The organism is Bacillus sp. m3-13 (genome assembly GCF_000175075.1).
Classification (GTDB): Bacteria; Bacillota; Bacilli; order Bacillales; family Bacillaceae_I; genus Sutcliffiella_A; species Sutcliffiella_A horikoshii_C.
Genome location: NZ_ACPC01000049.1, coordinates 1 through 111,325, shown reverse-complemented (window position 1 = coordinate 111,325; position 111,325 = coordinate 1). Strand labels below are relative to the sequence as shown.

Below are 111,325 nucleotides of genomic sequence, written 5' to 3'. Positions count from 1 at the left end.
TAGGGGAAAAACTGAGAGTCATTACATTGGATCAGCGCGGTGTGCTTCGTTCCGATCCAATCAAGGAAGATACAGATTTTGGTTTGAATGATATTATTGCAGACTGCGAGGCTTTAAGAAAGCAGCTCGGCATTCAATCATGGACCGTCCTAGGCCATTCAATTGGCGGTTATATTGCACTAAAGTATGCACACGAACATCCGAATTCTGTAATAAAAGTAATCTATGAGGCGCCAACCTTTGATTTGAAATTATCTACTCTATCAATGATTAAACGAGCCCTCCTACTATTGGATCCTGAACACGAATATAACCGTTACATCCAACAGGATTCCTATACTACCAAGGAGCTCTGGCATGCGATAGGTAAGGTTTATCAGGAATTAGGAGAGAAGAAGGATTCTATCTATCTAAAATCATTCGAGCCCCATGAGTTAAACCGCATCTACGAAAACGCCCAACTTCCTCCTGAAAATTGGGGCCGCTCACAGAAATATACCCATATGCTCGAGGAAGAAGGCATGATATTTGAAAGCCTGCTTCCCATCATTCCATTGGTAAAACAGCCCTCCCTACTTTTACACGGAGAGTTTGATCCAGTCTTATGTGAGCACCAGAAAAAATATTTCATGGACAACGCCCCTTCAAGCAAAACAGTTGTATTTGAACACAGCGCTCACTTTCCCCGATTAGAGGAACCGCAAAAGTATCGAGACGAAGTGGTGAGTTTTGTATTAGAAGCCGTTCCAAGTCAGTAAATAACAGAACATTATAAAGGAGGAAAATCAATGAACCGCATAAATATCATCACACTTGGCACAAAGGACATCATAAAGGCACACCAGTTTTACAAAGACTTAGGTTTTGACACGTCCATTAGAGGATCAGAATCCGCTCCAGCCATTATCTTTTTCAAAAATGAAGGAACACGGATTGCGCTTTATCCGGTAGAAGAACTAGCGAAAGATGTGAATGAGCAGCAACCTCCTGAGATCCGAAGTGGTTTCCCTGGAATATCCCTGGCTTACAATACAAAATCCATAGATGAAGTGGATGAAGTCATGAAGAAAGCGGAGTTAGCGGGAGCAACCATCCAGAAAAAGCCGCAGAAAACGGACTGGGGCGGCTATAGTGGTTACTTTACCGATCTTGACGGATACTATTGGGAAGTTGCTTACGGAGAGTTTTGGGAGTTTGATGAATCGAATATGTTGGTGATTGAGGATGTGTGACTAGCTGAATAAAATTTGATTTTTGAAAATAAAATCACACAGTATATAACACGCAAAAAAGGCTCAGAGTTTATCGCTCTAAGCTTTTCTCTTTTTAGTGAATGTTTACTTCTTAATAAATAGTGCTTTTAAAATTGTTTTTGCCATTGACTCTGATTCTCTATGGATACTGACCCTATCTAAAAAAGGAAAATCATTTGGAGTAACTGATAACTTTGCAAGTGGTCTTATTCTTTCTTCACATACCCACTCATCTCTAATACCACCTTGTCTAAAATGGTGCTTTGGAAAGAAATAAATGGTACCGGCTGTCCAAGAATTTCCTACATCATCATTATTCACAGAAAAATAATAATAACGTTTAATTCCTTTGTTGGTAGGTACAGTTAAACAAAGGTTTCTTATAGAACCTAAATATCCTTTTCTATTTTTTACGGAAAAAAATAACGACCATACTCCGTCAGTTGAGGCAAAAACAGCTTTTATAGGTTTACCATTAAAGAGCGAACTATTTCTTGGTTCAAAATCATTTATTAAGGCATTATTAGAGCCGTGCACTAATACATTTTTATTCTCAATAACGTAGTTCAAAAATAAAAATAATGGGTATTTACTCTGAAAAGGAATATAACTGCCATCCCCTGCTTCTATGTATTTTTGAAACATTTCATCAAACTCATTAATCGCGTCCTCAGGCAATTTTAACTCTTCTATTTTTAAGAGTTGGGTTTTATCAAGTATGAACTTTTTTATAATGCTCAGCATTCATATATTCCCCCTCTTGCATACTTCAAAGGATTCCGTTTTCGTCCACATTATCTGAACTACTTACGTTATGACCTGTAGCTTTTTTAGTTTCTAAAAGTATAGAAGACCATTTAATAAAAGAAAAAGAAAGAAACAAAGCATCCCAGAAGTATAGAACATGATGCAAGGAAAAAAGGGTTTATGTAACTTATCTTTTCTTCATTAGAGGATGAAGCAAATCCCCCTAGATTCTGAACAGCTACAGTAGCTGCTCCAAATGTAGAAGCACCACCACTATACGTGATAAACGCAGCGACAATACTTGTAATGAAGGCGACATTACTAAATCGAAAGCCAAAAAAGTGGGAGATCATGAAGATAATACCGAGTAAGACAACTACGGTTAAGAAGAAATAGAGAAAGAGCTTTTTCATTTGTATGAACCCCTTTCTAAATGAAGTGATTTAGATAATATACGGTTTTGAAGTTGGAAAGTTCCATAAAAAAGACCATAGCTAATCAATTAATGAGCTATGGCAATTAATATAGTTCTCTTATCGCATTCAATTTTTACGTTCATCCAAACATCCCTTTAATTGATCTTATAACCTTTAAAGCTTCTTTGTTCTTTTTCTCCATCTTGGTTTCTCCTTTTAGCCTGGTTAGTTTCTTTGGATTCGCCTTCAGTACTTTAGGTTTCTCCATTCGCTATCCCTTCTTTCTTCTATTATTATACTGACTTAAGCTACAATCAAATTCGTTTTCATTTGTATTCTCGTAATGTTTTACAGCCATCTTGTAGTATTCCACAAGGTCTCTCGGACTGAATGTTATTTCATTACATTGCTTACATTCAAAAACAGGGAAATTATGGATAACCAACTCGATATCTTCGAATTCTTCTTCGATGGTGATTTTTGCAGGTAGAGCAAACTCACCGCACATGCACTCTCTACTTGTCACCGGTTTTGTATCCCGCATACTTGATCACCCTTTCAAAGTTAACTTTATACATATAAATATAGTTATTTATTCCCATGATGGACATCGACGACACTCTATATTCAAAGAATATTCAACCGATAATTAAACATCTTCACATTTTCACCCTGATAGGATAAATGCTCTGCTTGCCAGTACCGTTAGCACTTAAAGTAAGAAATTAATTATTTTGTATGATATTAACTACTAATTGATGGTTATGTTAAATATAGTAATAGATAACTTATTGAAACGATGTTAGAGTAACGCATTGTAAGATATTAAATTTACACAAGGAAGGAGTCACATGGATGGCTAATTTAGTAAAAAAATTGAATTATGACCGCCCATTTTGTGATCAATATCATGAAGTTGAGGTTTATAATGAAGAGTCCCAGTCAGTAATAGAAGGAAATATTGTTACACATGAAGAAACTTATTATTTCTGCCCTAACGAAAATGAAGAGTTTATCCCAGCAAAAGTTATGTACGAAAACTTGTTGTCAGCAAGAGAAGCATATAGAAAATTATAGAGAAAGCTAATTTACTTCAGCCTATTGAATTGTTACAAAATTAAGAGGGAGGAATTATACGCTTATTGAGCAATAATCCCTCGCCTCTTAACTCTTTATATCGACAGGATCATTAGTTGTTGAACTCTTATTTTACCCGTTGTTGCTTATGAAGAAATACATAAAATTTAATAGTACAATTATTAGAATTATTGCTACTATAATTTTCTTCATAAAAGTTCCTCCTCTTTATCTCTTATATGACCAATATCAATAGAAAAAAGAAGTTATTCCTGGCGGCTAATTAAAACTATTATTCTTTAACATAGACTCCAGTAAATCCAGTTCCCTAACAAGAGGCTCTTCATAACTTTCAACTAAGTCAGTCTCTAGATAAGCTCGCAAAGCCCCGTTTATATGGTGCTTAAATACTATCGTTTCTTCACCTGATTCCAGGCTGGATTTTAAAGCTTGCAATTTATGTAGTAAGGTATCCAGAAATGCATGCTCTCTTAAGTCACTTTTATGTATTACTAAATGAATAACCTTCTGAATCTGTAAGATAATCTGAGTTTGTTCCGTCATAAGTAACACCTCATCATAACATGGAACCTTTCCTTATTTCCTCGATTACCTCCACCATCCTCCCCCTAACCCGCTCCAACTCCCTAACATCCACTTCCCCCACAACTTCCTCCCTATAAAACTCTCCAAACCATTGCCCCTCATACCTCGGTACCACATGCATATGGTAATGAGTCAGATCATTAAACACTCCACCATTTTGGTTAATGGTAATGCCGTCTGGTTGGTAGAGGCGCTTCAAGGCTTTGGATATTAATATAGAAGCTTTCATAATTGCATTGGCCGTTTCGTCATCGAGTTCGTCGACATCTAGGTAATGTTGTTTGGGCAGGATTAAGGTATGACCCTCGTTAAACGGGTCGTGGTCTAGTAAGCATGTGACATAGTCATCTTCGTAGACCATATAGATGGTTTCGTTTTTGTTGGCTAATCGGCAGCCTAGGCAGTCTTCATGTGCCATCTTCCTCACCCCTTTACATTCAAAATAAACCCTTTATCCCCAAACCCCTTACTAAAATACTCCCCCTCCAAGATCCCATAAATCGCACAGTCCTTATACTGACCTTTGGAATTCCGAATCATATCTCGCACAATCCCCTCTTGCACCATCCCTGCCTTGCTCATGATGCGGCCGGACGCTGGGTTGTCGGTGTTGTGAGCAGCGGCAATCTTATGCAGATTCATGTGCCGAAAGCCAAATTCGATCACGGCGCGCAGCGCTTCTGTGCCATACCCCTGATTCCACCACCGGTAACCGAGGGAATAACTCACCTCGCAATTTCCGGTTGCCTCATCAAAGTCATACAAATCAATCTCGCCAATCAGCTCTCCACTATCCTTCAACTTCACTGCCCAATAACAAAAATCTTCCTTCTCATATTGCGAAACAATACCCGCCACTCTCTCAACCGTCTGCGAAACATCTGTATGCGCCGCACTCACTCGATTGTCCGACACCCGCTCATCTGAAATCCAGTGATCAAACACCTTCTGGGCATCGCTGAGCTCGAACTTTTCCAAGATTAGTCGTTCTGTTTCTAGTTTTGGTGTTCCTATGTATGTAATCACTTTGCACCTCTTTAGTGGGACGAAAATCACTAATCCCTTCTTTTTCTATATTTCATTTTTCGACACAACTTGAATAAATCCTGTTTTTTCCTTTTCAAAAAAGAGAGGAGCAGCCTAATAGACCACTCCTCTTGTTCCCACTACGTATTCAACACACAGATTCTATTTCAAGATCACAGTGGGGCATAAACTACACCTCAGGAAGCATCAGAGTAACTAAACATTTATCTAATCATAAAAATACTCAACTAAGTATGTATCTGCTTCATCACTTAACTCTTGTAAACTTTTAATATTCCTTTTTAAAATTCTATTTTTAAATGAAGGAACAGTATGAAAATAGTTCCACACATTATCTACTGGCGCTACATATATAGCTTTACGTGATTTATTCACTATATCTTCCTTGATGCAACCATCTACTTCTTTAAGAATTGCAAGTGCTTCATTCGCCTTTACCCTTCTTCCATAAAAAAATACCAAATATTTTTCCAATTCCTTAGAGGTCATGTTTTTCGCTGCATTTATTTTAGCTTTAGTCATAATTACCACCTTTTTTTCTCTAATTTTAGATATGAATGAAAAGATAAATTTAGATTAATAGTACGTGCAAGCAAATACCGTAATTTTACCTTAAGTTGCTAATCGCAATATTCAGATAACCCCAAAAATTTACAATTACAATCCAATCTTATTTAAATTATTGTATTATTGATTACATTTCAGGTTCAGTAGAGGCGCGGGTACTATACTGAAAATAATCTGTATTGCTACCATAAACTATATTTGACGGAAAATGTAGATAATAATTGAAAAACTCTAAATTTTGTATTATCATTGAAATAATTCAGTAATGAAGGCGCCTTGCAATTTTGGTGTGAGGGAGATAAGTTTCCGTTTGTCAAGCTGAATTATCTTCAGTACTTCGACAAATAACCAGACTACTTCTACGAGTGTAACCAACATTTCCACCTCTGGGAGGTCAACTAAACTTATCACAGTTATAATGTACTCCTTTATATTATAATTGAATTGTTTAATGAACCAGTGGTCAACGGGCCATTCAAATCTTTTTTGGATCCCAACAATGTATGCTAGGAGGTTTACTGTTATGAAACAGTGTAATAGGCCACGACAATTACATAACCTCCCTAGCTCTTCTGAGATTGACTGGTCGAAATATGAATCTACGAATTATCTACATTTTGACTCTCCTATTTACATTAATCACATAAAGAAAAACATAACAAATCCCGGATGGGTTAAATCACATTCCTTTTTACCCTCAATACATTTTAATATTACCTTCAATAAGTATGTAACAATTTCGAAAGATAAAGCCCTTCCTCCCAGCCAGAGAAAAGAGAAAAAGAAGAAAGTACGTGAAATCTTTTATGCTAGTCATCAAGACCGCTTTATTTATAAGTATTATGGAGACTTATTAAATCACGCTTATAACAAATACGTAGAAATAAACGAAATAGATGACGTGGCTTTAGCATACCGGAATAACAAACCAGGTAAAAACAATGTAGATTTTGCTTATGAAGTTTTTGACTTCCTTTTATCACAAAAGAAAGCAATAGTTATCTCATTAGACTTCACTAAGTTCTTTGATTATATAAACCATCTAGAACTAAAGAAAAATATCAAAAATGTACTTGAGGTTGATGAACTTCCAGAAGATTGGTATAAAATATACAAAAACCTTACTCAGTTTACTTATGTAAATAAAACTGACGTAGATAACTACCTAAAAGATCATTATGGTATTAAAAATCTTAATGAACTTTTAGAGAATAAGAAATTAACCAGAATTATGGATTCAACCGAGTTTCGACAATTTAAAAAGAAGCATTTATATAAAAATAAAAAGCCATTTGGAATTCCACAAGGTTCAGGTATGAGCGCCGTTTGTTCCAATGTTCATTTATTAAATTTTGATAAACATGTTAAACAATGGGCTAAGACTCATAATGCTCTTTATAGAAGGTACTGTGACGACATGATTTTAGTTATACCCACTGAAAGTATCTCCTCAAAAATTTTAGATGAACTAAAAAATGGAGTATTTGATCTAATCCAGCGCTATAAATCTAGTGGGTTAAACATTCAAGAAGAGAAGACTGAAATACGTATCTTTAAGGACGGGGGAATTTTTGATGAGAAAGGTACCAAAAGCTCTTTAGACTACTTAGGAATGGTTACAGATGGTCAGGTTGTTCGGATTAGAGAAAAAAGCCTATTTAAGTATTATTGTCGTGCTTATCGTAAAGCCTCATCCATGCGTCGCGTTGGTTTAGCAACAAAGCGAAAAAGTCCCCGAAAAGAATTATATAGAATATATACCCATTTAGGATTCAAGTATAAGGACAGAGGAAACTTCATTACCTATGCCTATAGAGCACATAAAATCATGTCAAAGCTACCAACAAAAAGCTTAATTCGTAATCAAGTAAAACGACATTGGATAAAAATTCATAATAAGCTCTTACAGTAATTAAGCCAGTGGTGTAAACTCCACTGGCTATACCTATTCAACAATGATTTTAATTTTAATATATACTCCTTCTATAGCTCTCCTATTCATGACTTAAAATATATTTCCTCTATATAAATTAATTTACAATATACCTCTCTGGCCCCTTAAAGACTTCCTTCACATGCCAGTAAATGAAGTCATCCTTTGGGTAGTAATTTGTCTCTATCGGTTTTAATATCTCATTTCCGTGGTATCTCATCAGCCATTCATCAAAGCCATTGGTGCCATGCGCATCCTGTGAAACAATCATTCTACAATCATTGTTAATGGTAAAAACGCCTCTATCAAAAAGCTTATGGTGCAGGGAGCATAGGGCAATACCGTTCTCCTCGACATCTGGGCCTCCAGCTTGGTGCCACTTGATGTGGGCAGCTTCTACTCCAACCAGCGTATGTGCCAGCCTGACATTAAACCCACAAACAGCGCAACTATACCCGTAAGCTCTAAGTATCTTATCTCTAAATTTCGAGTCTCGCTTTCTCTTTTTGGTATAGGTAAATGAGAAGTCCAGTCCAACCGCACTCAAAATATCATCATGTATGGAAGCAGGAAAATGTTGCTCAAGAATTATCTGAGCAAGCTCCGGAATAAGATTCATATTGTCTTTTAACGTCTTATATACATCAGGGATAAAACCACCTGCAACAGCTTCCTCAATCAACTTTCTATTATTTGGACTTGATAGGTTAACAGGCTTATCCAATTCCCAAATGCCATCTCTCGAAAGTCTTACAAACGGTTCTTCCGGATGATATGACTTCCTGATCGGTCCAAAATCCACTAACAACTGCTTAAGATCCTGTCCTGCTTGCTCATAAGGTAAAAATCTCGGATTGCCTTTCTGCAATTGTCCCAATGCATACAATAAGAGTAAAGGTTTATGTGGAGCCCTTTGATTCCCCTTTTTCCAAATGGCTAGGTTGCTAATTGAGTTTTTTATTTCATCAAGATTCATTCTGCTTACCATCCTCGACTTCTATTAAAAATACCTTCTCTTGGAATCCTCCACGCTTATCCGCTTTTTCTTTTCGAACTTCCTCTACTTCTTCCATAGAAAAACCATGATAGTTTGCTAGAGCATGGATAACTTCTAGGAGATCAGCTAGCTCCTCCACTGCTTCCTCGTTTGATTTGGCTGCGCAGTACTCGTCCAGTTCCTCATAGCTTTTTTGTTTAAGGCATTTTATGTAATCATCGTCATTTAATCTTTCTATTGTGTACTTTTTTCCTGTCGCTTCAATGATTTGTGGTATTTTGTCTCGGACTAGTTTGTTGTAGATGGGCATATTACATACCTCCGTTAAGAATTACTTTCTCAAAATGATTTCTTCGTTTACCATCCATAGAAGATACTCTATTTTTCTATTTCTTTCATTAGCATTCTTTAATAAGGGCATACTAGTTTTAAAGATTCCATGAATCAAAGTTGTTACTAACGCGAAACATATTACAATATAATATATTTGCAGATTAACAAAGGATTTATCAATCGCTGGTAGTAAGAGAGCTAAGGTTGTAATGAATATAGCCAACGTAGTAAAATTATTAGTAATATCTTCTTTCTGACATTGAAGTAGGATCTTCACTTTCTTTAAATCTCCAATTGAACTTATCTCTTTTAATAGGTTATATGCAACAACCTCATTTTCCACATCTAGTAATTCTTTGGTAGCTTTCTTTATGCTTTCTTGCATCACAAACTTTTCTAGCTTTAAACCTATATCTTTCCATTTCTCCTTTGTTGCTTTAATGTCTTACTTTCCCACTACCTCCAACAACCGCTCATGTATCCCCTGCCACTCTCCATTCAGATCCACCGTACAAACCCTAACATCAAACCCATGCATCCTGTATTTCAAGTCAACCTTCTTATGAACCTCTGGATACAACAACACACCACCCGCTTTTCTACCTGAGAAGTATTCTTCATTCTTTAAGTAAGCAAAAAGCTGATACAGGTGGGCACTTCTCACGGTCTCTTTTTCCCATTGTTCAGAGAAGATATCCTTATAAAACTTTGTATCTATGATAAATTTCTTGTTATCATATTCCAACGAAATATCTGTAGTCATTTTTGGTAGGAGTGTTGTCTCTTCTCCTTCTGCTGGCCAATACAATGATTCGCTCTTCGCTTTAGATCCTCGAATTTCTTTTCGATAAAAGTTCTTCACGAAATCCTCAAAAAGTTTGGCTAGCTTTCGGTGTTCTCGGGAATAGTCTTGGAATTGTTGTTCCGCTTGACCTTCATGGAGTAAGGAGTTTTCCCAGATAAACTGACTGATATCTAGCAAAAATTGATAATGTTGATTGTTACGGTGTAACTTAATCTCATTAAATAACCTACTAGAAACCTTAATCAATGAAACATCACTAAAATAAGGAAGGATTTTAGTGATTTCTTCTTTACATCCTCTCTCTAATTGATCCAATTTCGAAAGATGGTATAAGGTAGTCTTAATAATTTGGTTATGTAGGATGTCATGGGTCATTTCATCTTCGAGGATGTGCAGTTTACCTCTTCTGTAAGAGAAGGTTTCCATTGATTCCTTAAAGAGGATTTTTCCTCGGATAATACCGGACTCATCCGTGGTTTGGATATACTCCTTGTAAAAGCCCTTTTTAATAAGGGCTTTTACTTTAATCAGCAATACTTTACTTAGCAGATTTACTAGGTCATTCTCATCTTCTCCAAACACAGAAATAAAGTCCTTTTCTTGCGGGTGGTTCCAGGCATAGGCAAGCATGTAATAAATGTTTTTAATCGGTATACGGCTATGATTTTCGGATGAGATCATCGACCTTATCCTCCTGGTCAAACCAATATTCTGCAAGCAATGGTTTTATTTCCAACCGAACTACTCGTTCATACCAAGCTTGTTCATCTGTTATTTTCCCATCTGGAGAGAAATAGCTGTGGCCAATTTCAAACCCCTTACCTAAATTCACCACATCACCGGCTATTTCCTCATTCACTTCTTGCATAAAGGAAATGATTTTCTCAATGAACCCTTGACTGACACCTTTTGTCTTCAAAAATTCTGTAAACGCAGGTGTGGTAAAGCCAGGTACGATATCAATAAAAGCAAAACGTCTTCTAAGGGCATAATCAACAAGTGCTAACGAGCGGTCCGCTGTGTTCATTGTTGCTATCACGTAGACATTTTCAGGAATATAGAAGGTTTCTTCTCCCTTGCTGTATGCTAGCTTAATGGCATAGTTACTTCCGCGCTTATCTGCTTCAATAAGCATCATCACTTCCCCAAAGATTTTGGAGAGGTTTCCACGGTTAATTTCATCAATAATAAAATAGAAGTTCTCTTCCGGCTTCTCTTTTGCTTTTTTACAAAATGCATAAAACAATCCATCTTGCAGTTTGAAATGACCTTCTTCATTTGGCTTAAATCCTCTAATAAACTCTTCGTACGAGTAAGATTGATGAAACTGAACCATTTCAATGTTTTCTGGCTGCTTTTTCTGCATATGCAAATAAGCAAGTCGCTTTGCTACAAAGGTTTTCCCAACACCAGGCGGTCCTTGAAGAATGATGTTTTTCTTGTAGTCTAGCGACTCAATGGAATCTTCAATCTTTTCTAAATCCATAAAAACATCTTTGGAGATATCATCTACTGTGTATGGTTTTACTTCTGGTTCTTTCACCATAATATCTGGTTGCGGAGATACTCTATAGGGATCCTTTTCTTCAATCCGGTTTAAAATTGTCTCCACAAACTCTTCATAATCGGTGATATCCGTTAGTGTCTTCATATTAACCGGTAAGTCGGAGACATCCCATTCCCCTTGCTTTTTCCACTCCACCTCACGAACAGATTGTTGGTACCCATTCTCAGGATCATAGTGATAATCAGATGTAATTTCCCCCATCGCAATGATTTTACTAACGCCACGTTTTATGAGGACAATGTCTCCTTCCTTCATCTCGCGGACAAACTGTTCATTGGCAAGAGCATCATTTGTCGGCGTGTGCTCTGTGTTATAAAGCTCCCTTAGCTTTTCCGTAATTTCTCGTTTGTTTTTATACTTCCGCAAATCACCTAGCTTGTTCCAGCCAATTGAGATGTTGCCTTTACTAATGTAATTGTCCCAGAATTTATTGTTTTCACCAGCAGACATTAACCAATATCTTGGTGCAGCAAATTCTTCTTCATCTTCCACTTTCACTTTACTCTTTTCAAAAACAAAGCTTAGAAATTGGTCTACTTCATAGTTAACCGGCAAGTCAGTAAAGCGGCCTACTATCGTTTCGTACTTATTAGAAAGTTGGTTTGTCTTCAACACATTCTGGAATTTCATGAATTTTCGTGCAAAAGTATCTCCACGAATATACCCAGGATCAAGTCCTAATACATTCTCTACCGCTACTCTGTCTCTTTGGTTATAGAAGCAGTATTCTTCAGGAAAAATGTTTCCTATAATCTCACTAAGCGCGTTGACACTAATACCAAAAAGCTTATAATCCTCATGTTGCAAAAACTTATCCATTCTTGTTTCAAGAGGATCTTGCCCGTGAACGAGGTAATGGAAACTACTACGATATTTCTCAATAGGAGCATTCATAAAACCAAAAGCCCTGCTACGCGCAATAGCCATTCGGTAACTATTTACATGGGCACCGATCTTCTGAAAATCCTCCCACTCCATGTTCAAAATAAATTCTGGATCTTTATATTGTTGGAAGTAGTTATATGCCTTTGTTATGTACTCCACTTCCGTCAAAAAGTTATCTGCCTCTTGCTTATAGTATTGAAGGTAGCTTTCTAGTACATCCATCTTTGTCTTTTCTTCTAGCTTAATAGGATTGCTCCAAAACCGATCTATGTAACCAAACTCTTCATCAGTCAATTTATAATTCGTCATTTGCGGTGCACGAATAATTAATAGTTGGCTAGTCTCCGGGATTTCCTTCAACTTGTGACGCAACAACATTCCCTCTTCTTCTGATAGTCTACAATCAAGAACCATTAACTCAACAGAAGGGTAATTGTCCCCTACTACATTTGGTTCATTTACTACCTCTGTTAAAGCGATAATCCCCCCACTATTTTTCTCCTCACCATCAGATCGCCATATAAAAACCTTGTCACCAACCTTAATGTCATTACTAAAGTGTTTCTGCCTTATACTCCAATCAATCACATTTCCTTTTCTTACATAATCATTAATATCATGAAGGTGTGGGTACTTCTCATTATCTATCGTAAACCGCTGTGGGTTTCCTTGAAAAATCCAGAATGACATACTTGTTGCCTCCTTGTTTCTTCTTTATGTAATATATTTCGACAAAAAACCAGCATTTTCCTGCTTAAACAGGAAATTCGCTGGATAATTTATGCTTTTCCCCTTTACTTATCCCCTCCACTAAAATAAGCTAAAATTATATTAAGAAATGTAATAAAGGTGGTTCTATCATGAAAAAAACAGTACATGTAGTTGGCGCAGTAATTGAAAATGAGAAAGACGAATTCTTCTGCGCTTTAAGAAGTCCGGAAATGTCTTTACCTAACTATTGGGAATTTCCAGGTGGAAAGATTGAGGTTGGAGAATCTCCTGAACAAGCGTTAATTAGAGAATTTAATGAAGAGTTTGCTTGCAAAATTCACGTGGGATCAAAAGTAGAAGATACCACTTACGAATATGACAAAGTTATTGTCCGACTTGAAACGTATGAAGCAAAGCTTGTCGATGGAAAACCTACTGCACTTGAACATGCTGAGACAAAATGGGTACCAAGACAAGACCTTTTAAAGTTGGAGTTTGCTCCAGCGGATATTCCTGCAGTAGAGAAGCTTGTTAAAAAACAAAATTAAATGAAATGATGTGGGGTTTAGTGGAGCAATTACAACTAATTCAAAAGATTGAAAACTCCCTTTACAAGGGCTTTATCGATCAAAGCAGGCCAGTGTCTGCACAGTTTAAACCAAAGCTTTTAACAAACAAACATCATGAAAATGTACTATCTACATTACTCCAAGAACTGAAAACATGTAAAACCTTTACTTTTTCTGTTGCCTTTATTACAGAAGGTGGTTTAGCAACCTTAAAAACAATGCTCTATGACTTAAACCGAAAAGGAATAACAGGTCGTATATTAACTTCAACATTCCTAAACTTTAACCAGCCAAAAATGTTTAAGGAACTTCTCAAACTAGACAATGTTGAAGTTCGTCTAACAAGTGAAAAAGGCTTTCATTCGAAGGGCTACATCTTTGAGCATGATGACTATTACTCTTTAATTGTCGGAAGCTCCAATTTAACAGATAGTGCATTAAAGGCTAACTATGAATGGAATGTATTTCTAACTTCTTTAGAAAGTGGAGAAATCATTAACCATTTTAGAAATCAATTTGAGGATGCTTGGACAGCAGCAATGCCTTTAACAGATGAGTGGATAGCTAATTATAACCAACATTATGAACTGCAACCTTTTGTAAAAAATTCAAGTACCAATGCTTTGGAACTTAATGCTGCGTACCTAACTAATGCACTCTCTGATAGCCTATTAATTCAGCCAAATAAAATGCAAACTGCCGCATTAGAGCAACTAAAAGCTGTTAGGGCAAAAGGTGCGCAGAAAGGGCTAATCATTTCCGCCACGGGGACAGGTAAAACGTTTCTTTCTGCTTTTGATGTAAGGAACTTTTCACCTAGCAAAATGTTATTTATCGTACATCGTGAGCAAATTTTGAAGAAAGCCATGCAAGATTACCGTAAGATTCTCGGTGGGCTTGAAGATGAATTTGGAATTCTTTCTGGTAACACAAAAAATGTTGATGCTAAATACTTGTTTGCAACAGTCCAAACTATTTCTAAAGATAACTATCTTCAACAATTTGAGAAAGACCAATTCGATTATGTCTTAATAGATGAAGTACATAAAGCAGGAGCTCAATCTTATCTCAAAATAATCAATCACTTCACACCAAAATTCTTGCTTGGCATGACAGCAACGCCTGAACGAACTGATAACTTTAATATCTATGAGTTATTCGATTACAACATAGCATATGAAATCCGCCTTCAAGCAGCATTGGAAGAAGATATGCTTTGTCCCTTCCACTATTTTGGAGTATTAGATTATGAACAAAATGGGCAAATGATTGATGATGCAACTGAATTGCGAAAATTAGTTTCTACAGAGCGCGTAACTCATATTATTGAGAAAATAAAATACTATGGATTCTCAGGTGATCGTGTTCGCGGATTAATATTTTGCAGTTCAAAAGAAGAGGCTAGGACCATATCTGTAGCGTTGAATGAAGAAGGACTAAAAACACTTGCTCTAACAGGGGACAATTCACAGGAAGAGCGTGAAGAGGCAATTCAAAAACTAGACAGTGGTGAGCTGGAGTACATATTAACCGTTGATATTTTTAATGAAGGAATTGATATTCCTTTCCTAAACCAAATTGTGATGCTCCGCCAAACACAATCGAGCATTATATTTATCCAGCAGCTTGGACGTGGTTTGCGTAAACACGATTGTAAGGACTATGTAACGATCATCGATTTTATTGGAAACTATAAAAATAACTATCTAATTCCAATTGCTTTATCAGGTGATCAAACACTAAACAAAGACAACATCCGACGTAAAACAGTTAACACGGATTATATTCAGGGTGTATCTACCATAAATTTTGAGGAAATTGCTAAGAAGAAGATCTTTGATGCAATTAACAATACTAATTTATCCACTCTAAAGACTTTACGGGATACGTATACAGAAATGAAGAATCGCCTAGGTCAAATCCCTACTCTTTATGACTTTATAAAGCACAATTCCATCGACCCTGAAGTTATAATTGGATATTCAGGTAACCACTATCAATTCCTGTTGAAAATGAAAGAACCTGTTCCTTCTATTACAGATTATGAAGAAGCTGTCTTGAACATGATTTCGAAAGAGTTTATAAATGGGAAACGCCTCCATGAGATCCTCTTAATTGAAATGTTGCTGTCTGATGAATCTGTTTCGAAAGAAGCATTTATTGATAGGTTAAGAGATTTCGGTACCTATGTAGATGATGCGACCATCCGATCTGTTGAAAACATTTTTTCACTAAGCTTTCATGTACAAAACGATGTGAGGAAATATCATAACAGGCCAATTATCGGAATTAATGATGGAAGATATCAATTTAACCAACAGATACAGGATAGTTTACGTGATTTCAATTTCAGAAATTATATTGAGGATATTGTTAAGTGTGCTTATGTTAAAAATGAGAAGTACGACAAATCAAGGGCACTTACATTGTTTGAAAAATATTCACGTAGAGATGCCTGTAGGTTATTAAATTGGCCTAAAGATGCTTCCTCTACTATATATGGTTACCGCATAAAACATAACACTTGTCCGATTTTTGTTACGTACCATAAAAAAGATGAGGTAGAAACTAGCCAAGCCTATGGAGATGAATTCTTAGCTCCTGAATTATTTAGGTGGTTCACTCGTAACAGATTAACACTTGATTCACCAGAAGTTAAAAAAATCTTAACATATAAAGATACAGGTACGGCACTTCACCTGTTTTCTAAAAAGGATGATGGGGAAGGCACGGATTTTTATTATCTTGGTCAAGCAGATGTTGATCTCGAAAGTCCAAAAAATGAAACCATGCCTGACGGGAAAGGAAAATACCTGCCTGTAGTCACGATGAATTTAGTTTTAGAACAGCCTGTGCAGTATGATATATATCATTATTTGGTGGAAGAATAATAGAAATAAAATAATAAAACTCGAAGTTGGTATTTTCTCTTCGAGTTTTTCGTTGTTAATAATAAAGCACTCGTTCTATTATGGAGTCAGAATTTAGTTTTTCCCCTAATGTTTTTCATCTTGATGTTTCTTTAATATTTTGGCAGCTTTACTCTTCACTTTCTTGGAAGTGCTTGGATTTTGCAAGTCTTTTGCAGCTTTACTGAGTTTTCCCCCTTTATGTCTGACCATGTTAACTCCTCCCTTTCATGCTAGTTTACGAAGTGTGGCAAAGCTCTGAACAGTACACACAACCATTGATTTTTTTGTATGGATATCTACTTTTAGCTTCACTTACTGCACTACTACAGCTAAAATAGAATCCTAATCTCTCAATGTTTTGTGTAGGTTCAAATCCACAACCTTTTGCGTGAACTTCGTGATCACCATTTGATTGAGCATTTAAGTTCAATAAATATTCTTTCATAACAAGTCCCCTTTGTTTACCCCACGAAACAGAACGAGTGTTCTTAATTATTTTACACCTCTCTCCTAAATTTGTACATATTTAGGATATAACTATTTTTGCATTTAATATTTTAATTAAATACTAGGATTTTTTACCAAATTATTTTCTATTTTCAATAGCCCTTCTTTCTTCCATCCCTCAAAATAAGAAGTAAACTCCGACTCCCTGAATACGAAATACACAAATACTCCTTCGCCCTTGTCATCCCAATGTACATCAACGAAACTTCCCGCTCCTTATCCTTTTCAAGCGGGAATGGCATGGTATCCGCTTTCACAATAAACACTGCTTGGAAGTCTAGCCCTTTGCTACTGTCTATTGTACTAATTTTTACGGTTTCTTCTTCTCTATTGAAAGCTCTTTTGCTGGCTTCGTCTTCTGTTATCCATGTTGCGGGGATACCTTCTTTTTGGAGCGCTCTTTGGATGGTACCGATGCTGAATCTGTATTTCTCCATCTCCAAAATGAAAGTCAAATAGATTATCAGGCTCCAACGCCATCGCTCTTACTATTTGCGCGATATTTTGGGAGAGTGATATGTTATAGCACAAAATCAAGATTCTCCAATTAGGATTCTCCTTCGCAAGCATCTTTGCTCTACTCGCCAAAATGATGGTCTTCCCACTTCCTGCTACTCCACGAATAAGCCTGTTTTTATCTCCAATTTGTTTGGCCATATTCTCTTGGTGGAAATCCATTGTTTTGATATCCCTTAAAGATAGAAGCAGCTGATCTTGGTAAGGAACAGGCTCTTTGAATTCAGCCCCAATCCGGACCTCTGGAAACAGATAATATCTAATCGTATTAATTTCTTCATATGTAAGTGGCTCTCTCAATCTAAAAGGTACTTGGAACATATTAATTAATTTCTCAGCAAGCACTTCCTCCGAGAACTCTCCATAATCCGGGTCTATCTCTTCCCGGGTAAGCATGCTGTCTGGATCAACGATAGAATAGATCCCGTCCTCTAGAACTTGCTTTTGATTAAGCCGTGTAAAAACAACGCCATAGCCATATGGGAATTTTAATTTAAACTGATGCTTCCCTTCCGTTTGAATCAGATTCTTATCTTTCTTCAACACATCATTTATCTTAAACACGTAATCTCTTGCCTGCTTAAGTGGACTCTTAACACTATGAAGATTTCCACCAGTATCTCTGATCGTCCACTCATCCTTATTCAATTGATACAATGTATTCCTTGTATAATCCTTCACCTCGAGCACAATGAGTCCCAGATCAGGACCAATAATAACAAAGTCCGGCCTAGTCCCTGAATCTCCGGTTCAAAATATACTATATAATCATCTGGCAAATACTCCTTCAAAGTGCGGAACAAAATCCTCTCCCCTGAAGTAGCACTGCTCCTAATCGTTTCCGGAACCGTAACAGCCATCTTTTTCACCTACCGACAAAATATTACTTTTATTATAGCAAAAGAACTAGAGTTTTTACATAAAGTTACAGAAAATACAAAAAAGGTGCAGATTAATATACTGAGCACCTTTTTTAACCATATATTCCCTTAAAGTTCTTTCACAACTCAAAGTTAAGATTTTAATGTAGTTTAAGTTTTGATACAGTTCACTGTAGTTATTTATGAGGCAAAAAACAGACAGGATATATCTTTTCCTGTCTGTTTTAGTTTTTCAGAGAGGATTCTGAATAACACTAAGTGCATCTTATCAATTAATTTAGAAAAATGATAAAACCAATTATAAATTATGAACTGGAGTATTACCAATAATCGGGCGTTTATACTGCCATAGGTTAAATCATAATTCATGCCCAATCTTTGTTACTTATCATAAAAAAAATTGGATCAAGGGTAGTCATGAATTTTTAGCAACTGATCTTCTCAAGACTCTACTTCATTTAACGCTTGATTCACCAGAAATCTTAACCTATAAAAATACAGGCATAGAGCTTCACCTATTTAAAAAAAGGATGACGAGGAAGGTACAGGTTTTTACACCTCAGCAAATTAGACGTTGCTCTCGAAAGCGCAAAGAATGAAATATTGCCTGATTGAAAAGGAAAGTATCTACCTGTTGTGACCATGAATTCACTTTAGAACAGCCGGTTCAGTATGAAATCTATTATTATTTGGTAAAAGATTGATAATAATAGTTCTCACAACTGAGATAAATTAATTTCACCTGAGTTGCAAGCATTAATTTTAGTGGATTAGACTTACTATATTAGAGTGTTTAATATAACTCTTAATAACAGAGCAACCATTTTTCCACTGACCCCAAGCGTTTGTGAAAAGAGCAAAGGTTTAAAATCCTTAGATCTTTTTCAACATAATTATTTACCTAAAAGACTGATAAATTTACTCAATTCTTCTTTGGCTTCATCGTTTGTCCCGTTCAACTCATTCATTAGCTCAAATAAATTATCGTATGAATTCGCAATTTCCGCTTTAATTTCTACCAACTCTTGAGACACTTGTGAAAGTGGAATAATTCCTTCTTCTTCAAACGTTTCCACATACCGTGGAATGTTCAAATTGTAATCATTATCTTTGATTTCATCCAAAGATGCCACATGAGCATATTTCTCAACGTCTTTACGGTTACTGTAAGTTCCGATAATTTTGTTGATGTTCTCAGCAGTGAGTTTGTTTTGGCTCTTTCCTTTTTTAAACTCCTTTGAAGCATCGATAAACAAAATGTCTTTACTCTTACGAGCTTCACGACCTTTGAACACCAGCACACAGGTTGGGATGCTCGCGCCATAGAACAAGTTAGGTGGTAATCCAATAACAGTATCTAATAGATTATTGTCTATGATATTTTTGCGGATTTTACCTTCAGAGGCACCTCGGAAGAGTACCCCATGCGGCAACACGATAGCCATTGTTCCTGCTTTATCTAAATGATAAAGTCCATGAAGAACAAAAGCATAATCTGCCTTAGATGCAGGTGCTACACCAAAACCCTTGAAACGTGTATCTTTTTCTCGATCAACGTCCTTAGTATCCCAATTCTGAGAATATGGGGGGTTTGATACGACCGCGTCGAACTTCAAAGGAATTTGTGTGCCATCTTTTTCTGCAAATGGCCAGTCAGCATCAAGTGTGTCTGCGCGTTTCAACTCCATATTGCGGTAGTTAACACCATGCATCATCAAGTTCATGCGTGCCAAGTTATAAGTCGTAGTATTCAACTCTTGACCGTAAAACTCAACGCTCCCTTCTTTATCACCATTTGGCAATTCTTTTTGAACTGTCAAAAGAAGTGAACCTGATCCCATTGTAGGGTCATATACACGGAATTGATCGCCAGTACCATCTGCATCATTAGTGACAATTTTTGCTAGGATTTGACTAACTTCATGAGGTGTATAGAATTCCCCACCTTTTTTACCCGCATTGGCAGCAAATTGCCCAATCAAATATTCATAAACGTCACCCAAAATGTCACGGCCTGAGTCGTCTTTGAAAGTGAACTCGTTAATCATCAATACGATATCATTCAAAGCCTTTGCACGTTCATTTGTACTTGAACCAAGACGTGTGTCCCCAAGGTTAACATCTGAAAATACATTAGCAAAGTCCGCTTCTGCGACTGCGTTACGTTTAGCATTTGTATTGAATGAGTCAAACATGTCTTGGAAGTCACTAGCTTTGATTTTGTGATTTTCAATTTTTGATACGATTTTGTCCCAAGTGTAGGCTGGGTCAATCGCATATCCGATACCTTTACTGATTTCTTCAAGGTAATCTTCTTTTTCAGTGTCATCTGTCACTTCGTAGAACTCTTCCAGATCATTGACTTTTAAGTATTCCTCTTGATTTTCTGATAAATAGCGATAGAACATAAATGGTAAAATATAGTTCTTGTACTCACTTGCATCCATTGTCCCACGCAGCTTGTTAGCCATTTCCCATAGCTTTGATGTAATATCTCTTGCATTACTCATTTGTGTTATCTCCTTTTCTTAAACAAACATTTGTTGAAGCAATGATTTCTTCAAGTTTTTAAGCGAATGTAACTCACGCTGATGAAGGGTGATCATGTCGTCTAGTTGTTTGAAAAAATTACCGATTTTTATTTGTTCATCTTTAGAATTTGGCAATACAACATTTAAACATAAAAGATGTTCTGGTTTAACAGCTTGCCGTTTTGTAACAGTACCTTCTTCGTACTGTAAAGCTCGTTGTTTAAAGTTTTTGCTTTTAACTATTAATTCAATGAATGATGGGATTTCATCTGTTTCAAATGTAACATAAATGGGCGATATTACTCCTTGGCCATGTTTATTTCTATCGATTGCTCCATATTTTAAGTTTGAAGGATTATAGACAATATCATCATACTTTGTAAGTAAGTATGTTTTTTTAGTAGCATCTTTTGTCAAAAAATCTCTATTATTAGTTTTCCTTTCACTACGATCAATAACTCCTTGGCCAGATGCAAAGGCTAAGAGTGGAAATTCTTCAGTTATTTTCTGCTTCACTTTTCTTTCTTTTAAGATTTTATCCAACCTACGCTGTTCCCAAGCATCCGTAAATCCTTCAAAGCGAATTTCAGGAACATTGGCTCCATCTTTCGGAAACATTTTTTGAAGCAGACTCTTTTTCGTCTCATTCAGCAGTTTCAAATTACGCTGATGAAGGGTGATGAGGTTATCAAATTGTTTGAAATAGCCACCTATTTTGGCTTGCTCATCACTGCTTGGAACTGCAACATCAAACAAGGAGAATTTTGAAATCCAATGTCGCTCATGGCTTTGTGGCACATATTTGATGTTCTTCAAGGTGTTATAGATGAAATAAAAATCTTCATCACCTGATTTCAAACTAAGCAACTTCATCGCTGAACTCTTTACTTTGAAGGGAAAATCAACATAGTGCGAGCCAGTTGTGAAATCATCAAAAATGATAACTGGGTCTTCGTCACTTACTTCCTTGATGCCATTTTCTTCATTCGTATATCCCAAGATGAAGCTTTGACCCGCTGTCAAAACAGGTATTTCAAAGCTATCGTCATAGTAAGTTGATTTGACAATATACTTTGTTGGCTGCTCATATGCAAGCAAATCCCCCAACTTCCGCTGTTCCCAAGCATCCGTAAATCCTGCAAATCTGATTTGAGGTGATTTTGTTATTATATCGCTCATTTCTGATCTCCTTTTTGTAGTCTCAATAATTTTATCACTTGACTATTCTCCCTTCTTAATTTCGTCGGCCATTTTGTAAAATGCCTTACGGAATTCAATGCGATATCGTACCCAAGTTAATGCCGCAATCTTTTCAGCTGCAATTTCTTTATAATCAGCCCTTGCGTCATTCATGATTGCTGTTAAATCACCTTGTTTATCCATATCCTCTTGATCTAATCTGTGTTTCTTAATCAAGTTTTCAAGTTCCTTAGGATTTGTGCTGTTATCAAGTCCCCAAGTACGGATGAAGTTCGTTACAAGTTGGATATTAGTATCCTTTTGTGCTTTATCCATAGCTTGGTTCATTTTTTCAACACTTCGAGGTGCTGGATAATTATCAAATTCGAACTCCTTTGAAAAAATCTTAGATACAAAGTTACGCATCTTAGATTTTTCTTTTTCATTGTCAGACTTGGCAATTTCAAGATGGATTTCATCACGTGTGCTTTCCGCTTCCGACATATTGTTCGCGTGAACTTCATCAGCCATCCGGGCAATCAAATCAATCAAATAATCATAGTTAATGGTAACTTCGTGAATATGAACCATTGAGAGATTGACTTGCGAAATATCAATGTTTTCTTGCTTCGCACGCCGTTCTTTCAACTCACCGGCGATTACAGTTGTTAAAATGATTTCCTGCTCTTCAGTAATACCTAAACGTTCATAGAACTCTTCAGGATTATCATAGGCGGAAATAGGATTTTTGTCATCATCTTCTGTATATTGTTTCAACTGACTCAACAAGCGATTATACTCTTTTAGATTCTCAAAGACTTCATCCTGTGCTTTTTCACTAGGAGGTAATTGAACAAAATCGTCTGTGAGCATTGAAAGCTTCTTGATCACTTCTTGCATCTCAGCTTGAACCTTGCTAAATGGTTTGGAAGTGATACCCGACTCTTCGTTGCTTTTCTTCAATTCTTCAAGTGATAGCTGTTCGTCGGCAGATGCACGATTTGAATAGATAGCAAAAGCCTTATTCATTTCATATTCATTTTGCTCCGGCCAACGATAATTCACGACATTTCCCCAAGGCTTATCGACAAAATTATGCATTCTGTTTGTACGTGAGTACGCCTGAATTAAGTTCCCACCCTTAAGCGTTCGATCAATATAGAGCGTATTCATCTCAGGAGCATCAAAACCGGTCAAAAGTTGATCAACAACGATTACCAAATCTAAATAGTTACCATCATCTGCTGTCTTGTTAAGCCGCCGTGCTAAGTCTTCTGTGTAGGTTTTAACTGTCGTCATATCAAAAGCTGTACCAAACATTGCGTTATAGGCTTTGATGGCTCTATGCAAGTTTTCGTTCGTTTTGAGTTGATGAATACTATTGGAAGTATCTGCTGAAAAACTCACTGCAACTTTTAGTCGTATATCTGCTGGACGATTCGCATTCTCTTCCGCAAACTTATCGAAGTATTCCATCGCTCTTGGTGTACTTGCTTTATTACCACCAACGTGGACTGTAAACAAGGCATTATACTTACGATCATTTGAACGTTTCTTCCAGTTATCGAATATGTCCTTTACTACTAAGCTTACATGTTCTGGACTATAGTCATAAACACTACCACGAACATTATCATCGATATCATCTTCGGTAGGATTTTCCGGAGCCTCGATTGTTTCCTTGAATTCAACGTTAAACCCTAAAACGTTTTTATCTGCAATAGCTTCTTTAATGGTATATGCATGTAGTAGTTCACCAAAGATTTCTCGTGTTTCAGGGAATCTTGGTGTGCCGGTATAACCAACCCAAGCAGAATTAGGAATAGCTTTTCGAATTGTTTCGAGCATACCTTCATTTTCAGTACCGTCACCAGTTGAACGGTGGGCTTCATCAACGATAAAAAGAATATTTTCATTAAGTGGCTTGAAGCTGTCCCGTGCTACATAACGCGACATCTTTTGGATACTTGTCACAATTATATTCTTATCGCTTTTCTTCGTTAGTTTACGATGAAGGTCCGAGATATTGGCGGTGTCACCCACCACACCAGTTTTCCCTTCAAAACCAGCAACAGGATCATAAGCTTTATAGGCATCAGCTGTTTGGTTGGTAAGCGCGATTCGGTCAACCAAGAAGACAACTTTGTCTACATTCGATAGACGGCTGGCAAGCCACGCTGTCTTAAAACTTGTGATTGTTTTACCTGAGCCTGTCGTGTGCCAAATGTATCCCAATTTACCATCATCATATTTGAAGTCAAACTTTCTAACTTTATCAAGCACACGCTTTGTAGCATAGACTTGATAAGGACGCATGACTTTGATACTTTCTTTGTTTTTTGTACCATCTAGTACCATGTAGCGTGTTGCTAAATCATGAGCCATTGGTATGGACAACACTTTGTCCGCAAACGTCTTCCATGAACGAATAGGACGAGCATCATCTTCGTTTTGCCAATTAAAAGCAAAAGCGCGGTTAAAGTTTTTGAGTGGCGTATTTGCCATGTAACGAATATCAAACTGCGTCATCGCAATTAGAATCTGCAAGGTTGAAAAGATACCGCTGTATTGTTTTTCAGCAATGTACTGTTCCATCTGATTCAAGGATTCTGTTGTGTTGTGAAGTGCTTTCTTTAATTCAATTTGAATAATAGGTAAACCATTAATAAGCAACGTCACGTCAAATCGACGGTTAGGCTTACCATCAATAACCTTTGGCCGTTTAATTTGATTTACCACTTGATAAACAGTGTTGCCACCCCCAACTTGAGCTTGGTCAAATACTGTCAAAAATACATGCTTACCATTGTCAAGGTCAACTTCTATTTCAGAAACACCGTTAACACCGTATAAAAACTGTCCGGCATGATAAGGGGATTCGATACTAGTGATGATTTTCTTCACCTGGTTAAATTCTGTGGCAGACAACGGTTCGTCTAAACGAGCACTATTGTTTTGTTCTAGGATTAATTTAAAGTTATCCCAGAGTTGTTCAGTTGTTTTGATGTCTTTTTTGTACTCCCATTGTTTTACTCCACCGATTTTGGTCAGATAATTGATGACTTCATTTTCAAATGCTAATTCCGATTGACTTTTCATTTGATTATTTCCCCTTTAAGTTTTCTTCTATTATTGAGCTAGTAAACACCTCAATCAAGTCTGCGTATTTGTTTAATTTATTTTGTAGCTTCAGCGTTTCTACGTATATATCGCCTATTTTTTTCTGTTCCTCGATCGGAGCAACAGGGAAAATAATTTCCCCAAGTGCACGAAGCGGAATTCTTAGAACAGGGCCACTCCCCTGTAACTCCCTTTCTTTTTGTCGCTTCACATCTTTGTAAGCATTAAACAAGTAAAGGAAATACCTCTTATCAAGTTGTTCGCAATCAAACTCTATTTTTGTGAAGTTGAGGGACAACACTTTACCAACATTGTTTTTACCGACCATTGTTGCAAGCTGTAATGAGCTACTAATAACAACATCACCTTCATTTAATGACAGGTTATGTTGATATATAGAATTGGACTCACCTTCAACTTCTACGCCCTCATGGTTATAATCAGCTTCAAAAGACGGCTGGTCATAATAATTTATTACTTGAGTACCGAACTGTTTTTGCGCCCTTGTTGGATTTATTCCTGGAACGAATTTCACGAAGTCTTTTAATACTCTTTTCTCCAAATATATCTCCTCCAAAAAATAGATAGCATTTTTTGAAATATTTTTATATTACTTATTAAATCAAATCATTTTTGCTTTGTCAAACGATAAATTGAAATATTTTTATATTACAATTTATTGTTCAGATGACAAATAGTCTGCAGAATCTATTTGCAAGCCATGTTTCATTTCACTCTTCTACAAAAAGGGTCCTTTGTTCTAAACCAACTTAGTAAAACTCCACCACACTTTTCTGCGTAAAGACTCCCTGAGATATAAAAACCCCCGAACGAATAGTCCGAGTGAATATAAAACATACTTCAACATTCAACTTAAATAAGTTAAACCTATTAATACCAAGCTATTTAAACTCTATCAACGCAACTACCTAAACGTAAGTTGCATCTTTTGTTCAAAATAGTGGGAACAATTAGTACAGCTCGTTACCAAATAATTTATGTTTGTCCAAGATATCTTTATATGTACCAAAATCCTTCCATTCAATAAGGTTTTCACTATTCCTCACTTCCCCATAACAGTCTGCATGGTAAAGGGAGTTTACCTCATCAATTACTACATTATCATCCAATCTAAGTTCCCTTCTGCAACACATACAATTAATCTTCATTTTTTACTCCCCCTGCTATAATAATAATGATAATATTCCTAAAGCAAACTTCCATTTAACACTTTACAAGCAACCACTCTCTCAAAAAAATTTATAGTAGATTATAACCTATCCTTAACCTTATCAATCCCTAATAGACCAAGTTTCGGTCTACATTATTCTATTAGACATCCTCCACTCTCCCTCTCGATCAACTCAATCACAAACTCCTGCTTCCTCCCTTGATACATATGATGGTCTCCAGGAAACTGCTTTGCTAATTTCTGTTTTACTTCTCCATATGTTTTTGCATTTTATGGGTGTGCCATCAAATACATTTTGAAATCCAAATGTATTTGTTTATGTTCATTTCCGACCGGAAAGATATGTACATTTGTGTTCTATTTTGCTTGCCTTTTTGGAAATACCTTCTCCCCGCTATCCCGTTCTCGCCTTTTGGTTCATATCCCTTTTCGTCACGCTTCATTGTACCGATCAACTTTTTAGATATCTTTTAACACTATCAAAATATCAATGATGGGTTTGGCATAATCGATTGCCGGTACAGATGTACTTCAAATGTGATAGATCTCTACTAATTCTTCTATTAGGACCTCTTTTAATAGTTTCTATTCCTGGTCATATGCTCTTTTTCATTCTTTGGTCCATGGATGAATGATGGTTTTTCTCAAAGACGTTCCGTTATAATAACATTACATAATGTTACAATATTACCACAGATAAACAAATACTAATAGCTAGGTAATCCATGTCCTTTTTCAAAAATGTCATTGACGCTTTTAAAGATAATCGCGAAATAAAGCACCCATCTGCAGTGCTTTTTTATATAATAAAAACCCAGCCCGTAACGAACTGAGTTATACACCATACACCATTCTCAAAAATTTATATGTACTCCCATTCGCATCCTGCATAAAAGTATCCATATCCTTAAACCCTACTTGTCTGTATACTTTTATCGCTCTTTTATTAAAAGTTGCCACAGATAACGTAATTTTATCTACTGTAAATCTAGACTGGACAAAATCCATACCGGCATGTAGAAATTCCATCCCTCTGCCATTACCAGTTAGATCTGGTCTCATGCCTAACCCTATATCGTATACATTAGCAGCTGCTTGGCTCACATTGAAGAAACCGATCAACTCATCTTCTATCATTACCGCAAACATAGAGTTACCTCTTGCTTTACGATCCAGAAATTCCGCTAAGTCTTCTTCATCCGCTTCCATATCATAAAAAGAATACTCGCCATCGTAGTGCCAGTTATGTGCAATCTCTTCCGCTTGTTCCTGAGTCATTTTTTCAAACTTATAAGTCATAAATAGCCCCTCTATAAAACAATAATCTTACCAATCTTTCTCCACATGACCTTATTCAAATATAAAAATCAGCGATCCAACATATAGAAGAATCGCTGTCATAAGTTTTTACTATTAACTCTACTGTAATCTAATTATCTGATCATTAACAAAAGCCTTCAGAAAGAATTGCTCATTGGAATTAGGAGTTATATTATTCTCCCTCTCAAAACATTCAATGGCTCTATCTATGGAGGTTGAATCTGTGGCTTTGCTAGTAGAAATAAGTTCCTTCCAGTACAGATTCATTTCTTCTAGGTCACAGCGCGATTCATGTCCAAGTATGAAGGAAGTGGCATCGTACTTCTGAATCTCTTCGATCATAGGCAATAGGTGCGATTGTTTATAATGAAATAATGAATTTGTTGTTGTTCCGTATGCACTATCCCCTAAAAAAAGGACTTTATCATCCGGAACATAAACAATGGTTGAATCGTCACTGTGTGTCCCTGTTATTGTTTCAAGGACACAAATTTTGTTCCCTAGGTCAATCGCTAAGGATTTTTCAAAAATAATATCGGCACCGTTTAACTTAAAGGAGTCTCTTAAAGGTATTTCATTTTTTATAATTTCCACACATTTAAAAGACATCTTATTGGACTCGACATACTTTTGAAGGGAATCATCATCAAAAGAATAGTTTTGCCACTCTTCTAGTATTTGATTTGTCAGGCCGTTATCAATGATGGCAGCCCCAAATTCGTTCATCCCTAAGATATGGTCCCAATGTCCGTGGGTCACAACCAAATATTTTACTGGAGGCACATTTAAAGCCTCTATTTCCTTTAAAAGGTCTTGTGCATGCTGGACTGAATTTCCAGAGTCTATGACAAGACTGAATTTATCTCCACAAACCAACCCCAAAGTTGGTCTTTCTTTACTATCGTCATTTGATAAATAATAAACAGCCGGCGTAACTTTATTTAGCATGTTAGTTCTCCTCTTTCCTTTATTTTCATTAGTTAAGAGATGAGAAAATCTACACGCTCCGTTCACTCTAATAGGTTTTCTCGGATTATTCTTTCACCATTGGACTGCCTCCTATGTTTGAAAAATTCAGATAAATTATACTATGATATTTTAACATACTTTACCAATCTATTATAAGTAGCCATTATTCCTTAAACCTTGCCATTAATATGGTATTATAATATTTTCCGTCTGAAAGCAGTTTATCTTTTTTTAATACTCCTTCTTCTTGGAAACCATAGTTCTTATAGAGCATTATTGCTTTTTCATTAGTTTCAAGCACACTCAACGTCAATTTCCTCATGTCGTTCGTGTCAGCCCATGTTATTGTTTCTTTTAACAAATTGGTACCAATGCCATATCCCCAATAACCCTTTAAAACACCAACACCAAACTCAGCTTTATGAGCCATCCTTTTCAACTGATTGCCTTCACACCTAGAAAATCCAATAACGCTTCCGTTCATTTCGCAAACCAAGAAAAGATTATGCGATGTTTCATTATCCTTCTTAATCAATTGTTTGAATCCTAACTCATCTATGTATCCTTCGCCTTTTTCTCTATCCATATTTTCCGTTTCGCCATCTATTTGCACTCTTATTTCAGCTAAATCCTTTGCATCTTTCTCGTTAGCTTGTCTTATAATATAACGGAAATTACGAACATTAAATTCCTTCATCTAGTTAAGCTCCTTCTATTGAAAAAAACCTCTTAAGGTAGTGATGATTCCTATAGCATACATTATTCTGATAGGACTAGAGTGTCGCATCTAATTTCTGAATGACGGAATCAGAAATTACATACACATTCCCGTAAATGTCGATTCGATCTCCTTTTACACGAATTGCACAATCTTTGTTTGACGCATAAATGACCATTTCTTTGGACAACGGCGACAACTCGCTTAGTACCAGATCAGTGTTATTTTCTAAATCATAATGATTAAGGACGGAAAAACCATCGAGGCCTACTCCATTTAATAAAGAGCTTGTTTCCGCTTCAAACCCAAGTTCTTTCGAGCATAACCACTTGGCGGACATATTAATTGCACCAGCGCTAGCTCCCATCACAACTGCTTTGCTTTGTTTAATTGGCTCTGATAATTCATATTCCATCAGAAAATCATTTTGTTTTACCGGATTTCCGCCCAATAAAAAAATGACTGAAGCCTTCTCAAGTAATGTATGAGCATCAACCTTCTGGACCTGATAATTAATTTAATGATATTCATCAAATGTAATGCCCGCCACATCAAGCCACGAACGTTCAACAGCGCCAACTTCTTCGTACATATCTGGATTCGAACTAATCATGGCAATCGATTTCCTATCCGTAATATCCTCCTGCAGCACCCTCGTCAAATCCTCAGGAATGAAATTGATGAACCAACCTAAATAATAATGTGTTTTCATAAGTACCCCCGAAGTTGACTCATAGACTTTTTCTTTTCAACAAGGAGAGAACCGCTCCACCTAACATGAAGATTACCGTACCAACAATAAACTTCACATTTGATACACCTATTTCAAGAGTATCTTCCGTTCGCTGTTTTATCTCCTTAACTGTCCACCAGTCATGTATGGAAGATTCATATATTGCAAGGTATAGCCATATTAAATAACAAAAGAAAACCAATAGAAAAAGTCCGACTTTTCTATTCATAACATCTCCCTTTCACTGTCGGCATTTATGCAAAAAGCTAACTTTTCTTCACGCTTTTCTTAAAGACATGAATCTCTTCGTATTTATCATCAGCAACCGTTTCAATAAATGTCCATCCTCTTTTTCTATAATACTCAGATGTATCTTCCGTTCTTAAATAAAGTTCACTAAACCCTAATTCCTTAACTACTTCTAACGTTTTACTTTTTAATAGTTGTCCGACTCCCTTACCACGATACTCAGGTTTTGTATATAAAGACGCAAGCCAAGGTTTATACATACTTCTTATCTTCAAATCATTTTCTACGATCGATACAGTTCCTAGACATTCATCATTCTCTATAGCCACAAGTGTTATGGGAAAGATAGTTGTATGCGTATTTGAAAAGTGTTTAACAACATCTTCAAACTGCATAACACTATCTGTTTTTACTACAAACTCCTCATAAATCATCTCAGCAACTACTTTTGTCTTATCCGGATGGTTTGCTAAAAAATCAATTTTCATGTTAAACTCCCTTGCTATCTTTAATATGTATTATCTCTTAATCTTTTTGAAAATCATCCAACAGAAAAACAGGACAACAGAAACTATTAGTATAAAAGTTACCAATCCTTGTGATTAAATGATCCCACTATAATCACATCCTTATAATTCTTATTTTAATACTTCCCGATAATAATCCCTTAACTCTGCTGAATTATCTTTCCATTTAACCGGTTGTCCGTTGATTATCTGGTTAAGTACATCCAGACACCTATGCCATCCTGCCGCTGTATTAACTGCCCATGAAGCATCGTCAAAAGTATGTGTAAAGGTCATTCGGCAACCCTTACCCTCTTCCCGTAACGAAATGTTTATCAGATCATCAACTTCACGAAAACCGAAAGAATATGGTTTTTCCAACTCTGTAATGGTAGCCGTATATGTCGTTCCTTCCCCGTCATCAAAGGCAATCTCACCACCAAGTCTGAGGTCCATCTCCCCTGTTGCAAAAGGGTACCATTGGGAGAAGTGACTAGGATTTGTAATGACACGGAAAACTTCTTCTGGATTACGAGGGAAAAACCGTTCAAATTTTAAAGCAGAACGCCCGTTTAAAGCATGTAGTGTACCATAGCCATTCATCATTTTTTCCTCCTTAAAAGCCCTATTTAATTTAATAAAGAGTTTGATAATCGTTACTTTCTTAGAAGTCGTAACAGTTGCAGTCCATCAGACGGATGACCATGTAAAGACCCCATCCAACGAGGATAAGTCATAGGGATTATCGTAAAAAAAAACATGGAAAGATTTAAAAACGTTGCTCCTAAAAAAAATGAACGTAAATCTCCTTGAGGTACCAACAACGCTATCAATCCAAAGATAAATACAAGTAGCAACGACATGACCGGTCCACCTGCCAAAGCTGCAGTCCTCTGACGTTTGTTTAAATTTCCTTCCCAATAAGCGAAGCCTACATATGACCAAACTATATGAAAGTGAAGCCTTCCTATTCTGAAGTTTTCTTTATTTTCCTTAGTTCTTTTTCCAAGATAAATATGCACGTCAGATTTTGAAAGGGAAATAACTCCTAAACCATGACCTATTTCATGCAATAGGACACATATTGGGATAACCAAAATATAAAAAAGTATAAATAATAGCATTTTAATCTCCTTTACTTAAAATTGTTCTTACTTAACTATCCTGCCCAATTACTCCTTTTATGGATAGCGCCTTTTTCAGTAAAATGCTATGTTGTTATTGAATAACATGTACGCTTATTTACAGAGTCAAAATATCAAACGTCTTTGATAAATTCAGCAAAATAAAAAATGCCCATCTTCTTCACTTGATAAGTGTCTAAATAACCTTGGGTTGCTTTTTCCATAGGGGGCTCTGTAAATACATATCCCTTACTATCCTTATCATGAAGGTTACCATATTCATATTCTACAATTTCAGACGTAAAAGCAGCTTTCGGATACCCCATAAAAAATACTTTTGTCCGTAATGCAGTAGTTGGATTTGAGTGCAGCATTACAAAAAATATGACTACTGTTGCACCAGTTAAAACGATTAACTTCCCCTTTTTCATCTAATCACTCCTTACTCCACTCTATCCTTTATCTCTCTCAACAACTCAATTATTTCTTCATTATGTTTGTTGGCTCGCCTTAACTGCACTTCTATGGATAAAAGGGTAATGAGAACAATAATAATCACTATAATGATCAATACTTACACCTCAACCTCCCATTTCTATTTCCCCATTTTTCTATTAAACTTTTATTTTACAACCTGCTCCTCTTCCACCCCATTTATAGACTTTGCAATCCCCTCACATTTCTTTATAGCCCAAACGTAATGGTCAGAAGTATTTGCTGAAAAATAGCTGTATAGATTACTTGTTTTTGTCCATTTATAGTATTTCTTTGTCATGATTTCTTCATTGGTGTGTGATCTAATTAGGTCCATTACTCGCTCATGGCTTAACTTTAATTTCTTTATCGCTTGATTTAATGATACTTCTTGGTAGTTTTCCCATGTTCTCATATTGAGTAGCCCGATATTACGCCATTTATAACCGGGTGCCGGCATTAACGGGATATCCCCGTCCATTCCTTCCCTATACCATCTCTCCAGCATCGCATGCCATTCATACAGGTGCATGACAACATCACGGAAATTCTTATCTCTTTCTAGCGTTTCAATGGAAATGCCTCTTTTTCTACTGGGTACGGATTCAATAATTGCAAGTAATCTATTAAAATACTTGTCACTATTCATCAGTAGAATTTCTTTTTCACTTGTAGTCACCTTGGTAATCCCCCCCTCCTGGTATATTCCCTTTGTTCCGCTCAAAGCCTAAATACCGAGTCCCTTGAAAACTTAATACTCCAGTGTCATCTTCGGAAAGTAACCCATACTCCTTACCAGAAACGTGAAACTCCGAACGGTCACCGCTCTCGAACTCGAACGTCACAAAATATTTTGTATGTGTGCTGGAAGAATGGTGATGATGGGTGTCGTTGTGATGATGCATATTAGACCTTTTCGTAACATCTAACCGTTTTGAAGTAACAACTGCTGGCACACTTAGCTTTGGTGACTGCTCATTTTTCTGCCACTGACCAATCCCTTTGAATACTGAAATCAAGATACTACCGATAACAATCACAAAAATAATGCCAATAAAAATTGGTACAATCTGAAACATAGGGTCTCCACCAGTACTCATTTGATATGGATCTACCATGTAAACACTCCTCCTCTGGTTACATCTTTATCTTTGAGATATATACGCGTATGAATATGAAAAGTTTCATCATAGGTTTCTGCAATTTATAGAAGGAACAGGCACCGTGACCCATTTTTATCTGTGCATTATGCAGGTAGATTGATTGGTGAGACACCAGTATAAGAGCAATGGTCATATGAGATTGTAAACGTCTTAAACTAGGGAGCACATCGTAGCCTTTTGCTAGCAGTTTCTGGTAGGCGATGGATCAAAACTATGAAAGGTATTGTGGATGCGTATTACCAAACTAAATAACTAAAATAACCAATTAATACTTTCTTAACATAGCATGCGAAAATGGTTGAGGTTTGACGAAGGGAGATTAAAGCTTTTGTTATAATAGAGAAATTAAAATTAAATAAACGTTTGTTTGATTTTTGTTATTCCAAGAAATTATCTGGTAGACGCTTATTCAAATTCTTTATATTCTTCCCCACTCTCATTTACCACAGAAAATTCTCCCTTAATCTCATCTATACCTATTAGAATATAAGAATTTTTTTCTTCTGTTTTTCTACTTTCTTCCTCAACAGTTATGATCGTGCTGTTATTGGAGACATCTGCTTCTTTAAATTTTAGAGTCTGGTTACTTGTACCTGATGAAACGACCACCATTTTCTTACCTTCTGATATAGTAAAAACTTTGTATCCTCGAAAATCTGTGTTGTCATTTTGTAGTTGCTCTACATAGTTTTTTACACTTGCCACTTCATCTAATCTATCTTTCTCTAACACCCACGTATTACTGCCACAGGCACTAAGAAAAAACTGTCATTAAAACAAATATAATTAGGTATATTTTCTTCACATTCAATTCCCCCCTATTTATAGCTTACGCCTTACTTTCTGCCCTTTACATGGATAGAGTGTTGTTGCTTGTTCGCTTCCTTGTCACTATTTCTTAAAAAAACCTAACTAAAGTAGTGATAACCCCAATTGCAAAAATAAACTTGCACGACGTTTGAAACAGACTCTGTCTCGCCTGTAGGTATGTTCTGAATGAATATACTTATAATTAATATTGCGATGCCTAATAACATTATTCTGATAGGATCTTTCATATAACTCACCTCATAACCTTCGCATTTAATATTCTGTCCAACCGTTAATGGAATGCTGTTGATAAAAGTAGAGGGCAACCACTCCAAGAATAACCATAAGTCCTGTTCTAAAAATGATCTTATCTCTTTTCGTCGCACCTATTTTTTCATCAGCAAATTTAACATAGGACACTAAGAAAATGTATCCGAACGTAGTTAGCACGTACCCCAGTGTATCTTGAAAAAATAATAAATTTCTTAAGATGGCTACACCTAAGAACATGAGACCTCCATATCCTGCTAATAAGTATAAGTATTTTTTGTTTCTTTCTTCTTTCAAAAGACATCTCCCCATCTATTAAAAGCTTACATTTAACCGGATCAATATCTACTTCCTTTTTCTTATCAACAAGTAGAGAATCGCTCCACCAATAATGAAGATCACCGTACCAACAATAACCTTCACATTTGATACACTTATTCCAATAGTATCTTCCGTTCTCTCTTTTATCTCATTAACGGTCCACCAGTCATTTACAGAAGATTCATGTATTGCAAGATACAGCCATACTAAATAACAAAAGAAAACCAATATAAAAAGACCCACTTTTCTATTCATAACCTCTCCTTTCCACTACGTTGGAATCACTACAACTCTAATAATTTTCAATTGTTGTAACACCATACTCTGTAACTAAAATACGATGCGATAATTCTTCTAACAATGTTTTTTCATTAAGTCTAAATATCCCATACTCATTTTGATATGTACGGCTTCCAATATTGATTTTAATGTGCTTTGAGTTTTCTAAGACATTTCGAATGGATTCCTGATACCATTGTTGTACAGGGATTCTATATAATTCAAGAACATCTCCTACTTCCATATATTTATCAATATAAGTCCAGAAGTCTTTGTTGCCCAACCCCCTTGCTTCATATAAATATGGCAACGTTAAAATTTCTTGAACTATTTTTATCCAATATGGATCTAAATCATAGACAGAGAAACTCCATCCATTTTCAAAAAAAACGCCATTATTTTCTACCATTTCCTTTGGGATAATAAAGGGCTTTGTTGAGGCTAAAAACTGAATTTCCGACAAAGTACCACTTCCTTCTTAACAACAATAATTCCTCGTTATTCAGCGCGTCCTAGGCAATTAATTCTTAAGTAAGTAGCTAGCGTTTCATTGTGCTGCAAACGCTACTAGATAGTTGAATAAGATTCTAGAATGAAATGCTAATACTTACCGCTGTTATAAAAACTACTCCAGAAATTAAATAGATGTATCCGAAAGTCTTGTTTTTTAGTTTCAAATTGCTAAATCCAAATAGTAGCAATGCTGCACCAAAAATTAATAGTGCAATATTTAAATGGAGGAATGCTATTCCTATTGAAAAGATTGATAGAAAAAGTGCAATTATTTTCAAGTTAATATCTCCTTATGAAATATGACTTTTAACTTGTGAAGCTCATGATACTGCCACTAAAGTTTATAAATTTAAATCCAGTTTAGTTTTTTGTGATTACATTTTTCCCATTTATCAATTCAAGGATATAAAAGTTAATAAAGGTGAATACAGGAATGCAAAAAGCAAATACAAGAATACCTAAACTTGAAAAAGGTCCTTCTACTTGTTTAACATTGAATATTTTGAAAAAGACAAATGTAGCGATTGATAAAAGAAGCGTATTGATCAAAAGTGCTGCTAATACTCCTAACCGTTTATTGGCTTTTTGTGAGGATATCCAAATGGAAAATGAAGTTGATATGATCAATGAAAATATTAAAGTAAGATATACCGCAATATCCACAATAATCCCCCTTATTTATTCATTCTTCCACTAGCCTGCTCCTATACCAAAATAAGGAGCGACAAGCTATGCTGCAATCGCTCCCAGTTGGTTGAAGAGGGATATTGATAAATAAATCTTTTTTTACCGTCTATACTTTTAATAGTAAAATAACTTCACTTTCCTCTAACAACTCGCCTGTGTTTACGAATCCAAGTGACTCATAGAATCGAAGTGCCGTATAATTATCTGGCTCTGTTGAGAGGCCAATATAATGACAATCATCATTCTTTTTGAGCATTTCTACAACTTGTTGCATCGCCTCTTTCCCGTGTCCCCTACTTTGATAAGAGACATCAATCATAAACCTAGGAATCCAATACTTCCTCTCTTCAATCTCGTTTGGATCATATTCCGTCATCACAAAACCTATAACTTCCTCATCCAAATGTATTGCGTACGGTGTAAAATTGGGATTTACCTTAGACTCTGCTATTGAATATACATTAGGTGCAATTCGATTAACTTGATCCTCCGCTAACTTTAGTTTTAGGCATTTATACATGTTTTTCGTCGTTAATTCTTGAATTGATATTTGAGCCATAGTCATTCTCCTTTAGATAAGATTACTACTGTATTATCCAAATATATAAACCTGCTAGAATACATTAACGGGTTTATTTCTATACAGTAGCTGATGATGCTTTTGCCCGTTCTTTTTTAATAATACTTGCCCCATTAAAGCTCCTAGATAGTTGAATAGTCATTACTATCCTTCAAGGAGTTCCATATAATAAAGTTCTTCTCCTTGAAATTCAACAAGCAACAATCCAGAACCTTCTTCATCTATTGAATAAACTTTTGTTCCTTTTGGTAATTTGGTTGCACTAAGATCATTAAACAGCAAGCTACTGGTGGTCTGTTTTTGGATTTCACCAATATAGTTATCTTTAGAAAATGAAATATTCTCCGTATCATTTTCGAACCAATCCAAATTTGTCACATTGCTAAAAATTTTGCCGTCATACTCAATAATGTCCGCATCTTTGTTTTGTTTCAATACATCTCTGGCAGTCACTCTTCCCCCGTCAGCAACACCGCAACTAGTAAACATATAAATTATTAAAGTAGTTGCAAACAATACTGCAATTAACGATTTATTTATAATATTTCCTCCCATCTTCTAACGTATCTTCATTAAGTGAACCGCCCATAACTTGAACAAGGGGCGATTGCCATTCAGCAATCGCTCCTATATAATGGAAAATCTTCACTTTATTACTCTATCGATTGAACCATTGTGATCAATTTTTCTTTCGATATTACTTTGACTCCTTTATAATCAATCGCATATTCGACTCCATCTTTTCTCCAGCTAATCATATGAACGTTATCATCAGTAACATTGTAATATGCAGTTGTACCGTCATTAAGTGTTATTTGTTCATCCCAATTTGATACATTATTCCAGCCAATTTCACTTGTAGCCCACACTGTAATTGACTCTTCTTGATTTTCATATATAGTTTTCACTCTATTAAAACCACTAATTTTAGAATATTGTTTTTCTACATCTATCGGAACGTACGTTGCAGACTCAACCTTAAACGGAACTAACAAACCAGCAGCATTAACAGGTAATTTAATAAAAGGGGTGGTTATTCCTCCAATAATAAAAACCAGTATCAATAATGTGAAAGTTCGTCTTTTCTTATCAGTTTCTTTTAATTTCTCTTCAACTTTGTCCATTCATTCACCCTCATTCTATACTAAAATCTTGTTCTATAATCCTGCCCGATTGCTTAATACCAATTATTTCATAATCTAAAATCCCTATAATAAATTTCCTTCACTTAGACAAGTAAAATAGACGCTGATCCTTTATAGAGGGCCGTACCAACTTGTTGTTTATTTTAGATAAGTAATTGCTTCCATTCATTATATTTTTAAATCACCAATCCAATTTAAATACTTTCTGCGTTTTATTTGGCAGGTTTTATTTTTCATTAATTCGTCTGTAAGCCAAAATAGGAAGGCTGCTATTAGAGCATGAATGAATAAGAATACATCGAACAAATCAGTTGCCTCCGAGAACCATGAGTCTATTTTGTAGCCTGAAATTAACATTGGTATTGGTACGAACGTTGCTGCTAAGAAAAGGTGAATGAGCAAAGCGACGATTATTCGCTTTGTTCCTGTCAGGCTTTTAGTAGCGTACTCGGACAACATAGAAGATGGTATGCCATAAATAAAAATAATGGGCAGCAAATACATGCCAAAGAAAACCCCTATCCCTATTCCAACAAAAATGGAATACATCGCAATCATTAATAAACCAGAAATTAAAGCTGCTATGACTTTTCTTCCAATCATGCTGATCCCTTCTTTTACACTTATTTTTTTGCATCCAATAGATTTTTCCGATTACCAATAAATCTATAACATCCCCCACCCTATATGAAATGGCGAGCGACTTGGAGAGCGGTATATCTATCGGCCTTCGAATAATATGTAACACATCCATCATCTATTAGCCCTCCAACTTCTCGCCCTCTCTACCAATTCATTCACAAACTCCTGCTTACCCTCTTGATACATATGATGGTCTTCAGGAAACTGCCCTGCTAATTTAAGTTTCAACTCTCCATATGCTTTTGCGTCTTCAGGGTGTGCCATTAGATACATTTTGAAATCCAGGTGTGTTTGTATATGTTCATCTCCGACTTGAAAAATATGTACATGGTGTGTTCTGTGTTGCTTGCCTTTTGAGAAGTACCTTCTCCCTGCGATCCCGTTCTCGTCTTTCGGTTCATACCCCACTTTTCGTAATGCTTCATTGTACCGATCAACTTTTTCAATATTTTTTACCACTATCAACATATCAATGATGGGTTTGGCATAACTGATTGCCGGTACAGATGTACTTCCGATGTGAAAAATGTTTACTAATTCATCTTTTAGTATTTCTTTTAACAGCTTTTGTTCTCGGTCATATGCAATTTCCCATTCTTTGGTCCATGGTTGAATGTTGGTTTTTCTCAACGTTTCGTTCTCCTTAGTGGTCTATGGGAACAGGCACCGTGACCCGTTTTTTGTTGTCCATTACTCTGACCTTTTCTGTTTGGTTGGCTTGGTGAAACTATCCCACATCCAGTGAATAATGGTGACAATTATAGCTAAGATGAAAACATGGATACCTTTTGTGAATGTGTCTCCTACCCCCAAAACAACTAAAACTATGTAAGTTGCAGCGAAGAATGAAATAAAGAACAAACCGTATTTTTTCATAGACACCTCCATGGTCCATGGGGACAGGCACCGTGACCCGTTTTGCCGGTGCAACTCCCTCTATCCTTGGACTGTTCTTTCTTTCTCTTTCAAATAGTTTTCATAAGCTTCTTTGACCGGATCAGGTTTGGGCTCATCTTTGGTGATCCTTCTGTGGATGTCATTTAGGAGATACAAGCCTCTAAATAAGGTACCGGTGATTATTGCGAATGCCAGTAAACCTCCTGCCACTGGCCCCATCATGAGTAATACACCACCTAAAATAATGGTCAAAATAATGGATAGTAATAAGTACAATGTAACCCCCCCTTTTAATCTATTTATCTATATTTTTTACAAGCTTCTTTTTCGTTATCAATTTGTATAACTGCAAAAATATCACATAAAAAAAGGCTATATTGAAAAATGGCCCTAGACTGCTTGTACTCCACCCTCCATTTCCGTAATACACAAACATGTCAGCAGGAAATCCAAAATAGATAATCCCATCGGCGTCATGTCTGATGCCAATAACAGGAGTAAATGCAATACCGATCGCTACCACTAGACTCAGGATGAAAATTATTTTTTTGTGACTCATACCATTCTCCTTCCGTCCAATTAATACGATGCTATCTGATATAATCATATTACATAATGTTACAGCATTACCACTGTTAGTAAGAAATTTTGGAGGGATCCATTTGGCACATAAAAATAATACAGAATTTATGACCAATGAAGACATTTGGAATGCGATGATTTCTTTACTGAGCGAATACGAATTTCCTACGGACAATGAAACTGCTAATCAAGCTTTTATGGTCTACCATTACTACTCTGAGTTGGAAAGTGGAGGACATGAGGGCCTATTTAACTGGTGTTCTATGCATATAGAAGCGTTAGGGGTAGACCGTTATTTTGAAGAATTGGTGCGGGCTCTTAAGGAAATTAACGCAACTGAATATGCTTTAATAGAAGAAAAGTATGGCCTGCAGATGTGGAAGCTCTATCAAGCCTTAGAAAATGGCGAGATCCCTGAGGAAGAATTCTATACCATAATCGAGAAGGCCGACAGCGAATATTGGCAGCTTGACGGTAAATTAGGGGAAGTTTTAGAGGTTTATTTTGTGAAGGTGTATAAGGAATTGATTGAAGTGATGAATGAAGAAGGCTGAGGGAACCGGCACGCTACCGGTAATGATACATAGGCAAACATTTTGGGGGGAGTTTTTATTAGACATTTGTGGGTGCTAGTTTCGCTAATTCCTATGCCGTTTTTGTTTCATTACTATGAAATTTCGCAGTATCCTGAGAGTGCTGATTTCTTATTTATTGTCTCCTTGTTTTTTGCTGGATTGATAGGTTTTTTAACTTTAAAAGTTAAGATCCGCTATATTATTTTAGTAAATTTAATCACTATCTTTGTTTCCATTTGGTTAGGAGCTGCGTTTATCACTCCTCCAAATGGGTCTTGGTTTGCTCCTATTGGGATGAATTTCGCGATTGTATGGACGGGGGTTGTAACTTTAGTGGTGGAATTAATTCTTCGTTCTGTTTTTAAGGCGGTCCTATCGAGGAAGTAGAGGAGCCGGTCCATGGAGTTACACGTAGGCAGGGGCGGTGATAATTTCCTCCGCCCCTGTCTTTTAGTTGCTGTCTAATTGTCCAATATACTTTTCAACTAGTTTTTTCGCTTCTTCTATACCCTCTTCTGTTAGATATACGGATTTCGAACGGTTTCCCCCACGAAGTAAGTCCTGTTCGCTTAATTGGTTTAAGGCTTCGAAGTCATACCCTTTCCAACTTCGTCGCATTTCTCTTGGAATATTCTTTTCTTCCCATGATGTTAAGTACAATAATAAGAGTGTTAGCTCCTTGATTCTTTCTTCCATAACTATCATATCCTTTTATTTTTATATCTTCATTGTAACCCTTTTCGAATTGCTGATAAACTATCCTCCTTCACCTTATTGGCTAGTAGGTCACGCTACCTGTCCCCACAACTCTTCCACCATACACTTCATTTTGTAAAGTCCCCTTGACATATTATAAAATGTAAAGTACGCTTTACTTACAACCGATTGTAAAGCTAGCTTTACAAAAATAATCGGAGGGGTGGAAAATTTGAAAAATCGGATTAAAGATCTGCGCAAAGCTGCGAAGATGACGCAAGAGGACCTAGCCGTGCAGGTAGGCGTCTCAAGACAGTCCATCATTGCGATTGAATCGGGAAAGTACAATCCATCACTTGAACTAGCATATAACATTTCAAAGGTATTCGATTGCATCATTGAAGAGGTCTTTATTTTAGAAGAAGGGGGAGAAGAATAATGGAGGTACAAATTGGTGGGTTGGTAGGATTATATGGAGGAGCTGTGATAGGTATATTAGCTTGGTGGTTTGGACGCCGAATGGCCAAAAAGCAGCGTGGGTTGGATGAACTGCATGCTCATATTTGGCAAAAGGCACGAGCCATTTCTTGGTTCTTCACCCTTGCTACCATTTATTTATTATTTACGTTGATTATGTTCGGTATGGAGTTAAAGCCCGCCATCGTTCTTGCTGTCATTATGGTAGTACACATGGCGAGCTGGGGCTTTACAGGCATGATTTTGTCCATCAATATGAATATGTCAGAGCCGTTGAAGCCCTCTAAAGTCAAATTCGGTATTTTCATTGTGGCCTTGTCCGTTATTTGTTTTGCAATCCTATCTATAACTACCGGCAACTGGTGGTTCCTGCTTGCCAGCGTTCCACCAAATACCATTGGGATAATATTTGCATTTACACCGGAAAAAAGCAGTGAGGAATTTTGATGAAACAGGATTAGTAAATTGTAGAACATCTATAAAAATGACCATTAAAACCATTGTAGGTTCTAATGGTCATTTTATTATTTCTTATTCTAGCCTCAAGCTCTTCTCAGCCTAAAGTAATACATCCAAGTCTTCGTAATAAATGTACCAAATACTAGTATTAATAGGAAAAACATCACTGTATTTGTATTCATTAAGGTCCAGCCCCCCCCTTGTTGGAGCAAATAGCTTAAGTTCATGCTGGCAATAAAAATGTACATAAGTACGAGTGGCAGGAACAGCATGGTATAAGAAAAAGCTACTTTCTTCGCTTGCTTGAGCTTGTGAGTTTTATCGCTGTACAAGGCTGGTGGTGTCTCGCCCTCTTCATATTCCTTGCTCCAGATCGTCCATTTTTGGAGGGCACCCTTGGAACTGAATTCGTCCTTCCAGCCTGCTTGTCTATGAATCTCGAAATAGCTGTCGTTCGAGAGATTTTGGTAGTCGGCACTATATTTGATGTGTTGCGGTTCGCCTTTTCTAAAATAGAATGTGGTGCCAAGTTTGTTGACGCGGTGAAGACGGTTTCCTTCAGTAGCTTGTTGCTCTAGCCATTTTTCAAGTTTGTCCGGCGAGTACATCCAACCGAACTTGCGGCGTTTGATGATGATACCATCGCGCTTTAGTTGTTTTTCTTCTGCTTTGGTAAGTTTTTTCTTTTCTAGGGTGTGGTGTGGGGTATAGGTTGTTTGATTCTCTTGTGATAGTGCTTTGTTTGCCCTCTTTATTTTCCAGACGGAGTATATCATGAAAAAGTAGAAGGCGGTTGCTAAAGTTCCGACGATGTACGTGATGATCCAGAATGGGCTCTCTTCTACTTCCACGATGCCGTCGCTTGCGATATAGGCGGTGGTGAAGAGGGCCACGTTAACTAGTGTTGCAAAAGTCATGTAAAGAAGGATGGCCATGAATCCGTAAAAGATAAAGTTGTTTCGTTTGATGATGGCGTCGCGACTCGTGGAAGTGTTCACTTTTCCCTCTGGTCTCTCGTTTGCGATGACATACCACTTGCCGGTTTGGGTGACTTTTCCCCAGCCGTCGTTGCGCATGGTGTTGGACAGGGTTGCGGGTTTTATTTTGTCATAACCGATTCGGTAGGTAACGTCTTTGGGTAGGGACTTTTCGAATGTGAAGCGTCGTTTGGAGCGGTGCAGTTCTTTTAGGTGATAACCTTCCTTCGCTTGGTCGGTGAGCCATTGTTCTGTTTTTTGCACATCATAACTCCATAGTGGTTTGATGATTGATTTCATAGGAATTCCCCCTCGTACTTCAATGCGTTTCCGTGAAGCTCCTTTAGTCTCTCTATTTCTGCTGTGATCAGCTCTTTGCCGCTATCGGTGATTTCGTACACCGTCTTTCGCTCGGCATCTGCAAACACCGTAATAACCCCATCCTTTTGCATCTTCGTCAATGTTCCATAAATGGTCCCGGAACCCAGGCGGATTCTGCCATTTGAGATCTCTTCTACATGCTTGATAATGCCATAGCCATGTCGCGGCTCTGTCAATGACAACAAAATATAGAACGCCGTTTCTGTCATGGGTATGTACTTTTTTATAATCTTGGATAAATCCAATGTGGTCACCTCTGTTCTTCGAGTGTGTCGCGTTGTGACATATGTCGTAGTTTGACTATATCACGGTGTGACATAATTGTGCAAGGAGTTTTTGGGTTGAGGGGACAGGTACGGTGGCCCCGTTTTGGCGGGAAGTTGTTTGAAGTGATGGCCGGGTATTATTTTAGTATGGATTGCGAAAATGGTTGAGCTTTGACGAATGGATTTAAAGTCTATTATTACAAAGTTGATTTTTGGTTTAAACCAACGTTTGTTTAATTTTTGTTATTTCAAAATAACAGAGTGATAGATGAAATAAAGGTAATCTATGTGGTCACTTGCATGCCTTTTAGGTAAATGTCCGAAGTTTTTGGAAAGTTGACCAAAGATTTTCCGATTTTGACCGAAGTTTTTGGAAAGTTGACCGAAGTTTTCGCGAATTTGACCGAACCAAAAATTCAACCTGTGAAAAGTTGTCCAAACCCCTGTCTACTTTGACCGAACCTCTCGTGATTTCCATCATTTTTTGGCCGAATGAAAATAAAAGTTGTCCGAACCTAAAATTCCTCACCACAAATGGCTATTTTTTCGAAAAAAGTGCATTTTTCGATGATTCGTAAGAAGAACCTACCTATACTACCACACAGATAACAAAAAAATGGGTCAAGGAACCTGTCCCCTCAACCCACTTCACCTTTACCTGAAATAATCAAGGCTTCAAAATTACCTTAATACAGTCATCTTCTTTTTTGTTAAAAATGTCGTATCCATGTGCGGCTTCATCCAGCGACATTTTATGTGTAATGATCTTAGTCGGATCAATCTTCCCACTCTTAATCTGATCATATAGGTGAGGCATAAAGTGACGCGCCGGCGCCTGCCCCATTCTGATATTGATGTTCCGGCTGAAGAACGGTCCTAGTGGGAACATATTGTACAATCCACCATAAACACCTGTAATTTGTAACGTCCCTGCTTTTCGCACGGCTTTGGTGGCAATTTGAATCGGTCCAAGTGTCCCGCCTTGAAGTTTCATTTTTTGCTCGACCCATTCCAGCGGAGATTTTTTCCCGTCCATCCCGACACAGTCGATGACAACGTCTGCTCCGCCTTTGGTCAATTCCTTGAGGGTTTCGCCCATGTCGTCATATTTAGTGAAATCGAAGACTTCTGTTTGCATGTATTGCTTGGAATGCTGGAGCCTGTTGCCGATGTAATCGACGGCGATAACTCGCTTGGCACCTTGTTGCCAGGCGAATTGTTGGGCCATGAGACCAACTGGTCCGCAGCCTAAGACAATGACCGTGTCTCCCTCTTTCACACCGGCATTCACCACGCTCCAGTAGGCAGTTGGCAGAACGTCTGATAAGAGGAGGAGTGATTCATCTTCCAGCTCACAGTCCTCCGGGATCAGGAATGGGGTAAAGTTGCCAAACGGCACTCTCAGGTATTCTGCTTGTCCTCCTGGGTGATTTCCGAATTTCTCGGAATAGCCGAAATAGCCGCCAGAGTCATAGTGGGGGTTAGAGTTATCACATTGACTTTCCAGCTCGTGTTCACAGTAATGGCATCTCCCGCACGCAACGGTAAATGGGATGACAACGCGGTCGCCCTTTTTCACCTTTGTCACGTCCGGGCCCACTTCCTCTACGATTCCCATTGGTTCGTGCCCGATGATATAGCCTATTGGTAATGGGAAGTTTCCTTGATACAGGTGCAGGTCCGACCCACAGATAGCAGTGGACGTTATTCTAATAATGACGTCTTCACGATCTTGAATTTTCGGGGCTTCTACTGTTTTTACGACTACTGTATTTTTTCCTTGGTAAGTGACTGCTTTCATGATGTTCTCCTTTTGTTATACATATTTTCCATAGTCCGGGATGGCGACTGATTCAAAGTCTTGTACAAGTTTTGTGAGTCCATTGGCCAACTCTTCCCCTTCCATAGCAGGTCCATGACCAGTGACAGCAACTTGTGGATTTAATAATTCTAATTTTTTCACCGATTCCAATGCCGCGTGCCAATCCGTTGTAAAATAGCGGGGCGGCCCGCATACTTCCTGTTGCTGGACAAGCACTTTATAGAGTGAGTCCTGCCTTACCGTGACAAAGGCATCCCCGGCGATGAGGGTGCGGTCTGACTCACGAAACAGGGAGACATGCCCAGGCGAGTGACCTGGTGTGTGAACCCAGCGCCAGCCTTCCATACCCGGTACAGTCCCATCCTCAGGCAGTGTATGGATATGTCCGCTAAGATCCGTTGATTCGTTGGGAAAATAGGAGGACACTTTCGCAACGAGTCCACCTTCCACACTCGGATCCGGCTCAGGATAATCACTTTTGCCTGTTAAGTACGGAAGTTCCAGCTCATGCGCATATACCGGAACATCCCAATGCCGCACCAAATCCACCGAAGCCCCGACATGATCAAAATGACCGTGCGTCAAAATGATTGCTTTCGGGCGGGCACCTTTGCCTAAATGGTTCTCCACCACAGAAAGGATCTCTCTTGCGGACTTCGGCATTCCTGTATCAATCAACACCCAGTCCTCCGAGTTTCCGTAGATGCAAATATTCACCACTTGGTTCGTATAGTAATACAAATCCAAGGTGACATGTTTTCCACTATGTGCAGCGATGGAGGTCACTGGGATAAATTTATTGTCATGGCTGTAGTTCATATCTTGAGACATCTTTAACACTCCTATCCTTTATGTACGTGGATAGTATTTGTTAAAGGGATGAAGGGTAAACATTTTTTTAGTGGAAGTGGAGTCGAGCGGACAGGCACGGTGACCTATTTTTATTAGCAAGGGCTTAGTTTTACATAAAGATTTCATGGGATTTTATGTTAATATATTGGTGTATGGATTTTTGGGGACTGGGGGAATAACACGTTGAATAAACTACAACTTTTACTGTTTGGCACCTTGGTTTTGACTGGATGTAATAATAATTCTTCTTCTTTGACCTATTCAGAGTTAAGTGAAGAGGATTTAAGCGAGGAAACACAGTCATATTTTCAGAGTGTGAAAAAGGAAAACGGAGCTCATCTGTATTTTGATGAAGAGAATGACTCCATGGTAGTTTACCTAAATGGAGAAGCTGTAGTTCAAGGCGAGAAAGCCGAAACCTTTACTGGTTTTGACGTAGATAGCGAAGAGGACACTCTTAAGTTAATGTATACGAGTGCAGAAACAACTGATCTTTCAAATTCTTCATCAGATTATAGCCTTTTTTATAAAGTGAACCTTAACAATGAATATGATAAAGTTAAGCTTTTTCAAAATGGAGATGAGGCTTCATTTCGTTCGGTTTCAGGGGGCGAAAAGGACTGAAAAATGGGTCATGTTTCCTGTCCCCATGATTCAAGAAAGTTAGGTGATAATATGTATTGGAAATTAAGAATCCCTCTTCTCTTGTGTAGTTTTGGAATTATCTCTGGATTTGTTCAAATTTTCCATCACCTCTTTTTTGTTAATATTTCTTATCTCATTAATAGTGTTATTTTCATTGGCCTAATTGGACTCATCTTTACACTATTAGAGAAGACAAGAGTAAATGAAAAAAAGGTTCACTTTAGTTTGGGTGCTGCGATCATTCTATTTGGTATTTCCTTTGACTATTTGATGGTTTAGAGGTGCTAAGGGGACAGGCACGACGACCCACTTTTTCATTAATCTCGTGCCTATTACCCTTTAACTAAAGCATGATAAATAATGCCTTGACGAACCAAGAATGGGTCACGGTTCCTGTCCCTACAATTTCTCCACTAACTCAAAGTGCTCTACTACAATAACCGTATTATCATCTAATCCATTACCCTCTTGTCGTAACGCATCTTCCCAGCTAACGACGTGGTCTTTGCGAAACTCCTCTATTGAATTAGTGTTTTCTGCTTTCGCAATCTTCTCGTCCACATCTCCAAAACGTATCTCATAATTTTCGGTAATCAAGATGGTACACCTGTGTTTCCCCTGTTGATCATATACCGCTACGTAATCACCTACTTCTGTGGGTGGTTCTTCTGGGGAATCATAATACCAAACTTTTGGTGTACATGTTGCTGTTTTCTTTCCTCTAATGACTTCTAAAACCAATCTATCATCCTGTTCGTCTCTTCCCCATAACGTCATTTTTTTCATTTCTTCCACCCCTAATTTCTCATTCTAATGACATATTCACCGCTTCCAAAGCATGGATGTAAGCCGTGTCAAATAGAGGAACATCTGAATCCCCCGGTTTTACCAATAATCCAATTTCGGTACAGCCTAAGATAATCCCTTTGGCACCAGATTCGATTAGGCCATGGATAACTTTTTTATAGTAATCTCTTGATTTTTCTTGAATCTTACCCAAACATAACTCTTCATAAATGACTTTGTTTATAATCTCTCTTTCCTGTTCACTTGGTACAATAACTTTTATGCCGTTCATCTCCAAACGTGATTTATAAAAGTCTTGTTCCATTGTGTACCTTGTGCCTAGTAATCCAACCGAATTAATTCCTTTCTCTTTAATTTGTGCTGCGGTTGCATCTGCGATATGCAATAGGGGGATAGTTATTTTTGATTGGATCTCATTTACAACTTTGTGCATCGTATTGGTACAAATGACAATAAAGTCCGCTCCCCCCATTTCTAAAGAACGCGCAGCATCACCTAACACTTCCCCGGCCTTATCCCAGGCGCCTCCTGATTGGTACCGTTCTATTTCATCAAAATCGACACTGTATAATAGACATTTCGCTGAATGTAATCCCCCCAATCTTCTCTTAACCTCTTGATTGATTATCCGATAATACTCCACAGAAGATTCCCAACTCATTCCGCCAATAAGACCAATAACCTTCATTTTATCTCCTCCATTATCCTTGTTGTTCCTGTTCCTTATTAACTTCGCTAAATAAAAAAACCGGCAGGCGCCGGCTTTTTTGTTAATATCAGCTCTTTTGAGCATTCATTGCTTCCCATTCTTCTTTACTAGGACCATATACCCCAGGAACTTTCAAGTCTGCCTGTCTCATAAGGACCGTCAATTGACCGCGGTGATGTGCCTGATGTTGGATAAGCAGACGAAAAACAGCCTGAAGTGGCATGTCTCCACCAAATAAATTGACCATTTTATTCATCGTTTCATCTGTAATTTGTTCAGAAAATGCTTGTGTAAAGCGCTGACTTACTGTTTTGTAAGTCTCGCTGATTTCAGCAGCAGATTTTGGGGTCTCTTTTTGAAGATCAGGAACCTCAAATTTTATACCAACTTGGGCAGGAAAGTAGTAAGCGGATCCTGTAATATGCCAAGCAAGGCTTCCAACACTGTATAATCCTGGGGAAACTTCTTGATTCAACGATTCATCTGTCAGCACATCCAACACTTTTTGGGTAACAGCGGCTTCTTGTTTCCATTCATTTAAGAAATCATTAACTGACATAAACATTTCATCCCCTCCTAATAATTGGGCAAATCCTTCTAGTTTAATAAGCCCTTCACATAATTTTACCACATTCTGCTAACCATTAGCTCCTCTCAATGCTTACAATGCCACCGTGCCTGTCCCCTCAGACCTTTTACTCCATTCCGTCTACAATACTCTTCATCATCGCCTCATCCATTGGGCCAATGATTTTTTTTTGGATGATTCCGTCTTCATCGATGGCGTAGCTGGGTGGGGATGGTGAAGGCTTGGTATTGCATGCCGATGTCCCCGGCTTCATCAAGTGGGATAGCGAAGGTAAGTTCGTAATCTTTTACAAAGGTATTGATCGCTTCTTCCCCTTTGTCCATATTGGTGAGATTAACCGCGATGACCTCTACTTCTTCGGGGTTTTCTTCGTAGAAACTTTGCATATGTGGCATTTCCGCTTTACACGGTGGACACCAGGTCGCCCAGAAATTCAAGATGACCTTTTTTCCCCTGTAATCAGAGAGCTTCAATTCTTCCCCATCGAGTGTCGTCAACGTAAAATCCGGGGCTTGGTTCCCTTCTTGCACTTCCCCTAAATCTACTCCTGGGATGCTTTCATCTTTTGTGATATCCACACTATCCGAATCACTAATTCCCTCTGAAGCTGGTTTCTCCCATACGTTCACGAAAATGATGGCGACCGCTAACAAAATGATGGCAATAGATAAAAGGTTCTTATTCATGTTCCATACTCCTCCTTTGCTCCAATAGATTCCTACTCATTAGGATGTTTAAAAAAACAAAAATCAAACCCAATACTTTCCCCGTACCTCCACCATGAAAATAAACAATAGACAGGGGCATATCTAGGAATAACTTAGGATGAATCACTATGTAGCTAAGCTTCCAAATGACAAAATAGAGAAAGATATTGTCCCAAAAGAAAGAAGGAATCGTCCTTCCTGTTACAAGTTTATAAATAAGGGGCAGCAACATTAAAGCGATAACCATGACGGCTAAACTTGCAGAAATCGTCATGCTCCCGAAGGTAATGTAACTCACTCCTGCTCTCCATCGTCATGAATGATCGTTATCAAAACATCTACTTGGATTGCAGGCAAAACGGATTGGATCATTCCGCAGTTTTTTATCACCAAAGAGGAGATCTTTTCACGTTGGGCAAGTATCAGCTCATCCTTAGAAAAGATATTCGCTTTAATTGTGATCCTTTCGATGCGATTAGCCTGACTCGGATTTCGAATCGAATCTGCTTCCATTTCTAATTTTTCGTAATGAACTCTTTTCTTTTCCAAAATTGTTTTAAGCAAAGTCCCACCGCAGCCTATCAGGGATGATATAAATAATTCATAGGGTCTGACCCCAACACCTGGCGTGGGTGATATGACCATTTGACCCGAAGGCAATTCTGCGATTACCCGGTCCGATTCTATTAAAAATTTCATCTACTGATTCCCCCTTTTCCATCTAGTATGGAATCAGTTTGTTAAGAGTTGATTAAGAGAATCCCGCTAATTTATTGGCCGACAAATTTATAGCCCATTCCCCTCACCGTCTGAATATAATCTTTAGGCGTATACATCTTTATTTTCTCGCGCAAATGCTTGATATGGACATCAATGGTTCGATCAGACACCATTTTTTCATGATGCTCATAAATAGAGTTCAAGATTTGTTCCCTGGTCAGCACTTGGTCCGAATTTTGCATAAAAAAATGCAAAAGCTTAAATTCAAATTTGGTGAGATTCAGGGGACTGCCATTTATTAAAGCTTCCCCTTTAGCAGGTTTCAATGTAAAACCGGTAAAGCTGAGTTTCCCACAGCGAGCTGCCGTCCTTCTAAGGACTGCTTCAATTCGCACCATCAACTCTGCTGGGCGGAACGGCTTGACCACATAATCATCCGCACCAAGCTTGAAGCCTTTAATAATGTCACTTTCTTCGGTTTTCCCCGAGATGATAATAATGGGCATCAAGCTTTTCAAATCATTTCGGACCCACCTGCAAATTTCTTCCCCGCTAATTTTAGGAAGGGAAAGGTCCAATAGGAGGATACACGGGTCCAGTTGCGGAATCATTTTCTTCGCACGTTTTCCATCCGCAGCTTCGAGCACCTCATAACCTTCCTTTTCCAGATTGGTTCTGAGGAGGTTGCGTATCTCTTGATCACTCTCGACAATCAACACCGTTTTACCAATCAATTTCTCTTGTATCAACGTACTCACTCATTTCGTTATGTCATTGCGGAAATAGATTATAAATAGAAAGCCATGCACTTATTTTCTGCATTTGTCCTGTTAAAACAAGAAATCCAAGGGCAATCATGACCACTCCATTAATGAGGGACAGCTTGGATAGATACTTGTTGATCTTCCTGACTACCTTTAAAGAATAAACAAGAACAAGTGAAATCACCAGAAAAGGAATCGCCATTCCGATCGAGTAGAATCCTAATAACAGGATACCTTGGTTCAGAGTGTCGGTTGAACTTGCCAACAGTAAAATAGAGGATAGCGCGAGACTCACACACGGAGACCAACCACTCGCAAACGCCATCCCCAAGAGGACGGAGCCAAACATACTCTTTGATTTATTACTGTACTCAAACTTCTTTTCTTTCATAAGAAATTTAAATTTCAAGAATCCCGCCATCTGCAATCCAAAAATGATAATCAATAACCCTGCAACTTGCATCAACGCAATCCTATATTCCATTAACAACTTCCCTACAAAACTCGCAGAAGCACCTAAGGAAATAAAAATAATACTAAAACCGATAATAAAGCCAATCGAGCGCAACAGCACCTTTTTCCGGTCCACCATGATTTTATTATCCTCCATTTTACCACCTGTCAAATGCGTTATATACGCAGGCAACAACGGAAAAACACACGGCGAAAAAAAGGACAAAGTCCCCGCAAACAACGAAAAGATAACACCCACATCACTCATCCCACTCACTCCTTTACCCCCATTATGAAGTGCGAATATTAATGTTTTGTTAAGAAATGAGAGGAAAATGGGTTGAGGGGACAGGCACGGCGACCCATCTTTCCCACTATCCCTCCACAAGTGGGTCTCGGTGTCTTTAAATCAAAATTTTCTTGCACCACTACTATGTAATACTATATACTAGTAATAAGTAATACAGAATACCTGAATGGTGGGATAGATTTGGAAAATATTACGGAAATGCTGAAGGGAGTGCTGGAGGGTTGTGTGCTGGAGATTATCAGCCGCGGCGAAACGTACGGCTATGAGATCACTCAGCAGCTGCGGGCACTTGGCTTCACAGATGTGGTGGAAGGTACTGTGTATACGATTACGATGCGCCTCGAGAAAAACAACCTGGTGACCATCGAGAAAAAGCCATCTACCATGGGACCGCCGAGAAAATTTTACACACTTAACGAAGCCGGCCAAGAGCACCTTCAAACGTTTTGGAGAAAATGGGAGTTCGTTTCAAGTAAAATCAACGAACTCAAAACAAAAGACTTATCAAAAGGAGAGATACTATGAGCTTTTTAGAGAAAATCATTGGAAGTTTAAACGACAAACGGGAATGGAGAGAAATGGAGGCGCGCGCAAAGGCACTTCCTACTGAGTACCGCAACGCATACTATGCGATCCAAAAATATATGTGGACTGCTGGCGGGCCGACTGACTGGAGGGAATGCAGTCGTATTTTCGGGGGCATTCTAGAACTTTTCGAGCAAGGTGCAGCAGAAGGCAAAAAAGTAACAGATCTCACAGGAGAAGACGTCGCAGCTTTTTGCGATGAGCTTGTAAAAGACACCGAAACATATAAAGACAAATATCGGAAGAAGTTGAACGATTCAGTCAACCGGGGGTAATGGAAGGCTGAGGGGACAGGCACCGAGGCCCATTTTCTCATGGGTCACCGTGTCTATCCCAGCTTTTCTTCATTCTAAACCTCGGCTCCGCCAACCTCCTCACACCCCGCCAATGCTTGCTTCATGATAATCCAAGCACGCCGCTTACTTAATCCCCTTACCTCTGCCCATTATTGGTAATCTTTCGCATTTTCAAAACAATTAATTTGTAATATAGTAATTAAGTTATCGGGTAAATGTAAAGGAGCTTAGATCATGGATTTTTTAATCATTTTAAAGGCAGTCATTTTAGGAATTGTCGAGGGATTGACGGAGTTCGCACCAGTTTCATCCACAGGGCACATGATCATTGTGGACGATATGCTTCTTCAATCTGAGGAATTTCTGGGTAAATATGTAGCCAACACATTTAAAATCGTCATACAACTGGGCTCGATCCTGGCAGTAATCGTGATCTTCAAGGACCGTTTTATTGAATTGCTTGGGTTGAAAAAGCTACGTGGAGAATCTGTCTCACAAGGTTCGAAGCAACTTAAACTTTCCCACGTTATTGTCGGTCTTATTCCCGCTGGTGTCTTGGGAGTGTTATTTGAGGATTATATTGATGAACACTTATTTTCATTGGAGACTGTTTTGATCGGGCTGGTCATTGGGGCTGTTTTGATGATTATGGCAGACATATTCGGTCCAAAAGAACCGAAAATGCAGAGTGTTGATCAAATGACCTACAAGCAGGCCTTTTCCATCGGGTTGATTCAGTGCTTATCACTATGGCCAGGATTTTCTAGATCCGGTTCCACCATCTCAGGAGGAGTTCTGCTTGGAATGAGCCATCGTGCCGCCGCAGACTTCACATTTATTATGGCTGTGCCGATCATGGTTGGAGCAAGTGGATTATCCTTATTGAAAAATTGGCAGTATTTCTCTATCGAAGCTCTACCATTTTTCGCTGCCGGTTTTATCACATCCTTTATTTTCGCACTAATATCAATAAAATTCTTTTTACAATTAATCAATAAAATCAAGCTAATGCCATTTGCCATTTACCGCATTGTACTGGCATTGGTTATCTATCTCGTTTATTTTTGAGGCGAGGATGAGTCGAGGGGACAGGCACAGTGACCCATTTTCTCATAGGTCACCGCTCCTTTCCCTCCACCATACTCCACCTTAAAACTGAAACACCTGCCGCAATTCAATCTGCCCTTCCCCATATCCTTGCGGGTCCGGCATCCTCATCGCCCATTTTACGGCTTCTTCCTTCGACTCCACATCAATCAAAATGAAACCTGCAACCAGGTTGTTCGGTTCAGGGAAAGGCCCCTCCGTCACTACTGGCTCCCCACCTGGCTCTGGGAAAGAAATGCGCATTCCGTTTGAGCTTGGGTGTAGTCCTTTCGCCATCACTCGCACCCCCGCCTCTACTAATTCTTCATTGTATTTCGACATAGCTGCATTCAGCTCGGGATTCGGTCGGTTTCCACCTTCCGAATTTGTTGATGCTTTGACGATTAGCATGAATAACATGAAGAGTTCCTCCTTTTATTGTTCACCTGTTTTATGCCACTTAAATTCCTCGTGATGAAATACATTTGTTTCCCTTGGGTATCCATAGTAATATAACTCGTTTCCGTCTTCATCATAGGCAGTAGGATACAGAAATTCTATTTGCTCACTGAATGGAAAGAAGAAAGAAATCCGTTCCCCCTTCTTTATTTCTTTTCGCTCAATATTAGGCTCTACACCAGCCTCTATGTAGGCAACTTCCTCATCGTTCGATACAACGCTTATAAAACTACCAGCATCGTTTTCGTAGTTAAAGCTAGCCCCGCCAACTGTTTGAATTTCATCTGTACTATATGGAATGTACATAGATGCCCTACTGCTAAAAAACACCCCAGACTTTTGGGTCAAAACTGTTCGAAATTCCTGTTCCACTTCACTTTTAAACAAAAATACACCCGTAGATCCTATTTCGTACTGATCCATCAACTCCGCATCTTTCGTAAGAAATGCATGACTCTTAGCAGCACTTAATGCTGTAAATCTATATCCGCTAAGGATGGCCAGCAATAGGATTACGAGAAGTAAAGGTATAATAACTTTCAATATTTTCATCATTAAATCCTCCTTGTTGGTACAATTTTATGTAGGTATGATACTGTTGTTTGTTGGTCAGTCATTACAATGTCCGAAGTTTTCGCAAAGTTGACCGAAGATATTGCATTCTTGACCAAAGTTTCCGAGAAGTTGACCGAAGATTTCCTAATTTTGACCGAACCAAATTTTCAATTGACCGAACACCTGTTATAAGTTGTCCAAACCCATAAGTACTTTGACCGAACCTCTCGTTATTTCAACATATTTTGACCTAAGATATAAGTAAAGTGTCCGAACCTAAATTCCACCAACAAAAACAGTGGTTTTTTCATTAAAAACAAGGCATTTTCTCAACATTCATCAACAAGAAGGATCAACAAGGCGTGGGGACACGCACCCCGCCCCACTTTCAAAAGTAAAACACATAAAAACCACTCCTCTGACTTTGTATACGTCGTGAGGGAGTGGAATGTTTCATTCTAATAGATTAATAATATGGATACGGCGGATACGGGTAAGGCGGGTATGGATAGTACGGATACGGTCGCGGTGTTAATAGCGCTCCGGCTGCCAAACCTGTTACAAATGGAAGACCGAAACCAACACCACCGAAGCCAAAGCCAGGACGGCCGAAACCTAGACCCGGACGAACACCAAAGCCAGAACCGAATCCACCTAAACCAAAGCCCGGGCGGCCAATGATTCTTCGTTGATCATTATAATTAAAGTTCACTAGACTACACTCCCTCAAGTTATTCCATACATCCTATTCAAGGGACAGGAGTCTATAAACTTGTACCCAGAAAGATGTGCGAATGCCTAGCTAGCAGGGGTGGTGTAGGGAACAATCCCTAAGTACCATTATTTAAGGAGTATTTAAGGTTTAGTTAAGCTTCCATTAACGTTTCTTCTATACAATAAATGAGGTTCGGTAAAAATGGTGTATGGGGGCAGATGAGGGAAAAGCGATGAAATTAATTAAATTAGTATCAAGCCTTATGTGTGTGCTAATTATTTTTAGTCTGTATTTTATGTACGAAAAAAAATCAACGGAAGCGTTCTATCAGAAGAATTGGGGATATCAACTTCTACAAATTGAGACCCTCCATCATAAGTATGGCTTAACAGGAAAAAAAGTAAAAATTGCTTTAATAGATACCGGAGTATCCCCATCCTTACATATCAATGTTGTAAAAGGCATCAATGTCCTAGATGACTCCACTAACTTTCAAGATGATCATGGTCATGGTACACATTTAGCAGGTGTTTTAGGGTCCAAACAATTGGGAATTGCCCCTGATTCAGAGCTCTATATTGTAAAGGCTTTGGATAACAATCTTCAAGGGGATATCTCCAACATTGTCAAATCGATAGAATGGTCCATCTCGCAAAAGGTTGATATTATCCTGATGCCTTTTGGCACGTTTTATGATTCTGCCGATTTAAAGAAAGCAATTGATTTAGCTGTCTCCCATAAAATTATCGTTGTTTCATCGGTTGGCAATTATGGGTTGCAGGAGAATGCTGACATTACCTATCCTGCTAAGTACGACAATGTCATTGCGGTAGGTGCGCTGAATAATGAAGGGGACATTTGGAAGGGGACAACCATGGGGGAGGAATTGGATTTCTTACTACCAGGTCAACACATTAACAGCTACTCCTTGTCAGGCGATTTTCTCTTAAGTAGCGGGACCTCCATTTCCTCTGCCTATATGGCTGGAGTGCTCGCTCTCTACCTTGAAAGGAATAAAAAGGAAGAATTTGATTTTGATAGGTTATTAGAGGAACTAAAAAATCAAAGTCAACAAATGGAAGGGGTTCATATCGTTGATCCTGTTCAATTATTATATGAAGGAGACAAAAGAGAATGAAAAAAAGTATACTTTTATTATTATCGATTGTGCTGATCTTTTCTACGATTAGTCCATCTATTTCATCAGCCATCGAAAAAGAAGAAGGTGCAGTTTCTCAAAAAATACTTAAGGAAGTTAGTGCGACTACTGATGTTGATGTCTCTGATGTAAATTTACAAACCTTTGAAGAGGATTTTGATTTTTTATTACAGGATCCGGTTTTCCGTCAATTTGAAGAACATTTGTTATTGTCAGGGCAAGATATAGACAATTTAGAAACATCTGTCCAAGGACAATGGGTCCCAATTGCAGCAGCGGCCATTCGGTTATTAACCTCTAAAGTTGGCAGGGAAGGGATGACAAAGGGCTGGGCTTTAGCAAGGCCGTATGTGGATAAGGCTATCAAAGCTCCAAAAACCTACATCCTCGAAGGTGCTGGTGGAGGCGGAAGAATTATACAAGTCCGCTTAAGAAAAACTGGAGCCGTCGTTTTCAGATTAGACTATTTTCCTATCAAAACGGGCGGTCCGAATGTATTGCACTACCACATTCCACCTAACTTAAAGAATCATTATAAAGTATTCTAAATAAAGGAGTGAGGCAAACATGCTATTTGATAACAACTACCACTTGCATGCAGGCTACTACAAGGACGGCCACGATCTGGAAGCCATCCTTTTGAAAGTGAAAAACCAAAACGTTTGGTGCATGTTTTTTGAAAACGATTTTTACCAACTGAACCTCCCACGAGGTCCCTACCCAACCCTAGAAAACTTCGGCCTAATGGTAGGAATCTACTTCCTAAAAACAGAAGACCTAACCGAACAAAAGGCAGCCGAACTACTCGAAGAAATTTTAAAAGAACATAAATTGATTTAATAAGTGGCAAAAAGAAACCTTCCTTCTTTGAATTATTGATTTCTTGGTCGATTCATTTATTTCAAATATAGGAGGGTTCCATTTTTTTCTGTTAGATTTTCAATAACCTAGGAAAGGCACGCCGACCCATTTTATTTTACTAACCTTCTCGATCTCCAAACCGACGCACTAACCATCACCAAAGATATGACCATTAAAATTATTGATAAGACAAAATCATCGTCTACGAAATAATCAAATCCGTACCATTGCGGCAAGAGTAACATTGCAATAGGTATGGCCCAAGCAAAATCAACGGTAGTTTCCACCGAGTTAATGTAAGCCGTTAACGCAGAAATTGCTAAAGTTAGTGCCCAAAAAATAGCGTACAACTTTAGCATAGCCTTGCTTTCTGCTTTATAAGCGAATGTTAAAGAGAAGATCCAGACAGCTAAGTGAACAATAGTTACAAGTAAGTTTTCGAAAGTTGCCGGACTACCTTTAAAAGAATCGAGTAAGTTTAATTTTAGTCCAAAGGCTATATTAAGTATGGGCAGAAATAAACATGCAAGAATTTTGTAGTTCATTGATACCTCGCCGCCCTCGTTTTTCATAAAAGCATAGCTGGCAACTAAAATGAAAACACCAATACTTAGAACCGCAACCATTGTTAAAAATGTCATATATACCCCTCCTTTACCTTTTGTGTAATTTTACACTATTAATGTATAATTTACCATTTTTATTTTTTGAGATTAAAAGGGTTTACAACGTTATTTTATCCTGATATACCTTGCGAAAATGGTTGAAAAATCACGAACGCATTTTACCCCTTATACAACAATACAGAAATTCTCTTTGAACAAACGATTGTTTAAAAATTGTTATTTCAACATATTGTAAAAACCCAAAAAACACCCAGAGATTTAATCTCTGGGCAAGGACTATACTTTATATCAATGATCAGATACGTCGATGAATTCACTGGGTATCCGTCCACTTCTCCCCCTAAACCACAGACAACCCTTAAACTAAGTAACTCTATCAATAAGTAAACGATTAATTTATTTTATAAAAAAATTTAAAATTATCCGTATAATAATTATATATGGAAACGTCTTTATAGTGTAAGCACTTTAGGGGTGGGTTGAGGGGACTAGGCACGCCGACCCATTCCCCTCACATGATCCCCCCTATTTCTCCACAATCCTATAATCAATCCTCAAAAAAGGCACCCCAAAAATCTTCATTTTATGCTCAGCAGTGAGCACTCCTCTACTTTGCTCTCTAATAACAAAGTACTCCGATAGTGGTAGCTTAAAAGTAGTGCTACCCAACGCTAAATAAACCCCTGAATCCCTATCACCTTCACTGGAGAGGACCAACCTTCCGTCCACAGCATCAAGCTGTAAAATGCCAATCATACTAGAAAAAGGAAGAGGAAGCGCTATATTCATATAGGTTCTCCCTTCTATCTTGTGCTGTGAATAGATGGCCACAAATACCGTGTTGTTTTTCACTTTACGAATCCAGGCGCGGGGACTTTTCCTACCGTCAAGCATTGGATCTACCGCACGTATCGTATACGTCATTTCAGTAGGTTTTCTGGAGATTGGCAGGTTCAGTTGTTGCAACTTCGTGCTAATCCATTTGTAACACCAAGCGAAAGGTTTAAACCAAGTTGCCCATTTTACAGAAGCGACTAGTTGGTACCGTTCTGTTTGTTCATAAAATTGAACGATGGTTTCGGGAATAACTTTTACATCTACAAAATCACTAAGATTCTCTACTAATCCTGGTCGCGGCTCCCCTGTTCCTTTTAGCTTTCCTCGAATGTGGCTCACAGGAAAATTCCATACCACCTGGTTTGTTGGAGGCGGCGCCATCACCCAGCCAAGAACCCCTAACAACCCGAATACCACACAATTAAAAAAGCCGTGGAAAAGCAGCATAAAATCGATGCTAACAAACCAGCTTCCAAACGCGCTATTGGCCGCATATAACAAGGAAAAGATGATCGTGATGCCAAGCGCACTATAAGAGAGCCTTATTAATATCGCCTGCAGTTTGGATGCGAAACGGGTCCGAAAAGCCAAAAAGATCAAGCTGTAGATGGCAAAAATGTAAACCAGTACCGAAATGAACTCCAATAGCGGCCAAAACGTGATGCCAATGGCAACGAGCATTGGACCAGCTAAAACACTGCAGACAATGTATGGATACCACTTGGAATCCTGTAAACGCCCATAGAACCCTAACGAGACCGGGAATAAAAAGGCGGAGTAGTGAAAATGAATGGCTGTTAACCAAGTAATCAGCGGACTAAAACCTGTATCGATTCCCGCAATGTAAGCGAAGAACCAAAGTCCGCCAACAAATAAGTACATCAATCCAATATCAATCGAAATCTCCGCCCAATTGGTAAAGCCGCGCTTTAAGAAGCGTTTCACCCCATATAACGCCACAAAAAAAGTGAATACCAAATAGATAAAAGCTAATACAACTTGGCCTGCGCTCGACGTAACCACCTGCAACAAAAAGATAGAAAGCATAGCAATCCAAGTGATAACAATATGCTTCCTTTTAACTTCCACTAACAGCTGCAACATGAGAGGAACGAAAATCAACTGAGCCGCTGTCAACATTAAGAGGTAGGGGTCAGCTATGAACAGGCTGCTCGCCAGGAAAAAGAACATGCCTGCAAGGGAAATGGGGCTAAATAGACGCTGCTTTAAATTCGCCTTCATAAGCCATCACCCTCCCGACGATTCTATTTTGTATATCCACTTGAATCGTAAACACTTCCCGGGCATCATCAAAACCTTCCTCCACGGTTACCATTCCCTCCAACACCTTTAAAATGGGGACTTCCCGTTTACCTAATAGAAAGCGTTGAGATCCAGAGCTAATCTGCATGCGCCCTTCCGGTGTCACCTTCATGGATAAATCCGAATAGAATAAGCTTGGCTCCCCTAAGTAATCCTTCACCACTCTTCGCTTCGGGTCAATTGTCATGAATGCGTTGAAATTCCGGGTTACTTTTTTAAAATGAAAGGTACGTTCCCAATATATTTCTGTCTCACCAGAGGGCAGTGATCGACAGGTATTCTTGATTGCAAACGGCACATTGCTTCCGCTTTCCGGAAAAAGAAATTGCCAACGAGTGGACAGTGTTAGAAAGGGCTTAAGCCATAATGCGCCGCTTTCTATCTTTTTCATCGTACCGACCGCATAAAAGGGCTTGCCCATTGGAAGTGAATAACGCTCCTGGAGTTTTGGATGGAGTCGATGAAAATCCTCCCCCAATAATTCTTGATAGATTGTCATTTGGAATCGCCCTTTCTTGTGCGCTTGCAACTTGTTGCTGTTGGTACATCCTTTGCTAGTAAAAAGCCGATTATGGAAAGTACCCAGAGACTTGCATTAAACGTTACAGGATTAAATGGGTGCGTCGCAATCGAAGGACTAGCAACCAAGGCACTTGCCGTTAAGATAGGAAAAACGAATATTTGCAATGCGTGTAGATGTCTTTTTTTACGATACAGAAGCCAAAGTCCCCCAAATAAGATTTCGAGTAAGCCTATGATCCCCACAGCCTGTACTGCGGCAGCTCCTTCTATGGAACTTAAACTAGAAAACAAGGACACTTCCTCAGGATGTTTCGCAATCAACTTTGGAACTAACCCTTGATAAAACCAAACAAAGAAAAAGAGAACGGATATTAGCGCGGTACTAAAGAAACGCACATACTGTGTTCGCGGCGCTTCCCCCTTTTCTACCCAACGCTTCAACACATCAAAGCTAAGAGCGGTGGCCCATCCCATGACAGGTCGGAAAAATAAATCTAAAAACCGCCCAAATACTCCATAACGAACCTCATAGTCATATTGGGTTAAGAAAGTAATTCCGTTCTCCTTGGGTATGTATCGCCAATAACCTTTCCCTTCGCTAATAGGAGAAATCTTTTGATCCGTACCAAAATGAAGAGAAGAAGTTTTTGACCCATCCTTCTTATCATGGGTTCCAATACTTTTCCCCCACCCAGCAACCTTCAGTCCACCACCTATTTTCGTTTCATATAAAAAGGACTGCGGACTGTCCTCTGACTCCTTCGGTAAATAGGTAATAGAAGAAAAACGCAAATCCCACTGCTCATGAAGCTTAGGATCCTGCGTCTTCTCCCACACCTCATCTATACCTGCCTCAATCGGAATTTCTACATAAATCGGCTCTCTTTTCATTGATGTCACCTCTAGAAGTTAGTCGAGGGGACAGGCACGGCGACCCATTTTGCAATTACCGTCCTGTCGCCTTAAGCTCGACTTACTATATTTCTATATTTTATAAACCACTCAATAATCAAAAATATCGAAAGCAAAATAATAATCCCAACCAGATTAATTAAAGGCAACACTAAGTTCATAATTGGAAGAGAAGTAACTTGATTAACTATGAAACTGAAAACTACTATTCCTAACACGAAAACAACATTCACTAATAAAAACTTTTTAAATATGTTGCGCTCTGTTTTCCTCTTAAAAAAACAGTAAATCATCATTCCCACAAACAGCAGAACGAATATTACTTCAAGACTTTCCGACCATCTACCTAACTGTCCAATTATTGCACTATCCTCTGGAGATAAGATGCTCTTTGAGAGCCACACCTCAGACATACTCATTCTGTAAGTAAATAACCACACATACCCTCCGTAAGTTAAGCCCATTAGAGCAAGATAGACATAGACCATGGTTCACACTCCTTCTTTTGAGTCCAGCGTGAGTCGAGTGGACAGGCACTCCGACCCACTGTCATTCACTCTTCTTTCACTTCCACCTTTTTCGCATGACCTTGGGCGGGATAGGAGTGATCCAATCCACCGTCAATCCAGATTTTCACTTCATCTCCCGCTTTTACATCAGCCAATTTATCATAGCTCAAATAAATTATCGGAATTCTTTCTTCATCTAATTCTTTAATTGTTTTGTTACTAATCTCAGCATACTCACTACTAGTTACATCTTCTGCCACTAACATTCTTCCGTCTTTAACCTCCAGTATTACGGCTTCGATGATCAAGCTGGATTCCAATGCTTTTTCTTGTGTACAACCAAACATGAGTATAAAAAGACTAATGAATACAAACTGCGTGTGAAAGCCCCGAAAAAGCTTCATTGCAGATTCTCCCGATTTTCATAGATAAGAGCCCCGAGCATCCGTAATCGCTTATCTAATGCTGAAACAATAACCCCAATAAACAGAAAGATTATTCCACTGATAATAAAAGCATAGGTTCTGACAGTACGTTCTACGAAAATATAATCCATCCCGCCGGAATACTCTCCGCCATCTACCCAAGATTGCTTCCACCCATATATAAGGAAAACCAACCCCAACAGAATTGCACTAACCTTATACCATTTGAAATTGTCCATCTAACTTCGCCTCCAGTCGGGGCCAGAAGTGGTCTGAGGGGACAGGCCGCCGCCCCATCTTACTACCCCTCATACTTTCTCTCTCCTCAAAATATGCCCAACCACTATACACAACAGCATTAATCCAACAAATAAACCCGAATTACTACTTTCATCATTAAAGAACGTTGGCCCTACATAAAAATTCCAAATAAAAATGGATATTGCCATGTACAACAGTATTTTGTAAATCATTCATACACCTACTTATTAAGCATAATTATTTAATTTAGCTACTAAAATATTGAATACCTTGAAAAACAGCAAACAAAATCACACTTTGAACAAACGTTATGAAAATATCTTTTTTCCACGTATTATTTTGGGGATACCTGTTTGGAAACCGACTAAATGCAAGGAGTATCGCCCACCAAATAAAAAATCCCAAAATTAATGCACCGACGTTTTCATAGAACAAACTGACTCCCCCTCTTCCTATCTCTTTATCTATAATTTAACATATATTCAGACTTCTCCTTAGGTTTATGTTAAAATTATCCTAATTATTTTTAGGCTGAATGGACAGGCACGGCGGCCCACTTGTGGGTCACTGTGCCTGTTGTCCCTTTAGACCACCAAGGAGTGATTCTGATGAAATTTGTCCACATATTCGGCCCCCAAGCAGTTGGTAAGATGACGGTCGGACAAGAGTTAGCGAAAATAACAGATTTGAAACTTTTCCATAACCATATGACGATTGATTTAGTTGGTCATTTTTTTGATTACAGTACAAAAGAAGCCAAGCGGTTAGTGAACTTGTTTCGCCAGGAGATATTTGAAGAGGTTTCTAAAAGTGACCTATATGGCATGATGTTCACGTATGTGTGGATGTTTGATATGGAGTCAGACTGGGAGTATGTGAAGAACCTCACCAACCTTTTTGAATCTAGAGGGGCGACTGTTTACTATGTAGAATTAGAGGCAGATCTAAACGAACGACTGGAGCGGAACAAAACACCAAACCGCCTGGAACACAAGCCGAAAAAGCGCGATTTGGAATGGTCGGAAAATGACTTATTGCAGACACTAGGGAAACATCGATTGAATTCAATGGATGGGGAGATTACTTTCCCTAACTATATCAAGATTAATAATACGGACATGAGTGCAAAGGAAGTGGCTCAGGTCATCAAGGATCAGTTTGGTTTTTGAGGGGGGAGTGTAAAGAGCACTTTCCCCTCTTCTCCTCACACTTTTACCTTTTTCTTCATTTTTCAATCACCTTATTGAATAGAAGCAGAAAGTTCATTCACTTTATTTTCGCCACACCGAATGCAAAGTGGTCAAACAAAATGTTTTCAACAAGTTCTCCCTGCGCGTCTTCACAATCAACAATCATAATCAATTCCGAATGGACGCCTTTTAACAACCGTTGTTTCTTTTTTAAGATCTTTTCCGTAAAGAGACGTATGGCAAAACCTAAAACAAACCCGACAGAGGCACCTATTAATCCCCAATAGATTGGCCCCCATGCCAGTTTAAAGCCTATACTAGCACCAATAACTGCAAAAGCGGTTCCAAGTGCTGCTCCGATATCGATAAGAGAAGTTCCATCTGAATGATGAAGGGTATCGAATAATTTATGTTCCTCTTTTCTGTTATCAAGTGGAATGACAAATATATTTTCCCTTTCAATCCCCTTCTTCTCAAGGGTGGAAATAGCCAATTCTATATGGACGGAATGTTTAAATGTTGAAAATAATTGCATTGTCTAGTCCACCTTTTGTCCTTTTAGTACTCGAAAAGATGAAGATTGGTACTTATCCATAAAAAAGCCACGTTGTTCTTTATCATATAATTTATTATTTTCAACCGAGTTAATATAAGAATCAAAAATGGCAAAACCATAAAGAGATGGGAAGAACAAGAGCCACTCTGGATCAATGACCGACGTCGCCTTATCAATTTCCCCTAAAAACAATAAAGAGATTGCTTCCAGGCCGTGGGAGTAATAAAAAAAGACCACCAACCAAACGATAACGAAAAATGCTGTCACGATTCTATGTAGATAAAGCTGACCTAATCCTGGTATAAAAAGGGACCAAAGGACTGCCATGACAGGATTTCTTTTATCTAAATAATTTATTTCGAGTGAACCTATACTAAAGGAATTGAACCTATGCTCTTCCCGCTCTGCCAACACAAAGACTTTATTCATATCAACCGTTGTACGATAACTATCCCAGATTGCAAATATATAAACTGGAATATAAATTAATAACCATTGGGTATCTAGAATATCTTTCGCTTTATCGATGTCGCCTTGAAAAGAATAGATCATGGCTAAATTAACATGTGATTTAATATTGATTAAGACTTCCCAGATAAACAGCACAAATCCCCGAAGATATTTGGACAAAAGCAGATGTCCGAATCCAGGAAAAGCAGCACTCCACCAAGCCATGATGTTCTCCTTTAAGAAAAGCCTATTATCCGTATGTTCCCTCAATCTTTTTGTTTTATGTAGCACCGATAAAGAACCAACTTCTTGGAGAATGGTGGAGTTGAAGAGATTCATCTTGAGCATGTTAAATGAAGAGTAGAGAGGAATATTTACTATTCTTACGGTAAAAATATACAAAATCATATTTTGGAGGTTTCACGATGACTAGTGCAATAGAAGCCATAGCAGCCATCCTAAAAAATTTCACAGATGAAGAGCCTAAACTACCTTTACATGTTGGGGAAGTAATGGATCTTTGGACAGCTTTTACAGCGTTTAAGGAATCGCATACTCTTTATCAGGTTGCACTCAACAGCACCATTGATAGAGACTTGAAAGCCATGTTGGAGGATGCATTGGACGGCAGCCTGTCTGATACAAAACGGATAGAAGAATTCCTCGTTAAAGAAGGCGTCCCATTACCCCTTGTTAATCCCAATAAGCCTGTATCCGATCCAAGCGCTGTTCCCGAGGGGGTAAAATTGACCGAAGATGAGATTGCAAATCTTATTGCAGCTAAAGTCGCCACTTCCATTACCTTTTGTGCGCAAGCAATGGCGAAAACGGTTCGAACCGATGTTGGGCTTTTGTTCTTTTCCATACAGGTTCATTTAATGAAGTATGCCGCACCATTGAAGAATTTAATGAAGTCCAGGGGATGGTTAAGGGTTCCCCCTAAATATAGCCCTCCTGGTGCTCCCCATCCACCTAATTGACTCCTTATCATTCCCCTCCCTTACTTACGTTTAGGTTGGAAGAAAGAAGTAAATATACATAGTATATATACAATAAGGAGGGGTCTATTTGGAGAATAATCATTCCATGCCTAAGGAAGAGGGATTGGATCATAGCCTGAAGCTTTTAAGTGAAGGTTACCAGTTCATTATGAACCGCCGCCATATGTTCCACTCTAATATCTTTGAAACCACGCTTCTAGCAGAAAAAGCTATTTGCTTGACGGGTAAAGAAGCTGCAGAAATTTTCTATGATAATGAAAAGTTTAAACGAAAAGGTGCAGCTCCTAAACGTTTGCAAAAGACGCTCTTCGGTGAAGGTGGCGTACAGGCGATGGACGGTGAAGCGCACCACCACCGAAAAGCAATGTTTATGTCCCTTATGACGAAAGAGAGTTTAAAGGAGATTACCGTACTTACAAGAAAAGCATGGGAAAATGCCGCCCTAAAATGGGAGCGCGAGGACGAAATTGTTTTATACATAGAAGCAAAGAAAATTCTCACACAGGTTGCATGTGAGTGGACGGGCGTCCCGCTTCCAGAAGATAAAGTGGAGAAATTCTCCACTCAATTGGGAGACATGTATGAATCTGCAGCTGCAATCGGGTTAAAGCATTGGAAAGGACGCAGATCACGCTCCAGTGTAGAGAGCTGGTTAGAAGACCTAGTGGAAGAAGTACGGGAAGAGAAAATAGAGGTGCCAACAGACAAAGCCCTCTATCAATTCTCTATGCATCGCGACCTCAACGGCGAACTTCTTGATAAAGAGATTGTTGCAGTAGAACTATTGAATCTCTTGCGTCCAATTGTGGCTATTTCTGTTTATGTTTGCTTTTCCGCACTGGCTGTCCATCAGTATCCAGAGGAAGCTGCAAAATTGCGCGAAGGAGAAAGCGCAAGTCTCCAACGATTTGTGCAGGAAGTCCGTCGCTTCTATCCATTCTTCCCCTTTACCGCAGCAAGAGTGAAGCAAGACTTTGTTTGGAATGATTATAAGTTTGAAAAAGACACCCTTACCCTCTTAGACTTTTACGGAACAAACCATCATCCGGAAGATTGGGAGAACCCAGACCGCTTTGAACCCGACCGCTTTAAAACGTGGAACAAAAGCCCCTTTGATTTTATTCCACAAGGAGGCGGAGAATATGACATCGGTCACCGCTGTGCCGGAGAATGGCTGACCGTAGATATCATGAATGTAAGCCTCGACTTCCTAGTAAATGATTTAGAATATGACATACCAGAACAAGATTTGAGCTTCAGCATGTCCCAAATCCCAAGCTTGCCAGAGAGCAAAATGGTGATGTGGGTTAAGGGGACAGGCACGCCGACCCAGTAACAGAAATACAGAGGATTTTTCTTATAAAAAATGCCCAAAGACCATAATCTTTGGGCATTTTTATTTAGACATAGCTTTCAGTATGAGAAAATGAGGATTTGTCATGAGATAGTAGTAAGCTTCCTCCTTAACCTCCCTCATCTTCTCGTGAGGTTTAGGTTCTATCAGCTTTTCAAGCTCAAAAAATCGAGTAGTTTCATTGACGATATCTTCCATCGGCCTCCTGTAAAAACTGACTTCAATGGTGATATTCGGCTTTTGCCACGTTTCTGTTAGTAGTTGGGATTTAAAGTAATCTTCACACTGGAACCTCGTATAGTCCATGAATGGATGATGAACCGAAAATAAAAATGTTCCGCCTGGTTTTAACACGCGTTGGAATTCGCGGAAAGTTGAGGTCCAATCTTTTAGATAATGAAGCGTGAGCGAACTGACAATCACATCAAAGGAGTTGTTCCCAAAAGGCAGTGGCTCCTGGAGATTGTGGCAAAGAAACGTTGCATCATCCCCCACTCTCTCTTTTGCTGCTTTTATCATTTCTGGACTTATGTCGATTCCTGTTACCTCGGCACCGCGTTGAACCAATTGAGCAATGTACCAGCCAGCCGAACAACCGGCGTCCAACACTTTTTTACCTGTTAGGTTTTGCGGCAAAGCAGCCATCATTGCCGGGCGTTCGTAATAGGCGTTATAAGGACTTCCTTCATCCGTATCGTTTTGATAGGTTTGAGCTAGTTTGTTGTAGGTTTTTTTTGTGGGGTTGGTCATTTTTATTGCTCCTTTCATTTTAAACGTAATTAAAACAGTACAATGACATAGAGCATAATTACATCTTAATATTGAAACCAAATCTCTTAAAGCACGTATACCTATATAACGTAAAATCATGCAAGTAGGTTGAGAGAGGGGATACAAAAAATGAATGAACAAGCATGCTTAAAGTGTGGAGGCACAGAATTTGCCGAGGGAACAGATTATATGCCTATTAAAACAAGCAAACTCGCTCTGACGGGCTCCAACAAAATCTATACCTTTTGTCTAAGCTGTGGCGAAGTTGATTCCATCCGAATAGAGAATACTACAATCTTTAAGAAAGGGTGATGGGCTTCTGAAACCTATACTCCCTCAGAAGGAAGAAAATTTTTAGTTTAATCAACCTTGTGCTAGTTGAGAAGTATGGAATTAAAGGAGACAAAATGAACAACCTTCAGTTTACCTATCAATTCATAAATGAGCGTACCGCAATTTCAAATACACACTCTAGAGATGTTCCTACCATCCTTTCTATTGATGCAACACTCACTGTTAAAATTATAAATGAAGTTTATTTTAAGGCAGACATTGCTATTCTGGAATTCTATAAGGCTCTATTAAAATGGAAACAAGAAGTGACCACATCCCACATTCCAGCGTTCCATTACTATTCCATCGAGTACGACGATTACGAGGACGGTGCGATTCTTTCCATGCTGCCTTTTGCAGACAAGGCAAGGATTACAACCATTTGGGCAGAAGTTGATATTTATAATGTCGTTGATCAATCTTATGCCGTTTCAAAGCTTATGGAGTTAGAGGCTATACTTAAAAGCGATATCGAGAATTATTTCCAGATAGATTTGGATAAGTTTGTGCGACACATTCCTTATGTTAAGGATACTATTTTATAGAGGTGACACCATGCCGATAAAAGGACTTAATCATTTTTTATTTTCCGTTTCTGATTTAGAAGAATCTATTAAATTTTATAAAGATGTATTTGATGCTAATTTGTTGGTAAAAGGCAGAAACACTGCATACTTTGATTTAAATGGAATGTGGCTAGCTCTCAATGTAGAGGAAGATATACCTCGTAATGAAATACATCATTCCTATACGCACATTGCATTTTCCATTGAAGAAGAAGCGTTTGACGATATCTATGAGAAACTAAGGAAATTGAATGTGAATATTTTATCAGGTCGTCCAAGAGATGAACGCGATAAGAAGTCCATTTATTTTACAGACCCAGATGGTCATAAATTTGAGTTTCATACAGGTACACTACAGGATAGATTGGTTTACTACGCAAAAGAGAAAACACATATGGAGTTTTTTAATTAGAATTGTGGAGGAAAGCATATGGATTATAAGGCTATTAAAATCAGAAAAGCAACTCTATCAGACACAAAAGGGATAGCTAAAGTACACGTCGAAAGTTGGAAAACAACATATGCCAATATTGTTCCAGAAGAATACTTGAACAATTTAACTTATGAAAGTCGGGAACAAATATGGATTAACAGCATTCCTAATGGCGGTGTATATGTAGCTGAAAATAATGAAGGCGAAATAGTTGGTTTTTCTTCTGGTGGTAAAGAACGAAGTGGTAAATATGATGGCTATGATGGGGAATTATACGCCATCTATATTTTAAAGGATTATCAGGGGCAAGGTATTGGAAAAGCACTTGTTCAACCAATCATAGAAGAACTCATAGGAATGGGATTAAACTACATGCTTGTTCTTGTTTTGAAAGATAATGCTTCATGTTTATTTTACGAAGCACTAGGTGGCAAAAAGATAGATGAGCTTGAAGTGCAGATTGCGGGGAAGAAACTTACTGAAGTGGTATATGGTTGGGAAAATGTTAAGCACGTATCTTAGGATGGAGCCGAGGGGACAGGCACGCCGACCCATTTTAAATTGGGTCACGGTGCCTGTCCCTTCAATTCTTTTTTGTAACTTTTCTTCCCGCGGTCCGTTGTAATAGTAAAGAGAAAAGAAAGGGGTGGGGGTATGGATCATCTCGGTAGGAAGCAGCGGATTAATGAATGGTATGAGATTTATAGTAATGATGTGTTTAATTATGCTTTTTTTATGATTGGGGATCGGGAGCAGGCGTTGGATATTGTCCAGGATACGTTTGTTCGTGCTTATAATCATCTGGAAAGTTTCCAGGGGGGACGGGAGAAAAGCTGGTTGTTTCGGATTGCCCGCAATTTGACGATTGACTTTATACGAAAAAATAGAACAATAGCAAACTACTTGAGCTTTCTACCCTTTGGCATGCATGATGAAAAATCAGCCGAGGATATCGCAATTTTAAATGAGTCCGAAAAGCAGCTCTATCTAGCTATTAGTAAAATCAAACCTTCCTTTAGGGATGTCATTATTTTACGAAAAATTAAGGAGTTTTCGATTGGGGAGACTGCTGAAATTCTGGGGTGTTCGGAGGCAAAGGTCAAAGTGGATTTATTCAGAGCCCTGAAGGTCCTGCGAAAAGAATTGGAGAAGGAGGGATTCCGATATGAAGCAATCTAATGACTTCCAATCCTTAAATCAAAAAATTACGATGAGTGACAAGGAACAAGAAAGAGTTCAAGAGCATATGAATTTTAGAATGAATGCTTCGCCTGAGGTGAGAAAAACCTCCACACCTCGGAAGTACTATGTTGCATTAGCTTCTGCGGCGATGATATTTATGCTTATCTTGATACCGGCGATTATTAATAATCCGGAAAAATCCAGTGATAGTGTAGTGCCTGCAGATGAAATTCCCCCTGAAAGATTAGAGGAAATGCTCATTCCCTACAATAATTATGAAATAATTCATATAGAAGAAGTAGACTCAGGTGCGGTTGTTTTTTTTACTTACCATAATAGAAAAGAAAAAAACATTGAAATGGTAAGCGCCATGTTTATTAGTAAAACCAAGTACGGTTGGGAAGACCCTACAGAGGGTGGAGAACATGCGATAATTGATCAGACTGATATAAGTCATGAGTTTATATCTCCTATTAATGAAAATTCTCCGTTTCCACTAGTTTTCGGAAAAATCATTAGCTCAGAGATTTCAGAAGTGCTTTTGAGAAAGGTTGATACTAAACAAGATATTAAGACCGAGAAAATTGTTTCAAAGAGCGGAGAGAGATATTGGTTTACTTTCACAGATATAAAACCAGACGAAATGTTTGAAATACACGGATTAACGAGAGATGGTCAAATAATCTATTCTATCGATACGCTTTTTGCATTTGGAAACTCTCCTGTTTTAGAAGAAGTAAATCCCGAAGCAGCAAATTTTAAGTTAACTTCCGAAGAACTCGATGTTTATCAACAGTTGAAAACGGGCTTCAACCAGCAACTTCTATTGGACCTCTCCCCTATCAGCATTGCGAAGTTATTCGTGCAAGCTACAAACGACGAAGAATGGGAGTTACAATATGAGCTTTACACAGATCGCGAGGACGTAAGACGAATTGATAAAGAGGAATATTTTAGAGAAATGGTCTTCCCTGATAAGGATGTCCTCTTTGGTATACAAGATGGTACCTTTCATGACCAAGGAGATGGATATGGACATATAAGCTACACCAATATTTACGGTCAAGAATGGGGTTTTCAGATGGTGCAGGAAAAAGACGGTAGCTGGGCTGTCGCGTTTGTACCACTTCAGTGACTAGGAGGGGTGGGGAGATTCGTGGGGACAGGCACGGCGACTCACGACTAATAGCCAATCCACACGCAATATATCAGTATGCTTCACTATTCTTTAAGTGATATATTTTACCAAAAAAGTGAGGTGAAACTAGTGGATTTATTACTCTGGATAACGATCGGTTTTATCGTAATCGGATTTGTTGTTCTCGCTTCTTTGAAAAAAGGGATGGAAAGTAAGTTCGCTTTTATTAAAGCAAATGAGGAAAGCGAGGAAAGTCCAACAAAAGCAAAATCTATAATTTGGTGGATATATAGCGCCATAGCTTGGGGAATAGTTAGTATGGGTCTTATTGTTTGGAGTTTTCATAATTATTTTGGGTAACTGGTTGCTGGATGAGGACATCTCTCCTCCCGTTTCTTACGTTACTGATGTCTTCATCAGGGCGATGAGGACTTCTCTCCTCCCATTCCTACGTGACTGACGTCTTCATAAGGACAATGAAGACATCTCTTCTCTCTTTTCTAAGCAACTGATGTCTTCATAAAGGCGATGAAGACATCTTTTCTTCCATTCTGAACTAACTGAGGTCTTCATTCTAAATGAAGACCTCAAAACAGTATTCCTACAAATCAAACTTTCTCGCATTAACGCGAAGCCGGGTCAAGGAACCTGTCCTCACAACCCTTCCCTACACTACAAACCTCCAAATAATGCATCGCTCTCGTACATGCTGTATAGAACACCCTCCTCAAACTCTCGTCGCCATATACTTCATCTGATGCATTATAGATAATCACCGCATCAAACTCGATGCCCTTTGACAAGTAGGAAGGCACGACGACCACGCCTTGTTCGTACTCCATGGAATTCATTTTTAACAATTTTAGATTCTTAATCTCCGGAGACAATGCTTCAAAAGCACGACCACTCTCTTCACTCGATTTGCAGATGATGGCTATACTTTGATAGCCGCGACCTTTTAACTCCTCCACCCGGGCAGTAATCCCAGCATGCAAGCTATCAAAATCATCCACTTCTGTCTTCACCGGCTCCTCACCGTCCCGGTCAAACGGGATGATTTTATCTCCGTTTGGAACAAGTCTTCTTGTAAACTCTATAATTGGTCTTGTGGAACGGTAACTCCGCGTTATGTTGATAATTTCCGTCTTCTCCGCTCCATAAAGACCCTCCAACACGTCAAAGTTGACCGCTTCACTTGCATGGGCAAAGATCGCCTGGTTAAAGTCGCCCAGTACGGTCATTCTGGCAGCAGGGAAAAGCCGCTTCATGAACTCAAATTGAAACGGGGAATAATCTTGCGCTTCGTCCACGACAATGTGCTTGATCGAGCTGTTTATCTGAAAACCAAGAATCAATTCTTTTAAAAGTAAAAACGGTGTTGCGTCCTCATACATCAGTTTATCTTCCGCCAGGGCTTCGATTGTCCCTTGGCATATTGCCGGCCATTCTTCAGGCGGCTCCCCATCCAGCCACTGGCCAATACTCGCCGGTTCCGCAAAAATCTGCTCATACAACGCCTTAAAGTCTATAAATCGATAGCTACGGACTCGCTGTCGTAAAGGCTTCATTTTCTTGTGTACAATCAACTTCGCAAGTGCCCTTGGGTCGACTTCATAATCTGCGACCTCTTCCCTTTCAAAGCCTTTCTTTTTCGCCAAAAATACTCGAGCTTCATGGTATTCCTCGTTACTGAGAAGCTCCATTTCCTCCTGAACCCACGGCTTGTCAACTTCCGACTTCTGAATGGTCTTTAACTCTTTAATCAGCCAATCCTTCAACTTTTCCAAGCGATTAGACAGACGAAGGTCCGTTTCGTGTTGATAAAATCGGTCCGCAATTTGCTGTGCCGTTACAATCGTTTCCCCTCTAAAGGTGATATCTTTAAATGTCATTCCTGCCGAAGCCAGTGACTCTATATAAGCTTGGATTGCATCATAAAAACGAAGCGAAGCCTTAATTTTGATACCCGCAAGTCTAGCTTTATAACCAGCCGAACCACTCTCCGTCAACACGTACTCCAACTGTTCGTACGGATTTTCCACTTGAAATGCCTTAGAGAGACGGTGATCTAGATACTCTTGAAAGGTAACCTGCTGCATGCTTTCCTCACCAAGTTCAGGTAAGACGTTGGACACATAGCTTTTGAACATCGTGTTGGGTGAAAATAAAAGGATCTGGTCGGCATCGAGGTTATCTCTATATTTATATAGCAGATAAGCAATCCGTTGAAGGGCCGCGGACGTCTTTCCACTGCCTGCTGCACCGTGTACTATCAGAAGCCTTCCCCTGTCATGTCTTATAATCCGGTTCTGCTCCTGCTGGATGGTGGCGACGATATTATGCATATAGTTGTCTGCGGTCGCCCGGCCAAGCACCTTTTGCAGAATCTCATCCCCAATTGTGAGACTTGTATCAAACATGGATTCAAGCTCGCCATTTCGGATCAGGTACTGCCACTTCTTTTCCAAGGTTCCTTCAATTTCGCCTCCGGGAGTCATGTATTTCGCACGCCCAGGCTGGTAATCATAGTAGACGCTTGAAATCGGCGCCCGCCAATCATAAATTAGGAAGTCCTCCCCATCTCGTTCCATGAGGGCGGAGATTCCAATGTAGATCTGCTCCACTTCTGAAGTCCCATCTTCTTTAAAATCGATTCTGCCGAAGTAAGGAATCTCTTCCATTTTACGCAGAGTGATCAAACGCTTGGCGGTATGCCTATGAGAGCTCTGACTCACCGACAACGCTTGCGCCTCCTGCCTCAAGCCAATGATCGTCTCCAAGTAATCATCAAAAGAATCTGTACTGACCTTTACTTCTTCCCAAAAGTGTTTGCGAATATGAATGACTTCATCCTTACGCCTGGAAGTCTCCTTCTCTAACTTCGCGATCTCCTCTGTAATGCTTTCCATCACATTGTCCACACGCTTTTGCTCCAACTGAAATTCCGTACTCATGCAAACACTCCTTTTTTCGAAAATGAATAGTTAGGGGGTTGACTCGGGGGTGGAATGTATTGTATGATTATAATAGGGATAATTATATATTACATACGAATAACACAATACAGTCTAATTGACTTTACCATGGATTTGTGGTGAATTCAAGTGTTTTTGGGTCGTGGGACAGGTTCCTCGACCCTTTTTATGTTCCAATACACAGGAAAGGCTAAAATATCAGATGTCCTCATCCTATTCTTCTATTAGCTTGTATGGATGATCTTTTTCATAGTTAGTTTTTTTTTATTACTCTTTCCTTTAAATCCATCTCCTTTTAATAAGATATTAATTAGTTTATAATAATTAAAAAATATAAAGGATTTGGTATGAAGATGAGTACACTTCCAAAAATCGATATAGAAGGTCTTCAGTTTGAATGGGATGTAGAAAAAGGGAAATTTCTCTTTGAAGGGGAGGATGCTGTCCTATTTTGGATCTCCTCGGCGATGAAAACCTTCTTTGATACAATTGAAGAGGTTTCCGGCCAGGAAGCGACCTGCCTTGTAATGGAATCCACAGGCTATCGGCAAGGTGCGGTAGTTGGAAAATATTTTGAAAATATGACAGATATCAGTATTGAAAAAATAGCTGGCTTAATTACCAATACCTATGCATCTGCCGGATGGGGAAGAGCTTATGTTAAAAACCTGGATTTGGATAATTACACATTGACCGTCCAGCTCAAGGATGACTGGGAATATAAAATCAATCGGGCACAAGGAAAGAAATCCGGCGGCAATTTCCTTGCGGCGCATTATGCAGGGATTTTTACTGGCCTATTCAAAACAGCCATATGGTACAATATCCTGCATCATCAGATAGAGGGCCATGAATATACTACTATCGAATATTTCCCAAAAGAAGTGAATGTTGCCCAAAACATCCACCAGCTTGCCCGTCAAAAAGAGGCGGAGCAGATAGAAATGCTAGAAAAAGTAGTGGAAGAAAAAACAAAGGAACTAAAAGAGTTGATCAAGACGATATCTTCTCCCGTAATACCTGTACTAGAAGGAATTGTGGTGGTTTCCCTTCTAGGAAAATATGATGAGGAACGGGCAGACGAGCTGATTGTAAAAACCCTGTATAATCTTCCAAAGCACAAAGCAAGCTATCTGGTACTTGATTTAACTGGGATGGATGACAATCTGACACCATATACAGCAAGCATGATTGAAAAGCTGGGTTGTTCCGCAGAACTGCTGGGAATAAAGACCATTCTAGTTGGTATTTCCGCTCAGCTAAGCTTGGAAGTTACAAAAGCAGACATTGATCTGACTCATTTCGATTTCTTCCAGTCGCTGCAGCACGGCATTCATTTTGCCCTCGCTCAGAATGGAAGAAGAATAATCTGAAGAAACTCGTCAATCCTTCAGGGGTTGGCGTGTTTTTTTGAATATGAGAATATTTCTTAACAGCACGCATTATGTTATGATATTTAGGTTGTTTATCTACCACATAACACATTTCCATTCAGCTTAGAAAAGAGGTATTTATGCAATCTGATAAACTAACGAGGCAACATTGGTTGCTCATCTTAACACTATCTTTATTAACGTTTGTCCTTGGTACAAGCGAGTTTGTTATAGTTGGGATCTTGACGGAGATTTCTTCAAGCCTTGATATGTCTAATGCAAAAGCAGGCACGCTTGTTTCTGCGTTTGCCATTACGTTTGCCATCGCTACACCAATCGTGATGTCCGCAACAAGTCATTTTCCTAAGCGAAAATGGATGTTGGTGTTGATTGGAGCTTTCATTATTTTCAACGCGTTGTGCGCCATTTCAACGTCCTACACGATGCTGCTTTCTTTTCGGATTCTAACGGCAATTGTAACGGGTGTACTGATTTCACTCGCCATGATTGTAGCGAGTGAAACCATGCCGGCAGCAAAACGCGGACTTGCCATATCTTTTGTTTTCGGTGGCTTTACCCTAGCGAACGTGATTGGGGTACCGATTGGAACACTCGTAGCATCCTGGTTTGGATGGAATTCCACTTTTATGCTAACAACCATTCTTGGAGGAGTGGCTTTCCTTGCATCTTATTTCGTGCTGCCAAGCAAGCTGAGCCAAGTTCGAAGCTCGATTCGTGATCAGTTCTCACTCTTAACCAACCCGAGAATTCTGATTGCCTTTTTCATTCCAGCGCTTGGATTTGGGGCAACTTACGTGGTGTTTACTTACCTTGTCCCGATACTAAAAGGAATGGGAGCACCTAACTATTCCATTAGTTTGATTCTTTTCATATACGGATTCATCTCCATTTTCAGTAATATCTTAGCAGGTAAAATTGCTAGCCATAATCCGATTGGCCGCCTTCGATTTGTGTTTCTCGTGCAGGCGGTTGTATTGATCAGTTTATTTTGGACCATTGATCATTTTGGATTGGGACTTGTAAACATCGGATTGATGTCGTTGATGGCCATCCTATTAACTACATCCACCCAGCTTTACCTGATAGACCTAGCTAAAATTTATCAGCCTAGTGCAACAGGACTCGCTGCTTCCCTCATGCCGGTTGCAAGCAATGTCGGAATAGCAATGGGTTCTGCCCTCGGTGGACTCGTCTACCACCAAGTCGGTCTTATACATGTAACGTGGGTCGGCGGCATTGTGGCGGTTTGTGCTAGTCTGCTTACTTTCTTGAGTTATTATCTGGATCAGAAAGAGGCGTCGAAGGGACAGGCACGCTGACCCGTTTTCTATGTGAACACACGCAAAAACCCGAGAATAGCTTGTATTCTCGGGTTTACTTCGTTTTTATTCTTGGGACAGTGGGTCACTGTGCCTGTCCCTACAACCCATTTTCTTTCTCAAACTCATCCAGCAAAGCCCGCACTTCATCCGTTGTTTTCGTGTTCATGAGTTGGTTTCTTAGTTCACCAGCGCCACGGAATCCTTTGACATAGATTTTGAAAAAGCGGTGAAGCTTAGACATGTTGCGCGGTACTATCTCCGCATAATGATCTTGGAGGTCCAGCTGCAACCTTAAGAGATCTAGATACTCCTTGCTGGTGTGCTCTTTCGCTTCTTTTTCGAAAGCGAATGGATTTTTGAAAATACCTCGTCCAATCATCACGCCGTCAATGTCATATTTCTCGGCAAGCTCCTGCCCAACTTGACGGTTTGGAATGTCTCCATTAATGGTTATCAATGTTTCCGGCGCAATGCGGTCACGTAATTCCTTGATCTCCGGAATTAGCTCCCAATGCGCATCGACTTCGCTCATTTCTTTTCGCGTACGCAAGTGAATAGAAAGATTCGCAATATCCTGCTCAAGAATATGCTTTAACCACTCCTTCCACTCGTCTACTTCCGTAAAGCCGAGTCGTGTTTTCACGCTGACTGGCAGTCCACCCGCTTTTGCAGCTTGAATCAATTCCGCCGCAACATCTGGACGCTGGATAAGGCCGCTCCCTTTCCCTCGCGTCGCCACATTCGGCACAGGACAACCCATGTTAATGTCGATCCCTTTGAATCCCAGCTCCGCCATCCCGATACTCATCTGACGGAAGTACTCAGGATTGTCACCCCAAATATGCGCCACCATCGGTTGTTCCTCTTCTGTAAAAAGTAATCGCCCCCGCACGCTTTCTTTTCCCTCTGGATGACAATAGCTGTCAGAGTTTGTGAACTCAGTAAAAAACACATCCGGTCGCCCAGCTTTCCTTACCACCGTGCGGAAAACTACATCCGTCACATCTTCCATCGGCGCCAACACAAAAAACGGTTTCGGTAACTCACGCCAAAAATTATCTATCATATCAAGCTCAAATCCTCTCGTAATGTATACAACAACTAACCAATTCACGCTCAAAAATTTATACTTATAAGTTATATCATGCTTCCTAACTTATTATCAAACACATGTATCTTTGGACACATGTATAAATGTGAAAAGCTATTGTAAAACCAACAATGTTTATTTTAACGAAAATCTGTTCTCAATGGAATTAATTTAAATGAAATGCCAGAAGATACCTACTACTCTAGTAGATCGTTCTTTATAATTGTAGCGAATAAGTAAAACAGATGAGGGTAATTATTCTTGGAGATACTCAGTTATATAGAAACCCCAGTTGCATTTGATCTTCGTCCTGCATTTTGACGCTTTTCCTCCATAAAAATCACTCCAATTAAGCCAAATATTGAGAAGATGACTGGAGTGAGAAAACCGTAGTAGTACCCACCACTAATACTACCTGAAGCTGACTGAAAATAATCCAATAGGTATCCAAAAATACTAGGTAGCAATACTGCACTTAAAAATCCACCAGTATTCGCAAACCCAGTAACAATGCCTGTTTCTTTTATAGGAAAGGACTGACGAACGACTGCAAAAGTTAAAGAATTTGATCCAAACCCAAAGCCAATGGTAAAGAAGAGGATAATCAGTAAATACAATGGTGGATGCTCTTCAAACAAAAGAAAAATGGACCAACACAATAAAACCGTAATATGAAAAACAATATATGACCGTTTTATAGTTTTTAAACAACTTGCAATCCAACCAATTAGTGGTGCCCCAATGAGTGCCCCAATAAGACTAATCATAATAAGCTGACTTGCAACTATGCGTGTCATTCCATACACATCCATTACATACGGCACTGCCCACGAACCGATAAACCCTATATACCCTCCGACAATCCCAAAGTGACAAAAAAACAGGGCCCACGCCTGCCGATCCGAAAGTATTCTTCGCAGTATAACCGATGTTTTTTCACGTTGTATTTTGGGGGCTGCAATTAACGATTGCTGTGATTTTTTAACAAGCACAAAATAAAGGAAAACACTTAATAAGCATAAGAGTATCCCAGCTAAGAGGAATGCTCCCCTCCAACCAAGTAGGGCAATCAAAACAGAGAAAGGAACAGTTGCCAAAAGGAAACCTAGGCTTCCTGTCATTCCTGCAAACCCAATTAAACGAGTAAATTCTTTTTTATTAAACCATAGGCTTAAAATCAACACCATGTTTACCCATATGGTCGCATCCCCTATTCCCGTTAGGATTCTGGCAAAAAACAGGACCAATTCATGTGTGCCAAAACTATAAATGATGGTACCTACGCCGGTAAGAGTTGCCCCTAATATCAGAAGAAAATTAGGTCCATAACGATCAGCTAAAATGCCCATTGGAATTTGCAGACCGGTGTATACAAAAAACTGAATACTAGTCACTAATCCAACCGTTGCTGCTGTTACACTAAAATCCAACATTAATTGGTCTGTAATTAATCCTGGAGCCGTTCGTTGGCTCGACATTATCAAGTATGTAAACAATACAGAAGTAAATATAATCCATCTGAAATTACTATTCTGTTTGTCCATGTTATCCTACTCCTGTTAGCTTTTACCCTATATATATGGGTTTCCTGTAACAGTAGAAATAGTATTTAAAAAGAAAAGTATCCATTTTAACGAGAATGACCTCATTACAAAAAATTTACTATATTTCTCGTACGTAACTATCCTTTCTTTTCAACAAAGTTCGCAAGCCAAATGGTAGCAGCAAAAACAAACAAATAAGTGATAAAGGATAAATACAATTTCCAACCTGTATAGGTAAAAACATGAAACTTTACTGAAATCCATTCTAAAGAAATCGCTATCCCTGCCCAAAAAATTATATAAAATAGATACTTCAGGCCTTTGGGCTTGTTATATTGATAGAAGTTTACTACAAAGTAAGAAAGAGTAGGGTAAGTGACAAAGTGCAATAATACATCAAATAATTCATGCTTTTTATGATCAATCGTAAAGTATAATTCATATGGTTTTACACTAAGGGTAATATCAGCTAACACAGCAAGAAAAACATTGAATGTCCAAATAATAGTGATGGTAACAGCAGGCAAGCGTCTAGGTAATATAAACATGAGCGTCCAAGAAAGTACTGTGGAAAAAATAATAAATATTTCATTTAAATCAAATTTCTCAGGAAGAGGTAACATCATGACGCATTCACCTCTTTGCCTCTACAAATAAGTTTTTCAAAATAAAATGAGTAAATAGCCAATAATAAAATAATCAGAGTGTACCTTAAATATGAATAAAATACATTCCAATCCACCCACTTCAAATATCCAATATGAACAAAAAGCAGTTCAATTGAAATGAGTGCTGTTAAGAAGATGAGAAGATGAATAAATTTACTGAAAATAGTTCTATTTGAGAACAAAATATAAATAATCCATAAAAGTAGCGCTGGCTTAAGTGACAACTCAGGAATTTTTTGTGCCCAAAAAATTAACTGACCTGGCTCTTGTTTTGTAAGTTCTAAATTTAAATTAATGATTAGACCTGTTATTTGTAATAAGAATATTGGAGAAAAAATAAACAGCCCAAGATGTTAGTGACGTTCATTTTCTTCGTTAGTATGTATAGGGAAATAAAGGATAATATTGCTATAATCAGAAAAAACCATAATATATTCATATCAGCCACCATTTTTATTTTATCTACATTATTTTGTACATATAATGCCAAAAGAATACTGCATCTAAAGAAAACAAACAGTAGCCGGAAAGGCTGATATAATATTTGTTATTTGATGATATAAGTAAATAAATGAACATAGCAAAAAAACCTTTCCTGGATAAGATGGAAGGTTTTTTTCGTATTTTTCATGTTAGCATTCAAATGATCCTTCAACCCGAAGGAAGCGCTAGAACCGTCCCTTTGGTTTCCAACAGTAATATCTGGGACATTTTGCAAGACAACAAAAAGCACATTACAGCAGCTCTCATTTTTCTCAGAAAAGTGCTGTAATGTACAGTTAGTCCCACCTAATATTGTCTTATTACAAAACTTTGATAGACTTCTTCTAAATATAAGGCTCTATCGATTCCTACGGAGAGTTCCACTACCTTAGATAGAAGATTTTCCTCCATCATAGAGTGTATATACAAAAATCTCCTGGTACCTTCATTCGTTTCTTCGACTTCTTCATAAGAATTTAGTTTATAGAAGTTAATGGCTTCTCTTACTACATCTTTGATGCAGTCCATATTGTTCTTATCAAAGTGGTCTATCGCGTCTACTGTATTTTGTACAAAGTCATTTAAACTTGTGCTCATACACATGCTCCTTATGGAGAGATTGACAATTTATTTTAAAACTAAATGGCTGACACATTCGACGTGAACCGTATGAGGAAACATGTCCACTGGCTGCACCTCAACCGTCTTATATCCCCCATCCTCCAACACTCTTAGATCTCGCGCAAGTGTCGCCGGGTTACAGGATACATAGACAACTTTCTTTGGTTTCATTTCAAGAATCGTTTTCAGTAGCGATTCATCACAGCCTTTACGAGGCGGGTCGACCACTAACACGTCGGCAGTGTTTCCTTCCTTGTACCACTTTGGAATCACTACTTCCGCTTCGCCCACTGCAAACTCCGCATTGGTAATTTCGTTGAGTTCTGCGTTGCGTTTGGCATCTTCAATCGCTTCAGGCACAATTTCTACGCCGAACACTTTTTTCGCCTTTTGAGCTAAAAACAAGGAGATCGTCCCAATACCGCAGTATGCATCAATAACACTCTCTTCGCCTGTCAGTTCCGCATACTCTAGCGCTTTATCATACAGGACCTTCGTTTGCTCCGGGTTGACTTGGTAGAAGGATCTTGCGGAAATCGCAAACTTGATGTCGCCAATGAAGTCATAAATGTACTCATTGCCCCAAAGCACACGCGTTTCGTCTCCGAAAATCACATTCGTTTTCTTGGTGTTCACGTTCTGCACAACGGATTTCACTTCAGGTAAAGCTTCGGTTATTTCGTCGACAATCGCTCTGCGGTTCGGAATGTCTGGCGTGCGGGTGATGAGGACAATCATCACTTCACCAGTAACTAGACCATAGCGGGCCATCACATGACGGAGCACACCTTTATGTGTTTTTTCGTTATAAGCACGAACGTCATGTTTGTCGCAGATTTCGCGGACCGTTTGAACCACACGGTCGTTAATTTCCTGCTGTATGAGGCATTCCTTCATGTCGATGATTTCGTGGCTGCGCTGTTGATAGAAGCCTGCAATCAGGCCGCCTTCGCGCTCCCCGATTGGAACCTGGGCTTTATTACGGTAGCGCCACGGATTGTGGTCCATGCCGAGAACCGGATGAACAGGCACGTCTTTTAGGTGTCCAATGCGTTCAAGAACATCCTTGACCTGCTTTTGCTTCGCCACAAGCTGACCTTCATAGCTCAAATGCTGAAGTTGGCAACCTCCGCATTGCTTATATATCGGGCAAGGTGCATCAACACGATAAGGGCTTGTCTTATGGATCTCCTCTAGCCGGCCGAATGCGTAGCCTTTTTTTACTTTTATAATTTTGACTTTGATTTCCTCATCAGGCAGGGCGTTTTGTACGAAAATCGGAAAGCCATCTATTTTTGCTACGCCGGCGCCGTCATGGGTCAAGTCCTCGACGGTGACATCGTAGTATTCATTTTTTTGAACAGGTACTGTCATGTATTTTCTCTTCCTTCACGTTTAAAATCGCTGTTCCGATTGTACCACATGGAGGTTGGGGTTGCCAGTTGGGGTGGGGGGGTAGTTGTTGGTTGAATATGTTAATATTAGAGTAGTTTAATGGAGGAGAAGTTGCCAAATGACCATTGTTGCTTTTTTGATTATAGCATGGGTACTAAGCTGGTTCGGTTTTAATCGCATGTTTGTGCAAGCATTCAAGGAGCTTTTTTAATAAAGAGGTTTCCAACGCAAGCTATTACTTTATATTCTTTTGCATCGGTGTTGTTGGGGATTTGATTTTGTTTTTTAGAGGACAATATCCGTTTGATATGTAGTATGGCGGGTTAGGAAGGTGGCGGTTTCTAAGGTTTATACCATTCAGCGGCTACCTTGTACATCTTTGCGGTAACCTTCTACATTTCCCAAGTTTACTTCTACATTTCCCAGACGATGTTCTACCTTTTCATCCAAACCTTCTACAACTTCGGCACAAAAGAGGTTTCTACCGCTTCGCTCAAGCGATAGAAACCTCCCTTAATGAATTACATTTCGATACTAAGGCATCGAACTAGTAATAAACTCAATCATCAATGCAAAAACTCCCAATAATATCGTCATAAAAGTTGTCGCAGTGACTATCCCTTTCCTGAAGAGCCTCTGATCAGAGGTAGTTGATTTTCGATCAATCACAAAAACAACAAGCCCTAATATAATCGACCCTATCCAGCTGATCAGACCTACACCTGTAGTTAACTTCTCCCAGTCGAAAATCCAAAAGTATGCTATTAAAAGGTGTACAACAATCAACGGCATCGCAATAACTCTCACCATACGTTCCAAACTACTCCTCATCCGGCCTATACTCCAAGATATCTCCCGGTTGGCAGTCAAGAGCCTTGCAGACTGCCTCGAGCGTGGAGAAACGGATGGCTTTGGCCTTGCCATTTTTGAGAATGGAAAGGTTTGCCATGGTTATTCCTACTCTTTCGGAGAGTTCGGTGACGCTCATTTTTCTTTTTGCCAACATGACATCAATATTTATGATTATGGCCACTGTTTTCACCTCACACTGTTAAGTCGTTTTCCGATTTTATGTCAATGGCTACTTGTAATAGCCTTTGAAGTACCGCAGCGAATACGGCAATTACAATAGAGGCAAAGATCGGAACCGCGCCCATGATAATTGCCCCTGGCGCATCATCTTTATCTGCTAACAGAAAAATAAATGGCATCAGAACAACATACACACCACTGATCGTAATCGCACACAACTTGATTTTTTTCAACGCGTCCACCGAAAATTGCGAGAAGGCCTCATTTTTATCAATATACCCCAAAAGTTTCAGCGCCTGATACAAGGCAAAATAAAACGGAATGGTAGTCAAAAACATCCCCGTTACAATGGGATAGAGGATATACGCGTATTCTGGATTTGCCGGGTTTTTCACCAACGAAACCAAACCAATTATACTTAAAATAAAAACCGGCGTCCCAATTAGAAAAACCGCTATTTTCAAAAAAAGTGTAGAACCATGCTTCATCAAAAGCACCTCGCTTCATCGTAATAATAGTAATTTACCATTTTATTTATTGTTTTACAATAAAAATATATTGAATTAAACTGTGATTCATGTTCGCACAAAAAAGACAAGCAACTCACTCGCTTGTCCCCTAAATTTGTATCTAATCATTTCACTTTCGCAAAAACACACGTATCCCGCAATTCTCCAGCTACATCACGCTCACTGTGTTTAAGAATACCCTCTAACGTGTATCCCGCTCTCTCTGCAACTGCACGGCTCTTCACATTCTTAGAATCACAGCGGATCTCAACACGATTAGCCCCCAGCTGCTCAAATGCAAACCGACTAATCCCTTCCACCGCTTCAGTTATGTAGCCCTTGCCACTGTGCCTAGAATCAATCCAATAGCCAATTTCAAACTTCGGGATGGACCAATCAACTCTATGTAAGCCGGAAGAAGCCACGAATTCACCGGTTTCCTTTAAGAAAACTAAGAGCCTCAAGTCTTTTCGCTGCAGAAATTCTGCATGACTCTCCCTAATATTCGCTTCCACATCTTCCACTGACTGGTCGTGTTGCGCGAAGATCATCCACGGCTTGAGCTCAGGTAGAGAATGAACGATTGCGTCATGAACGGCTGGACCGTCTCCCGGTAGCGGCATTCTGATTAAGAGTCTATCTGTGGTAAATTCTGATGGGAATTCTTTCAAGATTGGTTTTTTGTTGGTCATATTTAATCTCCTCCTACTGTTTATGCAAATTGTCTTTTATAGAAGGATTCACTCTTGCCATCCCTCAGGCACCTGCACAATCACATATTCCCCTGTCCACATTTGGGTGGTAACAATCAGCTTCTCGTCCCCTTTTTCAAAAAAGTAACCACTACCATCTTGCGTCTTATAGTTCCAACCATGGTCACCTATCATTGCTTTAAGGGTTTTCCTGTATTCTCCTTGATCTGTTCGTGTAATAAACCAATCATACCCATCTTCGTTTGCAATTTTTTCGATCGGTTCTGGGGATTCATTGATAGACTGCAATACTTCCTTTTTATTTACGGACTCTATTGGTAGTGTCGCATAGTAAAATCTAGTATTGTAGGCGACTATTACTAGAATGACTGCAATAATGCTGATAATGGTGAGGCGTTTTATCATAGGTATCCTCCTAAGGGCATGTTCAAGTACAAATAAAATATGGGCCACATTCTCTTTCGTGCGTCATCATAAATGTCCATTTCTTCTCCCAGTCCATCACATATATATCGCCATAGAGGATATGAGAAGGATTATAAAGAAGATCCAGGACATTCAAACTTTTCGCATTTTCCACCTTATAGACCGTATCCATATGTTGGTAAAAAATTAAACATTTATCCTTTTCCTGTGCATGAAAAAACCTAACAGCTTCCTCTTTAGTAGAGTATTTTACCGCTGCCCAACTACATAAGTGCCATAAAAAACTGTCTAGGTGAATAGCATTCTTCTCTTCTTTAGACAAATGACCCGCAAAGCTATTTTCCCAAGATTTCCGAAAATACCCTCCCCAATTTAGTATCTCTAACACTTTTAATTCTTTCCTAAATTCATTCTTAACTTTCATACTTATAATAATCCTGCGAATGGTAACTTCTAAATCCACAAGATTCATAGAGTCTTAACGCGTGAGCATTCCTCGCTTCCACTTCCAAAAAGACCGGCAGCCCTTTTTCCGTCTCCATTTTCACAACTTTTGATAGAGCCCTCCGTCCTATCCCTTTGCCTTGCAACTCTGGAGCAACCGCAAATCCGTATATCCACGCTTCCCCGTTTGTTTCCGAGACACGAATTTTCCCGGCAGTTCGGCCTTCTGCTTCGATAATGAACATGTCCTCGCTGTTGAGTTCCTTCATTCGCTCGTTAAAGCTGCGCGCTTCTTGTTCTGTAAAGCCAAAGCATGCCACTTCGAGTTGTATTTCTGAGTCAAAATCTTCTTGAGACGTGGATGGTCTAATGATTACAGCCCGATCATCATGCAACTCGCCTGCTTCCCATTTCATCTGGTACTCTGCTACCTCAAATGTACACGGAATCCTCTTTAGAAACTCCTTCGCGCTTTGAGACGGGCTAGGCGCATTTAACAAAATGGTCGAAATCTCTCGCTTTTTCACCTCAGCCATCGCTTCCGCAAATAATTTTGTGAAAATCGCTTTTCTACGATAGTCCGGGTGAACCATTCCAGTCACTTCAATTTTATTGCCAAACCCGTAACAACCAAGGAATCCTACAAGCCGTCCCTCTTCGTAATGGAAAAAGTCCTCTTTAGTTCTACCATCCCTCGTTTCGAGCATATCTTCATTGAGCTTCAGCTCGTAGCCGCCTTCTTTTTCGCAAACAGATTTGAGTTCTTTGATTTGTTGTAGTTGTTCTTTTGTTAGCATGGTTACACCTCTTTAGTTTGTATTAGATAAAAATCCCTTCCAAAAATTCTCATCGACCATAAAGAAACCCTCATGTGAGCATACAGCGAGCAGACATTTCTCCTTTTGGTAAAACATTAAATCCTCCGGGAGACGACCCGTCCAACCGAAAAGCGAGTCACTCTGGTCTCTTAAAAATAATTTTGTTGCGCTATTCATTTGAAAATAGTAAACATAGGCCGTTGCACCACGAAGTTTGGTCGTTTCCCATTCCCGTTGAATTTTTCTTTCTAGTAGATGCTCCTTCATGTCGGAAATCAGCTCATCTACGTATGCAAGGCGTTCTTCTTCCATCTCCATCAACTGCCGATTCTCCACAAATGCAAATCGGTCACAATGCTTTGTCAGTAAATTTATTAGTTGATTATAACGCTTGCCTTTAACATCCTCCGTTATCATTTCCATTATCATCACCCACATCCTTCACTAACAATTCTAAATGGGCTTTTGCCTGCTCCATCAACCCAAAATCATTTTTTTCAATCTGTTGATTAATTTTATGTGCAACTTTCCAAGCTAATTGATATTGGACTTTACTAATCGTCCCACTAGTTAGTGCCTCCTCCAATTCATCCGCATCTTTCTGAATGATTTCCCCTGTAGGAAGCACGATGATGTCTAAGAATAGATCATCCATGTAAGGTAAGTTGTTCTCTACTCCGTTTTCATTTGTTATGTCAATATACCATTGGACAACCTCGCCATTAGCATCAAACATGGTCGTTAAAGAGTAGTGTTCATTACTTGGAAAATGTTGAAGCCACATATACGCATCGTCCACAATGCACACTCTCTTCTCTTTATAGTTTACGATTAATGGCTCCGTTACTTTATGTATGTGAAGCAAGGATACGTATCCTTTGAAGGCATCTGTGTCTAAAAACTTATGTGTGTACTGACGTTCTAAGACCCGTTTCCATTCAGAGCGGTCTCCGTGTCTCCGTTTTAGCATTTGCATCCTCCTTGTGGGTAGTAGGGACAGGCACGCCGACCCATCCACAACCATTTATAGGTGAATTTAGCCGCCTCCACTTACAATATATGGATTGTAGTCAATTAAAACTGATTTATTAAATACTTTTAGTGATTTATCGTATAATTCTTGCTGTTTATTGAATAAATAGATGCTTGGGTAGCCGCCCTTCTAAACATCTGGGTCAACGGACCTGTCCCCCCGACTCACCTTCCCAATAAGTCCTTCACACTAATAACAAGTTTTAATAGGTGGTCTTCCCTTACCTCATAAAATCGGTTTGAATTATATTCACTAATGTAACCTTTTCCATTCTGACTGAACCAAACTTTCAATTTCAATGGTGCATTTTTTTCCGATTCTACAACTAAATCTATATCTGGGGTACTTGTTGGCCCTTCTGATACTAGCTTTGTGTTTGCTAGTATTGAAGATACATCTCTGTGCCATTGTTCATCTGCTTGAAAAAGTTTCGTACCAATGTATGGGACTCCGTTATACATTTTAGCTTGAAAGGTATTTAACTCATCCGATTTTGCTGCATAGACTATTGTGATTTTTTCAGGCTCGATATCTGCAATACTTTTCTCATCCAGTTCTACGGAAGAATTATTTGAATCCTGTTTAACCAAATCTGTTAAGGTGCTTAATGCAAAAAGAGTGATAACTAAAGCAGCCGCTACAGGTACAATGAATTTATTTATATAGGCCATTAACCCACCCGATTTTTTATTTCTATTAATTATCTCCCTGTACGTATTCTGTTTTATTGCTTCGTCCCGAGGAATAGAATTCAGCTTCTGAAACTGGTTTTGAAATTCATTTTTATCCAGATGATTCATCAGAAAAATACTCCTTTCTACTATGTATTTTTTCTTTGAGAGCTGCTAATGCACGACTGGTGGTCAACTTCACTTTTGTTTCCTCCCACCCAAGCACATAAGCAGTTTCCTTAATAGAAAGTTCTTTTATTTTCCTAAGAATCAGTACTTCTTTATAATCCAACTTTAATTGGTTGATGACCTTATAAAGTTCTACAACTGCTTCCCCTTTTTCTAGGATTTCAAGAGGTGTATCCGAATGATCAACAAGCGATTTTTTATGCAAAGAAAAAAAGGAGAGCCTTTTTTTCCGCCGAATGTAATCAATCGTTTTGTTGCGTGCAATGGCAATTACCCAAGTAGAGATAGAAGATTGCCCTCTATAAGAGCTCAAATTGTTATAAATTTTAAGGAATGTTTCTTGCGTCAAATCTTCCGCCGTCTCCGCTTCCCCGATCATCAAATATATGTAGCCGTAAACCTTATCACTTAGCTTCTGATAAACATCTTCAAAGTTCATTTCATTTTTTATCACAAAGCCCCCCCTTTCTACCTTTCAATCATTTTGACGATTTAGGTTTGAAAAGGTATCACTTTTAAGAAAATATTTGCATCCATGTCACATTATCCTTTCAGCTGTCACTGCACCTATCTCCCTATCTTTTTTCAAAAGAAACAAATCCGGATTACTAAGGTTCTTCCAGTCCTTAAATCCAAAGCTAGTTTGGTAATTTTTAATCAGCAGCGACATGATATTTCCGTGTGTCACAATAATGATGTTTTCCGCGTCAGATTCAAACGCTTCTTCTACCACGCTGACAATCCGGTCCATCGCCTCTCTACTTGATTCGCCACCTTCGTATTTCAACTCCAAGTCATCATAGGTTGCTTTCAACTTTTCCAGCCAATCCGGTAGGTCTTCCGTGCTGAGCGTGCGTTCGACTAAGCGCTCATCAACTTCAATGCTAATATTAGTTTCCTTGCTTAATGGTTCAATAGATTGGATGGCGCGCAAAAAGGAGCTTGAAATGATGCGTTCAATGGGTGTGTTGGAGAAGAATTTTGCTAACTCCCCAGCCTGCTTGAATCCCTTTCCTGTAAGCTGGGATTCTGGTGGTTGTCCCTCGGCTTCGCAATGCCTTACTATGTATATATTTTTTTGCATATGTTGGACTTCCTCCTCTTCTTTCAATGAATTTTTTGCAACTTAATTAATTCGATAATCTTCTCTTCTTGACCTGGATCCACGTACAAAAGCTCTGTATTTTCAATCATACTCTCTGTGAGTTTAAGCATATAATTTTCATCGAGGTCTTTCGGTACATTCTTTTCAAAACGCAAAGGCACATTGTAAACGTTTATGGTGCCGTCTCCATTGCCGCTATAGGTTACGGAGCCATCTACCAGACGGGAACCTGCTAATTGAATGACCTCTTCTGGATATGTCGCACTTGTTTCATCAAGAGAATTTACGGGCTCACCTGCTGGAATAATTCGAACATTTAACTCATCAATTTCTTGATTTGGACCAAGGAGAAGCCAAACGCGAGCGTATTCGATTTGTTGATTGGAATAATGAGATAATGTTTCGCTTTCCTTCTCCTTATCTACTTTTAAGCTCCTATTCTCAAAATCTTGCAATAACATAACGGAGAATTCACCATCATGTGAGATCCAATTAACGGTATCAATACGAAACTTAGAATTAATTTTAGGTAATTCACCCATCATTTGTTTAGCTGTTTCTGTCATCGTTTCTATTTCCTCATAGATTTTCATATGAGCATTCTGAAACTTTTCTTTCATTTCCTTACTATGTTCTTGCAAATCGGGAACGATATTAACGGTGTAATCTGTTGTTCCTGTGTCCTCGTTTTTCCAGCTAACGACTTCAAAATGTGAGTCATCCAACGAATAATGCTCATTCAAGTAGTTCTCTACGTCAAATTCTGTCAGGTTTTTTGAGTCTTCCTTATCTTTATCTGATTCAACATCTGACTCCGGCGCTTCTTCTTTAGCAGTACCTGATGTTTCATCAGCATTATTATTCACATTCTCCTGAATATCCCCCATCACCAACTCTTCATTTGGCTCAACGGACTTAGCACAACCAACAAACACTAACAACGAGCTCACCAACAAAACAACAACATAAACTATCTTCAACTATGTCACATCTCCTTCCTAATATGCCAATTATTTCAAAAATAAACTCCCATTTCAAGGGGATATCTTTGGTTCAGATACAGTTCGCTAACTTATTTCCATGACACCTACTTTCCGCACGACCATAAATATGGAATTAAATTAAAATCTATACTACAATGTAATTGAGAATGATAATCACATACAATAACATCTTCAGTAATAAAAAAGGGGACGATTTAATGGAATCTAACATATCAACCTTAGCTCAAATCATACGTGAGCGACGTTCTATAAAAGCTGGTTATTCCAACAAAGAAGTGACACAAGAAACCGTGCTAGAACTCCTGGATGATGCAGTCTGGGCACCGAATCACGGACTTAGGGAGCCTTGGCGGTTTATCTTTGTTTCTTCAAGTGAGAAAAACGGCTTTGTCGAAAAACTGGTCAAAACCTTTCCACCAGAGATGCAGGAAAATAGAAGGAATTATTTCAGTCAACCGGCAGCCTTCTTGATCGTAGTGATGGAAGAAGATCCGAGGCAAAAGCAATGGGAGGAGAACTTCGGAGCTGTGAGCTGCCTTATACAGAACTTCCAGTTGCTAGCTTGGGAGAAAAAGCTTGGTGTTGTCTGGAAAACCAATCCGCATATATACGACCCTAAGGTTCATAAGATATTAGGCGTACAGCCTGGTGAAAAAATTGCCGGTTTCTTGCATATGGGATACTTTGAACAGGTGCCGCCAAAACGTGAACGAAAGTCCGCGGAGAGCAAACTTACCGTGTTCAAAGATATTTAGTGCACGCGAAAAGACGCTTCCCTTCATAGTAAGGAGCGTCTTTTCACATTGGTATAGTATTTTTCCTGAGGTGTTCAAGGTGGAAGTAAACACTTAGAGGTTTTTTAGAGGGTTATGCAGGGGCCACCTTAACTGTTACTTTTACTTTTCATGATGAAAATCTCTTTTTCGAGTCTATTTACTTTATTGTCAGGAAGTCGACCTCATTTATCCTGGGCTCGTTCGTTAATTCAAATTGATTTCCCATTCCGTCAAGCTTTGCGTCGACCGCATCAAAGCGCTCGTCAACACTATTAAAACGCTCATCCATTTTGGACTTCATACCTACCATTTCTGACTTCAAACTACCAATTTCCGACTTTATTCCGCTGATTTCCGACTTTATACTACCGATTTCCGACTTTATTCCGCTGATTTCCGACTTTATTCCGCCGGTTTCCGACTTTATACCCCCGATTTCCGACTTCAAGCCTTTAACTTCCGAATCCAATCCAATCAGCAGTTCCAGAATTTTCTTTTCCATGTTATCACCTCCTCATCTCATTATAAATGTTAAGAGGAAAAGAATCACTGTTTATACGAAAGATTCGTTTTCCATTTTTGGATGCTGGTGTCACAGAGACCCACTGTTAAAAGTGGGCGTGGTGCCTGTCTCTGCAACACCGTGGGCCACGGTGCCTGTCTCCTCTACCCACGAAGTATAGGCAACGTACAACAGCGAAAAGATCCCCCGGATTTAATGATTTCAATGATGTCTACTTCGATTACTTCAAAGCCTCTTTTAGTCAGTTCTGCGTTCACTTTTGGGTTAACTGGTAGGCTGAAGATTTTTTTGTTGCCGATGTTGAGTACGTTTGTGCCAAGGGTGAACTGTTCGTCTTCTGTTACTGCGATTAGCTCAAACCGCGAGGAGATGATGTCTAGTTCTTTTTGTGTGAATGCTTCTGGATAGTAAAGCGCTTCTGTCGGTGAAATGATATTGAACACGCAATCCAGATGTAAGTATTTTTCTTTGAATGGTACTTTGACGACTTCATAATGTGGAAGGATACTTTGCAGATGTTCAATGGCGACCTCGTTTGTCCGGTTACTCAGGCCGACATATACTGTTTCTCCATTGATGATGACGTCTCCGCCTTCAATCATGTCACCTTTTAAATTAAGATAGGAGATTTCCTGTTGCTCCAACATACTTTTTAGAACCTCTTCTTCTCCCTGCCTTATTTTATTGGCCATTTCCGCTACAAATAGAATGTTCCCAAGGGTGAAGCCGATATCACGAGTGAAAACTTGCTCTGGGAACATTTTGATGGCAGGTAGAAGAATGACCTCCACCCCATGGTCCTCTAATGTTTCCACGAATTTTTTATGTTGTGCCATCGCAATTTCAATATGAATGCCCTCATTCTTAAACTTTTTCTGCGTTTCATTGATGACTTCACGGATGGTCATGTACTCCGGTTTACAGAGAATAACCTTTTGCAACACATCATATTCACTACTTGCATGCGGCCTCATCGGGCTCTTTGAAAATAAAGACATAAAAAATACCCCCATCACAAAATAATGTTTTTATTGTTACCTAGTAGAAGGAATTTTAATAGGACTGGGGAACGTTTTTAATTTCCGTTTGGATTGCATAGAATAACTTCACATTATTTTTCAAAGGAGAATCAACATGGACAAACATCAAAACGAAACATTAAAACAAGCGCTAGAAAATGCAGATAAGGCTGTTTATGCTTCACAACTGGAAAGCAACTCAGATAACATCGGATATTCTCATCAGGCGATTGAACGCGTGGAACAAGCGCTAAAAGGTGCACCGAAAAACTCCTCGCCCACGTCTGATGAACAGCATGCAAAAGATATGTTACGACGCTTGAAAGAGACACAAGCCGCCGTGAATGCCTTACGGAACGATTAGTCATCGGGCTCCTACTTCGGGGCTCTTTTCTTATGAAAAAATGTGGTACAACCCTTCCTTCTTGAATAGAAATGTAAGGAGATGATGGGGAGGGCTAAAAAATGAATTCTATTTTCACTTACATATTCTTAGGAGTTTCACTGGCAGCACCGATTGGACCGGTTAATGCTGCGCAGTTGGATAAAGGATTGCGACTTGGTTTTGGACATGCTTGGATATTTGGGGTCGGAGCACTTGTCGCTGATATATATTATATGCTACTTGTTTATATGGGGATGATTCATTTCATTGAGCAACCGATGATGAAAGCATTTCTCTGGCTTTTTGGCTTTTTCGTGCTTACTTATACAGGGATTGAAAGTTTGGTGAAGAGCGGAAAATCAAGCTTTGTGGATGGGCCAAAAGGGAAAACGACACTGATTCGATCCTGGACTTCTGGTTTCCTTCTTTCTATATCTAACCCGCTTACCATTCTTTTTTGGCTTGGGATTTATGGATCTGTTTTAGCAAAAACAGCTTCTTCTTTTTCCAGTAACCAGTTAGCTATTTATAGTGCAGCCATCATCTGTGGGATTCTACTTTGGGATTTGTTTATGGCTACGATCTCGAGTATCGCGAGAAACCTTTTGCATACTAATTTTCTTGTGGTGATTTCGATTATTTCTTCCTTGTCGATGATTGGGTTCGGCATTTACTTTGGTGTGGAGGCATTTAGGTTGTTGTTTTTGTGAAAATTAATAATACGACATGAGATTAGATGGTTTCTATGTGATCTTTTTGTTGTTTTATTATGAGCATCGGGTGTATAGAAGCCTTCTATTTGACCTTTTTCACGTTTGAGCGGTATCTTCGGGCGTATAGAGCCCTTCTATTTGATCTTTTTCACGTTTCGCAAGTGCCTTCGGGCATATAGAGCCCATCTATTTGGTTTGAGCGATGTCTTAGGGCGTATAGAAACCTTATATTGGAAATCCCTCAATTATCCCCCACTCCTCTCCTTCCTTAAACCTACTTGCACAAAACTTCCAGAATAACCTCACTCCCTTTACCTATACTAACTATGTGCGTCACAAAATGAATCTGGAAACAAAAGTGAGGGGTTAACTTGGCGAAAAAAGAGGAAAACGTATCCACAGATGATGCGGTAATGCAAATGTTGCTCGATTTAACGGACAAAGACGGAGTGGAAATAGGAATCACGTTAAATATTAGTGGGACAGTAGTAGCGGGTACGCTTGTAGGACCGCATACTTATTATGAAGGAATCATCGCCTCTGCAGATGAGGTAGAAAATAGCACCCTCAAGCACGTTCTACATAAAAAATTCACGGACCTTAAAGAGGCCTATATCAGTGAACGGCAAGAGGAAGAGGAAAAGAAAAAGCAGGATATGATTGCTACTTTTATTCATTTAAAAGATGCTGCGTATATCTCTGCGAACACGCAAACTCCTATCAAAAGTCATGCATGGTGGCGTGGAAGAATTGATTCCATTGATGGGTTTTCATTTAAGCTTTAAGCATTTGAACTTATTAATCGTAGACAAAACGATGGAGGGGTAGAGGTGACAAACAAGAAAATCGGACAAGTCAGTGCTTGGTGCATAATAAGCATGGCTTCCATCCCTCTTATTATGACGCTGGGCAATTCTATGCTTATTCCTGTTTTGCCAATGCTCGAAAAAGAATTGGACATCTCCTCCTTCCAATCCAGTATGATCATCACTTCTTACTCTGTTGCTTCTATTTTCTTAATCCCTATTGCGGGGTATTTGTCAGACCGATTTGGCAGGAAAATGATAATTTTGCCAAGTCTATTGCTGGCTCTAATAGGTGGATTGATTTCCGGATTTGCTTCTTGGAAAATAGAAGATCCTTACACATGGATTATCATCGGACGAATCATTCAAGGAGTTGGGGCAGCAGGTGCGACACCAATCATTTTGCCGCTTGTTGGGGACCTGTATCAGGATGACGATGAGAAAACCAGTTCTTGTCTTGGGATTATTGAAACGTCCAATACATTCGGGAAAGTTCTTAGTCCCATTTTAGGATCGATATTGGCTGCTGTTCTTTGGTATTTACCATTCTTTTCTATTTCAATTTTCAGCTTAATTTCCATCATAATGGTCCTTGTTTTCATCAAAGTACCTAAGAAAAAAGACAAACCTCTCGCACTAAATATTTTTATACAAAACACCAAAAAGATCTTTCAAAAAGAAGGAAAATGGCTTTATACCACCTTCGTTATCGGGATATACGCCATGCTGATCCTTTTTGGCTTATTATTTTATCTATCAGACATTCTTGAAAAAACGCATGACCTGCATGGTGTGAAAAAAGGTCTATATTTAGCGGTCCCTTTGTTTACCCTCTGTGTCTCTTCCTATATCACAGGAAAAGTGATCAAAGGAAATATCGAATTGATGAGAAAAATTCTTATGGTATCCCTTGGGGTCATCGCATTAACCATTGTTTTTGTTGAATATCAAAACGAAAAGATTTTTTTATTGCTCACCATCTCGAGTTTTATCGGTATTAGCATTGGTGCGATGCTTCCCACGCTTGATGCTTTGATAACCGAAAATGTAGAAAAGGAAGAGAAAGGGACAATTTCTTCCCTTTATAGCTCTTCTCGTTTTATCGGAGTCGCTGCGGGTCCACCAATCATGTCAGTCGTAATGAAAAACCATCTACTAATAAGTCTATATCTGTCTGGTGCTATGGCAATCATTATTGGAATTCTTGTTTTTATTTTCGTCCAAAATGTAAAGCCAAAGAAAAGCACACTTTGGTAGCTGGTTAGAAGGAGAATCACATGTCAAAAGCCTCTTGCAGTTCCAAACAAACAACAGGTGATCTAGCCTGGTGGCAACTGTCACTAATAGGAATCGGATGCACCATTGGCATCGGCTTTTTCCTTGGGTCTTCCCTTGGAATTAAACTTGCTGGTGCTTCCATCATCTTTTCCTTTTTAGTTGGTGCCGCCGGAACCTATATCGTATACAGCAGATTAGCCAAAATGACCATCCAAGACCCACAGGAAGGTTCGTTTTGCTATTACGCTGGGAAAGCATTTGGTAAATGGGCTGGATTCAGTTGTGGCTGGAATTACTGGTGCTCCAACATCCTAATCATGGGTAGTCAGCTGACTGCCCTAGGCTTGTTATCTCAATTTTGGTTTCCAGACGTGCCGCTTTGGATCTTCTCAGCAGGCTACGCCGTTTTGTCGTTTTTCGTCGTGATGCTTGGGACCAAAGGCTTTGATAAAATGGAAGACCTTTTCGCTATCATTAAGGTCGCAGCCATTGTGATGTTTATCGCTATTGCGTTGGGGATTTATTTTGGCTGGATTAAGGGAGATGGCGGTAGCGGGGGCAATATGCCGAACACTATCAAAGAATGGATGCCTCTAGGTTTGAAAGGGGTTTGGTCTTCGCTCATTTATGCCTTCTACGCATACGGCGGTATTGAAGTCATCGGCTTGATGGCCATGCAGCTGAAAAAGAAAGAAGATACATTAAAAGCCGGAACCATTATGATGTTCTTTTTAATGATTCTCTATGTAGGATCCCTTGGCCTTGCCGTTAGCCTGGCTGCCTTTGAAAAATTCAACGAAAAGGAAAGCCCGTTTGTGACAGCCTTAACCAATTACGACCTGAGTTTCTTCCCCCATGTATTCAACGGGGCCATCATTATCGCAGGTTTCTCCACCATGACCGCAGCACTGTTCGGGGTAACCACCCTTTTAGTTACACTGGCTAAAGATGGAGACGCACCAAAACTATTTCAGAAAAAATTACAGTTTAGGGAGCTACCTCTTCCGTCTCTGTTGCTTGGAGTGGTCGGGTTGGCCGCATCGGTGGTATGCGCATTTGCGCTTCCAGGGAAGGTGTTCGAATACATCACCACCGCGGCAGGATTATTATTGCTGTATAACTGGATCTTCATCTTGCTGTCTTCATTTAAGCTGGAGAAGAAAGGAAAGGTGTTGTCCGTGCTGGGACTGCTGCTGCTACTTTTAGCAATAAGCGGAACCGTCGTGGAAAAGACCGTTCGAAACGGCTTCTTCATCAGTATTTTGTTTGTTGCGTTGATTGGGGTTGTTACTTTGATCATGCAAAGGAAATGGAAAAAGGGCGGCGGGAAAAAGTTGAAGTATAGTTGATGGGGTGGGTTGCGGGGACAGGCACCGTGACCCGTTTTTTGGTGTGAGGTGGCGTGGAGGATGAGTTTGGGGCGATGAAGACCTCCCTTCCACCCTTTCCGATCCAAACAGGTCTTCATACAGCCTATGAAGACATCTCTTCCAACTTTTCCGCCCTGGGCAGGTCTTCATCCACCTTATGAAGACATCCCTTCCAACTTTTCCGCCATGGACAGGTCTTCATCCACCTTATGAAGACATCCCTTCCAACTTTTCCGCCCCGAACAGGTCTTCATCCACCTTATGAAGACATCTCTTCCAACTTTTCCACCATGGACAGGTCTTCATCCACCTTATGAAGACATCTCTTCCAACTTTTCCGCCATGGACAGGTCTTCATCAGAGAAATGAAACTTCCTAAAAAGGCCTAAATGTCTAACCCACCTAAACCATACCATTCCCTCTGATAATTCAGTTGCAGGCGGTCCCCAAAAACAAAGGCAAACTCAATAAAAGCAGATCCTTTATATCAGCTAAAAACCCCAACAAGTACAGTAAAACCATAGACCCAAAAGCTATTGAAAGTGGTACCCAAAATGACTTTCTCATTTTCACTCTCCTACTATTATTGCTTTTCTTCATCCATCAAACCTTTCCGCCTTCTCCCCAGCATAATCACTCAATTTCACTAATCCCACTGCAACAGCTGAAAGCACACCATTAAACAAAGCGGTCAACCATAAAAGCTCTGAAAAGCCAATCGTACTCGCATACATGACACCTAAGAGCATACAACCCAAGATCGTAACTAAAAAAGGGAATCTTCTTCGCCACAGAACTAACAACTAAACTTAACAACATTGATGCCGAACCCATGATAAAAAAATGAACGCCGAAGATAAGCAAAAACTCCATTTAAGTTTTCCTCCAATCAGATATCAGTGGCTATATACATTTTATTCACCTCTTAATTTATATCCAATATATGCCCCAATTAGGTTCCCAATTAATATAGAGACGCCAAGCCCAAAACTTACTTCTCCGCTAAAGGATAGCTTATATCCTAATAGCCCCAATAACGTACCCGCAATCGAGAACACTAAAAACTTGCTTATTCTTTTAATTATCCTCCACTCCCGTCAAACAAGTTCACATACTTTATAAAATTATCTACCTACTAACTTTTTCTATTTTTGTTGGGGTAATCCCTTTTAATCCCGCTAAATAAATTGGATTATTGTGGTAATATTAATGTTAATAGGGGGAGATTGCATTAAAAAAGGTAACAAAATTCCGCTACCTTTGGTTTGTTACTCTAGCTTTTTAATCGCTGCTTAAACATAAATAAAGGGAGTTGATTCAATGTACGGGGAAAATCTTCCTACATGGATACTGTTAATCTACTATTTGCTCTTCTTAACAACCTTTGTTATAGCAACTACCTGCATCATCAGGATGAGAATAGTAATTGCATCCGTATTCACCATTGTACTTTTATTCTCGGTTCCAGTAGTTTCGATATTGTATGGCATTGATAGAGCTTCTGATCATAATGAACTAGAACATTTACTTTTCAGTATTGGTCAAGGAGAGACATGGGCTATTTTCGTTGCTGCTGGACACTTATATATTGTGGTATGGTGGATTATTTATTTAAGAAAAATACAGGAGAACCGCTCTCCTGCTCAAGTTAGCAACCATTCTTAGAGTGAAGTAAAGGCAGGGGGGCTTCCTTTAGCTTTAATCGGTCGATATTCACAAGTAATTAGGAGAACTACAAATTCAGCCTATTCTCAAATTGAAAAAACTTCCCTCTCTATCTATATAGAAAAGGAAGTTTTTCTTTGTATTAGATTCTATTTTACACGTAGTTCTTCCCTTAGTGCTTCCGCTTGAAACAATGCAACCTTATCCGCATGGATGTCCCCAGGCTGGTTTCCTTTCCCAATCACGTACCCCTTAAATTCCAATCCCATGAACTCAAAAATGTATTTGAACTGCTCTATCATTGGCAATCCTTTGATAGAGGGATTATCTCCTCCAACTGCAATGACGTACGCTTTTTTGTTTGACATGTCGGCTTTGAAATCCGGAAAGTTATTGTCACGCATCGAATGGGACCAGCGATCAATGAAATTCTTCATAGTGCCTGACATACTGTACCAATAGATAGGCGTGGCAAAAATTAACGTATCATGCTGCAGTACACGTTCTATAATGGCGTTATAATCATCATTTCTATTTTGAAACCCCTCGACATCGTGGCGCATATCGATGATTGGAAGGATGTTGCGGTTGTTCAGGTATATTTCTTCCACCTCAACGCCTTGGGTAGCATGTTTGGTAAGGGTTTCTGTATTTCCATATGGACGGGTTCCCCCGTATATTACAGCTATGGACATAATTAATTTCTTCCTTTCACTTCTGGATGAGTACATTTTATACTGAAGATGGGGACGAGGCATAGGAAAGAGCAATATTTTGTGTAATTTAAATGCGGCCAATCTGCTTAAATTTCTGGTAATCTACACACTTCCCATCCTCCGCGCAATATATATCAGTAAAGTTTTCATTTTATCCGCCGAGTTTCCGTTTTATCCGCCAAGTTTCCGTTTTATCCGCGACTTTGGCCAATATATCCTTCATTCGACACAGAACGACAAACGCCGAGAAGGTCCACACCTACCCCGGCGTTCCACATTAAAGCTTCTCCCAAACCGCGTTCGTATACGCAACATTCAACCCTGCTCGCTGCATGTTCTTCTGGCTTACACTTCCAAAAGCAGCTTGGCCAACCAAATATCGGCACCCTTCATCCGCCGCTTGTTGCATCCGCTTTTGTATCAACGCCGTTTGAACACCTTTGTTTCTGAATTCAGGCACAGTAGCCGAAGCTGCCAATGTTGCGACATCATTTTTAACATGCAGAACACCTATTCCCGCTGGCTCCCCGCCTACACGCGCCAAATAAAATGTCCAGTTATCGCTCTCTGCAAGTACCTTGTTATTGGCGGTCACGTAGTCTTTAAATGCTGTGGGCATCCCGAAACCTCTCGTATATAACTCACCAAAAACATCAAAATTCTCAAGGCTGATCTCTTCCATCTGGACAGCGTTATCTGCGCGACTAAGCGAAGGATCTCCCGTAGACAATGGGCGGTAAAGTGCCGTGTGAAAGCCACTTTGAAAATAGCCTAGTGAACTAAGCTTCCGGAAAAGGTCGGTTGAGGCATTGCCTGGTGTCACTTCAAACTGAGCTGGAATACCTCTGCTAGCATAAAATTCTACTATTTCATCCAAATGATCCATATCCTCTCCATTGACACCTTTAACTGTATTGAACGATGGCCCAGGGATATTTTTTACAGAAAATGCAACGGCGTATCCAAAGCGTTTCAACTCGACTCCCATGGCATTATCATTTATGCTTTTAACTCGAATCAATCTGTCTTCGAGCGCATCAATCTCTGACTGTTCCACGATTTTTATAAGGTCTTTTGTTAAGAGTGACATGTGTTTACCTCCGGCGCAATCAAGTCTGTATCCGGTGGGGTATAACCTAACTGGCGGCCAATTTTTACGATCTGTCCTTTGTGGTGGAATTCATGGGTGGTGGTGTGTGTGAAAAGCCAAAGGGTACTGAAGTCAGAGGTTTCACCGCTTTTGAAGGTATATGGAATGGTATGATCCCAGTTTCCTTGAAAACTTACTAAAAACTCCTCGACAAGCTCGTCCGTTTTTCGGAAAAGTTCTCTCATATCTTCGACGTTTTTTATCGCGTTTGAATCTGTTTTTTCGATTGATTTTCCAAGACCATGCGTCCCCAGCCAAAAGTGATAGCAAGTCGCAATATGTACGTGCAGATTTCGGATAGAGTCCCCGCCGAAACTCTCCATTTCTTTGACATAGTCAGCGTGTGCCATGCCCTCACAATACTGAAATAGCGTCTCCCTTGTACGTCTGATCCAATCATACTGACTTTGAAATAACTCCATTTTCCCATCTCCCTGCTCTTTAATGAAGGAATATTCCGTCTTTAATTAATAGTATCATATGGGTGGAGAGATGGTAATAATTTCTACCATTTAATGAATGATGGTATTTAGGGCTATCACATGTAGTACAATATCAAAATAAAAAGACAAATATAGAGAATGACTCTACATTTGCCCTGATTCTACGACGCCGCACCTATAACTTTGAATTGACTCATCAGTATCCCATAAATACATTCTTATTAATAGCACGCTTAGAAATGTGCTTGCTTTTCAAGTGTTCTGTTAACATGTGGACCTCTGCCTTCGCTCCTGCAATAAAGTATTGACCAGTATCTTTGTGTTTCTCAGTGTATTCATCTATTTCCTGCAATAATTGTTCATTTGTGGTGATATAGTCTACATCAAAATTCTTGAAATCTTCTTTATATATGTGCTCATTTTGACTAGCAAAATAAAGAAGTTTGAATTGATTTGAAGTAGTTTGTTTTTCCTCTATTTGCTTGATTAGTGCTCGAAATGGTGTAATGCCGATACCTGTCGCGATGAAAAGTGTAGGGCTTTCATCTTTTAGATAAAAGGAGCCCACAGGACCGCTCATGCTAACTTTCATCCCCGCTTCTAATTCAAGTAGCGCACTCTTGAAGTCACTTGGTGTATCGCCAATCTTAGTCGTAATTTTAACCACGTTTTCACTTGAGATGGAAGCGACCGTCATTGGTTTAGTGTTGTTTTTAATTTTCTTATGGGTGATGGTAAATAGCCCGTGCTGGCCTGGCTTCCAGGTTAAGTCGTCATCCTTTTTAAAAAGAAAGGAATAGACGTCTTCTGATTCTTTTATTTTTTCAATAAAAACGAGCTCACTTTTCTTAAAAATAGATAGAGCATCTTTCAAAAAACTCATGCTAGTCCCTCCTTATGCATCTCTTAGGATCTCAGTCAATCCATCTATCATCATCGTCCAGCCATACTTCGCTCCAAAGTATGCTTGGTTCTCTTCTTCAAATCCTTTGTGTTCCAAGTGTAGATGAGTTGTATCCCCTTCTTCCTTCAAGGTCCAGGTTACGATCGTGTCAATGGGTCCTCCAACCCATGTGTAAGACAATTTATGGGGCTTGTCTACAACTAACACCTCACTATTTACAACCAATCCAATTTCTTCATTTTGAAACTGGCATTTGGATCCTACGATGGGTCTGAAGTTGTTTTCCATCACCCATAGTGCGAGTGTTTCTGAATGGGTTAACGCGTTCCACACCTTGTCGATGGGACTTTTAATTTGATAATCTAATGATAAGTAGGCCATAATTTATTCCTCCAATAACTTCTTTAGTTTCATCGCACTTTCATTCCAGAATTGCTCATAAAACGCCAGCCAATCTTGAACTTCTTTTAAAGGCGCTGGGTTAAGCCTGTACCTTGTTTCTCTCCCTATTTTACGATTTGTCACTAAGTCTGCTGCTTTCAGGACTGATAAATGTTTGGATACGGCAGTACGTCCCATGTCAAAATGTGGGGTGAGTTCGTAGAGTGGTAGCTCCTCTGACTCAGCTAACAATCGAATAATCTTTCGTCTTGTTGGATCTGCAATAGCCACATAGACATCTCTTTCTTGAAGGGCTAGATTCAATATTCTTCCTCCTTTCAACAAATAGGACACCGATTAGTGTCTTGATTATATGACACTAATAAGTGTCCAGTCAACTGGATATTTTGTGTAGGAGAACAAGGCCGGATCCTTAAACAAATAAGCGATAAGACAAATACCCAATTCCACCTATCAAAAATAATAGGATGACAGCAGAACCGGTTACCATTCTTGTTTTATCCAAAATGCCATCTTCATTGAAGAAAAAACCCTTAATATTGCGAAATAAATCTATAAATAACGTTGCTATGTCCACCTGAAATCTCCTCCTCATTAAAAATAATGTAAATATTAACAGAAGTAATAAACTATTATGCTTTTTCTTTGTACATTTTATTTTGCATGACCTAAAGTTCGTGCCAAAACAGGGTGAGTTGATCCCAAAACGCATCGAGTTCGTGCGGAATACTGCGGAGTTCGTGCCAAAATGCCCTAAGTTGATGCCTTTGAGACAGGAACGGAGACCCATTGTTTAAAACTCACTATTTAGGGGAAATTAAAAGCACTTTGAACTATTACATATTTAGGAGGTACTGCCTTTGAAGAAGATATTCGGTGTTTTACAGAAAGTCGGAAAGGCGTTAATGCTTCCGGTGGCGCTCCTACCGGCGGCTGGTATTTTGCTTGCGCTTGGGGCTGCATTGAAAGAGGAAAATTTGCTGGAGTTGATGCCGTTCCTTGGCGCGGATTGGATCCAGTTAGTGGCGAGCGTCATGGATGCTGCCGGAGGAATTGTATTTAGTAACCTCCCTGTGCTCTTTGCTGTTGGGGTTGCAGTTGGACTTGCTGGTGGTGAGGGGGTTGCCGCACTTGCCGCGATCATTGGTTACCTCATCATGAATGCGACCATGGGTGTAGTGCTTGGCGTGGATGACGGGATGATGGACGACCCTGCATACGCGAATGTGCTCGGGATCAACACGCTTCAGAGTGGGGTGTTCGGCGGGGTCATCGTCGGGATACTCGCGGCTTTCATGTACAATAAGTACTTCAATATCGAGCTACCATCTTACCTTGGTTTCTTTGCCGGTAAACGATTTGTTCCGATTGTAACAGCTGCTTCTGCAGTTTTGCTTGGAATAGTGATGTCTTTTGTGTGGCCACCCATTCAAGGTGGATTGAACACCCTTTCCGAAAGTATGATTAATACGAACTTAACGTTATCTGCCTTTATTTTCGGTGTGATTGAACGTGCTTTAATTCCATTCGGACTACACCATATTTTCTACTCACCTTTCTGGTTTGAGTTCGGCTCCTATACGAACGAAGCCGGAAACATTGTCCGTGGGGACCAAGCTATGTTCTTTGCGCAGCTTCGTGATGGGGTCGAACCTACTGCCGGTACATTCATGACAGGTAAATTCCCGTTTATGATGTTTGGACTTCCTGCTGCGGCGCTCGCGATCTACCACACGGCGCGTCCTGAAAAGAAAAAAGTGGTTGGCGGAATCATGGCGTCTGCTGCCCTTACCTCATTTTTAACAGGTATAACGGAACCAATTGAGTTCTCGTTCCTGTTTGTCGCACCAGTGTTATTTGCGATTCACACTGTGTTTGCTGGACTTTCGTTCATGGTGATGCATATTTTAGATGTGAAAATAGGGATGACCTTCTCCGGTGGGGTCATCGACTACCTGCTGTTCGGGGTTGTGCCAAACCGAACCGCTTGGTGGCTGGTGATACCGGTTGGGCTTGTGTTCTCGGTGATTTACTATTTCGGTTTCCGTTTTGCTATCACAAAATTCAACCTTGCAACACCAGGTCGTGAGGATGTGGACGAGGATGAAGACGGAGCCTCTCCAACAACAGCAGGCGACCTCCCACATGATGTATTGGAGGCCATGGGTGGCAAACAGAACATCTCCCATTTAGATGCTTGTATCACAAGGCTGCGGGTGTCGGTGAATGAGATTTCTATGGTGGATAAAGCACGTTTGAAAAAACTTGGTGCCTCTGGCGTTTTAGAAGTCGGCAACAATATTCAGGCTATTTTCGGACCAAAATCAGATACCTTAAAATCACAAATTAAAGACATTATGGATGGAAAAACGCCACGTCCTGCTAAAACGGACACGAACAAAGAAGTCGAGCAGCAAATTGAAGAGATCAATCCGGATGCGATGCAGACCAAATCAACTGAAAGCGGGTTTATCGCTCCTATCAAAGGAGAAATCAAACCGCTAGACGATGTGCCAGATCAAGTTTTCTCCGGAAAAATGATGGGTGACGGCTTTGCAATCGAGCCTTCTGAAGGACTAGTTGTCTCTCCTGTTGACGGAAAAATTGTTAACCTGTTCCCAACCAAGCATGCGATTGGGATTGAATCAAACGAAGGACACGAAATTTTAATCCACGTCGGAATTGACACGGTAAATCTGAAGGGTGAAGGATTTGAAGCACTCGTTGCCCAAGGAGATACAGTCACGAAGGGTCAAGAGCTCCTAAAATTTGATATGGATTTCATTGGGAAGAATGCTCCGTCATTGATGACACCGATTGTATTCACTAACTTGAAAGATGATGAAAAAGTGAAGTTGAACAAACAAGGTGAAGTGACTTTAAAAGAAGAAGGAATTGTGGAAATTTCTAAAGGTTAAATAGAAAGGAATGCTCGGATTGCAACCATCGCAACCGAGCATTCCTTTTTTATTTTACCGATGGCGGTGTATTATGCAACGCTGGAGGAGCAGGATTCAGGATTGGTTTTCCTCCCCACGCACCTGGCATACTTAAGTATTGGAAATTTGCTAAACCGTCTGGCGCAGGGCCACTTGCCCAGTTTCCTTTGCTGCTCTCTTCCCCTTCCGATAAAGCAATGAACGTATGGGAGACTTCCGACTTTTCCTTTGTCGTCGGAAAGGTACTTGGAACGATTACTCCTTCTTGTGCTTCTAGCTCTTGAATCGCGGCCAACCACTGATTCTGGTGCATTCTATCTCTCGCAATGAGGAACGACAACATATCTCTTACTCCCCTATCCGTCGTCTGTTCATATAATCTGACCGCCTGCAGACGCCCTTGTGTTTCGGCATTTAGGTTTGCCCTGAAGTCGGCAAGCAGATTCCCACTTGCGATAACATAGCCCCCGTTCCACGGTACTCCAACACTATTGACAGGCAACGCTCCGAGACCGGATACAATAGCGTATTGCGGGTTCATCCCACCCATAATGGCTGCCATTACAGGATTTTGCGCTGCTTCCTCTTGAGCTTTTACTGGTGCATTATCCAGCAATCTTGCAATCATTGTAGCAAGCATCTCAATATGCGCAAGCTCCTCTGTCCCAGTATCCATCAATAAATCTCGGTACTTATCATGCCTCCTTGCTCCCCAGCCTTGAAACAGATATTGAACTGCAACCGAAATTTCCCCAAACTGTCCTCCCAATATTTCCTGCAGCCTTGTAGCGAATATGGGATCAGGCTTATCCGGTTTTGCCTCATACTGTAATTCCTTCATATGAAAAAACAAAACATCTCCACCCTTCTATAATCTTTACATGTTATATATACTGACAATGGTTTGTACATCATTCTAAACTTTCCATGATACAATAAAATAAAGAATCTATAAGGGAGGATAAATGATGGAAAAGCACAAAATCTATACGATGAGTTTTGCAAGTGTGTACCCACACTACGTTACAAAGGCAGAGAAAAAAGGCAGAACAAAAGAAGAAGTCGATGAAATCATCCGTTGGTTAACAGGCTATAGCCAGGAACAGTTAGAAATGGTGCTAGAAAAGAAAACAGACTTCGAAACCTTCTTTGAGGAAGCGCCCCAAATGAACCCATCCCGGAACCTGGTTAAAGGGGTCGTTTGCGGAGTACGAGTTGAAAACATCGAAGAACCCATCATGCGAGAAATCCGTTACCTCGATAAACTCATTGATGAACTAGCAAAGGGAAAAAAGATGGAGAAAATTTTGCGGGCATAGTGGGTTTTGGGGACAGGCACCCTACCCCACCATTTTCTGTAAACTATTTGTAGCAATTTTCGGTTTTCAAGCACCTTAGATTTCGACAAATTAACATGATATTTCTCAATTGAGATAAAGGAGAATTTCCCACAATACCTTTTTCAAAAGTTAATTTCAAATTTCACGCTGAACTCCTTGCCTCTCAAGGAGTTATTTTTTTCTTTAACAAACGTTTGTTTAAAAAGATCTATTCTAAAATAAAGGTTTCCCGGGAAATTTGTCGTTTTAACTAGAAAAAAGGCAGGTTTGTGAATTATACCACTACACCTTTTTGAAAAGTTAATTCCGCAAAATTCATTTCCTCCCTACAGCCCCATACCTTTGATATTTTCTTAATCAAACGTTTGTTTAAAAATTACTATATTAGAATGAAGAAAAGGACAGCCACAAATGAATATGGGCCGTCCTTTTTATCTCAGATAACTTCCATAATAAAGTCTGTCGATTCGAATAATAATAAACTAATAAGGATAATGATGAGAGGAAGAATGATTCCGACCAAGCTACAAATCAATCCTGCCTTAGCATACCCTCGACCCGATTGATCCGTTTTGTGAATCTCATTTAGACCAATCACTGCAAGGACAAACCCTGGAACTGCAAAAAGCATGCTTAAAAAACTAATAACACAACATACTATCGATATGATACCAAGTACTAAAGAAAGAATAGCATTACTATTAAGCTTTCCCGTCTCAGAATGTGGAACAGATTCATTCATTTTTTGCACCTACCATTCTAATCCAATGAATGTTAGAAGATAAATTATTTAGACTCTTACTGCATTATAGCTCTCCTCAGCTACAACACGCCACTACTTTTCTAGTATCCTTTTCCCTAATCCAAATCTCTCCATGCCTAATTTCATAATTTATTTTCACTTGATCTAATTGTTGAATCTGGTTGTCTGTTTTTTCTGTCCAATATATATAAGTATCCTTTGAAGTACAGGCAGATAAGATCATAACTACTATCAAGAGTTTAACTGGCACCTTGACCCACATTATCCTATTCCCAACTCTGTGATTGCTATAAATATAAATAAAATCCCTAGTAAGTAATCGATTATATATACCTTCTTTTCCTCTCGGTGATAGTGCGATTCTACACCGTTCATAATATTCAAGAGTCCAACTACAAGAAAGCCATATCCTAGATAGGTGCTATTAAAATCCTCCCTAAATCCTTGGATCAATAAAGCAATCAACGCTACAGTTAAAATAATTCTAATTACTACTACCGGCTTTGAACTTTTCGTCCGTTTTACCTTTTCAAAAAACAATCCCACTTTAAGACACTCCTAGTACTTTCAACTCTTATGATTTTTCTCTCTAGTAGTTATACGAAATTGATTAGGAAAAAGTTCCAAGCTTGTCCTTTAATGGAGGTGTTCGATGCTGTAAGGATTATGGAGGCGGTTCTCTGTTACCGTTTCTCTTCTTACAAGCTGGTTTCGGGCGTTGAAAACCCATCTCTGTTACCGTTTTCCTTCTCACGTGCTCGATTCAAGCTTTGAGAGGCGCTCTCTATTACCGTTTTGCTATTCTCAAACTCGATTCGGGCTTTGAGAAGCCCTCTCTGTTACCGTTTTGCTATTCTCAAACTCGATTCGGGCTTTGAGAAGCCCCCTCTGTTACCGTTTTGCTATTCTCAAACTCGATTCGGGCTTTGAGAAGCCCTCTCTGTTACCGTTTTGCTATTCTCAAACTCGATTCGGGCTTTGAGAGGCGCTCTCTGTTACCGTTTTGCTATTCTCAAACTCGATTCGGGCTTTGAGAAGCCCTCTCTGTTACCGTTTTGCTATTCTCAAACTCGATTCGGGGTTTGAGAGGCGCTCTCTGTTACCAAATTCCAATTCAACATCGAAGTTTGGTAACAGAGGTACGCTTTTTTATAATGATCTCTGATTTGCATGAGATTTAAAATCTAATGTCTTTACTAGATTAATTTCTTCTAATATTGCATCCTGGTCATCTGCCCTAAACACTACTTTATCTACCATTTTCTTCATCCCGTAGGACCCTCTCATCTCCACCGGCTCTTTCAAGACAATCTCAAAATGAGGAGAATCTAGTTTCAATAAAGAGTAGTACGTACTTTTAGGAATCTTCATCCCTAACTCAATTTCTTTTGCCCGGTTTAATTGCTCAATATTCTCTATATCTAATGAAATGCTACTTTGAAAACCTAATCTAATGATAATTTTTTCTCCCGATATCATATGCGGTAGATGCTTTGTTGAATTATAAAACCCTACCAAATATAGAATTCCGTACACATTGAGAATGGTAAAGACCCACGCAATAACTTCATTCCACTTTTGCAAAAGATAATGAAAAAGTACGCCTTCTCCAGTTATCAATATAGCAAAAACAATAATGAACGTTTTCATCTCTGAAGTTCGATGGTAAGTAAATGCTTTTCCATTATGGTCGACTGTTCTAGATTTCTCAATCCAAACTAGTAATGAATAATAAAAAACATTGAGTTCCGTAATAACAAACTCTACTAAAAATGATTTACCTAACTTCTGCTCCAAGACGATTCTAATATTATTGCTGAAATCTATCCCAGTCCTATTTTTTAAACTTGATAACGCCTTTTATCACACTAAAAATTATGTATCATTAAATCAATTAACTGGACCAGACTAAATGTCAATGGCATCAAAAGAATACAAAATGCGATTGTCCATAGTGGAAGCTGAATCCGTAAATCTTTATTCATTTTCCTCATCCTCTCCTTCTAACCAAAATAACTCATCCACTTTTACTTTCAAATGCTTGGCAAGC

The 111,325-nt window shown here is 39.2% G+C and carries 141 protein-coding genes and 2 pseudogenes (1 of these 143 cut by a window edge); 37 read left to right on the top strand and 106 right to left on the bottom strand.

From position 1 onward, the window contains the following. Both M313_RS0121155 and M313_RS0121150 read left to right on the top strand, forming a co-directional pair. Positions 1–758 carry the 3' portion of an alpha/beta fold hydrolase gene (locus M313_RS0121155; protein WP_010199954.1) on the top strand. The gene continues 139 nt to the left of window position 1, outside the view, so only the last 758 of its 897 coding nucleotides appear in the window; its start codon lies beyond the left edge, outside the window; the stop codon is at positions 756–758. Between the two features lie 30 nt (positions 759–788). After that, complete coding sequence (locus tag M313_RS0121150; RefSeq protein WP_010199953.1) at positions 789–1,232, top strand: VOC family protein; 444 nt, start codon at positions 789–791, stop codon at positions 1,230–1,232. Between the two features lie 105 nt (positions 1,233–1,337). Here M313_RS0121150 and M313_RS0121145 read toward each other — a convergent pair whose 3' ends face one another. The 4 genes from M313_RS0121145 to M313_RS0121130 all read right to left on the bottom strand — a co-directional run bounded on the left by M313_RS0121145 (position 1,338) and on the right by M313_RS0121130 (position 2,960). Then, positions 1,338–1,997, bottom strand: a complete 660-nt coding sequence (locus M313_RS0121145; RefSeq protein ID WP_010199951.1) for a hypothetical protein — start codon at positions 1,995–1,997, stop codon at positions 1,338–1,340. Positions 1,998–2,110: 113 nt separating this feature from the next. Then, positions 2,111–2,413, bottom strand: coding sequence for a hypothetical protein (locus tag M313_RS0121140; protein ID WP_010199950.1), 303 nt, complete (start codon positions 2,411–2,413; stop codon positions 2,111–2,113). A 142-nt stretch (positions 2,414–2,555) separates the two neighbouring features. Further along, positions 2,556–2,684: a hypothetical protein gene (locus M313_RS26705; RefSeq protein WP_010199949.1), complete on the bottom strand. Its 129-nt coding sequence runs from the start codon at positions 2,682–2,684 to the stop codon at positions 2,556–2,558. A gap of 3 nt (positions 2,685–2,687) precedes the next feature. After that, positions 2,688–2,960 carry a YgiT-type zinc finger protein gene (locus tag M313_RS0121130; RefSeq protein ID WP_010199948.1) on the bottom strand — a complete coding sequence of 91 codons (273 nt, stop codon included), beginning with the start codon at positions 2,958–2,960 and terminating at the stop codon, positions 2,688–2,690. Positions 2,961–3,271: 311 nt separating this feature from the next. Between M313_RS0121130 and M313_RS0121125 the strand changes: the two genes are divergently transcribed. After that, complete coding sequence (locus M313_RS0121125; protein WP_010199947.1) at positions 3,272–3,493, top strand: hypothetical protein; 222 nt, start codon at positions 3,272–3,274, stop codon at positions 3,491–3,493. Positions 3,494–3,772: 279 nt separating this feature from the next. Here the strand turns inward: M313_RS0121125 and M313_RS0121115 are convergent, their stop codons facing one another. The 5 genes from M313_RS0121115 to M313_RS26020 all read right to left on the bottom strand — a co-directional run bounded on the left by M313_RS0121115 (position 3,773) and on the right by M313_RS26020 (position 6,124). Then, entirely contained in the window at positions 3,773–4,057 is a 285-nt protein-coding gene (locus M313_RS0121115) for a hypothetical protein (protein ID WP_010199946.1), read from the bottom strand. A 13-nt stretch (positions 4,058–4,070) separates the two neighbouring features. Next, positions 4,071–4,517, bottom strand: a complete 447-nt coding sequence (locus M313_RS0121110; protein ID WP_010199945.1) for an HIT family protein — start codon at positions 4,515–4,517, stop codon at positions 4,071–4,073. A gap of 5 nt (positions 4,518–4,522) precedes the next feature. After that, positions 4,523–5,125 carry a GNAT family N-acetyltransferase gene (locus tag M313_RS0121105; RefSeq protein ID WP_010199942.1) on the bottom strand — a complete coding sequence of 201 codons (603 nt, stop codon included), beginning with the start codon at positions 5,123–5,125 and terminating at the stop codon, positions 4,523–4,525. 228 nt (positions 5,126–5,353) lie between these two features. Further along, on the bottom strand, positions 5,354–5,668 hold the full coding sequence (locus M313_RS0121100; RefSeq protein ID WP_010199940.1) for a hypothetical protein: 315 nt from the start codon (positions 5,666–5,668) through the stop codon (positions 5,354–5,356). A 291-nt stretch (positions 5,669–5,959) separates the two neighbouring features. Then, complete coding sequence (locus M313_RS26020) at positions 5,960–6,124, bottom strand: hypothetical protein (RefSeq protein WP_010199938.1); 165 nt, start codon at positions 6,122–6,124, stop codon at positions 5,960–5,962. A 112-nt stretch (positions 6,125–6,236) separates the two neighbouring features. On the opposite strand from M313_RS26020, the gene M313_RS0121090 reads away from it, so the two are divergent. Beyond that, entirely contained in the window at positions 6,237–7,625 is a 1,389-nt protein-coding gene (locus M313_RS0121090; protein ID WP_010199936.1) for a reverse transcriptase domain-containing protein, read from the top strand. A gap of 118 nt (positions 7,626–7,743) precedes the next feature. On the opposite strand, the gene M313_RS0121085 is transcribed toward M313_RS0121090, so the two are convergent. From M313_RS0121085 to M313_RS0121065, 5 genes are read right to left on the bottom strand one after another with little or no spacing between them, the layout of a single operon-like run. After that, positions 7,744–8,622: a phosphorothioated DNA-binding restriction endonuclease gene (locus M313_RS0121085; RefSeq protein ID WP_010199935.1), complete on the bottom strand. Its 879-nt coding sequence runs from the start codon at positions 8,620–8,622 to the stop codon at positions 7,744–7,746. Further along, positions 8,612–8,953: a nucleoside triphosphate pyrophosphohydrolase gene (locus M313_RS0121080; protein ID WP_010199933.1), complete on the bottom strand. Its 342-nt coding sequence runs from the start codon at positions 8,951–8,953 to the stop codon at positions 8,612–8,614. The genes M313_RS0121085 and M313_RS0121080 overlap by 11 nt, the downstream gene beginning before the upstream one ends. Positions 8,954–8,974: 21 nt before the next feature. Next, positions 8,975–9,361, bottom strand: coding sequence for a hypothetical protein (locus M313_RS0121075; protein WP_010199931.1), 387 nt, complete (start codon positions 9,359–9,361; stop codon positions 8,975–8,977). A 60-nt stretch (positions 9,362–9,421) separates the two neighbouring features. Then, the gene (locus M313_RS0121070; RefSeq protein ID WP_010199929.1) at positions 9,422–10,462 is read right to left on the bottom strand and encodes a 5-methylcytosine restriction system specificity protein McrC; all 1,041 of its coding nucleotides are present in this window, start codon (positions 10,460–10,462) and stop codon (positions 9,422–9,424) included. Beyond that, positions 10,440–12,923: a DUF8426 domain-containing protein gene (locus M313_RS0121065; protein WP_010199922.1), complete on the bottom strand. Its 2,484-nt coding sequence runs from the start codon at positions 12,921–12,923 to the stop codon at positions 10,440–10,442. The genes M313_RS0121070 and M313_RS0121065 overlap by 23 nt, the downstream gene beginning before the upstream one ends. Positions 12,924–13,093: 170 nt before the next feature. Here M313_RS0121065 and M313_RS0121060 point away from each other — a divergent pair, with 170 nt between their 5' ends. After that, positions 13,094–13,492 (top strand): (deoxy)nucleoside triphosphate pyrophosphohydrolase, encoded by a 399-nt coding sequence (locus tag M313_RS0121060; protein WP_010199921.1) that lies wholly within the window; start codon positions 13,094–13,096, stop codon positions 13,490–13,492. Between the two features lie 20 nt (positions 13,493–13,512). Beyond that, positions 13,513–16,404, top strand: a complete 2,892-nt coding sequence (locus M313_RS0121055) for a DEAD/DEAH box helicase (protein WP_010199920.1) — start codon at positions 13,513–13,515, stop codon at positions 16,402–16,404. Positions 16,405–16,509: 105 nt separating this feature from the next. Here the strand turns inward: M313_RS0121055 and M313_RS26700 are convergent, their stop codons facing one another. The 25 genes and pseudogenes from M313_RS26700 to M313_RS0120940 form a co-directional block, all read right to left on the bottom strand. Continuing rightward, entirely contained in the window at positions 16,510–16,635 is a 126-nt protein-coding gene (locus tag M313_RS26700) for a hypothetical protein (RefSeq protein WP_010199919.1), read from the bottom strand. Positions 16,636–16,660: 25 nt separating this feature from the next. Continuing rightward, a complete protein-coding gene (locus tag M313_RS25500; protein ID WP_083800993.1) occupies positions 16,661–16,870 on the bottom strand; it encodes a hypothetical protein in 210 nt (69 codons plus the stop codon). A gap of 154 nt (positions 16,871–17,024) precedes the next feature. Further along, entirely contained in the window at positions 17,025–17,369 is a 345-nt protein-coding gene (locus tag M313_RS26875; RefSeq protein ID WP_010199918.1) for a 3'-5' exonuclease, read from the bottom strand. 4 nt (positions 17,370–17,373) lie between these two features. Next, positions 17,374–18,308, bottom strand: a pseudogene (locus M313_RS25495) (nuclease-related domain-containing DEAD/DEAH box helicase); the annotation flags it as partial. Between the two features lie 914 nt (positions 18,309–19,222). Further along, positions 19,223–20,839 carry a type I restriction-modification system subunit M gene (locus tag M313_RS0121040; RefSeq protein WP_010199915.1) on the bottom strand — a complete coding sequence of 539 codons (1,617 nt, stop codon included), beginning with the start codon at positions 20,837–20,839 and terminating at the stop codon, positions 19,223–19,225. A gap of 18 nt (positions 20,840–20,857) precedes the next feature. After that, positions 20,858–22,039: a restriction endonuclease subunit S gene (locus tag M313_RS25490; RefSeq protein WP_010199914.1), complete on the bottom strand. Its 1,182-nt coding sequence runs from the start codon at positions 22,037–22,039 to the stop codon at positions 20,858–20,860. A gap of 42 nt (positions 22,040–22,081) precedes the next feature. Beyond that, a complete protein-coding gene (locus M313_RS0121030) occupies positions 22,082–25,138 on the bottom strand; it encodes a type I restriction endonuclease subunit R (RefSeq protein ID WP_010199913.1) in 3,057 nt (1,018 codons plus the stop codon). 4 nt (positions 25,139–25,142) lie between these two features. Then, positions 25,143–25,721 carry a restriction endonuclease subunit S gene (locus tag M313_RS0121025; protein WP_010199912.1) on the bottom strand — a complete coding sequence of 193 codons (579 nt, stop codon included), beginning with the start codon at positions 25,719–25,721 and terminating at the stop codon, positions 25,143–25,145. A 409-nt stretch (positions 25,722–26,130) separates the two neighbouring features. Next, positions 26,131–26,328: a hypothetical protein gene (locus M313_RS0121020; protein ID WP_029326631.1), complete on the bottom strand. Its 198-nt coding sequence runs from the start codon at positions 26,326–26,328 to the stop codon at positions 26,131–26,133. Between the two features lie 857 nt (positions 26,329–27,185). Continuing rightward, positions 27,186–27,650 carry a GNAT family N-acetyltransferase gene (locus M313_RS0121015; protein ID WP_010199910.1) on the bottom strand — a complete coding sequence of 155 codons (465 nt, stop codon included), beginning with the start codon at positions 27,648–27,650 and terminating at the stop codon, positions 27,186–27,188. 120 nt (positions 27,651–27,770) lie between these two features. After that, positions 27,771–28,619: an MBL fold metallo-hydrolase gene (locus M313_RS0121010; RefSeq protein WP_010199909.1), complete on the bottom strand. Its 849-nt coding sequence runs from the start codon at positions 28,617–28,619 to the stop codon at positions 27,771–27,773. Positions 28,620–28,803: 184 nt separating this feature from the next. Continuing rightward, positions 28,804–29,337, bottom strand: coding sequence for a GNAT family N-acetyltransferase (locus tag M313_RS0121005; protein ID WP_010199908.1), 534 nt, complete (start codon positions 29,335–29,337; stop codon positions 28,804–28,806). 76 nt (positions 29,338–29,413) lie between these two features. Continuing rightward, positions 29,414–30,070, bottom strand: a pseudogene (locus M313_RS24280) (Type 1 glutamine amidotransferase-like domain-containing protein). 19 nt (positions 30,071–30,089) lie between these two features. Continuing rightward, on the bottom strand, positions 30,090–30,320 hold the full coding sequence (locus tag M313_RS0120995; RefSeq protein WP_010199904.1) for a hypothetical protein: 231 nt from the start codon (positions 30,318–30,320) through the stop codon (positions 30,090–30,092). Positions 30,321–30,357: 37 nt separating this feature from the next. Next, complete coding sequence (locus M313_RS0120990; RefSeq protein ID WP_010199901.1) at positions 30,358–30,828, bottom strand: GNAT family N-acetyltransferase; 471 nt, start codon at positions 30,826–30,828, stop codon at positions 30,358–30,360. 150 nt (positions 30,829–30,978) lie between these two features. Then, on the bottom strand, positions 30,979–31,452 hold the full coding sequence (locus M313_RS0120985; RefSeq protein WP_234946590.1) for an SRPBCC family protein: 474 nt from the start codon (positions 31,450–31,452) through the stop codon (positions 30,979–30,981). Positions 31,453–31,502: 50 nt separating this feature from the next. Continuing rightward, positions 31,503–31,970, bottom strand: a complete 468-nt coding sequence (locus M313_RS0120980) for a zinc metalloprotease (protein ID WP_010199896.1) — start codon at positions 31,968–31,970, stop codon at positions 31,503–31,505. Between the two features lie 134 nt (positions 31,971–32,104). Further along, on the bottom strand, positions 32,105–32,401 hold the full coding sequence (locus M313_RS24275; RefSeq protein WP_010199895.1) for a YjcN family protein: 297 nt from the start codon (positions 32,399–32,401) through the stop codon (positions 32,105–32,107). A 191-nt stretch (positions 32,402–32,592) separates the two neighbouring features. Further along, on the bottom strand, positions 32,593–33,123 hold the full coding sequence (locus M313_RS0120970) for a ClbS/DfsB family four-helix bundle protein (protein WP_010199890.1): 531 nt from the start codon (positions 33,121–33,123) through the stop codon (positions 32,593–32,595). After that, positions 33,110–33,562 (bottom strand): DUF2500 domain-containing protein, encoded by a 453-nt coding sequence (locus M313_RS0120965; protein ID WP_010199889.1) that lies wholly within the window; start codon positions 33,560–33,562, stop codon positions 33,110–33,112. The genes M313_RS0120970 and M313_RS0120965 overlap by 14 nt, the downstream gene beginning before the upstream one ends. Positions 33,563–34,012: 450 nt before the next feature. Further along, complete coding sequence (locus M313_RS25640) at positions 34,013–34,339, bottom strand: hypothetical protein (protein ID WP_010199887.1); 327 nt, start codon at positions 34,337–34,339, stop codon at positions 34,013–34,015. A gap of 351 nt (positions 34,340–34,690) precedes the next feature. Next, entirely contained in the window at positions 34,691–34,984 is a 294-nt protein-coding gene (locus M313_RS0120955) for a hypothetical protein (protein WP_010199885.1), read from the bottom strand. A gap of 48 nt (positions 34,985–35,032) precedes the next feature. Further along, positions 35,033–35,263 (bottom strand): hypothetical protein, encoded by a 231-nt coding sequence (locus tag M313_RS0120950; protein ID WP_010199883.1) that lies wholly within the window; start codon positions 35,261–35,263, stop codon positions 35,033–35,035. 37 nt (positions 35,264–35,300) lie between these two features. After that, positions 35,301–35,750, bottom strand: a complete 450-nt coding sequence (locus M313_RS0120945; RefSeq protein ID WP_010199880.1) for a hypothetical protein — start codon at positions 35,748–35,750, stop codon at positions 35,301–35,303. A gap of 124 nt (positions 35,751–35,874) precedes the next feature. Beyond that, a complete protein-coding gene (locus tag M313_RS0120940; RefSeq protein WP_010199879.1) occupies positions 35,875–36,078 on the bottom strand; it encodes a hypothetical protein in 204 nt (67 codons plus the stop codon). 155 nt (positions 36,079–36,233) lie between these two features. Between M313_RS0120940 and M313_RS26015 the strand changes: the two genes are divergently transcribed. Next, complete coding sequence (locus M313_RS26015) at positions 36,234–36,497, top strand: hypothetical protein (RefSeq protein ID WP_010199877.1); 264 nt, start codon at positions 36,234–36,236, stop codon at positions 36,495–36,497. A 96-nt stretch (positions 36,498–36,593) separates the two neighbouring features. On the opposite strand, the gene M313_RS0120930 is transcribed toward M313_RS26015, so the two are convergent. From M313_RS0120930 to M313_RS0120895, 8 genes are all read right to left on the bottom strand, one after another. Next, on the bottom strand, positions 36,594–37,046 hold the full coding sequence (locus M313_RS0120930; RefSeq protein WP_010199875.1) for a GNAT family N-acetyltransferase: 453 nt from the start codon (positions 37,044–37,046) through the stop codon (positions 36,594–36,596). Positions 37,047–37,211: 165 nt separating this feature from the next. Continuing rightward, the gene (locus M313_RS24260; RefSeq protein ID WP_010199873.1) at positions 37,212–37,622 is read right to left on the bottom strand and encodes a hypothetical protein; all 411 of its coding nucleotides are present in this window, start codon (positions 37,620–37,622) and stop codon (positions 37,212–37,214) included. Between the two features lie 98 nt (positions 37,623–37,720). Then, positions 37,721–38,191, bottom strand: coding sequence for a hypothetical protein (locus M313_RS0120920; RefSeq protein ID WP_010199872.1), 471 nt, complete (start codon positions 38,189–38,191; stop codon positions 37,721–37,723). Between the two features lie 189 nt (positions 38,192–38,380). Beyond that, a complete protein-coding gene (locus tag M313_RS0120915; protein ID WP_010199867.1) occupies positions 38,381–38,815 on the bottom strand; it encodes a hypothetical protein in 435 nt (144 codons plus the stop codon). A gap of 150 nt (positions 38,816–38,965) precedes the next feature. Then, complete coding sequence (locus M313_RS0120910; protein ID WP_010199866.1) at positions 38,966–39,484, bottom strand: GrpB family protein; 519 nt, start codon at positions 39,482–39,484, stop codon at positions 38,966–38,968. A gap of 60 nt (positions 39,485–39,544) precedes the next feature. Continuing rightward, on the bottom strand, positions 39,545–39,730 hold the full coding sequence (locus M313_RS0120905; protein ID WP_010199865.1) for a hypothetical protein: 186 nt from the start codon (positions 39,728–39,730) through the stop codon (positions 39,545–39,547). A 60-nt stretch (positions 39,731–39,790) separates the two neighbouring features. Further along, positions 39,791–40,027 carry a hypothetical protein gene (locus M313_RS0120900; RefSeq protein ID WP_010199863.1) on the bottom strand — a complete coding sequence of 79 codons (237 nt, stop codon included), beginning with the start codon at positions 40,025–40,027 and terminating at the stop codon, positions 39,791–39,793. A 19-nt stretch (positions 40,028–40,046) separates the two neighbouring features. Beyond that, complete coding sequence (locus tag M313_RS0120895) at positions 40,047–40,310, bottom strand: hypothetical protein (protein WP_010199862.1); 264 nt, start codon at positions 40,308–40,310, stop codon at positions 40,047–40,049. A 103-nt stretch (positions 40,311–40,413) separates the two neighbouring features. Here M313_RS0120895 and M313_RS0120890 point away from each other — a divergent pair, with 103 nt between their 5' ends. After that, positions 40,414–40,887: a DMP19 family protein gene (locus M313_RS0120890; protein ID WP_010199859.1), complete on the top strand. Its 474-nt coding sequence runs from the start codon at positions 40,414–40,416 to the stop codon at positions 40,885–40,887. Positions 40,888–41,358: 471 nt separating this feature from the next. On the opposite strand, the gene M313_RS0120880 is transcribed toward M313_RS0120890, so the two are convergent. Beyond that, positions 41,359–41,604, bottom strand: a complete 246-nt coding sequence (locus tag M313_RS0120880) for a DUF6429 family protein (RefSeq protein ID WP_010199852.1) — start codon at positions 41,602–41,604, stop codon at positions 41,359–41,361. A 232-nt stretch (positions 41,605–41,836) separates the two neighbouring features. On the opposite strand from M313_RS0120880, the gene M313_RS0120875 reads away from it, so the two are divergent. Together M313_RS0120875 and M313_RS0120870 are read left to right on the top strand one after the other, a co-directional pair. Then, entirely contained in the window at positions 41,837–42,043 is a 207-nt protein-coding gene (locus M313_RS0120875) for a helix-turn-helix transcriptional regulator (protein WP_010199850.1), read from the top strand. Continuing rightward, positions 42,043–42,528, top strand: a complete 486-nt coding sequence (locus tag M313_RS0120870; RefSeq protein ID WP_010199847.1) for a hypothetical protein — start codon at positions 42,043–42,045, stop codon at positions 42,526–42,528. Before M313_RS0120875 ends, M313_RS0120870 begins: the two co-directional genes overlap by 1 nt. A gap of 95 nt (positions 42,529–42,623) precedes the next feature. Here the strand turns inward: M313_RS0120870 and M313_RS0120865 are convergent, their stop codons facing one another. The 4 genes from M313_RS0120865 to M313_RS0120845 form a co-directional block, all read right to left on the bottom strand. Further along, positions 42,624–43,817 carry a DUF2812 domain-containing protein gene (locus M313_RS0120865; protein ID WP_010199845.1) on the bottom strand — a complete coding sequence of 398 codons (1,194 nt, stop codon included), beginning with the start codon at positions 43,815–43,817 and terminating at the stop codon, positions 42,624–42,626. Next, positions 43,814–44,107 (bottom strand): PadR family transcriptional regulator, encoded by a 294-nt coding sequence (locus tag M313_RS0120860; RefSeq protein WP_050780708.1) that lies wholly within the window; start codon positions 44,105–44,107, stop codon positions 43,814–43,816. Before M313_RS0120860 ends, M313_RS0120865 begins: the two co-directional genes overlap by 4 nt. 724 nt (positions 44,108–44,831) lie before the next feature. Further along, entirely contained in the window at positions 44,832–45,965 is a 1,134-nt protein-coding gene (locus tag M313_RS0120850) for a zinc-dependent alcohol dehydrogenase (protein ID WP_010199839.1), read from the bottom strand. Positions 45,966–45,980: 15 nt separating this feature from the next. Continuing rightward, the gene (locus M313_RS0120845; RefSeq protein ID WP_010199838.1) at positions 45,981–46,817 is read right to left on the bottom strand and encodes an MBL fold metallo-hydrolase; all 837 of its coding nucleotides are present in this window, start codon (positions 46,815–46,817) and stop codon (positions 45,981–45,983) included. Positions 46,818–47,021: 204 nt separating this feature from the next. Between M313_RS0120845 and M313_RS0120840 the strand changes: the two genes are divergently transcribed. Then, entirely contained in the window at positions 47,022–47,462 is a 441-nt protein-coding gene (locus M313_RS0120840; protein WP_010199836.1) for a hypothetical protein, read from the top strand. A gap of 420 nt (positions 47,463–47,882) precedes the next feature. Here M313_RS0120840 and M313_RS0120830 read toward each other — a convergent pair whose 3' ends face one another. The 7 genes from M313_RS0120830 to M313_RS0120795 all read right to left on the bottom strand — a co-directional run bounded on the left by M313_RS0120830 (position 47,883) and on the right by M313_RS0120795 (position 52,500). After that, positions 47,883–48,269, bottom strand: a complete 387-nt coding sequence (locus M313_RS0120830) for an ASCH domain-containing protein (RefSeq protein ID WP_010199833.1) — start codon at positions 48,267–48,269, stop codon at positions 47,883–47,885. Positions 48,270–48,288: 19 nt separating this feature from the next. Next, positions 48,289–48,978 (bottom strand): aspartate/glutamate racemase family protein, encoded by a 690-nt coding sequence (locus M313_RS0120825; protein ID WP_010199831.1) that lies wholly within the window; start codon positions 48,976–48,978, stop codon positions 48,289–48,291. A gap of 88 nt (positions 48,979–49,066) precedes the next feature. Continuing rightward, on the bottom strand, positions 49,067–49,564 hold the full coding sequence (locus M313_RS0120820; protein ID WP_010199829.1) for a DinB family protein: 498 nt from the start codon (positions 49,562–49,564) through the stop codon (positions 49,067–49,069). Positions 49,565–49,773: 209 nt separating this feature from the next. Further along, on the bottom strand, positions 49,774–50,274 hold the full coding sequence (locus tag M313_RS24255; protein ID WP_010199827.1) for a redoxin domain-containing protein: 501 nt from the start codon (positions 50,272–50,274) through the stop codon (positions 49,774–49,776). A 315-nt stretch (positions 50,275–50,589) separates the two neighbouring features. Continuing rightward, positions 50,590–50,994, bottom strand: a complete 405-nt coding sequence (locus tag M313_RS0120805; RefSeq protein ID WP_010199820.1) for an OsmC family protein — start codon at positions 50,992–50,994, stop codon at positions 50,590–50,592. Between the two features lie 71 nt (positions 50,995–51,065). Continuing rightward, positions 51,066–51,764 (bottom strand): response regulator transcription factor, encoded by a 699-nt coding sequence (locus M313_RS0120800; protein WP_010199818.1) that lies wholly within the window; start codon positions 51,762–51,764, stop codon positions 51,066–51,068. Between the two features lie 22 nt (positions 51,765–51,786). Further along, a complete protein-coding gene (locus tag M313_RS0120795; protein ID WP_010199815.1) occupies positions 51,787–52,500 on the bottom strand; it encodes a cytochrome c biogenesis CcdA family protein in 714 nt (237 codons plus the stop codon). 222 nt (positions 52,501–52,722) lie between these two features. On the opposite strand from M313_RS0120795, the gene M313_RS0120790 reads away from it, so the two are divergent. The 3 genes from M313_RS0120790 (at position 52,723) to M313_RS0120780 (ending at position 54,491) form a co-directional block, all read left to right on the top strand. Further along, positions 52,723–53,067, top strand: a complete 345-nt coding sequence (locus M313_RS0120790; protein ID WP_010199812.1) for a PadR family transcriptional regulator — start codon at positions 52,723–52,725, stop codon at positions 53,065–53,067. Then, complete coding sequence (locus tag M313_RS0120785; protein ID WP_010199810.1) at positions 53,064–53,402, top strand: DUF1048 domain-containing protein; 339 nt, start codon at positions 53,064–53,066, stop codon at positions 53,400–53,402. The genes M313_RS0120790 and M313_RS0120785 overlap by 4 nt, the downstream gene beginning before the upstream one ends. A gap of 255 nt (positions 53,403–53,657) precedes the next feature. Next, complete coding sequence (locus tag M313_RS0120780; RefSeq protein ID WP_010199809.1) at positions 53,658–54,491, top strand: undecaprenyl-diphosphate phosphatase; 834 nt, start codon at positions 53,658–53,660, stop codon at positions 54,489–54,491. An 81-nt stretch (positions 54,492–54,572) separates the two neighbouring features. Here M313_RS0120780 and M313_RS0120775 read toward each other — a convergent pair whose 3' ends face one another. From M313_RS0120775 to ymaG, 3 genes are all read right to left on the bottom strand, one after another. Beyond that, positions 54,573–54,929, bottom strand: coding sequence for a YciI family protein (locus M313_RS0120775; protein ID WP_010199807.1), 357 nt, complete (start codon positions 54,927–54,929; stop codon positions 54,573–54,575). 15 nt (positions 54,930–54,944) lie between these two features. Next, positions 54,945–55,523, bottom strand: a complete 579-nt coding sequence (locus M313_RS0120770; protein WP_157182530.1) for a hypothetical protein — start codon at positions 55,521–55,523, stop codon at positions 54,945–54,947. A 466-nt stretch (positions 55,524–55,989) separates the two neighbouring features. Beyond that, positions 55,990–56,235: an inner spore coat protein YmaG gene (gene ymaG / locus M313_RS0120765; RefSeq protein WP_010199804.1), complete on the bottom strand. Its 246-nt coding sequence runs from the start codon at positions 56,233–56,235 to the stop codon at positions 55,990–55,992. A gap of 235 nt (positions 56,236–56,470) precedes the next feature. On the opposite strand from ymaG, the gene M313_RS24245 reads away from it, so the two are divergent. From M313_RS24245 to M313_RS24240, 3 genes are read left to right on the top strand one after another with little or no spacing between them, the layout of a single operon-like run. Further along, the gene (locus tag M313_RS24245) at positions 56,471–57,376 is read left to right on the top strand and encodes a S8 family serine peptidase (protein ID WP_157182529.1); all 906 of its coding nucleotides are present in this window, start codon (positions 56,471–56,473) and stop codon (positions 57,374–57,376) included. Next, the gene (locus M313_RS26010; RefSeq protein ID WP_010199799.1) at positions 57,373–57,945 is read left to right on the top strand and encodes a hypothetical protein; all 573 of its coding nucleotides are present in this window, start codon (positions 57,373–57,375) and stop codon (positions 57,943–57,945) included. Before M313_RS24245 ends, M313_RS26010 begins: the two co-directional genes overlap by 4 nt. Positions 57,946–57,964: 19 nt before the next feature. Further along, the gene (locus M313_RS24240) at positions 57,965–58,237 is read left to right on the top strand and encodes a DUF3986 family protein (RefSeq protein ID WP_010199798.1); all 273 of its coding nucleotides are present in this window, start codon (positions 57,965–57,967) and stop codon (positions 58,235–58,237) included. Between the two features lie 131 nt (positions 58,238–58,368). Here M313_RS24240 and M313_RS0120745 read toward each other — a convergent pair whose 3' ends face one another. The 7 genes from M313_RS0120745 to M313_RS0120715 all read right to left on the bottom strand — a co-directional run bounded on the left by M313_RS0120745 (position 58,369) and on the right by M313_RS0120715 (position 63,651). Continuing rightward, complete coding sequence (locus M313_RS0120745) at positions 58,369–58,899, bottom strand: hypothetical protein (protein ID WP_010199795.1); 531 nt, start codon at positions 58,897–58,899, stop codon at positions 58,369–58,371. 510 nt (positions 58,900–59,409) lie between these two features. Continuing rightward, complete coding sequence (locus M313_RS0120740) at positions 59,410–60,963, bottom strand: YndJ family protein (protein ID WP_010199793.1); 1,554 nt, start codon at positions 60,961–60,963, stop codon at positions 59,410–59,412. Beyond that, positions 60,932–61,543, bottom strand: coding sequence for a DUF4166 domain-containing protein (locus tag M313_RS0120735; RefSeq protein ID WP_010199791.1), 612 nt, complete (start codon positions 61,541–61,543; stop codon positions 60,932–60,934). Before M313_RS0120735 ends, M313_RS0120740 begins: the two co-directional genes overlap by 32 nt. Continuing rightward, positions 61,540–62,457 carry a DoxX-like family protein gene (locus M313_RS0120730; protein WP_010199790.1) on the bottom strand — a complete coding sequence of 306 codons (918 nt, stop codon included), beginning with the start codon at positions 62,455–62,457 and terminating at the stop codon, positions 61,540–61,542. Before M313_RS0120730 ends, M313_RS0120735 begins: the two co-directional genes overlap by 4 nt. A 71-nt stretch (positions 62,458–62,528) precedes the next feature. Continuing rightward, complete coding sequence (locus tag M313_RS0120725; protein ID WP_010199788.1) at positions 62,529–62,966, bottom strand: hypothetical protein; 438 nt, start codon at positions 62,964–62,966, stop codon at positions 62,529–62,531. Positions 62,967–63,031: 65 nt separating this feature from the next. Further along, positions 63,032–63,391 carry a DUF3221 domain-containing protein gene (locus M313_RS24235; RefSeq protein WP_010199787.1) on the bottom strand — a complete coding sequence of 120 codons (360 nt, stop codon included), beginning with the start codon at positions 63,389–63,391 and terminating at the stop codon, positions 63,032–63,034. After that, a complete protein-coding gene (locus M313_RS0120715) occupies positions 63,388–63,651 on the bottom strand; it encodes a hypothetical protein (RefSeq protein ID WP_010199785.1) in 264 nt (87 codons plus the stop codon). Before M313_RS0120715 ends, M313_RS24235 begins: the two co-directional genes overlap by 4 nt. Before the next feature lie 630 nt (positions 63,652–64,281). Here M313_RS0120715 and M313_RS0120705 point away from each other — a divergent pair. Then, complete coding sequence (locus M313_RS0120705) at positions 64,282–64,842, top strand: ATP-binding protein (RefSeq protein WP_010199783.1); 561 nt, start codon at positions 64,282–64,284, stop codon at positions 64,840–64,842. Positions 64,843–64,939: 97 nt separating this feature from the next. Here the strand turns inward: M313_RS0120705 and M313_RS0120700 are convergent, their stop codons facing one another. Together M313_RS0120700 and M313_RS0120695 are read right to left on the bottom strand one after the other, a co-directional pair. Next, positions 64,940–65,398 carry a membrane protein gene (locus tag M313_RS0120700; protein ID WP_029326628.1) on the bottom strand — a complete coding sequence of 153 codons (459 nt, stop codon included), beginning with the start codon at positions 65,396–65,398 and terminating at the stop codon, positions 64,940–64,942. A 3-nt stretch (positions 65,399–65,401) separates the two neighbouring features. Then, entirely contained in the window at positions 65,402–66,094 is a 693-nt protein-coding gene (locus M313_RS0120695) for a membrane protein (protein WP_034775258.1), read from the bottom strand. Between the two features lie 200 nt (positions 66,095–66,294). Here M313_RS0120695 and M313_RS0120690 point away from each other — a divergent pair, with 200 nt between their 5' ends. Together M313_RS0120690 and cypC are read left to right on the top strand one after the other, a co-directional pair. Next, positions 66,295–66,849, top strand: coding sequence for a DUF3231 family protein (locus M313_RS0120690; protein ID WP_010199782.1), 555 nt, complete (start codon positions 66,295–66,297; stop codon positions 66,847–66,849). 88 nt (positions 66,850–66,937) lie between these two features. After that, positions 66,938–68,206 carry a CYP152 family fatty-acid peroxygenase CypC gene (cypC, locus tag M313_RS0120685; protein WP_010199781.1) on the top strand — a complete coding sequence of 423 codons (1,269 nt, stop codon included), beginning with the start codon at positions 66,938–66,940 and terminating at the stop codon, positions 68,204–68,206. 60 nt (positions 68,207–68,266) lie between these two features. On the opposite strand, the gene M313_RS0120680 is transcribed toward cypC, so the two are convergent. After that, entirely contained in the window at positions 68,267–68,974 is a 708-nt protein-coding gene (locus tag M313_RS0120680) for a class I SAM-dependent methyltransferase (protein ID WP_010199780.1), read from the bottom strand. A 428-nt stretch (positions 68,975–69,402) separates the two neighbouring features. Here M313_RS0120680 and M313_RS0120670 point away from each other — a divergent pair, with 428 nt between their 5' ends. From M313_RS0120670 to M313_RS0120645, 6 genes are all read left to right on the top strand, one after another. After that, positions 69,403–69,873: a DUF7878 domain-containing protein gene (locus tag M313_RS0120670; protein ID WP_010199778.1), complete on the top strand. Its 471-nt coding sequence runs from the start codon at positions 69,403–69,405 to the stop codon at positions 69,871–69,873. Between the two features lie 10 nt (positions 69,874–69,883). Continuing rightward, positions 69,884–70,306: a FosM family fosfomycin resistance protein gene (fosM, locus tag M313_RS0120665; RefSeq protein WP_010199775.1), complete on the top strand. Its 423-nt coding sequence runs from the start codon at positions 69,884–69,886 to the stop codon at positions 70,304–70,306. 18 nt (positions 70,307–70,324) lie between these two features. Continuing rightward, positions 70,325–70,849, top strand: a complete 525-nt coding sequence (locus M313_RS0120660) for a GNAT family N-acetyltransferase (RefSeq protein ID WP_010199774.1) — start codon at positions 70,325–70,327, stop codon at positions 70,847–70,849. Between the two features lie 132 nt (positions 70,850–70,981). After that, entirely contained in the window at positions 70,982–71,506 is a 525-nt protein-coding gene (locus M313_RS0120655) for an RNA polymerase sigma factor (RefSeq protein ID WP_010199773.1), read from the top strand. Further along, positions 71,493–72,644 carry a hypothetical protein gene (locus M313_RS0120650; RefSeq protein ID WP_010199772.1) on the top strand — a complete coding sequence of 384 codons (1,152 nt, stop codon included), beginning with the start codon at positions 71,493–71,495 and terminating at the stop codon, positions 72,642–72,644. The genes M313_RS0120655 and M313_RS0120650 overlap by 14 nt, the downstream gene beginning before the upstream one ends. A 132-nt stretch (positions 72,645–72,776) precedes the next feature. After that, positions 72,777–73,007 (top strand): hypothetical protein, encoded by a 231-nt coding sequence (locus M313_RS0120645; RefSeq protein WP_010199771.1) that lies wholly within the window; start codon positions 72,777–72,779, stop codon positions 73,005–73,007. A 263-nt stretch (positions 73,008–73,270) separates the two neighbouring features. On the opposite strand, the gene helD is transcribed toward M313_RS0120645, so the two are convergent. Next, a complete protein-coding gene (helD, locus tag M313_RS0120640) occupies positions 73,271–75,601 on the bottom strand; it encodes an RNA polymerase recycling motor HelD (RefSeq protein ID WP_010199770.1) in 2,331 nt (776 codons plus the stop codon). 374 nt (positions 75,602–75,975) lie between these two features. Between helD and M313_RS0120635 the strand changes: the two genes are divergently transcribed. Beyond that, positions 75,976–76,995: an STAS domain-containing protein gene (locus M313_RS0120635; RefSeq protein WP_010199769.1), complete on the top strand. Its 1,020-nt coding sequence runs from the start codon at positions 75,976–75,978 to the stop codon at positions 76,993–76,995. A 140-nt stretch (positions 76,996–77,135) separates the two neighbouring features. Continuing rightward, positions 77,136–78,335 carry an MFS transporter gene (locus M313_RS0120630; RefSeq protein ID WP_010199768.1) on the top strand — a complete coding sequence of 400 codons (1,200 nt, stop codon included), beginning with the start codon at positions 77,136–77,138 and terminating at the stop codon, positions 78,333–78,335. 100 nt (positions 78,336–78,435) lie between these two features. On the opposite strand, the gene M313_RS0120625 is transcribed toward M313_RS0120630, so the two are convergent. From M313_RS0120625 to M313_RS27090, 18 genes are all read right to left on the bottom strand, one after another. Next, on the bottom strand, positions 78,436–79,404 hold the full coding sequence (locus M313_RS0120625) for a tRNA dihydrouridine synthase (protein ID WP_010199766.1): 969 nt from the start codon (positions 79,402–79,404) through the stop codon (positions 78,436–78,438). A 299-nt stretch (positions 79,405–79,703) separates the two neighbouring features. Next, a complete protein-coding gene (locus M313_RS0120620; protein ID WP_010199764.1) occupies positions 79,704–80,972 on the bottom strand; it encodes an MFS transporter in 1,269 nt (422 codons plus the stop codon). A gap of 137 nt (positions 80,973–81,109) precedes the next feature. Further along, complete coding sequence (locus tag M313_RS0120615) at positions 81,110–81,598, bottom strand: hypothetical protein (RefSeq protein ID WP_010199761.1); 489 nt, start codon at positions 81,596–81,598, stop codon at positions 81,110–81,112. Between the two features lie 831 nt (positions 81,599–82,429). Next, the gene (locus M313_RS0120605; RefSeq protein ID WP_010199757.1) at positions 82,430–82,720 is read right to left on the bottom strand and encodes a DUF6407 family protein; all 291 of its coding nucleotides are present in this window, start codon (positions 82,718–82,720) and stop codon (positions 82,430–82,432) included. A 30-nt stretch (positions 82,721–82,750) separates the two neighbouring features. Next, a complete protein-coding gene (rlmD, locus tag M313_RS0120600; protein ID WP_010199756.1) occupies positions 82,751–84,118 on the bottom strand; it encodes a 23S rRNA (uracil(1939)-C(5))-methyltransferase RlmD in 1,368 nt (455 codons plus the stop codon). A gap of 555 nt (positions 84,119–84,673) precedes the next feature. Further along, on the bottom strand, positions 84,674–84,970 hold the full coding sequence (locus M313_RS0120590; RefSeq protein WP_010199745.1) for a hypothetical protein: 297 nt from the start codon (positions 84,968–84,970) through the stop codon (positions 84,674–84,676). Further along, the gene (locus M313_RS0120585; RefSeq protein WP_010199743.1) at positions 84,960–85,172 is read right to left on the bottom strand and encodes a helix-turn-helix domain-containing protein; all 213 of its coding nucleotides are present in this window, start codon (positions 85,170–85,172) and stop codon (positions 84,960–84,962) included. Before M313_RS0120585 ends, M313_RS0120590 begins: the two co-directional genes overlap by 11 nt. A gap of 10 nt (positions 85,173–85,182) precedes the next feature. After that, the gene (locus tag M313_RS0120580; RefSeq protein WP_010199741.1) at positions 85,183–85,659 is read right to left on the bottom strand and encodes a DUF2975 domain-containing protein; all 477 of its coding nucleotides are present in this window, start codon (positions 85,657–85,659) and stop codon (positions 85,183–85,185) included. 146 nt (positions 85,660–85,805) lie between these two features. Beyond that, positions 85,806–86,372, bottom strand: coding sequence for a GNAT family N-acetyltransferase (locus M313_RS0120575; RefSeq protein ID WP_010199737.1), 567 nt, complete (start codon positions 86,370–86,372; stop codon positions 85,806–85,808). A gap of 48 nt (positions 86,373–86,420) precedes the next feature. Further along, positions 86,421–86,798 carry a hypothetical protein gene (locus M313_RS0120570; RefSeq protein ID WP_010199735.1) on the bottom strand — a complete coding sequence of 126 codons (378 nt, stop codon included), beginning with the start codon at positions 86,796–86,798 and terminating at the stop codon, positions 86,421–86,423. A 22-nt stretch (positions 86,799–86,820) separates the two neighbouring features. Beyond that, positions 86,821–87,243 carry a DUF4275 family protein gene (locus M313_RS0120565; RefSeq protein WP_010199734.1) on the bottom strand — a complete coding sequence of 141 codons (423 nt, stop codon included), beginning with the start codon at positions 87,241–87,243 and terminating at the stop codon, positions 86,821–86,823. After that, positions 87,233–88,060 carry a GNAT family N-acetyltransferase gene (locus M313_RS0120560; protein ID WP_010199733.1) on the bottom strand — a complete coding sequence of 276 codons (828 nt, stop codon included), beginning with the start codon at positions 88,058–88,060 and terminating at the stop codon, positions 87,233–87,235. Before M313_RS0120560 ends, M313_RS0120565 begins: the two co-directional genes overlap by 11 nt. Positions 88,061–88,072: 12 nt before the next feature. Beyond that, entirely contained in the window at positions 88,073–88,504 is a 432-nt protein-coding gene (locus tag M313_RS0120555; RefSeq protein ID WP_234946589.1) for a stage III sporulation protein AH, read from the bottom strand. Continuing rightward, positions 88,479–89,051, bottom strand: coding sequence for a ribonuclease FAU-1 family protein (locus M313_RS24230; protein WP_010199731.1), 573 nt, complete (start codon positions 89,049–89,051; stop codon positions 88,479–88,481). Before M313_RS24230 ends, M313_RS0120555 begins: the two co-directional genes overlap by 26 nt. Before the next feature lie 227 nt (positions 89,052–89,278). Continuing rightward, positions 89,279–89,914, bottom strand: a complete 636-nt coding sequence (locus tag M313_RS0120545; RefSeq protein ID WP_010199730.1) for a hypothetical protein — start codon at positions 89,912–89,914, stop codon at positions 89,279–89,281. Further along, entirely contained in the window at positions 89,898–90,428 is a 531-nt protein-coding gene (locus M313_RS0120540; protein ID WP_010199729.1) for an RNA polymerase sigma factor, read from the bottom strand. The genes M313_RS0120545 and M313_RS0120540 overlap by 17 nt, the downstream gene beginning before the upstream one ends. Before the next feature lie 84 nt (positions 90,429–90,512). Next, positions 90,513–91,058, bottom strand: a complete 546-nt coding sequence (locus M313_RS0120535; RefSeq protein WP_010199726.1) for a histidine phosphatase family protein — start codon at positions 91,056–91,058, stop codon at positions 90,513–90,515. A 23-nt stretch (positions 91,059–91,081) separates the two neighbouring features. After that, on the bottom strand, positions 91,082–92,059 hold the full coding sequence (locus tag M313_RS27090) for a YdeJ family lipoprotein (RefSeq protein ID WP_010199724.1): 978 nt from the start codon (positions 92,057–92,059) through the stop codon (positions 91,082–91,084). A 221-nt stretch (positions 92,060–92,280) separates the two neighbouring features. Here M313_RS27090 and M313_RS0120525 point away from each other — a divergent pair, with 221 nt between their 5' ends. Beyond that, positions 92,281–92,838, top strand: coding sequence for a nitroreductase family protein (locus M313_RS0120525; RefSeq protein WP_010199722.1), 558 nt, complete (start codon positions 92,281–92,283; stop codon positions 92,836–92,838). Between the two features lie 178 nt (positions 92,839–93,016). Here M313_RS0120525 and M313_RS26520 read toward each other — a convergent pair whose 3' ends face one another. Continuing rightward, the gene (locus M313_RS26520; protein ID WP_010199720.1) at positions 93,017–93,361 is read right to left on the bottom strand and encodes a hypothetical protein; all 345 of its coding nucleotides are present in this window, start codon (positions 93,359–93,361) and stop codon (positions 93,017–93,019) included. Between the two features lie 164 nt (positions 93,362–93,525). Then, positions 93,526–94,380: a dimethylarginine dimethylaminohydrolase family protein gene (locus M313_RS0120515; RefSeq protein WP_010199718.1), complete on the bottom strand. Its 855-nt coding sequence runs from the start codon at positions 94,378–94,380 to the stop codon at positions 93,526–93,528. A gap of 136 nt (positions 94,381–94,516) precedes the next feature. Between M313_RS0120515 and M313_RS0120510 the strand changes: the two genes are divergently transcribed. The 5 genes from M313_RS0120510 to M313_RS0120490 all read left to right on the top strand — a co-directional run bounded on the left by M313_RS0120510 (position 94,517) and on the right by M313_RS0120490 (position 98,932). Beyond that, entirely contained in the window at positions 94,517–94,765 is a 249-nt protein-coding gene (locus tag M313_RS0120510; protein WP_010199716.1) for a hypothetical protein, read from the top strand. A gap of 101 nt (positions 94,766–94,866) precedes the next feature. Further along, positions 94,867–95,496 carry a LysE family transporter gene (locus M313_RS0120505; RefSeq protein ID WP_010199706.1) on the top strand — a complete coding sequence of 210 codons (630 nt, stop codon included), beginning with the start codon at positions 94,867–94,869 and terminating at the stop codon, positions 95,494–95,496. Positions 95,497–95,870: 374 nt separating this feature from the next. After that, positions 95,871–96,284: a gas vesicle accessory protein GvpU gene (gene gvpU / locus M313_RS0120500; protein ID WP_010199702.1), complete on the top strand. Its 414-nt coding sequence runs from the start codon at positions 95,871–95,873 to the stop codon at positions 96,282–96,284. Between the two features lie 93 nt (positions 96,285–96,377). Beyond that, positions 96,378–97,562, top strand: a complete 1,185-nt coding sequence (locus M313_RS0120495) for an MFS transporter (protein WP_050780706.1) — start codon at positions 96,378–96,380, stop codon at positions 97,560–97,562. 20 nt (positions 97,563–97,582) lie between these two features. Further along, entirely contained in the window at positions 97,583–98,932 is a 1,350-nt protein-coding gene (locus tag M313_RS0120490; RefSeq protein WP_010199696.1) for an amino acid permease, read from the top strand. Between the two features lie 617 nt (positions 98,933–99,549). Here M313_RS0120490 and M313_RS26005 read toward each other — a convergent pair. Further along, positions 99,550–99,702 carry a hypothetical protein gene (locus M313_RS26005; protein ID WP_010199694.1) on the bottom strand — a complete coding sequence of 51 codons (153 nt, stop codon included), beginning with the start codon at positions 99,700–99,702 and terminating at the stop codon, positions 99,550–99,552. 571 nt (positions 99,703–100,273) lie between these two features. On the opposite strand from M313_RS26005, the gene M313_RS24220 reads away from it, so the two are divergent. Continuing rightward, positions 100,274–100,618: a hypothetical protein gene (locus M313_RS24220; protein WP_010199687.1), complete on the top strand. Its 345-nt coding sequence runs from the start codon at positions 100,274–100,276 to the stop codon at positions 100,616–100,618. Positions 100,619–100,767: 149 nt separating this feature from the next. Here M313_RS24220 and M313_RS0120470 read toward each other — a convergent pair whose 3' ends face one another. The 7 genes from M313_RS0120470 to M313_RS26000 form a co-directional block, all read right to left on the bottom strand. Next, a complete protein-coding gene (locus tag M313_RS0120470; RefSeq protein ID WP_010199686.1) occupies positions 100,768–101,313 on the bottom strand; it encodes a flavodoxin family protein in 546 nt (181 codons plus the stop codon). 298 nt (positions 101,314–101,611) lie between these two features. After that, positions 101,612–102,424, bottom strand: a complete 813-nt coding sequence (locus M313_RS0120460; protein ID WP_010199685.1) for a GNAT family N-acetyltransferase — start codon at positions 102,422–102,424, stop codon at positions 101,612–101,614. Next, positions 102,412–102,906: a DinB family protein gene (locus tag M313_RS0120455; RefSeq protein WP_010199684.1), complete on the bottom strand. Its 495-nt coding sequence runs from the start codon at positions 102,904–102,906 to the stop codon at positions 102,412–102,414. Before M313_RS0120455 ends, M313_RS0120460 begins: the two co-directional genes overlap by 13 nt. A gap of 217 nt (positions 102,907–103,123) precedes the next feature. Further along, positions 103,124–103,810 (bottom strand): FAD-dependent oxidoreductase, encoded by a 687-nt coding sequence (locus M313_RS0120450; RefSeq protein ID WP_010199683.1) that lies wholly within the window; start codon positions 103,808–103,810, stop codon positions 103,124–103,126. A gap of 12 nt (positions 103,811–103,822) precedes the next feature. After that, positions 103,823–104,212, bottom strand: coding sequence for an SRPBCC family protein (locus M313_RS0120445; protein WP_010199682.1), 390 nt, complete (start codon positions 104,210–104,212; stop codon positions 103,823–103,825). A gap of 3 nt (positions 104,213–104,215) precedes the next feature. Further along, positions 104,216–104,536: an ArsR/SmtB family transcription factor gene (locus M313_RS0120440; RefSeq protein ID WP_010199681.1), complete on the bottom strand. Its 321-nt coding sequence runs from the start codon at positions 104,534–104,536 to the stop codon at positions 104,216–104,218. 109 nt (positions 104,537–104,645) lie between these two features. Then, positions 104,646–104,810 carry a hypothetical protein gene (locus M313_RS26000; protein WP_010199679.1) on the bottom strand — a complete coding sequence of 55 codons (165 nt, stop codon included), beginning with the start codon at positions 104,808–104,810 and terminating at the stop codon, positions 104,646–104,648. Positions 104,811–105,093: 283 nt separating this feature from the next. Between M313_RS26000 and ptsG the strand changes: the two genes are divergently transcribed. Beyond that, a complete protein-coding gene (gene ptsG, locus M313_RS0120430; protein ID WP_010199676.1) occupies positions 105,094–107,151 on the top strand; it encodes a glucose-specific PTS transporter subunit IIBC in 2,058 nt (685 codons plus the stop codon). Positions 107,152–107,200: 49 nt separating this feature from the next. On the opposite strand, the gene M313_RS0120425 is transcribed toward ptsG, so the two are convergent. Further along, positions 107,201–108,025, bottom strand: a complete 825-nt coding sequence (locus tag M313_RS0120425; protein ID WP_010199675.1) for a manganese catalase — start codon at positions 108,023–108,025, stop codon at positions 107,201–107,203. A gap of 115 nt (positions 108,026–108,140) precedes the next feature. Between M313_RS0120425 and M313_RS0120420 the strand changes: the two genes are divergently transcribed. Continuing rightward, positions 108,141–108,491, top strand: a complete 351-nt coding sequence (locus M313_RS0120420) for a DUF2200 domain-containing protein (RefSeq protein WP_010199674.1) — start codon at positions 108,141–108,143, stop codon at positions 108,489–108,491. Between the two features lie 457 nt (positions 108,492–108,948). On the opposite strand, the gene M313_RS0120415 is transcribed toward M313_RS0120420, so the two are convergent. The 4 genes from M313_RS0120415 to M313_RS0120400 all read right to left on the bottom strand — a co-directional run bounded on the left by M313_RS0120415 (position 108,949) and on the right by M313_RS0120400 (position 111,072). Then, positions 108,949–109,254 carry a DUF4190 domain-containing protein gene (locus M313_RS0120415; protein WP_010199673.1) on the bottom strand — a complete coding sequence of 102 codons (306 nt, stop codon included), beginning with the start codon at positions 109,252–109,254 and terminating at the stop codon, positions 108,949–108,951. Between the two features lie 76 nt (positions 109,255–109,330). Further along, complete coding sequence (locus M313_RS27140) at positions 109,331–109,498, bottom strand: hypothetical protein (RefSeq protein ID WP_503487499.1); 168 nt, start codon at positions 109,496–109,498, stop codon at positions 109,331–109,333. A gap of 38 nt (positions 109,499–109,536) precedes the next feature. After that, positions 109,537–109,821, bottom strand: a complete 285-nt coding sequence (locus M313_RS0120405) for a hypothetical protein (protein ID WP_010199671.1) — start codon at positions 109,819–109,821, stop codon at positions 109,537–109,539. A gap of 603 nt (positions 109,822–110,424) precedes the next feature. Then, a complete protein-coding gene (locus M313_RS0120400) occupies positions 110,425–111,072 on the bottom strand; it encodes a hypothetical protein (protein WP_010199665.1) in 648 nt (215 codons plus the stop codon). Positions 111,073–111,325 lie beyond the last annotated feature (253 nt).

Coding starts and splice junctions, on each gene's coding strand:
- M313_RS0121150 (WP_010199953.1), top strand. CDS start 789: ATGAACCGCATAAATATCATCACACTTGGCACAAAGGACATCATAAAG.
- M313_RS0121145 (WP_010199951.1), bottom strand. CDS start 1,997: ATGCTGAGCATTATAAAAAAGTTCATACTTGATAAAACCCAACTCTTA.
- M313_RS0121140 (WP_010199950.1), bottom strand. CDS start 2,413: ATGAAAAAGCTCTTTCTCTATTTCTTCTTAACCGTAGTTGTCTTACTC.
- M313_RS26705 (WP_010199949.1), bottom strand. CDS start 2,684: ATGGAGAAACCTAAAGTACTGAAGGCGAATCCAAAGAAACTAACCAGG.
- M313_RS0121130 (WP_010199948.1), bottom strand. CDS start 2,960: ATGCGGGATACAAAACCGGTGACAAGTAGAGAGTGCATGTGCGGTGAG.
- M313_RS0121125 (WP_010199947.1), top strand. CDS start 3,272: ATGGCTAATTTAGTAAAAAAATTGAATTATGACCGCCCATTTTGTGAT.
- M313_RS0121115 (WP_010199946.1), bottom strand. CDS start 4,057: ATGACGGAACAAACTCAGATTATCTTACAGATTCAGAAGGTTATTCAT.
- M313_RS0121110 (WP_010199945.1), bottom strand. CDS start 4,517: ATGGCACATGAAGACTGCCTAGGCTGCCGATTAGCCAACAAAAACGAA.
- M313_RS0121100 (WP_010199940.1), bottom strand. CDS start 5,668: ATGACTAAAGCTAAAATAAATGCAGCGAAAAACATGACCTCTAAGGAA.
- M313_RS0121090 (WP_010199936.1), top strand. CDS start 6,237: ATGAAACAGTGTAATAGGCCACGACAATTACATAACCTCCCTAGCTCT.
- M313_RS0121085 (WP_010199935.1), bottom strand. CDS start 8,622: ATGAATCTTGATGAAATAAAAAACTCAATTAGCAACCTAGCCATTTGG.
- M313_RS0121080 (WP_010199933.1), bottom strand. CDS start 8,953: ATGCCCATCTACAACAAACTAGTCCGAGACAAAATACCACAAATCATT.
- M313_RS0121075 (WP_010199931.1), bottom strand. CDS start 9,361: ATGCAAGAAAGCATAAAGAAAGCTACCAAAGAATTACTAGATGTGGAA.
- M313_RS0121070 (WP_010199929.1), bottom strand. CDS start 10,462: ATGATCTCATCCGAAAATCATAGCCGTATACCGATTAAAAACATTTAT.
- M313_RS0121065 (WP_010199922.1), bottom strand. CDS start 12,923: ATGTCATTCTGGATTTTTCAAGGAAACCCACAGCGGTTTACGATAGAT.
- M313_RS0121060 (WP_010199921.1), top strand. CDS start 13,094: ATGAAAAAAACAGTACATGTAGTTGGCGCAGTAATTGAAAATGAGAAA.
- M313_RS26700 (WP_010199919.1), bottom strand. CDS start 16,635: ATGGTCAGACATAAAGGGGGAAAACTCAGTAAAGCTGCAAAAGACTTG.
- M313_RS25500 (WP_083800993.1), bottom strand. CDS start 16,870: ATGAAAGAATATTTATTGAACTTAAATGCTCAATCAAATGGTGATCAC.
- M313_RS26875 (WP_010199918.1), bottom strand. CDS start 17,369: ATGGAGAAATACAGATTCAGCATCGGTACCATCCAAAGAGCGCTCCAA.
- M313_RS0121040 (WP_010199915.1), bottom strand. CDS start 20,839: ATGAGTAATGCAAGAGATATTACATCAAAGCTATGGGAAATGGCTAAC.
- M313_RS25490 (WP_010199914.1), bottom strand. CDS start 22,039: ATGAGCGATATAATAACAAAATCACCTCAAATCAGATTTGCAGGATTT.
- M313_RS0121030 (WP_010199913.1), bottom strand. CDS start 25,138: ATGAAAAGTCAATCGGAATTAGCATTTGAAAATGAAGTCATCAATTAT.
- M313_RS0121020 (WP_029326631.1), bottom strand. CDS start 26,328: ATGAAGATTAATTGTATGTGTTGCAGAAGGGAACTTAGATTGGATGAT.
- M313_RS0121015 (WP_010199910.1), bottom strand. CDS start 27,650: ATGACTTATAAGTTTGAAAAAATGACTCAGGAACAAGCGGAAGAGATT.
- M313_RS0121010 (WP_010199909.1), bottom strand. CDS start 28,619: ATGCTAAATAAAGTTACGCCGGCTGTTTATTATTTATCAAATGACGAT.
- M313_RS0121005 (WP_010199908.1), bottom strand. CDS start 29,337: ATGAAGGAATTTAATGTTCGTAATTTCCGTTATATTATAAGACAAGCT.
- M313_RS0120995 (WP_010199904.1), bottom strand. CDS start 30,320: ATGAATAGAAAAGTCGGACTTTTTCTATTGGTTTTCTTTTGTTATTTA.
- M313_RS0120990 (WP_010199901.1), bottom strand. CDS start 30,828: ATGAAAATTGATTTTTTAGCAAACCATCCGGATAAGACAAAAGTAGTT.
- M313_RS0120985 (WP_234946590.1), bottom strand. CDS start 31,452: ATGATGAATGGCTATGGTACACTACATGCTTTAAACGGGCGTTCTGCT.
- M313_RS0120980 (WP_010199896.1), bottom strand. CDS start 31,970: ATGCTATTATTTATACTTTTTTATATTTTGGTTATCCCAATATGTGTC.
- M313_RS24275 (WP_010199895.1), bottom strand. CDS start 32,401: ATGAAAAAGGGGAAGTTAATCGTTTTAACTGGTGCAACAGTAGTCATA.
- M313_RS0120965 (WP_010199889.1), bottom strand. CDS start 33,562: ATGGTAGATCCATATCAAATGAGTACTGGTGGAGACCCTATGTTTCAG.
- M313_RS0120950 (WP_010199883.1), bottom strand. CDS start 35,263: ATGAATAGAAAAGTGGGTCTTTTTATATTGGTTTTCTTTTGTTATTTA.
- M313_RS26015 (WP_010199877.1), top strand. CDS start 36,234: ATGCAAAAAGCAAATACAAGAATACCTAAACTTGAAAAAGGTCCTTCT.
- M313_RS0120930 (WP_010199875.1), bottom strand. CDS start 37,046: ATGGCTCAAATATCAATTCAAGAATTAACGACGAAAAACATGTATAAA.
- M313_RS24260 (WP_010199873.1), bottom strand. CDS start 37,622: ATGGGAGGAAATATTATAAATAAATCGTTAATTGCAGTATTGTTTGCA.
- M313_RS0120920 (WP_010199872.1), bottom strand. CDS start 38,191: ATGGACAAAGTTGAAGAGAAATTAAAAGAAACTGATAAGAAAAGACGA.
- M313_RS0120915 (WP_010199867.1), bottom strand. CDS start 38,815: ATGATTGGAAGAAAAGTCATAGCAGCTTTAATTTCTGGTTTATTAATG.
- M313_RS0120905 (WP_010199865.1), bottom strand. CDS start 39,730: ATGAAAAAATACGGTTTGTTCTTTATTTCATTCTTCGCTGCAACTTAC.
- M313_RS0120895 (WP_010199862.1), bottom strand. CDS start 40,310: ATGAGTCACAAAAAAATAATTTTCATCCTGAGTCTAGTGGTAGCGATC.
- M313_RS0120880 (WP_010199852.1), bottom strand. CDS start 41,604: ATGGAAGAAAGAATCAAGGAGCTAACACTCTTATTATTGTACTTAACA.
- M313_RS0120870 (WP_010199847.1), top strand. CDS start 42,043: ATGGAGGTACAAATTGGTGGGTTGGTAGGATTATATGGAGGAGCTGTG.
- M313_RS0120865 (WP_010199845.1), bottom strand. CDS start 43,817: ATGAAATCAATCATCAAACCACTATGGAGTTATGATGTGCAAAAAACA.
- M313_RS0120860 (WP_050780708.1), bottom strand. CDS start 44,107: ATGACAGAAACGGCGTTCTATATTTTGTTGTCATTGACAGAGCCGCGA.
- M313_RS0120850 (WP_010199839.1), bottom strand. CDS start 45,965: ATGAAAGCAGTCACTTACCAAGGAAAAAATACAGTAGTCGTAAAAACA.
- M313_RS0120845 (WP_010199838.1), bottom strand. CDS start 46,817: ATGTCTCAAGATATGAACTACAGCCATGACAATAAATTTATCCCAGTG.
- M313_RS0120830 (WP_010199833.1), bottom strand. CDS start 48,269: ATGAAAAAAATGACGTTATGGGGAAGAGACGAACAGGATGATAGATTG.
- M313_RS0120825 (WP_010199831.1), bottom strand. CDS start 48,978: ATGAAGGTTATTGGTCTTATTGGCGGAATGAGTTGGGAATCTTCTGTG.
- M313_RS0120820 (WP_010199829.1), bottom strand. CDS start 49,564: ATGTTTATGTCAGTTAATGATTTCTTAAATGAATGGAAACAAGAAGCC.
- M313_RS24255 (WP_010199827.1), bottom strand. CDS start 50,274: ATGAATAAGAACCTTTTATCTATTGCCATCATTTTGTTAGCGGTCGCC.
- M313_RS0120805 (WP_010199820.1), bottom strand. CDS start 50,994: ATGAAATTTTTAATAGAATCGGACCGGGTAATCGCAGAATTGCCTTCG.
- M313_RS0120795 (WP_010199815.1), bottom strand. CDS start 52,500: ATGAGTGATGTGGGTGTTATCTTTTCGTTGTTTGCGGGGACTTTGTCC.
- M313_RS0120785 (WP_010199810.1), top strand. CDS start 53,064: ATGAGCTTTTTAGAGAAAATCATTGGAAGTTTAAACGACAAACGGGAA.
- M313_RS0120780 (WP_010199809.1), top strand. CDS start 53,658: ATGGATTTTTTAATCATTTTAAAGGCAGTCATTTTAGGAATTGTCGAG.
- M313_RS0120775 (WP_010199807.1), bottom strand. CDS start 54,929: ATGTTATTCATGCTAATCGTCAAAGCATCAACAAATTCGGAAGGTGGA.
- M313_RS0120770 (WP_157182530.1), bottom strand. CDS start 55,523: ATGATGAAAATATTGAAAGTTATTATACCTTTACTTCTCGTAATCCTA.
- M313_RS24245 (WP_157182529.1), top strand. CDS start 56,471: ATGAAATTAATTAAATTAGTATCAAGCCTTATGTGTGTGCTAATTATT.
- M313_RS26010 (WP_010199799.1), top strand. CDS start 57,373: ATGAAAAAAAGTATACTTTTATTATTATCGATTGTGCTGATCTTTTCT.
- M313_RS24240 (WP_010199798.1), top strand. CDS start 57,965: ATGCTATTTGATAACAACTACCACTTGCATGCAGGCTACTACAAGGAC.
- M313_RS0120745 (WP_010199795.1), bottom strand. CDS start 58,899: ATGACATTTTTAACAATGGTTGCGGTTCTAAGTATTGGTGTTTTCATT.
- M313_RS0120740 (WP_010199793.1), bottom strand. CDS start 60,963: ATGAAGGCGAATTTAAAGCAGCGTCTATTTAGCCCCATTTCCCTTGCA.
- M313_RS0120735 (WP_010199791.1), bottom strand. CDS start 61,543: ATGACAATCTATCAAGAATTATTGGGGGAGGATTTTCATCGACTCCAT.
- M313_RS0120730 (WP_010199790.1), bottom strand. CDS start 62,457: ATGAAAAGAGAGCCGATTTATGTAGAAATTCCGATTGAGGCAGGTATA.
- M313_RS0120725 (WP_010199788.1), bottom strand. CDS start 62,966: ATGGTCTATGTCTATCTTGCTCTAATGGGCTTAACTTACGGAGGGTAT.
- M313_RS24235 (WP_010199787.1), bottom strand. CDS start 63,391: ATGAAGCTTTTTCGGGGCTTTCACACGCAGTTTGTATTCATTAGTCTT.
- M313_RS0120715 (WP_010199785.1), bottom strand. CDS start 63,651: ATGGACAATTTCAAATGGTATAAGGTTAGTGCAATTCTGTTGGGGTTG.
- M313_RS0120705 (WP_010199783.1), top strand. CDS start 64,282: ATGAAATTTGTCCACATATTCGGCCCCCAAGCAGTTGGTAAGATGACG.
- M313_RS0120700 (WP_029326628.1), bottom strand. CDS start 65,398: ATGCAATTATTTTCAACATTTAAACATTCCGTCCATATAGAATTGGCT.
- M313_RS0120695 (WP_034775258.1), bottom strand. CDS start 66,094: ATGGCTTGGTGGAGTGCTGCTTTTCCTGGATTCGGACATCTGCTTTTG.
- M313_RS0120690 (WP_010199782.1), top strand. CDS start 66,295: ATGACTAGTGCAATAGAAGCCATAGCAGCCATCCTAAAAAATTTCACA.
- M313_RS0120680 (WP_010199780.1), bottom strand. CDS start 68,974: ATGACCAACCCCACAAAAAAAACCTACAACAAACTAGCTCAAACCTAT.
- M313_RS0120670 (WP_010199778.1), top strand. CDS start 69,403: ATGAACAACCTTCAGTTTACCTATCAATTCATAAATGAGCGTACCGCA.
- fosM (WP_010199775.1), top strand. CDS start 69,884: ATGCCGATAAAAGGACTTAATCATTTTTTATTTTCCGTTTCTGATTTA.
- M313_RS0120660 (WP_010199774.1), top strand. CDS start 70,325: ATGGATTATAAGGCTATTAAAATCAGAAAAGCAACTCTATCAGACACA.
- M313_RS0120655 (WP_010199773.1), top strand. CDS start 70,982: ATGGATCATCTCGGTAGGAAGCAGCGGATTAATGAATGGTATGAGATT.
- M313_RS0120650 (WP_010199772.1), top strand. CDS start 71,493: ATGAAGCAATCTAATGACTTCCAATCCTTAAATCAAAAAATTACGATG.
- helD (WP_010199770.1), bottom strand. CDS start 75,601: ATGAGTACGGAATTTCAGTTGGAGCAAAAGCGTGTGGACAATGTGATG.
- M313_RS0120635 (WP_010199769.1), top strand. CDS start 75,976: ATGAGTACACTTCCAAAAATCGATATAGAAGGTCTTCAGTTTGAATGG.
- M313_RS0120630 (WP_010199768.1), top strand. CDS start 77,136: ATGCAATCTGATAAACTAACGAGGCAACATTGGTTGCTCATCTTAACA.
- M313_RS0120625 (WP_010199766.1), bottom strand. CDS start 79,404: ATGATAGATAATTTTTGGCGTGAGTTACCGAAACCGTTTTTTGTGTTG.
- M313_RS0120620 (WP_010199764.1), bottom strand. CDS start 80,972: ATGGACAAACAGAATAGTAATTTCAGATGGATTATATTTACTTCTGTA.
- M313_RS0120615 (WP_010199761.1), bottom strand. CDS start 81,598: ATGATGTTACCTCTTCCTGAGAAATTTGATTTAAATGAAATATTTATT.
- M313_RS0120605 (WP_010199757.1), bottom strand. CDS start 82,720: ATGAGCACAAGTTTAAATGACTTTGTACAAAATACAGTAGACGCGATA.
- rlmD (WP_010199756.1), bottom strand. CDS start 84,118: ATGACAGTACCTGTTCAAAAAAATGAATACTACGATGTCACCGTCGAG.
- M313_RS0120590 (WP_010199745.1), bottom strand. CDS start 84,970: ATGAGGAGTAGTTTGGAACGTATGGTGAGAGTTATTGCGATGCCGTTG.
- M313_RS0120580 (WP_010199741.1), bottom strand. CDS start 85,659: ATGAAGCATGGTTCTACACTTTTTTTGAAAATAGCGGTTTTTCTAATT.
- M313_RS0120575 (WP_010199737.1), bottom strand. CDS start 86,372: ATGACCAACAAAAAACCAATCTTGAAAGAATTCCCATCAGAATTTACC.
- M313_RS0120570 (WP_010199735.1), bottom strand. CDS start 86,798: ATGATAAAACGCCTCACCATTATCAGCATTATTGCAGTCATTCTAGTA.
- M313_RS0120565 (WP_010199734.1), bottom strand. CDS start 87,243: ATGAAAGTTAAGAATGAATTTAGGAAAGAATTAAAAGTGTTAGAGATA.
- M313_RS0120560 (WP_010199733.1), bottom strand. CDS start 88,060: ATGCTAACAAAAGAACAACTACAACAAATCAAAGAACTCAAATCTGTT.
- M313_RS0120555 (WP_234946589.1), bottom strand. CDS start 88,504: ATGGAAATGATAACGGAGGATGTTAAAGGCAAGCGTTATAATCAACTA.
- M313_RS24230 (WP_010199731.1), bottom strand. CDS start 89,051: ATGCTAAAACGGAGACACGGAGACCGCTCTGAATGGAAACGGGTCTTA.
- M313_RS0120545 (WP_010199730.1), bottom strand. CDS start 89,914: ATGAATCATCTGGATAAAAATGAATTTCAAAACCAGTTTCAGAAGCTG.
- M313_RS0120535 (WP_010199726.1), bottom strand. CDS start 91,058: ATGCAAAAAAATATATACATAGTAAGGCATTGCGAAGCCGAGGGACAA.
- M313_RS0120525 (WP_010199722.1), top strand. CDS start 92,281: ATGGAATCTAACATATCAACCTTAGCTCAAATCATACGTGAGCGACGT.
- M313_RS26520 (WP_010199720.1), bottom strand. CDS start 93,361: ATGGAAAAGAAAATTCTGGAACTGCTGATTGGATTGGATTCGGAAGTT.
- M313_RS0120515 (WP_010199718.1), bottom strand. CDS start 94,380: ATGTCTTTATTTTCAAAGAGCCCGATGAGGCCGCATGCAAGTAGTGAA.
- M313_RS0120510 (WP_010199716.1), top strand. CDS start 94,517: ATGGACAAACATCAAAACGAAACATTAAAACAAGCGCTAGAAAATGCA.
- M313_RS0120505 (WP_010199706.1), top strand. CDS start 94,867: ATGAATTCTATTTTCACTTACATATTCTTAGGAGTTTCACTGGCAGCA.
- M313_RS0120495 (WP_050780706.1), top strand. CDS start 96,378: ATGGCTTCCATCCCTCTTATTATGACGCTGGGCAATTCTATGCTTATT.
- M313_RS0120490 (WP_010199696.1), top strand. CDS start 97,583: ATGTCAAAAGCCTCTTGCAGTTCCAAACAAACAACAGGTGATCTAGCC.
- M313_RS26005 (WP_010199694.1), bottom strand. CDS start 99,702: ATGCTCTTAGGTGTCATGTATGCGAGTACGATTGGCTTTTCAGAGCTT.
- M313_RS24220 (WP_010199687.1), top strand. CDS start 100,274: ATGTACGGGGAAAATCTTCCTACATGGATACTGTTAATCTACTATTTG.
- M313_RS0120470 (WP_010199686.1), bottom strand. CDS start 101,313: ATGTCCATAGCTGTAATATACGGGGGAACCCGTCCATATGGAAATACA.
- M313_RS0120460 (WP_010199685.1), bottom strand. CDS start 102,424: ATGTCACTCTTAACAAAAGACCTTATAAAAATCGTGGAACAGTCAGAG.
- M313_RS0120455 (WP_010199684.1), bottom strand. CDS start 102,906: ATGGAGTTATTTCAAAGTCAGTATGATTGGATCAGACGTACAAGGGAG.
- M313_RS0120450 (WP_010199683.1), bottom strand. CDS start 103,810: ATGAGTTTTTTGAAAGATGCTCTATCTATTTTTAAGAAAAGTGAGCTC.
- M313_RS0120445 (WP_010199682.1), bottom strand. CDS start 104,212: ATGGCCTACTTATCATTAGATTATCAAATTAAAAGTCCCATCGACAAG.
- M313_RS0120420 (WP_010199674.1), top strand. CDS start 108,141: ATGGAAAAGCACAAAATCTATACGATGAGTTTTGCAAGTGTGTACCCA.
- M313_RS0120415 (WP_010199673.1), bottom strand. CDS start 109,254: ATGAATGAATCTGTTCCACATTCTGAGACGGGAAAGCTTAATAGTAAT.
- M313_RS27140 (WP_503487499.1), bottom strand. CDS start 109,498: ATGATCTTATCTGCCTGTACTTCAAAGGATACTTATATATATTGGACA.